Consider the following 115,343-nt stretch of genomic DNA (forward strand, 5'->3'; position numbering starts at 1 on the left):
TCTTTTTATTATCGCTTCGTTCTCCATTCGTATATGCAATAATACTATTTAGAATTACAGAAATGAATACCGCTAATTGAGATAATAAAAATGCAAATGATATCGAAACACTTTCGCTTAAACGAAAGAGGCTAAAATTAGCAATTGACCAAGCCACTCCTGTCAAAATGTTTTTAGAAACTAACTTTTTATTGTACTTAACCTTGCGTAGATTACTAATGACCAGCGTTGTAACAAACATCCCAATAGCTTGAGGTAAAATTAGACTTTCATTTTTTATTTGGAAAAGTTTCGGGAAAATGATATATAAACACAAAGAAAATGATGAAATCAGAATTATTATCATTACTTTCAAAGGAGCTATTTTTGAATTTTCCGTTTTATTTTGACCTTCTCTTGTTGCTGGAAATAATTTTATTCCTACTAAAATAGATACAATTCCAACAATACTAACTATAAAACTTATTAATGAGTGCCACTCGTTAAGTAATATTCCACCACTCAGTGTTACAAAAATTATCTGTGTACCATTTGATAATGGCATTACTTGAGAGACAGACTCTCCTTTTAGAGCAATAAATTGCAGTAACTGACCAATTGACCAAAAAGCCCCCGACAAGAAGCCTACTATAAATATCAATGAATTAAAGTTAATATGTGTATTAGAACAGCTGCTAAACATAAATGAGAATACCAAAGCTGCTAAAGTTGTTCCTAATAATTGATCTTCTGGTTTACCACCTATTTTTTTTGCTAAAATTGGCATTATTCCCCATCCCAATGCGGGAAGAAACATCATAAAAATTTGCATAATCCTGATTCCTTCCTAAAAACAGCTCACTTCTTTTCAGAAGTGAGCTGTTTTGTTAACTTTTTGACTTCATATAAGCTTCAAAAGCTTCTCTAACTTGTGGCACTGATAATCCAACAATAACCTGAAAAGCATTTTTGTTGCGAACAACTCCATGGGCTCCAAATTGTTTAAACGCATTGTCATCTTTTACTTTTCGTTCATCTACTACCGAAATTCGCAATCTTGTCGCACAATTAGCAACTGAGTCAATATTCTCTGCTCCTCCAAAAGCGTTTAAAAAACCAATTGCCTGATCAGAATATAACGTAGATTCTCCACCTAACTGTTTTTCTTTGAAATCTTTTTTTGTAAATAATTCTACTTCATCACTGGTTCTACCCGGTGTTTTAAAGTCAAATCGTAAAATCAAAGTTCTAAAAACAAAGAAATATATAATGATAAATACTAAGCCGATACCGACTTGAAGTAAGTATGTCTGCCAATGGTTAGCCCACATGGGAATCCAATTTTTTGTTATCAATTCAATTAATCCACCGCCCATATCACCAACTACACCAAAGGCATACTCTGTTGTTGCCAAAATCGCAGCAAGTAATGCATGAATAAAAAATAGAGCGGGTGCTACGAATAGAAATGTATAATCAAATGGTTCTGTAATACCACATAAGACCGCAGTCAATACACCTGGAACGATTAAAGCTAATACCTTTTTCTTATTTTCTTTCTTAGCAGTTACATAAAAGGCTAATGCAATACCTGGAATCCCGAAAAGATTAGATAGGCCTTGCAAACTAAAACCACCTTCAGGAAATAACGACTTCAAGCTTTGTGTTGATGAAGCAAATTCTTTCATATGCTCCATCCAATACAAAGTTGTTCCCCCCTCCACAACAGCCGGACCATATTGAAAAGGCGCGTAGATAAAGTGATGTAATCCAGTTGGTAATAAAGCTTTCTCCAAGAAAATATAAGTAAATACACCAAAATTTCCTGACCTTACCATAAATCCTTGTAAAGACTGCACACCATGTTGGAACATAGGCCAAATCCAAGCAAATAAAAATCCCACAGCTAACATTACCCAAAAACCAATCATAGCAACAAGTGCTGATCCTTGAAAAATACCCAAAAATTCAGGTAATTTAGTATCAAAAAATTTATTGTGAAGATAAATTGCAATAGCAGCAATTACAATCGCACCTAATACACCTGTATCGAGCGTTTTGACACCACCTATCATCTTCAATCCATTTCCTGCTTCTTGAGAAAAATCTACACCAAAGTTTGAACCAAATAGTTCCAAAATTTTTGAGACAAAGACATTAAAACTCATATACAAAACAAATGATTCTAACGCAGCTCTTGACTTAGCTTTATTTGCTAACCCTAACGGCAACCCTATCGCAAACAGAATTTCCATGTTATTAAAAACTGTCCAGCCACCTGATTCAATTATTTGCCAAATTTTATTCCACATAGTCCCATCAGATGCTATTGTTCCAACAATATCTGGATTATTAACAACAGAAGCAATTGCAACAACTATCCCTGAATAAACAAAGAATAATACTGGTGTAAACATTGCGCCCCCAAAACGCTGAACTTTTGCCATCATAGTAGAAATCCTCCTATTTTCAATTTAACTCCGGCCAAAAATCTCCATTTGCTTCAATTAATTCATCTAAGACAACTTTTGCAACTTTTGCAGATGGTACAGTTTGATTCAAAGTAAAAGCTTGTAAAGCTTTTTGATAAGAGTTTTCAAAATACGCATCAACTAATAGTTTTTCAGCTGCATTTTGTGCCTCCATTAAACCTTTATGAAAGTCATTAATCTCAAATCTTAAAGAGATTGGTTCAGCACCCGTTCTACCAACATAAGCAGGAATTTCCACCATTGCATCACTACGCAAATTGGGAATAGCCCCCATATTGGGAACAATAAGCATAAATCGATCATGCTTATCATTCAATATTGATACAGCCATATCAACAATATATTGGCCATGTTCACCAAAATTAAAATCTAAAATATCTCCATCTACTTTTTCTCTAATTTTTCTTGACATTTCTTTGGTACGCTTTTCTCGACCATCCATAACCATATTTGCACGGGTATATTGGGGATTGGATTTTTCTACAACTTCATTTGAATATAGATAATACTCTAAGTAATTATTTGGTAGAAAGTCCGGAAAATTTTTTGTCATAACACACAGCATATCCCACGCTTCTTGCCACGTCTTATCACCTGAATTAAAATCAGCAACTTGTAATCCATCTGCATTCAATTTTTCAATAATTTCTGGCATAACGTCACGATCTAAAGATTTATCATAAATTGATGTATACCATCCAAAATGGTTTAATCCATAATATGTCGGAATCCAATTTTTACGGTCATAACCATAATTAATTGCAACTGTTTCCTCAATCGAAATTGTCATATCACACGCATTCAACATTTTTACATGTGGAAATGCTCTACGAACTGCTTCTGAAACTAATGTTTCCGGATTTGTATAGTTCAATAACCAAGCATCGGGAGCATATTGATCCACATAGGACACAATTTCCAACAATCCTTTAATCGAGCGTAATCCATAGGAAAAACCACCGAGTCCACACGTTTCCTGCCCAACCAAACCATGGCTAAGTGGAATTTTTTCGTCGATTTCTCTCATTCCCATACCGCCTACACGTATTTGAGAAAAAATAAAGTCAGATTTTAGAAAAGCTAACTTAGGGTCTGTGGTCTGAGATAAGGTGACTTCTTTTTCAAGGCCTTCTTTTTTTAACATGTAGTCAATGATCTGATACATATCATCATTACGCATTTCATCAATATCGTATAATGTAATCGATGTAAAATTAAATTTATCTCTACTATTAATCATTGCTTGAACAATTCCAGGTGTGTACGTACTCCCACCACCTGCGATTACAACTTTCAAATTATTCATTTTCATAACTATCACTCGACTTTCTTTATGTTATACTCACATTATAATTAAATAGAAAAGAAAAAATACCCATTTCAATGAAAGCGGTTTTGTTTGCATTTTATGATTTCTATTTCATAATGAGAAATCCATTTCACAATTAATATCATGAGGTCAAAGATGAGATTAGAAGAAAGAATCAATAAAATTAAAACTTTTTCGAATACTGAATACAGTCTAATTGAATATATCCTATCCGCTAAAAGTAAGGTGATTTCCATGCAAACTGCAGATTTAGCAGAAGTAACCTTTACTAGTCCAGCTAGCGTGACCAGATTATCAAAAAAATTGGGATTTTCTGGATTTAACGAATTGAAGTTTTTTCTAAAGTCAGAGCTTGAACGACAAGAAAAAATCAGTATGGAAAGTTGGGATTTACTACAAAATGATGTAAATAAGACAATTAGCTTAATATCAGAAACAAATTTGATACCTATGAGCGAGTTAATTGCAAAAGCAACTAAGATATTTGTTTTTGGCACAGATTGGGGTGAAAGAAATGCAACTGAATTATTAGTTAGAAATTTTATGACTATAGGAGTATTTCTAATTTCTGTCCCTTCAATAACTGAGTTTCGTTGGATTGCTGAAGAAGTGACACCAAACGACCTCGTTATAGTTGTCTCTTTTAGTGGTGAAAATACCGAAGTAACTGAAATTTCACGTTTAATCCTATTAAAAGGAACAGAAATAATTTCCATTACACCACTAACTAAAAATCATTTATCTAGTCTAACTGTCAATAACCTTTATTATCAGACTTCCGAACTTCCAAGACTAAATAACAATCCTAATGCTGAATACAATATGTTTACAACACTGCATATAGTATTAGATGCACTTTTTAGAAATTACTATGATAATTTTTTGCACTCTTGATTCTTGTTTTCACTATTCAAAAAAATGACAATTATTTTGTTCCTAAATTTAGCAGTATTTTTTAATTTATTCTAATATGTACTTAACAGTTTTTGAGGAATTCTCCTTGCTATCTGCCTTTTTGTAGTGTATATTTTTAACAGCAAAAAAATTCACCTCTGAAAAATTATTTTAATAGCTGCGGCTGTTAATTTTTTTCAAGTCATCCTTTAACATAGTCCAGAGAGGCTAAGAAGGGTCCGTTGCAAATCAATTGGGGAAGTTTATCTCCATTGTAGCCATTGACGATCCTCCTGCCTAAAAGGGTAGGATTTTTTTGTACCAATTTTTTAGGAGGATTCTCATGGAAGAAAAAAATGATATTCACTTTCACAATGATGATGTCGTCTTAGACATCCACGATCGACCAGCGCCATTACATTGGTTTGGCCTAAGTTTGCAGCACTTATTTACTATGTTTGGCGCAACAGTTTTAGTACCTATCTTAGTTGGGATTAATCCAAGTATCGCTTTAGTGAGTTCAGGACTTGGCACACTTGTCTACTTGACTGTTACGAAAGGAAAAATTCCAGCCTATCTCGGCAGTAGCTTTGCTTTTATTGCGGCAATGCAAATGTTAATGAAAACAGACGGCTATCCTGCTATTGCTCAAGGTGCATTGACTACAGGTATGGTTTATCTCATCGTTTCATTTATCATCAAAAAAATCGGTACCAATTGGTTAGATAAAGTTTTACCACCAATTGTTGTCGGACCAGTCATTATGGTTATAGGTCTTGGCCTAGCTAGCAACGCCGCCAACAACGCCATGTACAACGCCAGTGGAGCATATGATTTCAAATATGTCGCAGTTGCATTGTTGACGCTTGCTGTAACGATCGTCTTCAATATGTTTTTAACAGGATTTCTAGGTTTGATTCCGATTTTATTAGGTATTATTTCTGGCTACTTAATTGCATTGGTTGCTGGTATCGTTGACTTCCAACCTGTTATTGACGCTCCTTGGTTCCAATTACCAGCCTTTGAAGTCATTTTTGTACAATATCAACCTAAACTTTATCTAAATGCCATCACAACTATGGCTCCAATTGCTTTTGTAACAATGACTGAACACATCGGACATTTGATGGTTTTAAACAAATTAACCAAACGTAATTTCTTTAAAAATCCCGGGATGGATCGTACACTAATGGGAGATGGTTTGGCACAAATCGTAGCCGGATTTGTAGGTGGACCACCGGTAACAAGTTATGGCGAAAACATCGGTGTACTTGCTATTACTCGTGTTCACAGCGTTTTTGTAATTGGCGGTGCCGCTGTTTTAGCTATCGTTTTAGGCTTCGTAGGAAAATTAAGTGCATTAATTTTAAGTATTCCTGGCCCAGTTATTTCTGGTATCAGCTTTGTTTTATTCGGAGTTATCGCAGCTAGCGGACTAAAAATTTTAGTTGAGAATAATACCAACTTTGATAAAAAGAAAAACTTATTGATTACTTCAAGTATTCTTGTAATTGGGATTGGTGGTCTAGTTTTTGAAGCTGGTACCTTCACATTATCGGCTATGGCGTTATCGACGTTAATCGGGATTTTCTTAAATCTAGTTTTGCCAGACCGTTAAATAAGAAAGGCAAGGCGCCATGAACTTAATCGGCTCTTTAGTAATAAGATAAAAAGCTTCGTGGACACCCTTAGCTTTTAAGCAATATAAAAAAAGTACCATGGCAAAAATCTTGCCACGGTACTTTTTTTATATACGACTTTTCCTCAAAATAAGACTGCGTTTTTTTTGAAACAAAACGTTTCTGTTACGCTTTTTTTTATTTTTTCAAAAATTCTTTTATTTCAGCCTGTGTTAACGCTTGCCATGGCGCCTCGTCAGAATTTGCCCCAGATTTTTCTGGATTTTCACCTTGATTCCACCATTTCGCTTCGTAACCAACGCCTTCAAACATAACCCGATCGCCGCTATGATAAACGACTTCGCTATTCCACTGAAGATAGGCATCGGCTGGTAATTGGACTTTGGGTAATGGTTTTTCCCCAGGTAAAACGGGTCCGACTAATTCCCATGGAATTTCACTTGATTGTAAAACTGGACTATCTGGTGCCTCGCCTTTTGTCCACCATTTTGCCCGATAAACATTGTGTTTCCAAACAACTTTAGTTCCTGCCAAATATACCCCTGCTTCTTGCCAAATTTCATAAGGTGAAGTTGCTGGATCATCGGCTTTTTGCAACTCTTCTTCACTTAATTCAGATACCGTTTCTCGTTTTGCATCTGCTTTGATACTTCCAGTCAATCCTTCTTTTAGTAGGTTGGCAAATTCGCCTTCTTCTTGTTTTACTCCAGTGGCGTGATTGGAAACTACTTGCGTGTTAATATTACTTTCTCGCGATTTGCGGTCACGATTGGCTGACCACATCGAAACGCGACCTAAATTTTTCTTTTTGGCAAATGTATTTAACTTGCGCGCGTCTTGCAAAGTGAAAACTTCAGAAAGAACATCATTTTGCCCAATCATTGGTGTTGCACCTAGCTTGGTCCATAATGTTTCATTGGTCAAATTAATATCTTGTTCTTGATACAAGATTTTTAATTGACGATGCGTTTGTTTTAACGCATCAATTGAATTTTCTGCCATGGACAATTTTTTATCGCGACTATCCCCATAATTCATAGTCATAATATTGACACCCGCTAAGTCAACACCAGCTGTTAATAATGTCGCCACTGCATCTGTTCCATCTTTGGTTAACCCTTTTGGTGTTGCTGGTAAGGTCAGCCAAATCGCTAATTTTTTATTTTCCTTTTTTTGTTCGGCTTGCAACTGCGCTAACGCCTCTCCTCGGCGTTTTCCTGCTTCTTTATCCGTAAGTCCTTTGTTTTCTAAATCTAAATCAATGGTATTTAATTCATAACGGTCGATGACACTTTTATAGGCTTTAGCAAGTTCTGCTGGCTTTTGGTAGGCCAATGCTAATTCATCATTTAATAAGCCACCAAACGAGACAATGATCTCGCTGCCTTTTTGACGGAGACGTGCAATTCTACGATCCAAATCTAAATCATTACTGGCTTCATCTAAAGAATAGGCTGCCCCCCAACTTGGTTTTTGTCCATTTTTTTGGGCCACTACAAAAGATAAGACCACATTATCAGCGTATTGTTCAAATGCGTATTGCGGCGTTAACGTCGTATCTACATAAGACGCAAACCAAGGTGCAGTAGTTTGCTGTTTTACTTCTTTTTTCTTTGTTCCTGTCGCTACTAATTTGTCGCCATTCAAAAATAAAGTGACCGCCCCACCGATAATTACTAACACAACGAGACACCGAAAAAGCGAAAGGCGTCGGCTTTTATTTTTCTTATCATTGCTCATCACTTATTTTTCCTCCTGTGGGGTCACACTTTGGCCTAGGGCAACAGATAATGGTACTTGTTCTGAATCATCGCCATAATATAAAACAGAGCGCCAATTTAATTCTTCTTTTTTGCGATCCTCACCTGCATCTTTTGTTTTGACATCAACAAAAAGCCAGTTGATAAAATTGCAAACAAAATCCACAATGGTATTTTTAATTCCAATATACGCTAAGGCTGCCCAACTTGCCGTAAAGGCATTGAAACCGGCAAAGATTGCGTTTGGAAAATTTCCGGCCGTATAAGAACGCCAGCAAATAAAAGCTGAAAAAGTAATAATTACAAGCGGCGCTAATAAATAAAGCGTTGGCGAAGCTGTGCGATCATTTACTTTTGGCGTTCGCGCAAAAGGAATTTTTTCGCCGGTTAGATATTGTTGAATGGATTTCACTACGCCAGCTAAATTAACAGCTAACAAAATTAAATTAAAACCATAAATTCGTAAAATATCCAAGCGTTTATACCGACAGTAATGTAAATCACTCGCCATTGCGATAAAATACGGCGCTGCTGCACAAATAATATAAACACTTAATAAATTATCATCAAAGGGATAGGCTAAAAGGAAGATTAGGCCAAAACTTGCCCAAGCAATTGAAGCCATATAATTTAAGCGCATGAAAATTTCCATCATTTTAAGTGGATTTCCTTTTTGGCGCCGCTCTTTTATTGTGGCAAATAATTTGGGTAAAATTAATAAACCACCATTCGCCCAGCGTCGACGTTGAATAATTAAAGAACCAAAATCCGGCGGTGTAGCACTATAACTTAAACGCTCCGGATAGTTATACAATTCCCAGCCATGTTTTTCTAAGTCAACACTAGACTCTGTATCTTCAATAACGGTTCTATCTTGAATAAATCGTCGGACTGGAAATCCTTGCACGATTTCTGTTTCGGCAATATCTTCTAAGGCACACTTGCGGATAACTGCATTCGCCCCTACCCAAAAAGTCGCCCCATAATGGGTTGTTCCTTGGTGCAAAATATGTTGAATGTCTGTCGTCGCACCGGCAATTCGTTCAATTCGTGAAGGACAACCGCGAAAAGAAGAATAAGGTGTTTGCGTTACCGCGATTTTTTCGTTTCCAGGTTGATTCAATAAATAAACTAGGCGCAGACAATATTCTCTTAATAAAAGTGAGTCTGCATCTAAGGTTAGTAAAAACTCACTATCTGGTACTACAAAATCGGCTTTTTGTGCTGGTGCCACTGGCAATAAGACTTTTCCGACTTCAGTCTTTTTGACTTGATAATTTTTACCCATTAAGTCGATATAAGAATTCAAATTCATTGCCTTATTGGCCTCGTGGGATAAAGAAATATATTCTTTACGTTGGAAGTAGTCCACCTCTGCACCAAAAATCCAAGTTAAGCGGCAGTATAATTGTTCAACCCGTTCAACAGGTAACTGACTCTTTTCTTCTACAACTTTTTCAACTGCCTTTGCAGTAATTGCTAATTCTTCTGCTAAGTCTAAAATGACATGATTCACAAAAAAATCATCCACGTGATCTTCATGCGGTTCGCTGGCAGCAAAATTTTGTAACCATTTGACAGCAAAATGATATTCGGCAACGACTTTTAACAGTTCCTGATTTTTAATAAAATTGGGCTGTTGTCCAGCTTTAAATTGCTCCAGAGCCTTTTTAAAACGTTGATGCGGTTTTGCCAACAGCTGATTAATGTCGCGTGCCAATTGCTTTGTCTGTTGTAGTTTTGCTGCCGCTTCTGGTGTACTCGGATTCGGTTTATCATCGATTAATAGTCGAACCAATACTTTAGGATACTCTTGCAAAGCAGCGGATAATAGCGTTTGTCGAATGACGGTAACTTCTTCATCATAAGAAGGAACCAAAACGGTAATGTCTGATTGATTTTTGGCAAAGTAGCTGTCCAACATTTCACGGGGAATGCGTTTATGCGCTTTAAAGCGTAATAACGCCCCTTGGCGCGAAAATAAATAAATCATTGCCGAAAAGCAAAGCGTGGTTACGATAATAATATAAAGTGCCGCTTCCACCGCTTTTTGAAAACTGCCATTACCCTTGGTAATTTGATAATAAATTGTTGATGCTACGTACACTGCCCAAAACACCATTGTCAAAATAATGTAGATTCGATTTAATGTCACTTTGACAACGGAAGCTTTCTCGTGCTGCTGTGGTAATGGTTGCATATTTTTTTCTGTGTTAAATTGGCGCTTCATCTTCTTGTTTTCATCTCCCCTATAATTATTCCCCTTAAAATCCCAATGCGATGCTACTACACTCGTCATTATCTAACTTTGTAATTGTCAGAAAATTGCGAGCATAAAGTCACTTGTGCAGTTTAACACAAAGTTTTTTTACATAACAGTTATAATAAAATGGCGAAATAATTGTGAAAAATGAATTTTATCTCTAAGATTATCTCAACTTTACTTGCTAAACACTTTAGAAAAAACGCGTATTTATCACGATTCTTTTTTTGCTGATAAAATAAATTGGCGCAGTTTTTCGTTGTCTTATTATAAAAAAATACTCGTGATAAGTTCGATAACATATGTATTTTTACAAAAATTAGCTCATTTGGTTTTGTTATCAGCATAAGAAAAGAAGATTTTTTTCATATACTAGCCGGAAAAATTAGAAAATCAAAATAACAAATAAAATATATTAAATATGACTTATTTTGACAAATAAAATTTTACTTTGATTTTATTACAGCGTGAAGATGCAACCATTTTACTAAAAAAAGAGCACACCTACTTGGCTGTGCTCTTTAAAAGACTTTATTTTACTGTTGTTGATTCAAAATTTTAAAAGGATCAGTCTTCTTGTTTTAGTGCTGCCTTCAAGGCTAAAGCCAATGGACTTTCTGCAGCTTCTTCTTGTTGACTGTATTTCTTCACTAATTTTCGTTCTTCGTGTTTGGTCATCTTTTTATTGCGGGCTTTTTTATCAGGAATTTTTTCTGTGATCCCACAATATTTACATTTAAAGAAGGCACCATTTTTGCCTTCTAAAATTTCCATTTTTTTATGACATTGCGGACAACGATGATTGGAAATTTTGGGTTCTTTTCGCCGACGATAGCTACACTCGCTATTGGAACAAAGATAAATTTTTCCATCTTTGGTATTTCGTTCCTTTAACTGAGAACCACATTCTGGGCAAATTTTCGTTGTTAAGGAAAAATCTTTATAGGTCTCCTTGGAATTTTTAATTTCACTAACCAAACGGGCCGTATCTTTTTCAATCCCTTTTAAAAAGGCGGTCGCAGATTCTCGTCCTTGTGCAATATTTTCTAAGCTTTTCTCCCATTTTGCCGTTAAATCTGGACTAACCAAGGAAGTATTGACTAGGCTCAACAGTTGGCGCCCTTTGGGTGTAACAGCTAAAGCATTGCCACGACGTTCCATTAGTTCTGATTTTAATAATTTTTCAATAATCTCTGCTCGAGTAGCTGGCGTTCCTAACGCATATTTTTCCATTTGTTGTAATAAACTGCCCTCAGTTGCAAGTTTGGGCGGTGTCGTCAGTTCTTTATTGATCGCAAATTGCCCTTTGACACTTTTAACCTGTTGCCAGTCAGTTTTTTCAGCTACTTTTTCATTAGCTTTTTGCCAACCACTTTGTAAAACTTTTTCTTGTCGGAAAATAAATTCACCATCAGGAAATTGGACAACTGCCTTTACATTAACGGTAACATATTGCTCTGCAAATAAGCCTAAGAAGCGTTCTATAATAAGGTGATAAATCCGGCTTTCGTCTGTAGACATCTTTTCAAAGCGGGGCCGTTCTTCAGTCGGAATTAAAGCATAGTGGTCTGTTACTTTGCTATCATTGAAAACAGCTTTTTGTTTTACTTGGGCACCATTTTTTAAATATTCTTTTGCCCGCGCATCCACATTTGCTAGTGCTTGAAGTCTTTCTTTTAATGTTGCCGCCACATCTTGTGGTAAATATTTCGAATCCGTCCGAGGATAGCTAACTACTTTATGGGTTTCATACAAGCTTTGGACTAATGATAGTGTCTTTTTCGCTGAATATTGATACAGGCTATTTGCTACTCGTTGTAATTCCGTTAAATCATAAGGCAATGGAGCAGACTGTCTTTTTTCTTTGGTCGTGACATCTGTTACTTTACCAATTTGGTTTTGCCAATTCGCCACAACAGCTTCTGCTTCATTCCGGTTTTGAAATTGTTGTGGATTTTTCAATTGCAGGCGCCCTTTTTCATTGCCATAAAGCAGATCCACCGTGTAATAAGTTTGTGGGATAAATTTTTCGGATTTTTCTTGCGCTTTTGCCACTAGCGCAAGTGTCGGCGTCTGTACTCTTCCGGCACTTAGACTGTCGTGATATTTGACAGTTAAAGCACGGGTAACATTTAAGCCTACCAGCCAGTCAGCTTTTCCTCTGGCAACAGCAGATTGGTATAAATTATCGTATTGTTTTGCCGGTTTTAATTGGTTAAAACCCGTTTTAACAGCTTTGGTTGTTTGAGAAGAAATCCATAGGCGTTCTAATGGTTTAGTAAAACGAATCCATTCAAAAATATAACGCCCCACAGCTTCACCTTCACGTCCACCATCTGTGGCGATAATCCCACCGGTAATATCTTTTCGTTTGGCTAAATTTGCGATTAATTTTAATTGACGATGTGTTTTAGGAAGTGGCTTAATGCCGATGTGTTTTGGAATCATAGGCAAGGTTTCCATATTCCAAGTTTTCCACTCTTGTTTAATATCTTCTGGTAATTTTAATGTTAATAAATGACCATAGGCCCAAGTGATGATGTATTGTTCATTTTCAAAATAATCTTTTCCCTGTGGCTTGGCTCCTAATACTTTAGCAAAGTCTTTGGCCACACTTGGTTTTTCAGTTAGTACTAATTTTTTCCCCATACTGGCTCCTTTAAGAAAATTAATTGCAATCTTTTTTAAACATCTTGTTTATGATGTAAAATAATTCAATTTTTCAAACGCAATTTTGATAAATTACGTGCCTTTCATTATAACAGCTCCCTTAAAAAAGCTAAACTGCTATTAAACAATCTTACAAACTCTATTTAAGCTAATCTTTAGTTTTTTTGATTATGAGACTTTCGACAATAAAAAAGCTTAAACCAGCCACCACAGCCAGTTCAAGCTTACAAATAATGATTAGTTGGCAACTTTACGTTTACAAACTCGTAATTTACCTTCACCGTTGATGGTTTGACACAAACGATTGGAACTTTTTTCAACTACAGCGTTGTAGTCTTTCAATAAAGCTAAGCCGGTATACTGCTGCAAGTAATCATCACATTCTTCACACCAACGCTCATCGCTTTCATTCCAAAAAGCAGCTTGGTAATTCGGATGTGATTTCAAATTTGAAAAACGCGGGCTCAACTCAAGCCACTTATTTTCGTAAAATTGTTCTGCCGCTGTTAAATCGTTAAAGGTATACTCTTCTGTTACATCAGCTTGCCAATCTTCAAAAAACCACCACGGCTCATTATCCCCATACATTATAACAACCTGGTACATAGTTTATTGCTCCTTTTATTCCCCATTTGCATTAATCATACTCACGAAACGTGTGGATGACAAGAAATTCGCACCAAACTTAAATAACTATAATTATTTTTATTTAATTTGATTAAGTTTGTGAATTTTATTCTTTTTAAGAAAAAAATTTTGACAAAAATAGGCAAAAGTTTTTGCTTAGGATGCTTAGTTGCCTATTTTATTTTTAAAGTTATAAAATCTGTATTTTTTTATTACTGCTCTGTTTTAAATTAAGTATAGAATAGTTTTCGTGAAACAAAACACTTTTTTTATATTTCTCATTATTTTTTTCAATAGATAAAAAAGAGAGTTAAAAACAAAAAAATACCTGAATATCAGGCATCTTCTTATCCACAGGTATCAGAAGACGCCATTTATTTCAGATATTTCAAAATTTTATTCATAATGATCATGTAAATATTGTAAAACATTCGGTGCTAATTGGGTGGCCGATTCATTATCTTGACGATTTTCTAACATACTGATAAAGAGATAGCCACTATTTTTTCCTTCATAGGCAAGTAAGAAGCTATTTTCTTGGTCCCGTTCATCTTGTTTTTCTTTAATTTCGGCGGTACCTGTTTTAGCAAAAAGTGTAAAGCCTAGACTGCTTAAACTATGAGCCGTACCATTGGGATCACTTACAACAGCCTTTAAGTCTTCATTGACTTTCTCTACACTGGAAGATTTTACAACTGCGGTTTTTTCTTTTTCTTTCGCATCTGTTACAAGCTTGGGATAAACCAGCGTCCCTTCGTTAGCAAAAACAGAATACATGGTAGCTTGTTGGATGGGATTAATTAGCAGTTGCCCTTGCCCATAACCGGTATCGGCTAACAAAATTTTGGAATCAAAACTTTTTTCGTTGCTAATTTGAGCGGGATTCATCGCCAGTGGCAGATCCATTTTTTCACCAAAAATAAATTTGTCTAAGCCACTTCGAAAAGCTTTTTCACCCATTTTCAATGTTTCTTGTGCCATGTAAATATTATCGGAATAAACCAACGCGTCTTTTAAGTCCACGCTGGCTACATCAGCTACCCGCGTGACATAGTAATCTCCCCAAGAGGAATCTTGTTGCCACTTCAAACCATTAATCGCTAATTTTTCGTTAGGATTTAGACTACCATTATCTAATCCAATCGCTGCTGTAATTGTTTTAAAGGTTGAACCTGGTGCATAACCTGTTACCAAACGATTTAAGAATGGTTTCTTTTCATCTTTTTCATAAGCATCATAATCTTTTTGGGAAATCCCATTCGTCATCTTATTAGGGTCATAGCTTGGGCTGCTAACTAAAGCTAGTAAATCGCCAGTTTTTGGTGCACTAACAACAGTCGCACCAGATTTTTCAGCCAACGCGTGATAAGCTAATTCCTGTAGCGTACTGTCGATAGTTAACTGCACTGTTTTGCCATCTTGCTTGGTATTTTCTAGTAAAACAGTTTTTTCGTTTCCTTTTTCATCGGTAATCGCTAATTTTCCTCCTGCTTTTCCCCGCAGCGTTTCATCATAAGCTGCTTCTAAGCCCGCGCGCCCAATTTGTCCTTCGCTCGTTAATTCCGGATGTTTTTTCAAATCTTCAGCCGTAATTTTACCTAAGTATCCCACTAAATGTGCTGCCGCTGCTCCTAAAGGATATTTTCGCCCCGTAATTTCTTTAATACTTGCACCTGTGGGCAAACCTTTTGCTTCATCCACAATTTTTAATGGCACAAAATAATCTGGCTTTACCCAGCTTTGTTCTAAAGCTTGCGTAATTTGTTTTTCAGTTAAATTGTAATCTGTGGCGATTTTCTTAATATTCTTTTCTTTTTCAGTGCCTTCACCTAGTTTTTGCGGTACTACGCCTAATTGTTGCAGTTGTCCATTTTCTGCTAGAGGCTGATTGTTTCGATCTAAAATTTCCCCGCGCACAGGTTCATCTACTGTTAGACTTACTTTATCTTTGCCACTCATTTGAGGAAAAATCAGATTTGGACCCCATTCCAATTTAGGCTGCTCTTTTTCATAAGCCAAATACGTTTGGTACTTTAAATTTTTCAACTGACCCATAGCTGTTGCAAGCGACAATTCATAGGTCACTTGATATTTGTTATCTTTTTGTTCTGTTATTTTCAAATTAGTCATTTTGATATTTTTTGCATCGATTGCAGTAAAAATATTTTGATATTTTTCGATAATTTCTTTGTTGCTGTAGCCATTTCTTTGCGCAGTATCTGCTAACAATGTTTTAGGCAGACTTTCGTATTTTCCTTGCGCCAAATAGCGGGTGAAATCTTCCACGAGAGCTATTCTTTGTTGCTGTTTTTTTTCTGCTGTAACATGAACAATAAATCCCGCTCCTGCTACTAGCAATAAAATAATTGGAACGATAATAAAAATCGGCTTAAACGCCTTCTTTTTTTGATTCTTTTGACTTCTTAAATGTTCTGTCATTTTTATGCTCCTAATAAAATAGTTATTTTATTTTACCTTATATCCTGGCGTATATTAATTTAATGCACGCATTTTTAATAAAAGTTAACGAATTTCTAGAACTATATTTGTTTTATTTTAAACATAATAAAAAGATGCACCCGAAGGCACATCTCAATTTTTAGACATATTGTAAAACTTTTTCTTCTTTATAAGCACGGTCAATTAATCCGCCGCCAAGACATTTATCCCCATCATAAAAAACTACTGCTTGTCCGGGTGTAATTGCCCGTACAGGTGCATCAAAAATGACTTCAGCTTGGTCATTAGCTAACAAGCGGACAGTCACAGGAACATCAGCCTGACGATAACGGAATTTAGCCGTACATTTGAATTCTTGTGGCATCTTTTCATTGGTGGTGAAATGAATTGTACTTGCATCCAAACGATCTGCATACAATGCTTCATGATGAAAGCCTTGTCCAACATAAAGCGTATTGGTCGCCAAATCTTTTCCGACCACAAACCACGGATCATTTGAACCACTGCCGCCGCCAATCCCTAGTCCTTGGCGTTGACCGATTGTATAATACATTAACCCATCGTGCTCACCTTTGACTTGTCCATCAAGGGTGACCATCTTTCCTTTTTTCGCAGGCAAATAGTTACTTAAAAACTGCTTGAAATTCTTTTCGCCAATAAAACAAACCCCTGTAGAATCTTTCTTCTTCGCAGTTGCTAAACCTGCCCGCTCAGCAATGGCACGAACTTCTGATTTTTCCATGCCACCTAGTGGAAACAGTGTTTTAGCCAACTGTTCTTGAGATAATTGACTTAAGAAATAAGTTTGATCTTTATTATTATCCACACCCCGTAACATGTGAACGACGCCATTTTCATCTTTTGTAACGCGCGCATAGTGTCCAGTGGCCACATAATCGGCACCTAATTCTAATGCATAGTCTAAAAAGGCTTTGAATTTAATTTCCTTGTTACACATAACATCAGGATTTGGCGTACGGCCAGCACGATATTCTGCTAAGAAATATTCAAAAACGCGGTCCCAGTATTCTTTTTCAAAATTGACTGAATAATAAGGAATCCCGATTTGAGCGGCTACTTGCGCAACATCTTTATAATCTTCAGTTGCAGTACAGACGCCGTTTTCATCTGTATCATCCCAATTTTTCATGAAGATACCTACGACATCGTATCCTTGTTCTTTTAGCAAAAGTGCGGTTACAGAAGAGTCCACTCCGCCACTCATGCCCACGACAACGCGAGTGTTGCTGTTGTCTGTCATGTAATCACCATCATTTCATTGTTAATTCCGAAAATTTAACGATTTGAAGGTCGCAACTTTTCAGTATTTGTCATTATACAACAGATGGCTAATAATTTCATGTACTTGTTTTTAAATTAGGATTTTCTTTAAAGGCAGGTTAATTAATATAGCAAAAAAATGCCAAATATGAACCTTTATGTTTAAAAGGAAAACTTATCCGTTAAAAACAGCTTCATATTTGGCATTATTTTTAGTTCATTTTGCGATTGCGCCACCAGTAATAAAGACCTGTTAGCCCTGCAATACTACTTAGAGCAGCCGCCATAATTAAAAAGATCTGCGTGCCCCTTCCCCCTGTTGCAGGCATAAAACCTTCTGGGCGTGAATTTGTGACCGTAAATGCTATCACCTGCGTTTTCTCATCGATTACAAATTCATTGGACTCTGTTTGATTGGTTTCATTGTAATATTTAACCGAAAATTCTTTTGGTTTATTGACCTCGACTAAACGATATTTTACACCTGTTGTTAAATATTGGCGCCAATCTTTTATTAATACTTCTTTTTTAGCGGTGGTGTAAAATTTTATCTCACCTTTTGTCTTTCCTGCTTCAATTTCCCCACAACCATAGGCTACAATCGTAGCATCTGCTACTGTTTCAATGTTAAAATCAAAAGTCGCTTTTCCCGTTGCACCTTGAAGTATTTTTTTAGCTTCAAAATCAAAGGGCGGACGTTCATCGTTGGCTACATTTAAAGTCAAGTTCAAGTTATCCGCTGAGGCAGCAAAATGATAATGCTCCTTCAATGTAGCTGTTACATCCCCGGCTTCATCGGTAATAACTGGCTGCTCTTTGTCTAAGGTGAAATAAGCATATTGTGAAAATAGTTGGTACCCTTTTGGTGCTTGGACTTCTTTAATGCGATAATCACCTGATCTAAGTCCGGTAAAAGATAGTAATCCACTATTGGAAGTTGAGGCTTCAGCTTGCTTGACGTTAATTTCTTGCCAGGTGTCTCCGTTCTTTTTTTCTAAAATGAATTTTGCACCCGCCAAGGCCTCTTCATCTTTGGAATGTTTTTTTATTGTCAACATTCTAGCATTTCCACTAATGGTACCAGAAGCACTGACATTTCTGATCTCAATTTTTTCAGTATGCGTGTTTGTTGATTTTTCACCCCACTTAATTTTGATGTGATTTTCAATATAACTTTGCTCGGCTTTTTTCGGTTTACCGCTGTACTCAATAATCAAAGGTGTACTCACCACGAAATCTTTGGCAAAGGAAATTTTGAAGCCGCCATTTTCCCATTCAAGTTGATAAGCCTCAGTTTCTACTTCACCGTCTTTGTCTATTTGTGGTTTCCAAGTATTCGTTCCTTCTTTTATTGTTTCTAAATTGGCATAATACAATTTAATTTTACCCGGAATTATATCTTGGTCTGATGAAGTATCTTCAATCACTAAGTTATGCAACCGAGCACCTTCAGGATTAACGATAGCTGTCCATGGGATCTCCATGGTCTCTACATCAAAATCTGAAGCTGTTTTATAAACCCCACTTGCCACTTTTGTATACGCTACACTAGCGGCACTTTTTGTCGTACCACTATTCGTTACCAGCGCGGTTGTATTTAAGATTTGATTTTTATTGCCTTTTTCAGCGGCCATAATCGCTTTATCAAGTTGCGTTGCAAAACTGACTTTAAAAGCGGCATACCCCATATCTTTTTTAAACCGGATGGTAAAGCCCTGTGCTAAGGTATCTTTTGTTTGTTCTAAAACTGGTATTTCAGACCACTGCTTGCCGTCATTTTTTAGCGGGATTATTTCATAATCTGCATTGATTTCTAATTTCACTTTTTTGTAGTCGTGATACCAATCTGTAGTCGAATTTTTTTCTTTATCATCTTTTGTTTCCAACTGATAAACAACGATTTCTTGCAAATCTTGTAATGTCATACGCTGAATGAAGCTCGTGGTGTTATCATCAAATTTCCAAACATTCATATGGTCGACAATTTCATCTCCAGCTTTGATGGCGTATCCTCTTGTGTTTGCCAATATTTCCCAGGTGACAGAAGAATTTTTTATATCAAGCGTTCCTCTTTTTTTCAATGCATCAGCAACTTGGACATTGTTCGTCCACCCCGTATTTGCCTGGGCATGACCTTGATATGTGCCTTGTAGTGCTTCGATTGTATTAAACAAATAATTACTAATCGGCACTTGCGGTATAAGTTCTGGTGTATTGCCATATTTTGTCGCCATCGCTAACCAGATTTTTTTACCAGCATATTTTTCATTAATCTTCAACTGAAATCCAGCTGCTTTCTCCCCTGTTTTCAATGTATCAGATTGCAATGCAATTCCAGCATCGGGATCGGCTATTATTGTCCCTGCTGTTGTAGTTAACTTGCCGTTATCAATCGTAAGCGTGATATCTACTGTGGGAATTTCACGAAATTCTCCATTTTCGTCTTGATAAGCAACAATTATGCCTTTTTCCTTTAAATAGTGTTGATTAATTCCTTCATTAAATTTTTTTCCAGTTACAAGAACTGCCTCTTTTGCCAGCGTGCTCTCTTTATTCCAATAATAAGCGAGACCATTTTTATAAAAGACGCCTTCTTTTAACCGTAATGCGGCATCGTTAATTAAAATCTCACCTGCACCTGGTATTGTCACAACCGAAGCTGACCATAAAATCGTTTTATCGCTAAAGTTACTTTCAACACTTTCGTCAAAGAGCGTTTGTCTGATTACTTGTTTTTCAACAGCTAACGAAGTAAACGTACTAGAAGCTGCCGTTAGGTCGCCGCCGCTGATTTTATTTTCCACCAAAGTCTGGCCTTTAGTATCCTCATGCTTACTTTGATAGGTGACGATGTAGCGCCCCTTTGGTATTTTTTCACTGAATGATAATGTAAACTGACTTTCTTTTGTATCTTTAAGCGTAATTAAATCGTGGTATTGTTCTGGGGTAGTGGCGATACTAGGAAATACTTGTTGCCCTTTTTTTAATTCGGCAAAAACTTTAAGTGTCTTAAAATCGATTTGACCATCGTTTAATTCATCAATAAAGTCAATTTTTTCATTTTTGTCCCGATGATAAATGACTGTCCATTCAATAATACCGTTGCCCTTACTAACAGCTGACTTTTGCAAATGATCATAGTAGTATTCCGTTTTGGCTATTGCCTCTAACTTACTACTGCCGGCGATGTTACTTTGAACCCTGTTGCTAATCTCACTGGGATGATTGTCTTTTAAAATCGTGGTGTATTGAATTTTGACCGGCCCTGTTATCTGGGTATCAATTCCGTCATTCCAATGATAAAACAGCAAGGAAAATTTACTATCATTATTTTTGTCATACGTAATTTTATAATCTTTTCCTGCTAGTAATTCTTTGGCCTTGCCGTCAATTTCCATTGTAATTTTAAACAATTGAAAATCTGTCAATTCGCTAATCTTTGCTGCCAAATCTGTCGGCGGCAAGTAAAACCCGGCCTTGGCGCCACTCTCTGGATAAAGTGTTGTGATATCTTCATCGGCAATGCGCAAGTCTTTAATTGGAACAAATTTACTTGGATCTTTTTTATCCCGACCAGGTGTAACGGTGATTTCCCACTCCAAGAGATGATAATCTTCTTTAGCTAAAGTAACCTTAGTAGGCGCTTTACTTACACCTTTTTGCAGGCTGTACTCATTTTTTACCGGTTGAATTTGAATCGTTTCTTTAATTTCAGCATCTTTATCAAGCATTACATCAATGCTTTCTGTCACTTCTTCTATGACCACTGTAGAAGTTAAGTTCATTTCACCTTGAACATTCTCTTTACTCCAATTTTCATTATTAAATGTAACCGTCCATAAATGATTTTTGCCGTCTTTTCCTCCATTCTTTTTAATGGTGAATTCTCCTCTTTTTTCACCATTAATTGTCAGCATTTCTTTTATATCACTTTCCAAATAGATATCCCCAGAAATTTCAAAACTAAACTCAAAATTTCGTTCTCTATTTTCATCTGCATCAATTTCTGCTTTGACTTTTGCTCCTGCTGGTGTCTGAAAAAACTGATCCAAATTGAAGTGATACTGCAGGCGAATCGATGTGTCTGAAAAAATAAATGGTGGCTGTGTTTCATCTACACTTTGCCAGTCGCCATTACCTTGCTTTGTTTCAAAGCTAACCTTATCAATCGGCCACCCTGATAGATCTGTTGGCATTTTAATCGTAATTGGTGTCACTACTTTTTGCTTTACAACGGGTGGTGTTTTTTCAGTTGCTGTCTGATTAACGGCGTGTTTTTTATCTTCATCATTTTCTTTTTGATGGGGGTTAGTTAATGTATGCGTTTTCTCTGTTGCTGATAAAGCATAATTGGGTGTTGGTTCTTCTTGCAACAAGTCAAAATGAATCGTCGGACGGACGTCTTTTGTTGTGGTAAATGTAAATTCCCCTTCACTTTTTGTTGTGCCACTAGTCTTGTCTGACTCACTTTTTTCCTTTAGCCAATTTGTTTCTGTAAAAAAGCCATTTCCAGAAAGCGGCTGAACAATTTTGTCATCACTAATTTTTATCGCAAGCTGTGTTGCGGTTACACCGGTGTTTTTAACATAATGAAATGTCCATAATAAATGATCGTTACCTTGTATTTCTACTTTGTGGTCGATCTTCAAAAAATCGTTATTGACCAAATAATTTTTATCACTGCTTGCTTTGGGACGCCACGTAAACAGACTCCCGCTCATAGCTTCTAAAAAAGGAAAAAGTAGACAGATGCACACCATAAAAATTATTTTCTTATTTTTTACCTTCATATTTAACCTCACAATTCTTTTTATTTTCTAATCTTTTTATAATTATATAACAATTATGCTTTCCGGCGCAATTTTTAACGGCAAGACAAAAAGACGGTAAACGCTTGCTATTCTCACAAAATTTCAAATTAGAAATAAAAAAATTTATTTAAGAAATAATTTTCAGAATAAAAAAAAGAAACAAAAGGAAAATTCCTTTTGTTTCTTTTTGAAGATCCAACTTTTAAAAAAAATATTTTAAGGTTATTTTATTAACGAAGTTTAGCCAATTCTGCTTCTTTCTTGGCTGCAATCAGATCAATTTGATTTTCTGAGATGGGAGTTCCAAAGGGCAATTTTTCTGGTAAGAAATCAATTTCTGGTGCATCGACGCCGACATTGATATTTTCTTTAATCGGTACACTATAATGATGCACATGTCCATGCAAATTACGAATGTTTTTGGTGACCCCCAACAACATGGGATAATGCGTCAAATAATACTGATGGTGATTAAATTTGATAATGATCCCCACATCTGCAAACTGAAATTTTGGCTGACCATTTGATAAGATTCTATTATTTTTTTCTAAAAATTTTAAAAACGTGCGATGATCGTGATTTCCTTTAATAAAAATTATCTGCCCATTCAAACGCATCAGTAAAGCTAAAATCTCCGGGTAGCCTGCCTCATAAGCAGGATGCATTGCGACATCCCCTAAATGGTATACAGTATCGCCTTCTTTTACAACAGCATTCCAGTTTTTTATCATTAATTCATGCATTGTTTGCAGATCTTCAAATGGGCGCGGTGCAAAATCATTGTCCCCTAGTAAATCTTGATGGAAATAATGAGTATCGGATGTAAAAAATTTCATTTCGCTCACCTACAATACTGCCAATGGCTGCTTTTTGGTTGGAGCAAGATAACGTGCTGCAATTTTTTGCCACTCTTTTTTGGTTAACTGGATTTTTGCTGCAGCTAAGTTTGTTAGGACATGATCTTTGTTGCTCGATTGCGGAATTGCCAATGTCTTTTCATCCCGAATTGCCCAAGCTAAAAGCAATTGAAAAATAGAAACCCCATGACGAGCAGCAATTTCTTGTAGTCCACCATCTTGCAAAAATTGATTACCTAAACTATCCCCTTGTGCAATCGGAGAATACGCAATTAGTGGCACTTGTTGCTTATTCAGCCAAGGAAGTAGATCAAATTCAATGCCGCGGCTACCTAAATTATATAAGACTTCATTGGCAGCACAGTTTTTGCCAGCTGGTAGTTGCCACAGTTCTTGCATATCGGATACATCAAAATTTGAAACGCCCCAATTTTTAATCAAACCACTTTTTTTAGCATCCTCTAATGCAGTGACTGTTTCAGCTAAGGGCACTTCTCCTGGCCAATGTAGTAAATACAAGTCAAGATAATCCGTCTTTAATCGCTTCAAACTAGCAGCTAAACTTTGAGGCAATTTTTCTTTTGTAGCATTCCAAGGGTAAACTTTTGAAATTAGATAAACGTTTTCCCGCGAGACAGACTGTAGCGCTTTTCCTACTAACTCTTCTGAATTGCCATCTCCATACATTTCGGCTGTATCAATTGCGATTTTTACCGTCGAACTTGCTTGTTTGAGACCCGTTTGCAAAGCTGCTAATTCTGCTGTTCTTTTTACTAAGTCGTCTCCCATATGCCACGTTCCTAAACCAATCGGGTAAATCTTTTCGCCAGCAATTTCCATGTGTCTACCTCCATCTCGCTTTTCTTACTTCAAGTATAAACCAGCTTTATGATTGGGTAAAAAAATTACTATTAGCAAATATAAATTTCCCAAATTTCTTGAAATTTTGACTTATTGTCGCTGCGAGTTCGTGCATAAAGCTAGCCACCTAAAAAAGCTGGCTGCACACAATCTGTTCGCAAACGTTAGCAACATGACAAATTTTTTCGTACAAAACTTATGATTGGTTACAAAAAAACCACCAGCAAAAGCTGGCGGCGGCAAATTTTTAAGCAACTTTTTCAAAGAGGCCACGACTAATAAAGCCATCCATTAAAAAGTAAAATTTATCTTGTAACATTTTATGTTGTGGGTCTTTAAAAATATTTACTGCTTTTAAACCATTTGCTGTCGTAATTGACATTTTTAAAGTTTCTATTTCCCCATCAACGGTGATTTTCAATTTGAAGCCTTCCTTACTTTGAGGTGTTGCTTCAAGTGGTTGAATTAATTGAAAATTCCCCCCATTTGTTTCTTTAAAACCATTATCGCGCAATGTGTATTTCTTTGCCTCTGGGTCTAATTGGTACATAACGTTTGCACCTAACACCGTTGCCTTTTTTTGAAATGCCATCTATTTTCCCCCCTACTTTTTAATTGCTGGTAATAAAACTTGCCGCTTTCATAAAAAATTAGCCTTAACTTTTGCCATCTCTTATTTTTACTACTGACTTTATTACCGCTACAATCTGATTGTCTCTTTAATTATAAAAGTTTTCTGAGTGTTTGACTACTGCTCTTTCGTTATTTTTGGCAAGCCGCAATTAGTTTTTCAGCAAAATATGCGACATCTTCTGCCGTATTACCAAAACCAAAGCTGACGCGAATGGATTCGTGGATTGCATCACTGTCTTTGCCATACATGGCTGTTAGAACGTGAGAAGGTTCAATGTTGCCAGCCGTACAAGCAGAGCCTGTTGAAATCGCTTGGCCTTGTAAATCTAATTTCATTAACAATAAATTGTTATCCACATCATTCAATTGTAAATTTAAAACATGAGGCAATTTATGCGTCACATCACCATTTATATGATAAGCAATTTTTGCTTCGTCCAATTTTTTTAGCAGTAATTCTGCCAATTTTGCGTAATGGGCTTTATTTTCCAATTGCTTTTCTGGGGTGAGAATTTCTACCGCTTTTGCCATGCCAATAATTCCCACTAAATTTTCTGTCCCAGCACGTCGCTTTTCTTCTTGTTCTCCACCATGAAGATAACTTGGTAAATTTACGCCATCTTTTTTAAACAAGAAGCCTACGCCTTTGGGTCCGTTAATTTTATGCGCTGAAATACTGAATAAATCAATATTATTTTCGTAAGGATCTAAAGCCGTTTTTCCAAAAGCTTGAACTGCATCCGTATGAAAAATAGCAGGATGATCTTTTAACAATTCACCAATGGCTTTGATGGGTAATAAATTCCCTGTTTCATTATTGGCTGCCATCACAGATACTAAGATTGTCTCCGGACGCAAGGCATCTTTTAGCGTTTCTATTGCTAATTGTCCTTTTTCATCGACGGGTAAATAGGTAACTTCAAAGCCCTGTTTTTCCAAATAGTGCATCGATTCTAAAACAGCCGGATGTTCGATTGCAGTGGTAATCACATGTCGCCCTAATTCTTGACGAGCAAGAGCGGTGCCGATAATCGCGGTGTTATCTCCTTCTGTACCGCCACTGTTAAAAATAATTTCATGGGCTTTCACCCCTAAACTTTTGGCAATTAATTGCCGACTCGCTTCTAATTTTTCGTGGGCTTTGCGACCAAAGCCATGTACGCTAGAAGGATTCCCAAAAATTGGCATCGCTTCTGTCATCGCTTTTATTACTTCTGGGTGTAGCGGTGTTGTTGCCGCATGATCCAAATAAATTTCTTTCACTCTCTTCACCTTTTCTTGTGCATACTAGGGTCATTCTAGCATAAAAAGAATTTTTTATTAATTGATTACCATTTTTCCTTTTTCGCCAAATAAAAAGACTGTACCAAAAGTTTGATACAGTCCAAATCGTAATTGTATTAGCTTAAGCGAAATCTTTTTCTTCCAAACGGAATAGAGGGCTCATTGGTGTATTTTCGTGAATTCGTTTCACAGCTTCTCCCATTAATTGACCACAAGTGATATACGTCAAATTATTAGGATGGCGACTTTCATCTGTAAAACAAGAATCTGTCACACAAATATCTGTAATATCTGCACTTTCCAAGTTTTCTTTTGCTGGCGGTGATAATAGTGCATGGGAAGCACAAGCATAAACTTCTTTGGCACCTGCTTCTTTTAACAAGCGCGCTGCAACTTTAAATGTATTCCCCGTATTTAAAATGTCATCCACCATAATACAAGTTTTTCCTGTGACATCGCCGATTACATAACCGCCGTTTTCATCACTTTCCTCTTGGTCGACAATCGCCAATGTTGTATTTAGATACTCTGCTAAGCTGCGGGTTCTGTTGACCCCGGAGTTCTTCGGTGAAACAACCACAAAGTCGTCTCCAAACATTTTCTTTTCCCGATAATATTTGGCAAAAAGCGGCATCGTAAATAAATTGTCCACTGGAATATCAAAGAAACCTTGAACTTGAACGGTATGTAAATCCAACGTCAAAATTCGGGTTGCACCAGCTTCTTGTAACATATTCGCCACAAGCTTAGCTGTAATTGGTTCATGAGGTCTAGCTGTTCTGTCTTGACGAGCATAACCATAATAGGGTAAGACAACATTAATTGTCTTCGCACTTGCTCGTTTCATTGCATCGATCATAATCAACAATTCCATATAATAATCATTAACAGGTTGATTTGTTGCTTGAATCAGATACACGTGCGCACCTCGCACACTTTCTTCGATACTAATTGAAATTTCACCGTCGCTAAATTGCTTAATCGCACATTGGCCTAATTTTGTGCCAAAGACAGCAGCAATTTTTTCTGCTAACGGTTCATTTCCATTCAAGCTAAAAATTTTCAACGATTGATCCTGGTATTGTTCCCCCATGATAGCCTCCTTAGTTATTGGCAGTTCTTTGCGCTAGTCATTTTTTATGACAAATTCTTTTTCATTCTAACATCTTTTTACTCTTTTTTGAACTGTAACAGCTGGTTTCCCTCTTATCTATTTTAAGGTAACGAAATGGTCCCATTAATCCAGCTAGCAGGGATAACTTTATGATAGTTTCCCCAGTTATCATGAACTTTAAGCCATTCTTTCCCTGTTTCATCTTTTTTATAACCATACGCTACTACCCAGTGATTCCCATAGGTGCTTCCTTTAAGTTTCATTAAACCGACAATTACTGGTTTACCTTGTAGCAGACGTTTTTTTACCCGTTCTAAGCCACCAACAGGAGTTTGACGGGCTCTAAATGGTAATTTAAACAAACGAAAATAGCGGGAAAGACCGTGGGAAACTTGTAAAGAAATAGTTGGAAAATCAAAAGGTTGAATGATTACCCGTAGTAAATCTTGCAATGCTTTGGTATTTTCACTGCCATTTTGACGAATGTGGTCAGGCACAATTGTTTTTACAAGATGATCTTGGTAGTAACACAAAAAAACTGTTGCCGCGCTTGTGCCACATAGATAACCTGATTTGGTGGTGATATTGCGATAAGGATAAAATTCTGATTCTGAAATCCCTAGCCATTCATTTGTAATTGTCATCTTCTCACCTCGCGATAAGTATAGCATAAGTTTGTTAGTTGAGATTTTCTGAGCTAACGTCAAAAAATTCTGAACGTTTTCTTTGTGAAAAAGCTTTCTGTGTATGATAATAGGTAATGATACGAAAAAATGGGCAGATTGTCCCAAAATTATCTTAATTTTACGGAGAATTGAGATATTAGAAATAGGAGGATGTGGTCTTATGAACAACTTACTAAAAGATGATTTTTATGAATACGTCAATGGTGATTGGATGAAAACCGCTGTCATTCCAGCTGATAAACCAGCCACAGGTGGGTTTCAAGATTTAGTCGATGGCATTGATAAATTATTGCAAACAGAATTTAAGGATATGCTAGCTGATGAAAGTAAAATTCCCCAAGGAAAAATGAAAGACGTCATTGCCTATTACGAATTAGCTAAAGATTATAAAACGCGAGATGAACTTGGCGCTGAACCGATCCAACCGTTGTTAAGTAGAATTCGTGGGCTAAAAGATTACGAAGATCTAAATCAACAATTAACGGATTGGGTTTTAGAAGGTCTCCCGCTACCTTTTAGCTTAAACGTGGATCAAGATATGAAAAATACCCAACAAAATGTTTTATTTGCTTATCCGGCTGATACAATTTTGCCAGATAAAACATATTATGCAAAAGAACATCCTCAAGGGGCAAAATTATTGGAAGTTTTTGCAGCTATGACAATTGCTGTCTTAGAAAAAATGGGCCATAACCAGAAAGAAGCCCAACAAATTACTGAAGATGCACTGGCTTTTGATCGCCTAATTGTCCCTCACGTAAGAAGTTCAGAAGAAAATGCCGACTATAGCAAAAACTATAATCCCCGCAGCTTTACTGAATTTTGTGCCTATGCACCTGTCTTAGATTTAAAAGAGCTAGTAGAAAATTTAATTAAGGCCACACCTGAGACAATTATTGTAACTGAACCCGATTATTTTGACGCATTAAATACACTGCTGACAGAAGAGAACTTCTCCTTATTACAAAATTGGCTGTATATTCAAACTGCATTGGGATACACCAATTTATTAAGTGAAGAATTGCGGCAATTAGGCGGTACTTATTCCCGTCAATTGTCTGGTGCGCCTAGTGCCATGCCACAAGAAAAAGCAGCTTTTTACTTAGCGAATGGTCGTTTTAGTCAAGTAGTCGGTCGCTTTTATGGAACCAAATACTTTGGTGAAAAGGCAAAGCAAGATGTTGAACACATGGTTCACACTATGATTGGCATCTACCAAGACCGCTTGGAAAAAAACGACTGGTTATCAAAAGAAACCAGTGCCAAAGCAATTACAAAATTAAATAAATTAGGCGTTCAAGTGGGTTATCCTGAAACAATTCCTGCTTTTTATGAAAAATTTGATACTACGCCAAAAAACGCCGGTGGCACGCTGGTGGAAAATAGTCGTAAATTTAGTCGAATTGTCAGAGAAGATAATTTTAGTCGTTATGGAAAAAGTGCTGACCGCAACGAATGGGAAATGAGCGCTGCGACTGTGAATGCCTATTACCATCCCTTCAAAAATATTATCGTTTTTCCTGCTGCGATTTTACAAGCGCCATTTTATAGTTTAGAACAATCGACTAGCGCCAACTATGGTGGTATTGGTGCCGTTATTGCCCACGAGATTTCCCATGCTTTTGACAATAACGGGGCGAAATTTGATGAGTATGGCAACATGAACAATTGGTGGACGGATACTGATTTAGCGCATTTTGAAACATTATCTGCTCAAATGATTGCAGAATTTGACGGTATTGCCTTTGCCGGTGGCACGGTTAACGGTACCTTAACCGTTTCAGAAAATATTGCCGATGCCGGTGGTGTTAGTTGTGCTCTAGCTGCAGCTAAAAAAGAAGCAGATGTCGCTTTTGAAGACTTCTTTGTCAACTGGGCAAAAATTTGGCGTACAAAAGCACGGGAACAATACCAACAATTGTTACTAGCTATTGATGTCCATGCGCCAGCAAAATTACGGGCGAATATTCAGTTACAAAATGTCCCTGAATTCTTTGAAACTTACGGAATTAAAGAAGGCGATGGTATGTATAAAGCGCCGGAAAAACGCGTGCATATCTGGTAATTAAAAATTAGAGCAGTAAGCTTACGTAGAAATAAATACGTTTAACTTATTGCTCTTTTAACAACTTTAAAAGAGGTGATCTACTTTGGAAAAATACGCACAAAATAGTTATTTAACTGAAATTGAAACAACTATTACAGAACGCGGAAAAGATGAAATTGGCAATTTTGTCTGCTTAAGGGAAACTGTCGTCTATCCTGGTGGTGGCGGTCAACCGGCTGATTGTGCTTGGATTGCGGGCAATCCTATTTTAAAAATACAAAAAACAGCAGACAGTGTATTTTATTATCTCGACATTGACGTTGAGACATTGCCTGAAAAAGTTCTTGTCAAAATAAATTGGGAGCAACGCTTTGACTTCATGCAGCAACATACCGGCCAACATATTTTAGCCCGAGTTTGCGAAGATCTATTTCAAGCAAGAATCACAAAAGAACAAATGACATTAAAAGATTCATTTTTTGAAATTGATGTGAAACTTGATAAAACACAATTGCAAACGGCTTTAAAACGGAGCAACGAAATTATTCGGGCACAAAAACAAGTCAGTATTCTATTTCCCACTGAAGAAGAATTGGCAAAAGAAACGCTCTTTACCGCGCCACCAAAATACTTTAAAGATCTCCGACTAATAAAAATTGCCGATTTTGATATTATTGGTTGTGGTGGTACTCATGTGAAAAATACTGCCGAAGTGCAAGCTATTGCTTTAACGCAAGTAAAAGAGCACAAAAAAACAACTACCTTGCATTTTGCTTGTGGTAATCGTTTGTTGCAACAATTTGAAACAAATCAAAAACAATTGACGGCATTGACACTACAAGCTAACGTTCCTGTTGATGGGCTAGCTTTAGCTTTCCAAGAACAACAACAAACAATCAAGTTTTATCAAGGGCAAGTTGCGCTTTATCAAGTAAATGAGTTGGTGGCAAATGCCAAAGAACTGACACCACATTTCATTTACAGTGAAATAACTGACACCGAAGCAAAAGAATTACAAACAGCGGCAAAAAAAATAGCCGAAATTTATCCTGATAAGCTGATTTGTACCGCCACAAGTGATGAGAATAGTTTACGCTATCATTTATACTTAAAAACAGCTGATCCAAAGCGTCCAATTGGCCAAGTAATTCGGACTGCCAACCAAAAATTTGCCGGACGCGGTGGTGGTTCACCTACAAAAGGCGATGGTACTATACCTTATTTGCAAAAGGATGCTTTACTACGGTTTTTACAACAATAAAAATTCAGAAAAGCTCCTCAAACGCATGGAACTCACCTGCAATAAGGCGAACTTCAATAAATTATTTCCCAAATTTCTTGAAGTTTTGCCTGATTGTCACAGTGAGTTCCTTTGAAAGAATGGCCATCGTCAGAACTGCCCCTTTAATGTTTTACTGCTAAAAAAACTTATGCTTTCTTATACGTGAAAAACTCAGTGATCGTAACAGCTAGTTTTAGCTGACTTTCCACTGAGTTTTTTTGAGATAGCTTAACGTTTTAAGGCTTTTTTTAATAGTTCTTCTAAATTTGCAAACTGTGAGTTATGGTTAATAACACCGTCAATTTTTTCTTTTGCAGCAGAATTTTGTAGCAAATTACTTAGTTGACTTAAATCATGAATCCCCAACTTATCTAACAATTCATCTTTATTGTTAAAGTCCGTAAATTGTTTAATAAAATCGTTGCTTAGAATTTTATCAAAGTTCAAATTGCCCTCTTTTTGCAAGTCACCAATAATGCCGCTGATATCGGCTAAATCAAAGCCGTCTTTCAAACGATCAAAAATACTCATCTTTTTCTCCTTCACTTAGCTATAAAAGCTCTGCTCCTAGCGTATTTTGAAAGTGTGTTAACGCCCAGTTATGTCCCACTTCATCAAAGCTTGCCACTGCATCTTTTACAATGTGTAACTGATAGCCCAGATTATACGCATCTACTGCGGTGTGCAAAACACAAATGTCTGTACAAACCCCTGTTAAGTACAAATCAGTAATTTCTCTTTCTCGCAAACGTATATCCAAGTCGGTACCACTAAAAGCAGAGTAATGTCTTTTATCGATCCAATAAACCGTTGCAGCATCTTTATTTTTTTCGTATAAGGAATTCAAGCTGCCATAAAGATTTCGCCCAGTCGTTCCAATTACATTATGGGGCAAAAACAACTTATTCTCTGGATGATACGCATCATTTGGGTCATGGGCATCAATGGCAAATACAGTATAGTTGCCCGCTTCAATAAAATCTTTGGTAAATTCTACCAACTTTTGTTCAATTGCTTGACCAGCTGCACCCGTGGTCAATTTGCCATCTGTTGCGACAAAATCATTGGTGTAGTCAATTGAAATTAACGCTTTTTTCATCTTATGCCTCCAGTCTTTTTGACGCAATCTTCCTACCTTATTTTAAAATGCGAATAAATTCTAAAACAAGTTCTGCCGAACGTTTGCCTGCTTCTTCGATAAACTCATCAAAGCTAATTGTAGCGCTGTGATCAGCAGTATCGCTAATAGCCCGCACTACAAGAAACGGAATAGCAAACTGACTGGCCGTTTGAGCAATTGCCGCGCCTTCCATTTCACAAGCTAAGGCTGTTGGAAAATCATTTAAAATAGCATCCACCTTAGTCGGACTGTCGATAAAACTGTCTCCGGTTACAATCAAGCCCTTTTTGATTCGATGCGCTGTTTTTTCTGCTGCTTCAGTCATAACTTGTTGCAAATAAGCACTAGCATCATAATAAAGGGGAAAGCCCCCCGGTAATTGGCCTTTCTTGTAACCAAAACCGGTAACGTCGACATCAAAGTAAGCTAATTTTTCGGAAATTACTAAATCGCCGACACTAAGATCGGCTCCGATTCCGCCAGCCGAACCAGTATTAACAACCATATTTACCCCATATTGCTGAATCAATAGACTCGTTGTGACAGAGGCTGCCACTTTGCCAATACCAGACCGTACAACAATAACTTCATGATTGCCAATGCGGCCAGAGATAAACAAAGCATCCGCCCTCTCCCAAGACAGTGGACTGTCAATGGCGCTTCGCAAAATTTTAATTTCTTCTTCCATAGCACCGATAATTCCAATTTTCACACAAATTCCTCCAGCTTTTACTTCTATTATTTAGCCTAATAGTACCAGTTTCTAAAAAAAATTTCACTCGATAAGAAAAGCTTTATGTACTCGGTCAACTCGCGAGCAATAAGACGAAAGTCTTGATAAATTGTTCTTCAAATTTTTCAAGATTTTGACTTATTGTCGTTGCGAGTTAGTTCATAAAGCTAGACACTTTGAAAAGCTTTATCTACTCGGTCAACTTATCCTAAAAAAAGTTGAAACCAAGTAGCCTAAACGGCATTCCATGATTTCAACTTATTACTTTGTGCTAACTATAAAAAGAAGGTTGCTAATAAGACAACGCCGATTAATAATGAGACGACAATAATCGCCCCCACTAAAAAACTGTTTAGTTCACGGGATTTGCGGGACTCGCCACTTCTCGTTTTTGTTAGTTCTTTTTGTCTTTTCGCCTCTTTACGATAGAAGTTTTTAATTTTTTCATCTTTGCGGTCGTATTCTTTTTGTAACTTCATCGTGTTTTTTTCCCGCACCGGTGCATCAAATTCTTCTACAATACCAGCCTTTTCCTTTTGACGGCGCAATTCACTGCGGGTAATTAATGGACCTTTACTCACTTACGCTCCTCATTTCTGTAATAATTCCCAATAGGTAATAGCATACATCGTTTTGGCATCACAAATTAAACCTTTTTTCACTGCATCTTTTGCTTCTGAAAGGGTCAAGGCATATAGTTCCAGCACCTCATCGTCATCTTGTGCTCGTGGATTTTCTACTTTAATTAAATCTACTGCATGATACAAATGTAGCATTTCATTTGAAAAGCCCGGTGACAAATACATGGAACCAACGTGCTTCATTTCTTTAGCAGTAAAACCAGTTTCTTCTTCCAATTCCCGCGCACCCGTAATTTCAGGGTGGCTTCCTTCACCAGGATCAATTTTACCGGCAGGAATTTCCAAAATAACTTTTTCCAAAGGTTTTCTAAATTGTTTCACCAAAAGCAACTTATTTTCTGGCGTAATGGCAATAATCCCCACACCGCCAGGATGAAACACTAATTCCCGTTTGGCTGTGCCGCCATTGGGTAAAGCAACATCGTCTAAAAAGACATCAATGATTTTGCCGTGAAATAATTCTTTTCGTTGAATTGTTTTTTCTTCAAAATCTGCAAAGGAAAGCATCTTATCCCTACTTTCTATCCGTAATATTTATTTACTCTTTGCTTAAGCAAAGCAACACACAAACCAAGTCAAAAAAAGAACTTGTTGTTTATCAAAACTAAATACTATTATACACAATTTCACGAACGGGAAACTTAAGATTGCGATAATAAATCTTATGAATTTTCTAAATCGCAAAAATCCACCCTTGGTCTGATTTTTTTCCACCTTCCCCCGTGGTAAAATGAACTCGTGAAGTTAAGGGAAGACCTTTAAAAGATAAATCACCCAAATTATAGGAGGGTAAAAAAATGAAGAAGAAAACCAGCACGCTCTTACTGGTAATTATCGCTTGTTTACTACTATTTGGTTTACTAAAATCCGGCAATTCAGATGAACTTATCCCATTTGTACTTGTCGTAGGTGGGGCAGCTTTGATTATTTACGGCGTGAAAAATCGTCGTCGCAGTAATAGTCCTTCTGCATTGCCAATTATGACCAAAGAAAAAGAAGCACATTACTTAGAAAGTGGCATGACAGAAAAAGAAATTGAATTTTTCCGAGAAACAATGAACCAAACAAAAAAACAAGTTTTACAATTACAGACAAATATTAATAAAAATGCCAAGTTAAAAGCCATTGACCTGCGGCATGATACTTTACGGGCATCAAAAGCGTTGTTTAAAGAGTTGGTGAAAGATCCACAAAAATTGCATTTTGCTAATCACTTTTTATACACCCATTTGCCAAACATGGTTGATTTAACGGACAAATTTATTGAAATCAATGGTCATGAAATTAAAACAAAAGAAACATATGAAAAAATTGAAGAAAGCTCCCAAATTATCGATCAAATGGCGGCGTTAATTGCAAAAGATTATCAACAATTTGTCGCTGATGATTTAGAGGATTTAGATGTAGAGCTTTCCATTGCCAAACAAAGCTTAAAAAGAGATAATAGTTTGTAAGCAGGCGCTTACAGAAAAAAATCTAGCGCAAGCTAGATTTTTTATTAAACACTTATTTAGGTCAATGACTTAATATTGGAGGAATGAACATGGCGGATACACCCGAAACACAACAAAACGTCGATCAAACACTAGACGATTTATTAAACAATCCTTTTACTACACCAGTAGGTTCTTTAACACAGACACAGCAAAACGAAATTAACGTTTTGAAAGACCAACAAAAAGCAGAGCGGCTTGTCGATAAACTCCCAGAAGATCGTAAAGTACAAGCACAAGAGCTTGCTGCAAAAATCGATGTTAGCGATCAACAAGGCGTTATTACTTACGGCGCAGTAGCACAACAAAAATTAAGCGAGTTTTCTCAATCCATGTTAAATCACGTGCAAGCAGCGGATATTGGTCCTGTTGGCGATTCGTTGACAGATTTAATGTATCGTTTAAACGAAGCCAATCCTGACGATTTAAGAGCTGGGGAGGGTAATGTTTTTAAACGAATGTTTGGCAAAGTAAAACAATCAATTTATGAAATTACGGCCAAGTATCAAAAAATCGGGGCCCAAATTGATAAAATTGCCGTTAAATTGGACAAAGAAAAAGATGGCTTATTAAAAGATAACTTAATGTTGGAGCAACTTTACCATAAAAACAAAGATTATTTTGATGCCTTAAATCTTTACATTGCCGCTGGTGAATTAAAGATGGAAGAATTACAAACCAAAATTATCCCAGAAGCAGTAGCCAAAGCACAAGCATCCGGTGATCAAATGGATGTCCAAATCGTCAATGACTATAATCAATTTTTAGACCGTTTGGATAAACGAACCCATGATTTGCGTTTAGCGCGTCAAATCACGATCCAACAAGCACCGCAAATTCGTTTAATTCAAAATACCAACCAAGCATTAGCAGAAAAGATCCAAGCGTCTGTTAATACAGCTATTCCATTGTGGAAAAACCAAGTTGTGATTGCCTTGACCCTATTACGTCAAAAAGATGCTGTAACAGCACAACGTCAAGTTTCTGAAACAACCAATGAATTGTTGAAGAAAAACTCTGAAATGTTAAAAGTTTCTGCAATTGAAACAGCTAAGGAAAACGAACGTGGCATTGTGGATATTGAGACCTTGCAAAAAACTCAAAACGACTTAGTCGAAACTATCCAACAAACCTTACAAATTCAACGAGAAGGTAAAGAAAAACGCCGCGCCGCTGAAGTGGAATTGGGCCATATGGAGGCTGATTTAAAACAACGCCTCTTGGAATTAACCCAAAGCGAAAAATAATTTTTGATAAGCTACCTGAGTGCTAAAGAAAAAAAGTCAGTTGAACTTTCTTCTTTAGTACTTTTTTATTTCACATAACAGCTTAAAACCCTCTGCAAAATACAGCTGCATCGCTACAGCTGCACTGCAGTATTTTCTTTTACTTGTGCATATTTTTTTATGATAGCCAAACGTTGCTACCTCTGCTATCATTAAATTGTAGGAAAATTCTGCTAATTAAAAGGTGGGCTTACCATGACAATTTTAAGTTTTGAAGCAGTCAATTTAATTCGTAAACAAAAAGTTTTATTGAATAATATCAACTGGAGAATTGAAAATGGCGAAGATTGGGCTATTTTAGGCTTAAATGGCGCTGGTAAGACATTATTATTGCAAATGATTGCCGGAAATATTTGGCCGTCAAATGGTAAACTAACTGTTTTGGAATCTGAATTTGGGAAAGCAAATATACCTAATTTAACAAAACGGATCGGCTGGGTCAGCAATGTCGTAGAGGCAAAATTGTATCAAAGTGACACTGCACTTTCCATCGTCATCTCTGGTAAATTTGCCAGTATTGGCTTATGGCAAGAACACAATCGGGCAGATGAAGAAAAAGCAGCTGCCCTATTAACCACATTAGGAGGCGGCCAACTGCTGCAAAAGCCTTATCAAATTTTATCCCAAGGAGAAAAACAAGTTGTTTTAATTGCCCGCGCCCTCATGGCTGACCCCGAGCTTTTAATTTTAGATGAGCCTTGTAATGGTCTGGATCTATTTGCAAGAGAAGACTTATTAGCAAAGATTACCAAACTAAAACAGCAAAAAAATGCCCCAACGATTTTATTTGTCACCCACCACACCGAAGAAATTTTACCATTTATTTCACAAGTCCTAATGATTCGCAATGGTCAAATTTATGCCAAAGGAACACCCGCTGAATTAATCACCGTGCCTGTTTTAAATGACTTTTATGAACGGCCGATTCAAATTAAGATCTTAAATCAAGACCGCCTACTCGTTTATCCAAAATCATAAATTTTCTAGCTAAAATGAAAAAAGATGTCAAAAACTCCCTACTTAATTTGGAAGTTTTTGACATCTTTTCAATTTATTCGTTGTTCATCTTACTGTTGCGATACCCATAGAAAAAGTAAATTGCTAAACCTAATACTAACGTTACAGCAAAAACAAGATACGTGGTCACGCTAAACTGTGCAATTAAAAAGATACAAGCCAGCACCGATAAAATTGGCAACAAGGGTACAAAGGGCACTGCAAATTGGCCTTTTTCTGGTTTACCAAATTCTTTCCGTAATTTCAAAATACCACCAGAAACCATCATTAAGTAAACCAAGGCGGCAATGTTCGTCAACTCCGCCAAAATCTGCAACGGAAAAGCAGCGGCAAAGAATAATGCAAAGGCTCCCGCGACAAAAGTCGCATTTTTTGGTGTACGCGTTTTTTGATCAATTTTTTGCATTTGCTTTGGTAAAAGACCATCTTTGCTTATGGCATACAATAAACGCGCTAAAGAATACATCATTGAAATTGTTACCGTTAGTAGTGTTAAAATGGCCCCCACAGAAATTACAGAACCTAAAAAGCCGTGTCCGGCATAACGCATCACAAACGCCATTGGATCAGATACTTGTAACTTAGCAAATGGTACAACCCCAGTCGAAATCAACGTTACAATAATATATAAAATAGTTGCAATACCAATAGAGCCAATAATTCCTTTTGGTACATCCTTCTGCGGATTTTTCACTTCTTCTGCTGCCATTGCCACTGAATCAAACCCTAAAAAGGCAAAGAAAACTAAAGATGATCCGCGAAAAACACTACTGGCACCATTCGGCATAAACGGTGTCCAGTTATTGGGTTTAATATAAAAGATTCCAACCGCAATAAATAAAATAATAATGAAAAATTTCACCCACACCATCGCATTGTTTAAGCGTAATGCTTTTTTTGCTTCTTGGCTCACCCAAAAAGTAATAAAAACAATCACCAATGCAGCAATCAAGTCGATATATGTGCCATTTGCAGCATTATATCCAGCTGTTAGCCCCTTGGGTAAATGAATACCCCAGCTACCCAAAAATCCCTGCATATAACCTGACCAACCAGAAGCGACTGATGAAACAGCTAATAAAAACTCACAAATTAAAAACCAGCCTGTAAACCAAGCGGCAAATTCACCAAAGACAACATACATGTAGGCATATGGTCCGCCGATAACAGGAATACGCGCTGAAAATTCAGCAAAACAAAGTCCTGATAAACCCACTACTACCGCTGCTAAAACAAAAGATAACGTTAATGCCGGACCAGCATGATTGGCGTCTGGCACCCCCGTAATCACAAAAATCCCCGTTCCGATAATAGCGCCAATTCCCAGCATAATTAAATCTTTTAGCTGCAGATTACGCTTTAGGTCATTAGCATAACCTGTTTCAATCTCTTTTTTGCGAAAATTCATTGGGCTCCCCCTCATAATTTAACGATATTTCTTTTAGTCGACTTTTAAGATAAAGCCTTCATATATCCTAAAAGAATACCACCAAAAATAACAAGAAGGCAACCGATAATGACATAAAACATTTCTTTTTTCGTCTTGTGTTCACCTAATAAGAAAATTCCACCCAAAGTCGAAATGATAATCCCCATTTGTGATAACGAAAATCCGACCGCTAGGCCAACGGTTTGAATGGATAACAGCATACAAATATTTCCGATCCCCCACAAAAGGCCCGAAGTAATATTGCGCCAGACATATTTATCAAAGGCAACTTTTCGCGCTGAAAAACATAACGCACCAGTTAACATCCCAATACTTTGAGGTAAAATAATTGCTAAAGGATCAAGTCCAGCCCAAGTAATGATAATCGTATAAAGACCATAGCCAATTGTCGAAATAAACAAGAAACGAAACCCCTTGCCAAAATCATACATTTTCATACCGGCTTCTGGTTTACTTTTACCATTGGGATCTTTACGGGAAGTTAAGTAAGCTCCCGCTACTAATAATGCCAAAGCTAAAAATCCTAGAATAAAATCTCGCCCATGACGCCATTCATGAAAGAAAATAGCCCCAGCAATTGTATTTAGCATCAATTGCATCCCTGTTGAAAGTGGTAAGCCAACTGAAACGCCCATGGCCTTCATGGCATGAAACTGGCCATTTTGTCCCACAAACCAAAACAAGCCTGAAATAAAACCAATCATAATTGTTAACATATCAATGCTTGGTCGCATAACAAAAAAGATTCCCAGTGAAAAAATAAACGCTCCCATCGTCATTCCAAGGGTTTGTTGATTGGCATCGCCACCTAATTTTCCACTTACTAATCCAATGCTGCCCCAAGCAAACATTGGTACTAAAGCTACTAATAAAGCCATTGACATTCTCCTCAATCTATATAATCTAAAAAGACACCCAATCAGTGTAGCAGTGAAAACGTTTTGCAAACAAGAAAAAACTCGCAGTTTCCTACGAGTTTAGCGCTGTTCTTGATAATAAGAGACATACGGAAAGAACAATGTCATGGCTGTGCCAACTCCTACGGTTGATTCCGCTGTTAATTCTACGCCCAACTGATTTGCCAAATTTTGCGCTAAATAAAGCCCCAAGCCTGTTGCATGCATTTCAGAAAAGCGACCGTTTTGGCCAGTAAAACCTTTATCAAAAATACGGCGTAAATCTTCTTTGGGAATCCCAATTCCACTGTCTTTTACTGTCAAAGTTACCCCTTTATCAGATTTATCGAGTAAAATGAAAATTTCACCATTTTCCGGCGTATATTTAATCGCGTTACTTAACAGCTGTTGAAAAATAAAGCCAATCCACTTCGCATCAGTTAGCACACTATGATTTTCACCAATAACTTGATACCGCAATTTCTTTTGAATAAAATAGTTGGCATTGCTCCGCATAATTGGCTGTATCACACTCTTTAACTTCGTTTCCTCAATTAAATAATCTTTTGAAAAATTATCCAAGCGAGCAACGTATAAAACTTGTTCAACATAGCCATCAATTTTGCCTAATTCATTTTCTAATTGCATATATTTTTCATCAGAAATATCAAATTCTACTGCATGTAGCAAAAGACGACTAGCTGCTAATGGGACTTTAATTTCATGAACCCAAGAGTCGATATAGTCTTTTTGCTCTTCTTGGGCCGCTATTATTTTTTGCATATGGACTTGATGTTCCCGAATAATTTGGTTAATGAAGTCTTGTTGTACTTGTTCTTCGTAAGTTCTTGCCCCAGTTAAATAATTTTGAATGGGACTTTCTTCTTCGGCAGACTGTAATTTTTGCCACCAGCGACGCTTATAATAATAATGATAAATTAGAATTACCGCAAAAAATACCCCTTCGATTAAGGCCAAATAGCCAACATTGCGCCAACTCATCTGAAATCCTGGTGTTAACCACATCACAAATGCCGTTAAAAAGACAAAACCGACCCAGCCAAAAACTAATAACCATTGATCTTTTAAATATTTTAAAAAATTCATGTTAGCTCCTAAATTTGAAATTCTGACCTGTTGTACCGGGGAAAAAATAACTTACGGAACAATATAACCTTGTCCTACTTTAGTTTCAATGTAGTCTTTCACACCAGCCTGTTCAATTTTTCGACGCAGGCGATTAATATTCACGGTTAACGTATTATCATCAACATAACGTTCATCATCCCACAACGCCCGCAGCAATTTTTCACGGGATAAAATTTTGCCATTATTCTTCATTAAGATGTACAACAGCCGGTATTCATTTTTACTCAAGTCAATTACTTCATCGTGAATCATCATGGTACTGTTGTCCACATTCAACGTTAAACCATTGTGGACCAACGTTTCAGCATTTGCTTCGGAATAATTGTAGGAACGTCGTAACAAAGCATTAATTTTTGCGACCAAGACATCCAATTCAAAAGGTTTCGTAACAAAGTCATCTGCCCCCATGTTCATGGCCATAATCATATCCATATTCGTATTGCGACTCGAAATGAAAATAATCGGCACCTTAGAAACTTCACGAATTTTTTGACACCAGTAATAGCCATCAAAAACTGGCAAATTAATATCTAATAAAACCAATTGTGGTTCTTCTTCACTAAAATCACTAAAAACATTTTCAAAATTGGTGGTGCCAAAGACATCAAATTGCCACTTTTTTAACTCTTCCATAATTAACTGACGAATGACTCCTTCGTCTTCTACTACCATAATTTTTGCCATGATATCCTCCTATCAGACACATTCGTTTAAAATACTCGCTAGTATCACGTTAGCGCATTTTAGTTTTTGTCGCAAGTTCTGACTGCTGATTTAAAAATAACTTAGCTAATTTAGACTGATACAAGGTCACGATTGAAGTTACTTATAAAACACCGTCTAGCTAAAATAAATGACTGTGCCAAAAATATTGGCACAGTCATTTATTATGTCTATTATAATTTATTCAATTAATAAAATGCCCTCTTCCACTAATTTGGCTATAAATAAAAATATTCCATCAGCAAATAAGACACTCATATTAACGCCAAAGTATAACGCTATTTTTTCAAACCAATCACTGGGCCGATTTTTCAAATAACGATATGCTAAAAAATTACTCCCATACGTGATTACTGTTGCACCAACTAAAACCCAACCTATCATTTTTCTTACCCCTTTGACTAAAACCTTTTCATCTTTAGTTTTACCCAAGTTTGACAAATTTTGCAAGCGTTATCCAGACAGAAGTTATTTTTTGTCAAAAGGTGCCAAGTCCAATTCCGTAAATGTAGCAAAAAACTCACGTAAAACCGGCAAAACTTTTTCAATCATGCCCACTTCATCGTTTTCTACTTGTAAAACCAACAATGGTTCATGCAAACTTAGTCGTAATAAAAGCCAGCCTGCACCATAAGGTTCACTCAGGGTCAAGCGCACCCCTTCTTCGTTTTCCTTATCTTCTTTAAATCCGACAAAATCGGCTGCTCTTAACGCGTCAATCACTTCTTGACCATAAACTTTAAAATTGCTTTCATTAATTTTTAGCCGAATTTCTAAAGTTTCCGCTGGTTGGTTTAACTGGTCAATCAAATCGGTGATTGTTTGACCTTGTGCTTTTAATTGAGGTAACATCATCAAAATTTTAGCAACAACATACGCACCGTCATCTAAATTATAGTTTTCTTTAAAGGCGGCATGTCCACTCGTTTCAATAGCTAACTGTGTATCAATCCCCTCTGCATTTAAAGCAATCATTTTATTAATCACATTTTTATATCCCGAAATGTAGCGAACCTGTTGCCCTCCTTGTAAAACGATGAAATCTTTTAGGTGGTCACTCGTTGGAGAATTCGTCACAATTGTCGCTCCAGGATGTTGGGTCAAAATAATTTTACTTAATACCGCAATTAGATTATTCCGATTTAAGACAGCGCCATTTGGCCCTACTAAAGCCGCTCGATCTACATCCGTATCAAAAATTACTCCTAAATCAGCTTTTTGTATTAAAACAGCAGCTTTGATGCTGGCCATTGCTTCTTTATTATCCGGATTTGGGATATGGTTGGGAAAATTCCCATCAGGGTTTAAAAATTGCGAACCACTTGTATCGGCACCTAGAACTTGCAAGACTTTTTCTGCAAAAAAGCCACCTGCCCCATTGCCGGCATCTACAACAATATGCCAGCCTGTTAATGGTTTTTCACCAAAGTCTTTGGTTGCAGCTTTTATTTTTGCAACCAAATCAGCACTATATATAGAAATCAAGTCCGCAGTTTGATAGGTTCCTTCAAAATTATTTTCATGAATTTCAGGATGGGCCATGATGTAGCGAATATCCTCTTCTTCTACACCGCCGGCTTTGGTAAAGATTTTTACACCATTATAATAATAAGGTAAGTGACTTGCAGTCAGCATAATGCCCGCATCACAGTTAAATTGTGCAAATTGCGTACTCATAAACATTGCTGGGGTCGTTGCAAGATCAAAATCAATCACATTTACTCCTTGCTTTTGTAAAGCAGCAACAAAAGCTTTTTTCAACTCTGGACCACTAATCCGGCTATCTCGTCCAATTCCTACCCGTAATTTTTTGCTCTTATATTTTTGCGCTAAGCCTTTATTTTGTAAAAATTGAATCAGCCCTGCTGCAATTTCTTCCATCTCTACTGGTGTCAAATTTGCCATAAAATCTGTTGTTGCTACTGCAATTCCACGAATATCTGAACTTAATGCCAATGGTAATTTCTTTGCCAAAATAAGCACCCTTTCTGAAAACGCTTTTCCTTAGTATAACAGATTCTTTTTTAACTCGCATTACTTTTTTGGTAAAAAATACTTTTATACTTTTCAAATAATTTGCGCATCTTTAATGAGTAAAGCCATAATTTTTCCGTTCAGTTTTTTCGTGAAAAACCAAATGACTCTGCTCTAACTCTGTGATGGCCGCCTTTAAATCTTCAATAAAATCATGCGCCATATTCATCCCAAAATCACTCCGAACTACAATCCGCTGAATTACTTGATTGTCTAAAGACTTCGGCAAAGGATAGGTTGGAACTTGCCAGCCTTTCATTAATAGGCGATCAGACAAATCATAAAGTGTCCACTGCCGTTTTTCGTCGGGGTGTAACTGATAACACACAAGCGGTAATTGCTTACCGTCATTAATCAATTCAAATTGATGCGACTCTTTTAATTTTTCTGCTAGGTACATGGCAACATCATGGGTGCGCTTGTGGATACTTTGATAGCCGTTAAAGCCAAAGCGTACAAAATTATAGTATTGTCCAATCAACTGTGCAGCGCTATGGGAAAAATTGATTGCCATCGTTGGCAACTCACCACCTAAGTAGCTCACCTTAAAAATTAATTCTTCTGGTAAAAATGATCTATTCTTCCATACCACCCAACCAACACCAGGATAAACTAATCCATACTTATGACCTGATGCATTAATTGAGATAACATTTTCTAATTGAAAGTCCCATTTTAAATCTGGTTCTACAAAAGGTGCATACAATCCCCCTGAAGCTGCATCTACGTGGATATAAACCTTGTGTTCTGTCTGTTTGTTATATTCTGTTAATTTTGCATCGAGTTTTTCTATATCATCGTATTGACCTGTGTAGGTAATACCTAAAATTCCTACGACGCCAATGGTATATTCATCAACTTCAGCCATTGCTTTTTCAATATCTAAAGAAAGACAATCAGCTGTCAATGGTATTTCCCGAAGCTCAATGTCCCAATAGACACAAAATTTCTCCCAACAAACTTGATAACCTGACGAAATAATTAAATTGGGTTTTCTTTTTTCAAGCGCCACGCCTAGTTTTGCAGCCCGTTTACGCCATGAAAACTTCATCGCCATCCCCGCTAACATACACGCCTCGGAAGAACCGATCGTAGAAGTCCCGATAAAATTTTCTTGTCCATGCCATAAATCTGCAATTATATTGACACAGCGATTTTCAATTTCGGCAGTCCGAGGATATTCGGACTTGTCAATGGCATTACGATCTAACGTCTCACTCATTAATTTGACCGCTTCTGGCTCCATATAGGTTTGGCAAAAAGTGGCTAAATTTAAGCGCGATTTTCCTTCATCTAACAAATCATCTTTAATCATTTGGTAGGCCACCCGCGGTTCCACTGATTGTTCTCCTAGTTTATAAGAAGGTAACATTTCATCTTCATCTCTAGTTCCAAAGATTGGTTCTAAATATTCCGCTTCACGGCGATTATTTTTTTCATAAAGCATTTTTTTCACTCCATTTCCCTCATAATGATTGTAAAAATAGCTATCTATTGACGAGTAAAAGACGGTAAGCCTGATTTAATCCTTTGACTAAATCTTAGTAATCACTCTACTGGTACTCTTTACCAAAAGCCAATTTGTAAATTTATCCAAAAAAAGTTCCTTTACACTGATATTGGTAAAATGAATTTTTATCGGTAAAAATCTGTAGCCTCTTGATAATGCAACCGCAAAAAAAATCCGCAAAGAAAACGATCTTTAGCGGATTTTCATTTTTACTTAGACTATTTGCTCCATTAATTTCTCCATAACTTTTGCAACTTCCTCTGGTAAAGCATTATAACCTTCATTTTCTTTAGTTTGCGCCAAGATAAAATCAAGGCGTCCTTGCATCCGCACTTTCAATTGTGTGAGATAGGTTGGATCTGTAAAGTCCACCTCAAAGCCTTCAATTGGCAAATAGCTCATATTTTCCAAAGGACCAAATGGTATAAAATCGGCAGTTGCCTCTACAATTTTTTCAATCGCCCCTAATGTATCTTGAGGTTTAACTTTTTTGCCTTTATAAAATCCGGTATTTAAAATATAACAAGCAGTGTCTGTCTTTTCGTTTGCAAAAATTTCTCGAAAATCAGCATAATCTTGACCTAATGGATAGCAGCGGAACGGATTGGCAAAAGGTTCAATTACCAATTTGTCCAAATCAACATTGCCGACGACATTTTCTGCTGTCGTCCGCTTTGTTGCAAGCGTTAAGCCAAAAACTGCCGCTAATGTTGGATCATCGATTTTAACAATCGGTGGTAAACTATCGTCTTTCATAATCCAAAAAATTGCATCAACTGCTTCTTTTAAATGATCGACGCGATTTGGTGTGACATAACGCGACTTAACCGTACGGCCGTTACCATTGCGAATATCTTGTGTAACAATTACTTTCTTTTCTTCATCGTCTAATGTTACCCCTACATTTTGGCAAGTCAGAAAATATTTTACTGCCTCATCTTCCAGTGGATAGTCTTGCGTTTTGTCGAAATAAGCCGGCTCTAATGCCGTTGTCGACCCGTGTTCTTTGTTGATGACAAAAGCATCATCATGTAAGACATCCACCTGATATTTATCCCCGTGTTTGGCTAGAGTGATTGTTGATTTACCTGAACCAGAAAGACCAAAAGCAGCCATTGTAAACTTGCTGTCATCTTTATGATATTGTTTCATACCACCGTGACATGCGACAAAACCATTGCGGTGTGCTGTTGCCCAAGCCAGCGTCAACGTAGCTTTTTTTAGTTCTCCGAAATAATTCAAACCCAAAACAGCAGCGACGTTATGTTCTGGATCAAATAACGCTAATCCATGTGGGAAATCCGGATGTGTCCATGTAGGATCTGCGTACAAATAAATATCATTTTCCGGATACTCAATTGAAGTTGCGTACAACTCTTGAAATTCATTGGTTAAAATTTGAAAATTTAGTAGATAAGAATAAAAGTTGGTTTCATAGCCTTCGGGCAATAACAAATGTCCCTTGACCATAAACTCCGGATCTAAGCCAACTAAAACTTCACCGCGGTAAAAGTTGTGATGCTGCCCGTCATACAAAGCTTGACGCAAAACGCCTTCATAAAAAGTGCGATCAATTCCAGGTTGCCCAATCACACGTCTTGCAGCAGCGGTACGCCCAGTGATTTTGCCGTCATTAAAAACAATCACCTTTGCATCTTGTGGTAAGCCTAACTCTTTAGTGTGAATGACTGGCATATCCGTGATGACTGCGCCAGGAACATTTTTTGCTAAGTCATAAGCGGTGGCTAAATCTTTTACCAGCGTAACATTGTTTCCATAAAAAACAGACTCCACCATTGTTTTAAAGCTTGAGAATAAATGATTATCAGGGTTAATAGCCTGATGTGAATAAGTGCCAACAGTTGCCATTTGTTCTCCTCCCATCGTATATATTAAAATTAAAGTGTTTACATGATAATAAATTAATTATAATACAACGTTGGTTTCTTGTCTTTTCATTTCCTTAAAAAAATTTTAATATGCAAATTCAGATATTCCTTCTTGCCGCAATAGCGCAACTTTCATCTCTATTCCGCCACGATAGCCCGTTAAGCGCCCGTTCTTTCCAATAATGCGGTGACAAGGTACAACAATCATAATCGGATTACGACCGACAGCATTGGCTACTGCCCGCACGCCTTTTTCATTACCGACTTGTCGTGCTAATTCACTGTAGGCAATGGTCTTACCATAAGGGACCGTTACTAATTTTTGCCACACTTGCTTTTGAAAATCGGTTCCCACAAAAGCCAAAGGAAAATTAAATTCTTCTAATTGACCATTAAAATATGCTGTTAATTGTTCTTTTACGTCCTGACTGCTCCCAATATCTTCTGTTATCGGCCAGCCTTTAAAAAACTTCGTCAACTCTTTTTTTGCTACCGCTGCCGTACCAATATAACAAACGCCGGCTTTAATGCGACCAACGACAAAATCATGGCTGCTACAAGTAAAACGATCCATCACAATAGTTTCCATCTTTTTCACCTCATTGTTATTGTACCTTGAATGTTGAAGAATTACTCTTCTTATGTTTTTGGCTAAATTTCTTTTTTACGTTATACTAAACCCACTAAAAATAAAAAAAAAAGACGAAATAATGACTTTACAAGATAAACTAAAAAAATTACCAGAAACACCCGGAATATATTTAATGAAAGATACCCATGGCGCTATTATTTATGTCGGTAAAGCGAAAAATTTAAAGCGACGCGTTCGCTCTTATTTTCAAAAAAATCAACAACATACCAAAAAAGTCCAACGTATGATTTTCAATATTGCTGATTTAGAAATTCGTCCAGTTGATACAGAATTAGATGCACTATTATTGGAATGTCGCCTAATCCAAGAAATTCATCCCCATTACAATCGCATTATGAACTATTATCAAAATTATTGTTACGTTGACTTTACTAAAACGGGGCCTATCTTAACTGATGTCCCCACTAAAACCAGCTTGGGCCCATTTCGTCAATATAAAAAACTGCCACAAATTTTAGCGTTACTATCAGAAACGTACTTGTTGCCGAATGTAAATAATGTAACAAAAAAAATGATTCTTCAACAATTGCCCACAGTGGAACAAACACCACTCTCAGAGCGTCTAAAAAATTGCCAACAATTTTTTGCCGGTAAAAAGACAAACTTGTTCAATTTATTAAACGCCCGCATTGCTTACAGCGCCAAGCAGCAAAATTTTGAACACGCTCAGTTGATAAAAGAGCAATTAGAACTTTGCCAACATTTCTATCATTACCTGCTGCAGCGCAATGAATTCTGTCAAAAAAAGCAATTGACGCTAAAACTTCCCTTAGGAGACGACAGAGAAAAAATTTATTTTATCGCTTATGGCGTCATTGTAGATACACAGATAAAAAAAAGCAGCCCAGCTGTCACTTTTCCAGACAAAAAATTTTCACCTGTAATCTTACAAAAAGCAGACGTTGACCCTTTGGATATTTTAAGAAGCTATTATGCCCGCTATCACTAGGCTCATTTTAATTTTCCTTTTACTTGATAATCAAAAAGACCAGCCCAAAAATCTAAAAGATTTTTTGGGCTGGTCTTTTATTTATTTGTCCCGCGTATCCATAATGATGGTTACCGGCCCATCATTGATTAAAGAAACTTGCATATCGGCGCCAAATTCACCCGTTTCTACCTTAAGTCCCTTTTGACGCAAACCATCGTTAAATGCCTCATACAACGGAATGGCCTGCTCTGGCCGCGCCGCTTTGACAAAACTCGGACGATTTCCTTTTTTTGTATCAGCATATAACGTAAATTGTGAAATGCTCAAAATACTACCAGAAATAGCATCAATGCTTAAATTCAGCTTACCTGCTTCATCTTCAAAAACACGCATCATGGCAACTTTACGCACTAAATAGTCCACATCTTCTTTTGTATCTTCTTCATGAATGCCAAGTAAAATCATAAACCCTTGATTAATTTCTCCAACGATTTTTTCATCAATTGCCACGCTGGCTGATTTTACCCGCTGTATAACTGCTCTCATTTTCTACCCCTTTGTTCGTCTGACACTGTAAACTTCAGGAATTTGTTTGATTTTATCAACAATCTGTTTCAAATGTGTTAAGTTCTGAATACCCACGGTAATGCGAATCGTTGCCATTTTATCTTTATTTGATTTGGCTTCTACACTTTGCAGGCGTTTGGTCATAGCGTTAACTGTTTGCAAGACATCATTTAAAAGACCCGAACGATCGTAACCATAAATTTCTAGATCGGCATCGTATTCTTTAGAATTATTGGAAGTATCTTCCCACTCTACTTCAATGAGCCGTTTTTCAGCCATTGGAGTGTTGACATTGGGACAATCCCGGCGATGAATCGAAATTCCCCGACCTTTGGTGATATAGCCGACGATATCATCGCCTGGCACTGGATTACAACAACGACTGATTCGAATAAGTAAATTATCTGCGCCTTCAATCACGATACCGCCATCATGACGAACTTTCATACGGTCTTCTTTTTTAGTCGCCGGCTGATTCATCATTTCTTGCACTTTTTGCTTTTCTTTTTCTTCTTTTTTCTGACGGCGTTCTTCTTCTGTTAAGCGATTTGCGACAGTTGTCGGACTAACTTCACCATAACCAACAGCAGCATACAAATCATCTTCTGATTGATAATTAAAACGTTCCAAAAGATCCGCCATTTTGTTTTTGTTCATATAATCTTTTGGTAAAAATTCCATTTCTTGCAATGTCTTATACACTGCATCATGGCCTTTTTGCACATTTTCTTCTCGATCTTGTGCTTTAAAGAAGCGTTTAATTTTATTTTTGGCTTTACTTGTGGCAACAAATTTTAACCAGTCACGACTCGGTCCAAAAGAATTCGGTGAAGTTAGAATCTCAACGATATCACCGTTTTTCAGTTTATAATCCAACTGCACCATCTTGCCATTGACCTTTGCACCAGTGGTCTTATTGCCAACATCTGTATGAATGCTGTAGGCAAAGTCTAGTGGTCCAGATCCTTGGGGTAATTCCGTTACATCCCCTTTTGGTGTAAAGACGTAAACTTTATCGCTAAAAATGTCCCCCTTAACACCTTCCATGAATTCTGAAGCGTCATAGCTTTCATCTTGTAGTTCCAAAATTTCTCTAAACCAACTAATTTGGTTCGTCATTTTATCTGGTTTTACTTTGTCTGTCTTACCTTCTTTATAGGCCCAGTGTGCTGCTACCCCAAACTCTGCAATTTCATGCATTTCATGGGTTCTAATTTGAATTTCAACAGGATTGCCTTTAGGACCAATAACAGTCGTGTGTAACGACTGATACATATTGGCTTTTGGCATCGCAATATAATCTTTAAACCGACCTGGCATCGGCTTCCATTTTGTATGAATGGTCCCTAAAACAGCATAACAGTCTTTAATCGTATCTACGATTACGCGAATTGCCAACAAGTCATAAATTTCTTCAAATTTTTTCTTTTGATCTACCATTTTGCGATAGATGGAGTAAATGTGTTTGGGACGACCATAAATTTCCGCGTAAATGTCTAACTCTTCTGTGGCCACCCGAATTTCTTCCACTGTTTCGGCCACGTAAGCTTCCCGTTCATCTCGTTTTGATTGCATTAAATGAACGATACGGTAATATTGCTGTGGGTTCAAATACCGCAAAGCCGTATCTTCTAGTTCCCATTTAATTCGACTAATCCCCAAACGATGTGCTAACGGCGCATAAATCTCCAATGTTTCTTTGGCAATTCGGCGCTGCTTGTCTTCTCGCAGATGTTTTAATGTTCGCATATTGTGCAAGCGATCTGCCAATTTGACCATAATAACTCGCAAGTCTTGTGCCATGGCAATCAACATTTTACGGTGATTTTCAGCTAGTTGTTCTTCATGGGATTTGTATTTAATTTTCCCCAGTTTTGTGACGCCATCTACTAACATCGCCACATCACTACCAAAATCCCGTGTCAAATCGGCTAAAGTTATGGGTGTATCTTCTACCACATCATGCAAAAATCCTGTTGCAACGGTATGTGGGTCCATATGCAATTCAGCTAAAATCCCCGCAACTTGAATGGGGTGAATAATGTAAGGTTCGCCAGATTTACGAAATTGTTCCTTGTGAGCTTCCGTGGCATAATCCAATGCTTTTTGCACAAAGGCCACATGTTCTGGGCTCATATATTGACTAACTAAACGAATCACACCGGGGCCTGTTACGATTTCATCTTTTGCCACAAGCATACCTCTTTTCTTTTGAAAAACTTTGTAAAAAATCATTTTTAGCTACTAAGGCGAAGTCTTGATTTACTACGTCGAATTATTCAAAATTTCGCCTTAATATCCTCAAAAACCGCTAAAAAAAAACAAGCAAACTTTAATTTAAACTCGCTAAATTTTGGCTTAAATTATTTTTCATTTTATGAAGAAAAGTACCGACAATAAAGCGGTACTTTGCGAATAATTAGGCTTATTATACACTAGAAACTAGCGAGATTTCAATTGCTTAAAACTTGCTTAAAACTCCCTTAATTCTGCCGTTAAATCCAAATTGGCTAAAGTTAAAACACCAAAACTATCAGCGCCACTTAAAATTAACTCTTGAAGCTGTTCGCTTGTTACACTGGTCAAATTGATTTGTAGTTTGACAGTTTTACCCGCGTCATAATCAAAAATTGTCGCATCGTGCTTGGCATTATCAAAAGAATCCCCTTCACCTAAGATTAAATGGTGCCAGCCCAACTCTTTAATTTGTTGGGCAATTTCGATTTTTTGCAATTCTTTTAAGTTGCGGCTGTCTACCCGGAGGCGTATTTCACCCCACGCCATTGCTAAAGATTGTAATGTTTTGTTTAGTTCTTTTGCTTTTGCACTTTGTTGAATGAGCATCGTAGGTGAAACAGTAATTTCCAAAAAATCAGCGCCACTTTGAAATGCTTTGCCAACCTCAAAAGCTTTTTTTGCAATCGTACCATTGCCTAAAGGATAGTCAATTACCGTACCAATTTCAATGGATGTCTTCGCTAGAAGCTGTTTTGCCCGCTCCAAATGATTAGGCAAGACAACAATTTCTTTTAAAGGCTTGTTCTGTAATGACAAAAGTTGATCTTTAAAATCCCAGTCTGTCATCGTCGGATCAACCAAACGTAAACTGATAATCTCACTAACTTTCATAAGCTCACCTCTTTACAATAATTCCCACTGATAACTAATCGCACTTAGTAAGTATAAGGGGGCTGTTTCTGTTCGTAAAATCCGTGGACCTAGACCGCATAATTTACCACCAGCTGCACGCATTTTTTCTATTTCACTAGGTGTAATCCCACCTTCTGGGCCAAAAATTGCAAGTAAGCGGCTGCCAGCTGGCAATTCTTGCAAAATTTGAACCAATTGGGCCTTTTCCCCTTCTTTAGCAGACTCTTCATAAGCTACGACAATTCCGTCGTATTCTGCTAATTTGTCCCACAATTGCCCTTCATTAGCTAAAAGTTCGACATTTGGCGTTAATTGCCGTTGTGATTGCTCAGCAGCTTCTTGGGCAATTTTTGTTAAACGTTGTTTTTTCTTTGCTAATTTTTTTTCATCCCATTTTACAACCGAACTTTGAGCAGGAAAGCCAATAAATTCATAGGCACCCAGTTCAGTTCCTTTTTGGACAATCCATTCCAACTTATCGCCTTTTGGATAACCACTGGCAATTGTAACCAAAAGAGGTAATTCTTTATTTTGCATTTCTTTAGCGACTTCCCTTAAAACGACCGCATTTTCTTCGACGGCGGTGATTTGGGCAATAATAGCAATCTGATCTTCATAAACCAGATATACTTCTTCTGCTGGCTTCATCCGCATGACACGAATCATATGATGAAAAGCTTCCCCTGCTAACCGGATTTCACCGCTTTGATATGGCGCGGAAATAAAGTAACGTTGCATCTTAAACTTCCTCTTTTTTCAAAATAATCGCAAACCAATCTTTTTGCTGCAAAATCTGCGCTACATAAAAGCCATAGGTGAATAAGACTTCCAGCACTTCATCTTTTTTATCTTCAATAATGCCAGAGACAATCAATGTTCCATCGGATTTTAATAAACGGTTGGCATCTGGAATCATTTTGATGATAATATCGGCTAAAATATTGGCAACGATAACATCAGCTTGAATTTCTACGCCATTTAATAAATCATTGGCACTTACTTGAACATCTTTTGCAACTGGGTTTAAGTCCATATTTTCTTGAGCCGCGCGTACAGCTACTTCATCTAAATCAAAAGCATGAACGTCATTTGCGCCCAAAAACTTGCTGGCTATACTCAATACACCAGAACCTGTCCCCACATCCAGCAGCGTTTCGCCACCGCGCAACGTCATTTCCAATGCTTGCAAAGTTAAATTAGTCGTTGGGTGTGTCCCTGTCCCAAAAGCCATGCCTGGATCTAATGTTATAATTTTTTCTTCCGGCATTAAAGCTGTATATTCTTCCCACTGGGGCACAATGGTTAGAAAACGTGTGACCCGCACTGGATGATAATATTTTTTCCAAGCTGTTGCCCAATCTTGCTCAGAAACTTCACTCGTCGTAACAATATTTGCCCCAATAGCTAAACCAAATTCCGGTAATTTATTAATCTGGTCTTTGATAAAAGGTAATATTTCTGGTAAAAATGTCGTTTCGGGAAAATAAGCTTGAACTGTCGCTGCTCCTTTATCTAACTTAGTAAAGTTTTCTTTGTCTAACAATTCACCAAAAGCGTCAGATTGAAAATATTCTGCATCCAAACTATCTTCAATCGCAACTCCGCTAGCGCCAGCCTCCATTAAAATATTTGCTACAGCTTCCACCGCTTCACTAGCCGTTTCCACTTTAATTTCATTCCATTTCATTTTTGTGCTCCTTTATAAAAGTTTTCGCAATAGCTGTTACAAACAGCCACTAAAATCAGTTATTCCTGCCTATTTTTAACTATATTAATAAGCAGGATAGGAAATATAACTATCCCCATCTTTTTTATAGCTGTTCATGATAGAAAATAAGACGTCATGATCAAAAGTTAGTGCAAAAACTTCTGCTGTTTCATCCGCCAAAAAATCCAGCAAATCACTTTGCCCCTCGTCTAAAACTAATTGTAAATAATCTACTAAACCATCTAACATCGCTTTTGGCATTCCCTTTTTTCCTTCATAGGGCAAGACAGCTAAATAGTCTGTTTCCTCAAATTTTGATTTTTGTGGATTAAATAATAAAATACCATCTTCAAATTCAATAATTTCTTCTTCTGATTCCACTCCAGCTGCATCATCAATTGTTAGTTTTGCCTTATTTTCAGCAAAAAGTCGCAGGACAATCTCAATGGTATGATTTTTCTTATCCCAATCTAGTGCAACATCATAATCGGGAATTTTTTTGGTTAGTGCTTCATCTAAATAAGTTAAAATATTGGTTTTCATTTCTATTTCCAGCCCCAATCTTCTGTAATTTTAGCTTTCTTTTGTTGTGAAATATAAGGATTGCCGGCAAGTGCATAACGCAATGGCATCTGCGTCCACTTTCCTTTATTGGGAATGCCGATACGTGGCAAGCGTAAAATTTCTTTGGGTTCTCGCTTTTTACTCGGCACAAGATGCAACGGACTCGAAAAAATCGAATCGCCATATAAATCTTTGCTAATCCCTAAAGCAGCCACTAATTTTCCTGGACCATTACTAATTTCTGGGCCGTATTTGCCACCACGATTTGCTTGCATTAATGAAATGCCCGCAGCCGGTTCAATCCCTCTGATCATGACCCCTTGAGGAATACCGGACTTTTGAGTGACCATATTCAAAATTAAATGGGTATGCATGGTATACAAATAAATCGTGCCCGCTTTTTCATACATCGCACGAACTCGGGGTGTTTTGCGCATGCCATAACTATGGGCAGCTTCATCTTCCGGACCTAGGTAAGCTTCACAGTCGACGATATAACCACCAGTAGTTCCTTTTGGCGTCACATTTTCTACATACATCCCAATCAAATACTCAGCAATTTCCGGTGTCGTTTTTGTATTAAAAATTTCTTGTGCTTCATTTAATGTACTCATCTCATTCACCTTCCCTCATTGTACACAAAAGACCTGCTTCTGACCATGAAATCAGTTGGTTTTTAAGGATTTTCCACAATTTCAAAAGATTTAATTGTCAAAAAGCTATGTTATACTTTAACCATCCTATATTGTATTCTAAAAAAATCAGAAAAAGCCAAACTAGCGAATTTCTCTTTAAAAAATATCCCCCTATTCTGACGTTTTTTTTCTGTTGCACGTTTTCAAAATTTCAAAAAATTGGCATGGGATACGGGATCAAAAAGTTAGCAACACTATTTTTTAAAGAGCTGCATTTTAGCTTACAACACACTATAAACCCTACAAAGGAGGCTTGCTCTCATGCAAAAGCCACTTGCTTTTCGCATGCGTCCCCGTAATTTAGATGAAGTGGTCGGCCAACAACAATTGGTAGGCCCAGGCAAAATTATCCGACGTATGGTGGAAGCCAAAATGTTATCTTCTATGATTTTATATGGACCACCTGGAACTGGTAAAACCAGTATTGCCTCAGCAATTGCTGGTTCGACCAAATACGCTTTTCGGATGCTAAATGCGGCAACAGATACAAAAAAAGATTTACAAGTTGTCGCCGAAGAAGCCAAGATGAGTGGGACAGTCATTTTATTATTAGATGAAGTCCATCGCCTAGATAAAACCAAGCAGGACTTTCTTTTACCTCATTTAGAAAGCGGCAGTATTATTATGATTGGTGCTACAACTGAAAATCCCTATATTACAATTAATCCAGCGATTCGCAGTCGATGCCAAATTTTTGAAGTCAAACCACTTTCAGAAGCTGATATTTTGCAAGCTGTCGATCTCGCGTTAAGTGATTCTAAACGAGGCTTAGGAGATTTTCCTGTTAAAATTGATGAAGACGCACGCCTTCATTTATCCCGCGCTACCAATGGTGACCTGCGTAGCGCCTTAAACGGACTGGAACTAGCCGTTCGCTCTACGCCAGAAAAAGACAGAGTAATTCATTTAACCCTTAGTATCATTGAAGAATGTATCCAAAGAAAAGCCCTTACCCACGATAAAGACGGTGATGCCCATTACGATGTTATTTCAGCCTTTCAAAAATCAATTCGCGGTAGCGACGTGGACGCCGCACTGCATTATTTAGGACGGCTAGTTGAAGCCGGGGATTTAGCGATTATTTGTCGCCGCTTAATGGTTATTGGCTACGAAGATATTGGCTTAGCAAATCCCGCCGCTGCGGCACGGACTGTCAATGCGGTTTTAGCGGCTGAACGTCTTGGTCTGCCAGAAGCACGAATTCCACTAGCAGATTGTGTCGTTGATTTATGTTTATCGCCTAAATCAAATTCCGCTTATGCCGCTCTTGATGCTGCCATTACTGATATTAGAACAGGAGCTACAGGGGATGTTCTCGATCACTTACGGGACAGTCACTACAAAGGGGCAAAAGATTTAGAGCGGGGAGTGGGTTATCAATATCCCCACAACTTCGAAGATTTTTGGGTTAATCAACAGTATCTCCCCGATAAAATCAAAGACGCGCATTATTATCACCCTAAAGCATCGGGAAAATATGAACAAGCATTAGGCCAACAATATTATCGTATCAAAGATTGGCAGCATAAAAGGCGACAAACCAAAAAGCTGTCAGACAGTTAAAGATAGCGATTACAAAAACAAAAGCAATCTGGTTGCTACTTTTGTCCCCCTATGCTACTATGTAAGTGGGAATTCTGTGATGTACGAGTTATCCTTTTTGTGTGTTGACCGAACATTTTTATTGATATATTGGGATCCGTCCTGTGTGTGAGTTGGTAACATGCCTTTTCTTTTGGTAGTTCGATACTTAAACCGTGGAACCCACCTGCTAGAAATTGCGGGATCAATACTATGGGACGAATAACGGCATCTACGGATATTACCCATTCTTTATGAATGTAGCCGCCTGTCTTTTGACAGACGGCTTTTATTTTTAGCTTAGAAATGGAGTTTACTTTTATGATTCGTGTTTTAGTCATTTTATTTGCTTTATTGTTATTACTTTTAAGTTATGTTTTATTGAAAAAACCGCAATTATTAACCCCATTATTAATACAAGAGGAAATTCCGAGCTTTTTAAAAACCTATGGTCACTTCTATTTAAGCTTTGGTATTTTGGGCTTCATTGCAGCAATCATCAATTTAAAAATCATTATTTTGCTTTATATTTTTCTTGTCCTTATACTTGCAGCAAGTTTTAGTCTAAAGCTAGCAAAATCACTCAAAAAATAATTCTGATTTTGATAGCTTCTTTTTTGCAATTCACCTAAAGTAGTTTACAATAAAATTGTAGCTAACAAGATGCTTTGTAGTTAGGGCGTTGTAAATGTAAAGGAGTGGGTAAAATGTTACAACAATATAAAACAATTATGGTGGCAGTCGATGGTTCTAGTGAAGCTGAACTTGCCTTCAAAAAAGCTGTCAATGTAGCAAAGCGAAACGAGGCAAAACTATTAATTGCACACGTTATTGATACAAGAGCTTTTCAAACAGTTTCCTCTTTTGATGGTATGTTAGCTGAACAGGCCACAGAAATGGCAAAACAAACATTAGCAGATTATACCGATTATGCAAAAGAACAAGAATGCCATGATATTAATACCGTTATTGAATATGGTGCACCAAAACCTATCATTGCAAAACAATTGCCACAAGAACACAACGTAGATCTAATTATGTTAGGGGCTACCGGGTTAAATGCAGTAGAGCGTCTTTTTATCGGTTCTGTTTCTGAATATGTTATCCGTAACGCACCTTGTGATGTTTTAGTTGTCCGGACTGACTTAAATAACAAAGTTGTCAAAGAAGAAAAAGAATAAGCAACAGTCCGTGTTTTCGTGTTGCATTCCTTAAAAACAAATAATACCTAAAGATTTCTAGTGTTACGAGCTTATAAGCTGGTAATGCTGATATCTTTAGGTATTTTTTTATGAGAAAAAATCCAGAGTAAAATTCATCCACGTCGTTTTTTTATTTTTCTAGCGGGCTAGCACACAACGATTGATATGATCATTAATACAAGTTTGTAAACTAATCCGTTCACCTTTTTCATCTAACATGCGTGGTAAAACGTCGTCTTTTAAGTCATTGGCATTATATCCTTCATCCGTCACATCAACGACCTCGTACACATGATATGTTTTTTGCTTACCATTATCATCATAAACAGTGATCGGCGCTCCTACATAAAGCTCCATTACCGTCGCAAAATCACCGGGATTATGTCCAATAAAATGTGTTGGTGCACTATCGTCCACAAGCCCTTTTCCAAGCCAAGTAGCGGCTCCTTCATCAGGAGCAGAATTAGCACCTGTCGCATGCGAATAAGAAATTGTCTGACCGTTAAACTGGATAACTGAAGTGAACTTGTCAGATGACTTCAAATCATCCTTTGTTGTAGGTGAAGCTAGACTCTCAGCAGAACTTTCTTTTTGCGGCGTTTTTGCCGTATTGGGTGCTGTTGTCTTTTTCAAACTATTTTGAAGAGACAGTGGCTGTTCTAATTTTTCCGCGTGACTACTCGTGCTGGAAACAATTTCTACTACTACTTCTTTTTTAGCAGTATTTCCCGCCTTGTCTTTTGCGCTTATTACCACAGTCTGCTTACCAACTTTATTTGTATCAACTGCGCTAATTTTACTTTTATCTAAGGAAATGATCCCATCAACCGTGTCATAAATTGAGAAATAGTCAGCCCAATCAATTTTGGTATTGTGGGGAATGACTAAGGCTTTCTTTTGTTTGATAATAGGTTTTGTTTGATCAACGATTCGAACCGTAATCTGCCGGGTAATGACTTCATCAAATTGAATATAAACCTTAATTGGGACCTCATAAATTCCTGGTTGCATATTCTGGATGAATTCTAAATTAGGGACGTCTACTTTTGTCACTTGAGGAATTTTATTGATATGGGCAGCGACAAGCAATGCCTCTTTACTCACAACTTCTTTGGCGCTAGCGTCAAATGTTACATTTTCGACTAATACTTGATCCAAGCGTCGCTTGGCACTTGCATAAACTTTAAAAAAGCTAATACTAACAACTATCAGACAAAGCAACGTTAAACTCGCCAGTAGCAATTCGCGTTTTTTCATGAGTTCCACCACCCTTCAACTTCTCGGTTTGTTTTTTTATGGTCACAAAAAATAAATTTTATTATTTTTAAAGAATAAAATAATGTTATTTTCCCATTGCTATTCACCATTATTATAAAGGCTATCGTCTCATTAAGTTACCTCATATGCACTCTTTTTTCAATTAAATAACCCTCATTTTATGAACAAAATTACGTCATTTAATTAATACCTATTTCATTATTTTAATGTAACGCATGTTTTTTATTCAGCAGATTTTGGGCTAGAGACATTGGCTTGAATTGTCTTTCAAAAAATTCGGCTTCTGACCTGTAATTGCTGTTACTCTGTTTATCTAAATACACCAGTTAAAGGTTAGAGTATTATTCGCACAATTTAATTGGTTGTGTTAAAATCAACTTACATATGATTAAACAGTCATATGTAAGTTTTTTATTTTTTACCTCTTTATAAAAATGTGCTTAATATTTATCGAATGAAATTGGAGGTCATCCTTATGCATGAGCATCATTTACACACACCCACCACAAAAACTAAACGCGCTTTTAAAATTGGAATTATTATTAATCTCTTATTTGTTGTAATTGAGACTATTTTTGGTTTTTCGGCCAACTCTTTGTCTTTAGTCGCCGATGCCGGTCACAATTTAAGTGATGTTTTAGGACTAGTTATTTCGTGGATCGCAATCTTGTTAAGCGCCCGTCCACGAACAGCAACTAGAACTTACGGCTACAAACGCAGTTCTATTTTAGCGGCCCTCTTTAATGCTATCTTTTTATTAGTGGCTATAGGTGGCATCTTAGTTGAGGCCATTTCTCGTTTGCAAAATAGTCAACCCGTTGCTGAAAATAAGGTCATTCTAGTAGCTTTAGTTGGAATTATTATCAATGGTTTTACTGCCTACCTCTTTATGAAAGACCAGCAACACGACTTAAATGTAAAGGGCGCCTTTTTGCATATGGCAGCTGATACATTAGTTTCTGTTGGCGTTGTCCTAGCAGCTATTATCGTTAAATTTACCAATTGGTTCTGGCTAGATTCTGTCATTAGTTTAATCATTGCTGGGATTATTTTTATCGGTACTTGGGGATTACTAAAAGGTGCTGTGAACTTATCTTTAGATGCTGTTCCAGAAGCTGTAGATTATGATGAAGTTAAAAAATTTATTGAAAATAAGCCAACCGTATTAGCCATTCACGATCTTCATATTTGGGGATTAAGCACCACCGAAAATGCACTAACAGTCCACGTTTGTCGTGATACGTTAGCAGATAACAATCAATTTTTGGAGAACTTGGATCATGAGCTGACGAAAAATTTTGTCTTATCTCATATTACAATCCAAGTTGAACTTGGAGAAATCAGTGATGAATCGGTGAAACATAGTATTTAATCAAAAGAACTGCCTGAATCACACTATTGTGTGAATCAGACAGTTCTTTTTTAATCTTCTTTTGGCACCGGTTGTAGTACGCCATCGGTCATCTTCAAGACCCGGTCACTCCACTGCGTCATGCGTGGATCATGGGTGACCATGATCGTAGCTTTTTTATTTTGATGGGCTTCTTTTACCAATAATTTTACTACTTCAAAGGCGTGATCCGTATCCAAAGAAGCAGTCGGCTCATCTGCCAAAATCACGCTTGGATCATTATACAAGGCCCGTCCAATTGCAACCCGTTGCCGTTCACCGCCAGATAAGTCACGGGGATATTTATCCTTTAGGTCAAAAATATCCAATGAACGTAAAATTGTTTCGACCTTTTCTTTGTCCAAATTAGATTTTTTAACTTTATCTACTAAGAAAAATTGTTCCTCGATTTTTAAAAAAGGAATTAAATTAGATGCTTGTAAAATAAAGCCGATTTCTTTGAAACGCAGTTGACTACGTTTTTTTTCATTTAGATTCGTAAAATCATGTCCATTGATTAAGATGCTCCCACTAGAAGGTGTCTGTAAGCCACCAGCAATGGTCAAAAAGGTGCTTTTCCCAGAGCCCGAAGGACCAATAATCGAGACAAATTCTCCTGGTTGAACAGCAAAATCAATTCCTTTTAAAGCGGTAATTTGTGTATGTCCGCTACCAAAAACTTTTTTGACATTATTCATTTCTAAAGCATTTTCCATATTCTTAACCTCCAATGGCTGTAATTGGATCGACTTTGGTCACTGTTCTAATTGAGAACAAACCACCAACAACAGCTACAACTAACAAGACGACACCGTATAACAACCAATCATTTACAACAATTTGAAACGGCATGGCACTTGGTAAAATCAGACTCGTTAAAAAGGCTAATAAAGCAGCTCCTAGCACACCCATCACACCTACCATAAAGGATTGTGCAATAATTGATTTTGCGATAAAGCTAGTAGAAATACCTTCTGCTTTCATAATCCCAAAGGTCGCTGTCTTTTGCAGTGTCATCACGTACATGAAAATACCGATTACGGCAGCCACAACAATAAATAAGAAATAAATCATCCCATTCAAAGTTAAGTTTTGCGCAGAATAACCTGGAATTGCTTCAATAAAATCTGCCAAAGTTAGTGAATCCAGATCTTCTTTTTGTTCTGATGTAAAAGTAGGACGCCCTTTTTTTACTAAAATTCCATTAATTGGCGTCTTTGTTTTATCTTGTGGAATTTGACCATTGTATTTTACATTAACAAATGTTTCCGTATCAGAATAAATAACTGGCGTAACTGTGTAATACGTCGCTTTGAAAATTCCAACGATCGTTAATTTTTCTTCGTATTTGCCAATCGTAATCTTATCGCCAATCTGATAACCCTCATCCGCTAAATTTTGCGAAATAATAATATCATTTTTCTTTAGATTGCGATTACCTTTAGTGACTTTGGGTAACATAAACGCATCTGCGTCAGTTCCAAATAGCGTAATATCGGTAGTTTTTTTATCTAATTTTGCAGCACCATTATAAATACTAATGGGCGCCTTCTTGCTGGTGGTAGCTACGTCATTAAAATCTTGTAACGTCAACTGGGAAGCATTTAGTGACTTATTCGCATCTTTGGCTAATACTACCGTGTCGGCCTGCCAGTCACCTGCTGCTTGCATAAATTCTTGTGCCAATCCCGACGCTAAGCCCGACAACAAGAAAACTACGTAAGAAACTAGCAGCATAATGCCAATGATTAGGCCATAGCGTAACTTCGCATAGCGCATTTCTTTAATTGCTAAAAACATATTCATCATCCTTTATTTACAATTTCATTAAGTACGGTATTCACTTTAAACGCCCAGTAACACTTTGTCACTAATTCTGCTTACCAATTGTAAATCGCTTAATGTTTTCTTAATATTTATAAATGCAAATGAAGTCAAATCTGCGCATAACACAAATGATTTCTAAAAATTTCCTGCAATTTATTTTCTGGTGTTTTGCCAACTTTAGTTTTACAAATATTCGAGTGTGAAATCTGACATGACGATATTTGTTGTAGAGCACTTTATTCTTGTCAAGATTTTATATTTTCTTATAGTAAAAAAACAGATACCTGCTTTAAAAATAGCAAAATTACTATTTTTAGCTGCAAATACCTGGTTTAATCTGAACTATTTTATTTTTGTTGAATACCCTGTTTAAGCCATTTAATCCGTAATTGGTAGACATCTACCAATTCTTTTTCACCCCAGTCATTTACAATAAAGGCAGTCAATACTTCCATCACTAAATCCATAATTAAAAATAACAATTCTTGACTTTCTGCTAGCGTATCCAAGCTAATATCGTTCTTGATCAAAAGCTCTTGCCACTGCAAAACCATCGCATTTTGACCGTTATTATGACTATTGCGCTTGGCAAAAATGGTAGGATTGGCTGTTAACAACTGGATTTGTTGCCATTCTTTTGCTGTTTTATCTACTCCTGCGATTTTTTTCAAATAAGTTTTAATCCCGGCAAACAAATCATCTGACATCGTATAAACAAAAGTCAAAATTTCCCGATGAACAGCAACTGAAGCTTTTTGCACCACATATTGGTGCGCATCTTCCAAATCATTAAAATATTTATAAAACGCTCCCCGTGACATCCCCATTTTTTCAACAATTTCAGATACTTTCACCTGAGAAATGTGACGGTTGTAAAAAGTTGCCAATAAAATCATTTCAATTTTTTCCTGTTTATCAACAGTTAAATTCAAAAAAGTAGCTTTTGGCATCTCATCCCCTCCGTTATTTACCTAACTCTCGACTTTTTTTGGTTGCGGCACTCACAGCTTTCATTGCTGCAGCACGTAGCCCTTCTGTCTCTAATACTTTTACGCCGGCAATTGTCGTTCCACCAGGTGAAGTGACGCGATCTTTTAAAACAGCGGGATGTTCTTTTGTTGCCACCACCATTTTTGCGGCACCAAGAACCGTTTGTGCTGCAAATTCATAAGCCGCTTCTCGCGGCATTCCCTCAAAAACGGCACCATCAGCTAACGCCTCAATAAACAGATAAACAAACGCCGGTCCGGAACCACTTAGCCCCGTTACAACATCCATCATTTTTTCAGGCACAGCCACAGCTTTGCCAAAACTACTAAAAATCGCCAAAGTTTGCGCTAATTCTTCCTCGGTAACGTTTTGATTGGCACAAACAGCTGACATCCCCTCACCAACTAAGGCTGGCGTGTTAGGCATCACCCGTAAAATTTTCTGGTCTTCTCCAAGATAATCAGCGATTGTATCTATTGTAACTCCTGCAGCAATACAAATTACTAATTGCTCTTTTTTAATAACTTTGGCTACTTGCGGTAAAACTTTAGGTAAAACATCTGGCTTAACTGCGAAAATGATACTATCACTTTTTTTAATTAACGTATCAGCAGCTTGAAGTGTTCTCACACCAAAATCTTTATTGATTTTTTCTAGGGTAGGCGCATATGCATCATAGACAAAGATATCAGCTTTATCATATAGCTCTGCCTGTAATAGTCCCAAAAGCATCGCCTGCCCCATATTTCCCCCACCATAAAACCCAATTGTTCCCATTTCCTTCACCCTCTCTTTGCTTTAAGTTTGCTATATTTTTTCATAAAAAGCTACTGTCAGGTGAATTTTCACTAAAAAACCCAAGGACTACAATCACGGTACAATAAAAAGAGTATCCTTATTTTGAAGTGTAAAGTGCGCCTTCTAAACTAGATTTTTTATCTAACTTAGGAGGCGCACTTTATTAGGGTACTCTTTTTAAACTTCTTACTATCTTCTATTTCTTAGGAAAATGTGCTAGTTTAGCGTAGCCTTCCAATTCTTCTTCAATCCGTAAAAATTGATTGTATTTTTCCACTCGTTCACTGCGGGCCATAGAACCTGTTTTAATTTGTCCGGCATTCATTGCGACAGCAAAGTCAGCAATATAAGTATCACCAGTTTCTCCTGAACGATGGGAAATCATTGTATTGTAACCATTTTGGCGCGCCAATTTAATAGCTGCAATGGACTCAGAAACTGTGCCAATTTGGTTTAGTTTGATTAAAATTGCGTTGGCGACGCCTTTATCAATGCCCTCTTTAAAAATAGTGGGGTTGGTAACAAAAATATCATCGCCAACTAGTTGAATGTTAGCCCCCATCGTATCCGTTTGTTTTTTAAACCCGTCCCAATCATGTTCGGAAAAACCATCTTCAATTGAAATAATAGCAGGGTATTTCGCTACTAATTCTTGGTAGTAGGTTAACATTTCGCCACTGGACATTTCTTTGCCTTCAAAATTATATTTATGGGTATCCTCATTATAAAATTCGCTTGAAGCTGGATCTAACGCAATCGCAATTTCTTCTTTTGGCATGTAACCAGCAGCTTTAATTGCTTCATACAATGTTTCGATAGCAGCTTCTGTACTACCTAGTTTTGGCGCAAAGCCGCCTTCATCCCCAACCGCTGTTTCAAGGCCTTTTTTAGCTAAAATTCCTTTTAGCGTGTGGTAGATATTGGCAATTTTTTCTACTCCATCACGGAAACTTGCTCTTTTAACTGGCGTAATCAAAAATTCTTGAACATCAATGCCCGAATCTGCATGGACACCACCATTAATTACGTTAAAAAATGGTTGTGGTAATTCTAAATCAACACCACCTAAATAACGATACAAAGGTTCTTTTTTGCTAGCGGCCGCGGCCCGACTAACCGCCATCGAAACACCTAAAATAGCGTTAGCACCCAACCGACTTTTATTGGCTGTGCCGTCTAAATCAATCATAATGTGATCAATTTTTTCTTGATCAAATGGACTCAACCCAACTAGTGCATCTTTGATTTCTGTGTTTACATTGTTCACTGCTTTTAAAACACCTTTGCCTTGCAGGCGATCACCGCCATCGCGCAATTCGACAGCCTCACGATCGCCAGTTGAAGCTCCTGATGGCACTTGTGCACGTCCTAATGTTGCATCAGATAAAATGACATCGACTTCGACAGTTGGGTTACCTCTTGAATCAAAAACTTCTCTTGCTTTAACATTTTCAATCACTACTGACATGATAATTCCTCCTTAGATTCTTTGGGTGGCAAAATTTGAAATGCAAAAAAACACCTGTTGTAAAAGTATTTGAAAACATCTCAAATAAACTCTTACAACAGGTGTCATCAGCCATTTCAGCACTTATAGGGAACACCATCCCTTTACGTGAAAATAATATCGCCATTTTCAAAAATTGTAAAACAAAAAGACTTTTGCTTTTAATTAGCCGTAAATTTCAAATTTGTCCGCTAAATAAATAAGATGAAATTTAAGTAACGGTTTAAACTGTTTCATAAATTTCATCTTATCACTAATGGTTATGCTAGACTTTTTTAATCTACGACTTGTTCATTTACATATTTGGCATATAAAGGATGCGTCGCAATTAACTCACGGTGTGTCCCACTACATGTGACTTCTCCATGTTCGATAAAGTAAATTTTATCTGCGTCAACAATCGTTGATAGGCGGTGCGCAATTACTAATGTTGTTCTTCCTGCCATTAACTGATCTAATGCTCGCTGTACTTTTTCTTCTGATTGGGAATCTAAGCTTGCGGTAGCTTCGTCTAACATCAAGATATTCGGATTGCGTAAAAAGGCTCTGGCAATCGCAATTCGTTGCTTTTGTCCGCCGGATAATTTGACGCCCCGTTCGCCAATTTGCGTGTCCAATTGATCAGGAAAATCGCGAACAAACTGATCCGCATACGCTAATGACAAACCTTCCCACATTTTTTCATCTGTTAATAACTGATTTAAACCATATTGTAAATTGTCTCGAATACTACCGGCAAAAACCGCGCTATCTTGTGAGACATAGCCAATTTGTGAACGCCAATCTTTCAAAGACAAATCATTAATGTTTTGTCCGCCAATGGTAATGGTGCCCGATTTTGGTTCATAAAAACGTTCCAACAGACCAAAAATCGTTGACTTACCTCCGCCACTAGGTCCGGCAAATGCCACCACCGTATTAGGTTTAGCTTCAAAAGAAACATCTTGTAAAATCACTTTTGATTCATCGTAACTAAAAGATAAGTGATTTGCTTCAATCGTTTTACCTGTGACAGCGATATTAGTATCCACTGTAATTGTTTCCGTTGGCGTTTCTAAAATTGCTTGAATCCGTTCTGTTGCCCCCATTGCTTTTTGCACTTGAGAAAAGAAGGTAGCAAAGCTAGCAGCTGGTGTAATGATATTGAAGAGATACAATAAGAAAGCGACCAATTCACCACTCGTTAGTGTCCCTGCTTGCACCCGCACTGCGCCATAACCTAAAATACCAACAAATAAACCTAACATCGTCGTCATCATTACCGGTTGCAAAACAGCTTCAACTTTGGCATCTTTTAAACCCAGTTTAAAGATTTTATCAATATAGCGACCACCATTTTTAATTTCATAGCTTTCACCATTACTGGATTTAATTAAGCGAATCTCAGATATCTTCTCTGTCGTATCCGCATTAAAATCTGCTAGCGCACCTTGCATTTGGCGCCCAATTTTCATCATCACTTTTCCAATTGGCATCATCACTAACATGACAATGGGCACAGATATAAACATTAGCGCCGCCATTTTCCAGTCCATGATAAATAAGATAATCACCGAGCCAACTAATTGAATAGCCCCCGTAATAAAATTAGGAAATTGGGTCGTTACCAAGTCCTTGATTACACTGGTATCGTTCACCAAACGAGAGCTACTTTCACCAGATTTATGGTCGTCATAATATGCGACAGGCAAATGTAACAAATGGTGCCATAATTTTTCTCGTAATGTTTTGACAGAGCTTTCCCCGACATAACGTAAAAAATAACCGCCAATTGCACCGAAACCTAAATATACGATAAACGCCAGCACCAAGACGGCAACCATTTTGCCATCGATTTTTGCTAATTCACTCGTATCTACTAATCCTTTTGTTAACTGTGGCACAACAAGACTCGCACCACTCGTGATTAAGCTTAGTAATAAACCAAAAGCAAAAAGTGCTTTTTTGGTGCTCACACTATTAATTAGTTTCAAAAAATCTTTAAATTTAAATGTTCCTTTAGCTTTTGGTAATTCATCCTCAAAAATTGCAGCTTCACGGCCGCCTCCACCTTGTGGCATTGTAAATTCCTCTTTTCTTCATTAAGCATCTGGCATTACGCACGTGTAAAGAAAAACCGCCTGTAGCCTTTACAAACTTGAAATTTTTTGTAAAAAGCATCTGCCAGACTAAATCTTTTTAAACATAGTCATTTTAAAACGTCGTTAACGCTTTTAAAAATCTTTCCATTCATCTTGATCTTGTTGATCTTCTTTGCCGTGATTTGGCTTCATACCGCCAAATTTATTCTTCCAAAAATCAAACCAGGCCTCTTGTTGTTCTTTGGTTGCATGGGGGTGATTTTCGTGAAAATTACGACCACCATGACGGCTGCCACGCCCCCCTCTTGGTCCACCGCCAAAACCACCAAAGCCGCCAAAGCCGCCACGGAAATTACGCATTTGTTCTAAATCTTCAAATGACATTTCCCGCATTTTTTTCTGCATTTCCCGACGTAATTTGTTCATGTCCGCAGCATCCATTTCAGCCCATTCTTGCCCAAACTGTTCTTTAAAAACTTCCTGCATATTTTGAATAGCTGCGAGACGATCAAAAGGATCTACAAAGGCTTCGGCTTTTTGTTTCATGTCATCATTCCAGCCGTCTTTAATTTTTTGTAATAAATCTGCTAGTTCCGTCATTTCCTCTTCTGTTAAGCCATCAAAGAAATGTGCACTTTCACTTGTTTGTGCTGTCTGTGCCGATGCTTCTGCCTGCTTTTTGCCTACTTCGGTCAAAAATACTTTTTTAATACGTTTGTCCTGCTCATCTTCAATGCGTTTTATGGCGCCACTATTTTCTAATTTCTTCAATAATTCTGCCAGTGAACTAGGACTCAAACCCAAAATGTCTGCTAAATAGCCTTGGGTTAATCCGTCTTCCAAGCGCAATACTGCCAATACTCGCTGTTGCCCTGTTAATTTTTGTCTTTTACTCATAAACGCATTGCCAGCATCACTGATGAAACGAATTTGTTTTAATAATTGGTCACTAAATGTATTCATTAAAATTACCTCGCTTTTATTACGGCACCGAATATTTCGGCACCGAACTTTATTACATTGGTGATTATATTTCGGTACCGAACAATTGTCAACACTTTTATCTCAAAAAATTTCAAATCACTTTTTTCTAAAAAAAAATCCATACTTTCTTTATAGTCAAAAAAAAAAACACCAACTTTTATTATCCATTTGGCGTGAATAATAAAATAGTTGGTGTCATTTCGCTAAAATGCGAAAGAATGATTCTAACGAATTGAAGTTGAACGTTAGCCTCACAAATGTATTATACCTGATTTTCATTACGTTTGTCCTTAATAATCTATAGCAAGCTGTCACTTACAAGCTAAAAAATTGAATCCCAAACCAAGCTTTACGCTGTCACAAAAATTTTGACTAGCGATGATGCGAATCGAATTATCCCCAAAATTTCCAAATTCTTCTAGCTGCTTGTTTCGTCCTGAAGCTTTCCTTTTGAAATCTTTACTTTATAAGTAGCCAGATCCAAACAAAAAAGCCGCCCACCGACTTTGCTGGAAACGGCTTTTGTTTATAAGCAGACCTACAATTTAGAATAATGTTGCAATATAAAGTAAAATCGCCGAAGCAACTGCCAAAATACCGAAGGCTTTCAAACCCACTTTAAACCATTTTGAAAAGTTAATTTCTGCAATCGCTAATCCAGCTAACAACACGCCACCTGTTGGGGAAATAATGTTCATTAACCCATTGCCAAACTGATTACTTAAAACAATAACATCGCGATTTAGACCTAGTAAATCACCTAATGGAGCCATTACTGGCATCGTTAAAGCAGCAGCCCCCGAAGATGATGGTACAAAGAATGTTACTAAAACTTGTGCACCTAACAAAATCGTCGAAAATAATGCCTTGGGTAGTCCCCCTAAAAGAGTGGCCAAACTATTTAAAATCGTATCGATAATCATGCCATTTTCTAAGATTACCAAAACTCCCCGTGCTAAACCGATGATCACAGCAGCATAGGCGAAATCTGCACAGCCTTCTACAAAAGCTTCCGCGATCTTCTTTTGTCCAAATTTAGCGACAACGCCAGCAAATAAGGCCAGCGCGACAAACAATGCCGAAATTTCCACCATGTACCATCCTTGGGCAATAATCCCCCAAATCATAACGCCTAAACCGCCGATAAATCCAGCCACAATCAACTTATCACCATTGGAAAAAGGCTTGTCTTGCTCAAAATTTTGAAATTTACTTTTGACCAATTGATCGCTAGCATAAACGATTGAACTTTCAGGATTCGCTTTTACTTTACGAGCATAATTCATAGTAAAAATAATAGAAATTGCAGTTAAAATGACCCAACAAATGACACGATAGCCTAATAATGGATTGCCATGTACACCTGCAACGCCTTGGGCAATCAAAACATTAAAGGGATTAATCGTTGATCCAACATAGCCCACTTGCGTTCCCAAAAATAAAATTAAAATTGCCGTCATCGAATCATAGCCTAATGAAAACATCAACGAAATAAATACTGCAAATAAAGGAATCGCCTCTTCACTCATGCCAAAAGTCGATCCGCCAAGACTAAATAAAATCATAGACAGCGGAATTACTAAAATTCCTTTATCCCCAAGAGAAGTTGCTAATGAAAACAAAGCACGGTCCACTGCTCCCGTTTTTAGAATAACCCCAAAAGCACCACCAACAACCAACACAAAAGCAACTACTTCAACCGCCGAAATAATTCCCGCAGCTGGGGCCTCTAAGATAGCACCAATTCCTTGACCATAGCCAGCCTTAGCGATTTGGTGATACGTCCCCGGAACAACTGTTGTTTTTTCTGCGCCATTAATATTTTCAACAACTGTCTCAAATTGACCACTGGGAATAACCCAAGTTAAAATTGCAGCTGCGATAATCAAGCAAAAAATCAATGTATAGCTATGGGGAAAGACAAATTTCTTTTTTGCTTTTGTTTCTGTTACTTCCATTTCTTTTCCTCCTTCAATTAAAAATACGTATCAAGACGTTATTCTTTTGACTAAATTTTTTTAACTTTGGTAAACGACCTGCCCATCAATATAGGTGGCGACTACTTTTGCTTTAGTTAAAGCCATAATATCATGAGTCGTTAAATCCTGATCAAAGATTGCTAAATGTGCTTTTTGTCCTTTACATAAAGTACCACAGTCCAGCATACCATTTGCGGCAAAAGCATTTTGGGTAAAAGTTTGCAGCAAGGTAAGACAATCCAGCCCTCTTTTTTCTTGCCAGCGTTTCTGTCCATGAGGAAACTTACGCCAAACACTGCGGATAATGGACTCTGGTAAGTCTGTCATGAAAAGTGGTAAATCAGTACCACTGGTAAGCAATACCTTTGCATCTTTTAAGGTGCCATAATTAAAGAAACGCTCAGCATATTCTTGTGGCAAAACATTTTCCATATAGCTTTTTTCATAACTATCATTTAGTCCCAATACTTGCGGATAGATTTCTGCTACAATCTTGTTATCTGCCATTTTCTGTGCAGTTTGCTTAGTGACCATTTCTAAATCACTGATAGAATTATAAACACCTTTAGGTAAACGCTTACCATTCTGAGCTAAAATTTCAGCAGCTTTTGCTGCCGCTTTATCGCCTTCTGTGGTTAAACAGCAAGGAATATTTTGACTATTGCACGCTTTCACTAAATTATAAATAGCAGTGTAATCAATCTGTGGCTGTATTTGCTCAGAAGAATAGCTTCCAAAGGTAGCACCTGTTTCATCTGCTACTACGCCATCTACCATAATTTTTGCACCGCCGAAAGTGATATTCTTTGCAAATTCAGCTTGCTGATATTGGATTAACTGCGCTATATTCAAGGGTTTTGCCACCGCTTGAATATAAAATCGTGTTTGAATTTTCCCTTGTGGACGTCTTTTAAAATAATCGGCATTGTCAAAAACAATTTCTTTTGTTGCGACCACGCCACGAGAAAGCAAGGCTCTTTCATACTTTTGATAAACACAAGCCAGCTCAGCTTCACTCCTTAATAACTCGTTAATCAACTTTTCAGCTGCCTCAGCACTGGTATCTGTTTCCTTAAAACCATAGCGCATTTTAGCAGCACGATTTAACCAACAATACGAACGATTTTTATCGATGCCGCTAATTGCACCGGCATAATTTAGGTTATCTAAATCTTGTTGCGTTGGTTTTTCTGACCATTGTGTCAAGTCAAAGCCGTGAAAATAAATCGGCTCTCCTTGTTTTTTTGTTGCTGCGGCCTTGATCTTTTTTAAAGCAGCATCTTTATCTAAACACTGGCTTAAATCAAGACCTGCATTCATCCGCAAATAGCCGCTAAAAAAGACATGATTATCAAACAAGCCAGGCATCACAAAATAATCATCATATTCAAGTAGTTGGCGATTATTAGAAATTTCACCATATTCCCAGTTGAAAAATTTCGCGGTAATCTGGTCATCTTCTATCACAATGTGGCCTTTTTGAACGGGATGAATACCATCAAAAAGCAAATTGGTGCGAATAATTGTTTCCATGATTCCTCCTCCAGCAAATTGCTTGGCGGCAAATCAAATACTAAAAGTATAGGCATCACCCAAATAAAACTGCTTACCAAAATGAATTGGGCGCATATTTTGATCCTTCACTACTGTCTGCATGTAAAAAAACGGTGTCCCGATCGCAACGGCCATTGTCGTAGCGATAAAATCATCGGCAGAAACAATTTCTAATGTTGTTTCCCCTGGATTAATTGGTAAAATATCATGTTTTCTTAAAATAGCATATAACGAACCGGTTAAATCTTCTGTTTGTAAAAAAGAAAAACGTTCAAAATCAAAATAGTTATTTTCCAGTAGTAAAGGTACACCATTGCCTAGACGTTTTCTTTGGGTGTATAAAACTTTAGCTCCTACCGGTATTTCTAATTTTTCCGCTAGTTCTTGATTTGCGGCTAGTACTTCTTTTTTTAATAAAATACTCGTCGTCTTTAACTGACTACTTTTTCCGCTATCACTAAAACCGGTCACGTACTCAATTTTGCGTAATACTTTGTGACCGCTAATAAACGTTCCTTTGCCTTGTTTTTTTACCAAATAACCTTCTGCCACCAATTCTTCAATCGCTTTACGAACTGTAATCCGGCTGACACCATAATTTTCAATAAATTCTGGTTCTGTTGGGATGCGTTTGTTTTCAGTATATTCGCCGGTATTTATTTTTGTTTTGATTACTTCTTTTAATTGTTTATATAGTGGCAATTGTGCATTAGCATCAAGCATATTAGTCCCTCACTTAGTTTTTGATCAAAAAGATCTCTCCTCAAGTAGAGTACCAAATGCCCTTGTTTAACACAAGCCGCTAGTAGGCAACACCATAACCAAAAGAGCCTTCTATAAGGCAAGATTCTCCTGCAAAATTATTTCCTGCTTCCATGGCTTCTATAATGCCAGCCCCTTTTAAATAATGAATTAAAAAGGCCGTCAAAAATGAATCTCCTGCTGCCATTGTATCCACAGGTTCCTTTAAAACTGGTACAACTTCATAAAAATTTTGACCATCATAAGCAAAAGCAGACTTAGCGCCGCGAGTAACAATTAAAACTTCATTATTACCGGTAAAATGCTCATGCAAAAACTGTTTTGTATCCTCATCACTGCTGTCGCTCATGGAGAAAAAGCCGAAGTTTACTGCAGCGATCGCATTTTGAATTTCAGTTTCAGTAAAATCGTCAGAAAAATCATATGAAATTTTAGCTGGGACTGCTTTTAAAGCCGGTAACAAATGATTCACGTGGCTGTATAACCCCATATGAATTAAATCAAAACTTTTTAAATAGGCTTGATCTTCCTTGGTTAAAGTAAGCGGGTGCGTCCGCGTTACGCCACCTTCATTACTGCCTAAAAAAATACGATCTCCCGCTTTAATTTCCACACGTGCACAACCATTTTCGCCTTCAACTACACGAGAATGACTATTATCCAAACCAATTTCATCGACAACTTTTTTGACATGCTGCCCTTCTCTATCTGTTCCAAAGACCCCCATAAAACTGCTTTTTACTCCTAATTTTTGCGCAAATACGGCAAAATTCAGAGAATTCCCTCCTGGATACATCAGCTGATAGTTCACGTACTTATCAACAACATTGTCGCCTAATCCAAGAACCTTCATTGCAACTGCCCCTTTCTTTACAATTTATTTTTACATTTGCAAAAATAACAAATATATTTTATTTTTCAAGAGAAAGACAGTTACGAAGTTTTGGCAACTGTCTTTAAAAAAATATTTTAATAAGCAACTTTTCCCATATAGCGGCGCACGTCTAAATCATGCTGGCGCACGTTAGCTAACGCTAAGCGGTATTCAGCTAAAACGCTATAGAATAAAATTGGATTGAAAAATTCGTTAACTTCTTGTGCAATTAAATCCAACCCTAATTCTTTTGCATCGACATACTCGACATTTTTAGCATATGCTTGCAAGAAAGTTTTTGCCCGCTCATCTAGTGGTCGGCTGCGTCCTTCACTCATTAACATAATGTAATTGCGATCTTGATCTGTCACTTCAAAAGGTCCGTGGAAATATTCGCCTGAGTGGACAGCAGTTGAATCCAACCACTGCATCTCCATTAACGAACAAATTGAAAAACCATAAGCGTGACCATAACTAGGTCCACTGCCCATAATGTAGAACATCGTATCATTTTGATATTTATCAGCAAAAACTTTTACCCGCTCTTGTACTTGGTTAATTGCATTTTTTACGACGGTATCAATAATGCCCATACCTTCTTTAAATTTATCATAGTGAGCATACCCTTCTGTTTGCGCAACGAGTGAAACTGTTAAATCCAAAATAATCGCCATTGGATTGTTTTTCACTTCAGCATCTGCTCCCCAATCATATAAAAAACTGTAATTTGATACCGAAAATAAATCAGCTTCTTTATTATGAGTTAGCCCCACTGTTTGTGCGCCGCGACTTTGTGCCACGTTTCCAGCTGCAACGGTTTCTTTGGTATTACCACCATGGGAGCATAAAATGACAACCGAATTTTCATCTAAAGCTTTCGGTGGCACGTGACAAAACTCATTAGCAGTATACCAACCGGTAAAACATTTGCTTGATTCAGCTTTCATAAAGTACTCTGCCACATACATGTCAACTAAAGAACCCCCACAAGCAACAAAATAAATACCTGAAAGCTGCCCTTCATTTTTAGCCAAAATTTTCTCAACAGTTTTGGTTACGTCCATTTTTTGTCCTCCTAAATTTAAAAAAATTGTTTAAATAGCGTACCTGTTTTTACAGTAAATCATTTTTATGTTTATAACGTTATATGACGTTTTACATTTTTAGTGTAATCGATTTCTATTTATTGGTCAATAGTTTCTTAGAATTTTTTTGCTCTTGAACTTACAATCTAAGTGCACACGTAAAAAATGACTCATACCGAATTCCCAACTAGAAAAGTCTTATCTAAGAAAACTACTAGGAAGAATTCAATTATGAGTCACTATGTCATCTTACCATGTTCGCATAAAGAGAAGTTCTATTATCTTTACAACGACACTAGCGGTTAGCAAACACGCACAACACAGCGTAAAAATGTTTTTTACATGATCTCTAACCGTTTAAACCTTAGGGGATACAAGCCAAAGCAACCAACCAATAGGCTCCTAAATAAAACTTTAGGAGCCTATTTTTAATACTCATACCTACGGGATAAAAAAAATCTCTTAAGGTACTAACAAAATTGGTTAAAAGAGTCTTCGTAAATTTCATACTACGAACATTGAATTTACTTGCTTAAAGCCTAGCAAGTAATTTTGAAAAGTTTGGAATAGAGGTTTTAGATTGTTTCTGGAACTTAAGCAAAGACTCAATCATTGCCTCAATCTCTCGAAAGTCACCTTCTTGCATTTTCATTATAGGAGTAGCAAATATAAGCTTCATGATACTGTAAGCTACTTTAGCGTTAGAAAATACAGTGCCCAGCATAGGTGGAGTGATCTTAACACCATTGTCTTTCAATATCTGAAAGGCTTCTTTATAACTTAATGAAGCTAAACGCATTAGCTCTTTTTTCTCTTTTTTATTACTAATACCAGCTTGAAGCTTGTCGAAGGTATTTAATACCGTAACCAAAGCAGCATGAGTTTTAAGCCAATCATCTAATTTTTTATCTATTTCCCATGTATAACTCGTATTAGAAAAAATAGCTTCAAGAATAGGTTCAAGCTTAGAGGTATTAACAGATGAATTGATCTTAAGCTTCCCTTTTCCAAACCTTAAGATTGTTATCAGGTCTTCTTTTCTAGTACCGCCTGTTGTTTGGAAACCAAAGGATACATTCTTATTACTTGTTGCAAGACTCATTAATTGGGTTTCAAGATACAAGGTATCCATTTGATTTCCTACAAATATGATATTTTCACTCATGTTGGCAGCTAAAACAGGTAACACACTCTCAAAATCACTATATTTCATAGTAACAAAAATGATGTCATAAAAATCATCTGCGTTAAGTTGTTCAACATACGTTAACGTATCAACTGTACGTTTCTTTTGTAATTGATGATAAAGAACTAAATTATCTGATCGCAATTGAGCTAATCTTTTATTACGAGCCAACATTATGACTTGGTTATGAGAGTTTTGAGCTAAACTATGTGCTAAGTAACTTCCTTGAATACCAGCACCATAAATCAATATTTTCATAATTAAATACCTCCATAATAGACACGTGTTGATTAATCAACATCTGCAAGTTATAGTAAGCTAAAGAAATATTCAAAGCAATCAACAGATTTAGAAGTATGTTGATTACTCAACATAAAAGGATGAATGATTATGGATAGAAGAAAAAGGAAGACGCAAGCCAATATTGTCAATGCGTTTTATGAAGTTATCGCAAAAGAAAGCTTTGAACAACTCACAGTAAGCAAACTGTGTGAAGTAGCTGATATTAATAGAGGAACGTTCTATCTTAATTATCTGGACAAGTATGATTTGCTTGAACAAGTAATTAAGAAAGAGATCAGAAGTTTAACTGAATTTTGTGCAGAACATGAAGAAAATGCAGATCACTTAACAAAAACCCTCGAATATATGTTAACTAAAAAAGACATGATTTCCTTATTACTAAAAGCAGATACTCAGGGTTTCTTTACTACTCAATTGAGAGATTTCTTACTGACAGAAAACTATTCTGTCTCAGAGGTGAACGCAATCTTTATCACCAATGGTTTGGTAGGCGTATTGACACACTTGCTTACAACCAACGAGCCTTCTGAAAAGATAATTTCAGACTTTACAAGATTTTTAAGGCAACATCAAAACTTTATTGAACTTACGAAATCATAAATACCAACCTAGACACAAACTACAGGAGCGTTAGCGACAAAAGCTAACGCTCTATTTGTTTACATTCACACAGACGGTTTAACACTTAAACCCTTCATGACTTTACAGGCACCTAAACATTTTTTGACAATTCCACAGATAAGATAAAATCCAACTCATTTATCCTACCATCACCTAAAAATGACTTAGAAACACCTAAGGAGATAAGTAGCTAGGACACCCCCAGAAAAATCTTAGTAATTGCTACATTTACTGATAAAAAGTTAAGCAAACTAAAGCAATATTGTCAGAAGCATTCTTTAAGGAATCTTTTGTGCTTCTATCACCTTAGGTACTACTTGATGAGGTAGTAAGTTTTAGACGTTGAGGAACTAACAGCTAATTCAATCTATCGCTTAAAACAATTGCTTGTAAGACTTTTTCAATGAAAAAAGTAGCAATATCATGTCACGATTTGTTATTGAAGTACTATTTTTGATAACCTAAGTTAATCATCATCTTTTTTCACAAAACTAATCGCCGTCCAACCCATTTTATAGCCTGCATTCAAAAAAGCATTAATAGAATCTGTATGTGAAAATTCCGTTCTTGCCACCGGAATCTTCGTATTATTCGTCCCATGCCTAATTTCAGCTGTAAGCTTTTGAATTAACTTTGTCGCCAATCCTTGTTTACGATAATGTGGCAAAATATTCATACCAATTTCGTAACAGTATTTGCCATTTTCATTACAGCCGGCCATCCCGATAATTTCACCATTCATTTGATAGGCAACCCCTATTTTGTCAGGGTCTTCATCGCTATCGGCGAAACATTGATCAAAATTTTTTTGATTTTTAAATTGCTTAATATCTTCTTCATAAAAAATTTTTATGGCTTCATCTTCTTTATTGACTATTTTTTGAGGAAGTAAAAACGTGCCCCACTCATTTAAAGAATAACCATTTTCTGCTAAAATCGCTTGGAAAGTTTGAATATTTTGTAATTCAAAAAACCACTGATTGTTTTTGCCTTGATATTGTTTTTTTAATTGCGCCAGTAAAGGTGCGCTATTTGCCCGTACATAAAGTTTTCCTTGATAAATAAGCGCAACACCGGCAAATCTATGATAGGAAAACATTTCTTTTGTCGGTTGTCCATAACAAAAAACATCTGTAGTTAAGTCAGCTATAGAACAGCCAATATCAAGAGCAAATTGTTCTGTTATTGTATGCATATATTCTCCAATCGTAAAAATAATGTACCTAACTTTCCAATTCATTATAGCTTATAAATTAAATACTTACCTACCTGGGTTATTTAAACAAATCAAGCTCATCTTCTTCTATTCCAAATGAAAGGAATAAACATATACCATAGTTTTTTGTAAATTTATTTAGTATAATTATTAAAAAGGGGGAGCTTTATGGTAACAATAAGAGAAATTGCAAAACAGTCAGGCTTCTCATCAGCAACGATTTCACGCCTTTTTAAAGGCGATGAGTCTTTAGCGATAACGCCAAAAACTAAAGAAAAAATCATTACAACCGCTCTTACAATGGGGTATGATCGGTCTAAAATTAAAACTACTTTATACAAAATTGCTGTCTTATTTTGGCTATCTGAATCAGAAGTGCAAGAAGATGTTTTTTTTAGAAATTTAAAAGACGGACTTAAAAAATATGGCAAGATAGCTGGTATGGAACTGGTTTTTATTAGTAGAGAAAAAGGGATTGAATCTATTCCAGAAGATGTTTCAGGCTTCATTGCAATTGGCCCTATTACAAAAGAAGAGTTAACTGTACTGTATGAAAAGGGAATTAAAGGGGTAGTACGTGGGATTAATCCCACCCCAAAACTTTTTGATACCGTTGATTCTAATACCAGAGAGATGACACGTGAAGCTATTGACTTATTTCTAGCTGAAGGATTTACAAAAATTGGCTTTATCGGAGGAAAGTTTTTTAATCCAAGTACAAAAAAAGAAGAGTTAGATAATCGTGAACGAGCTTTTCGTGAACATTTGGCTAATAAAGGGTTATTAAATGAAAAGTACATTTTTACTAAAGGTAAATTTACAATGGAAACTGGGATTGAATTGGCAAAAGAAATGGTAGATTCTTTGAAAGATGATCTACCAGAGGCCTGTTTTATTGCTTCTGATACAATTGCTGTGGGTGCGCTACAAGGCTTTAATGATAAAGGCGTATTTTTACCAAACCAAATGGCACTCATCAGTGTGAATGATTACGAAATGGCAAAATTTGTCACGCCTCCACTTTCCACTTTTCATATTGATATCGAAGAAATGGCAAAATCAACTATCGATTTATTGTCAGATCAGTTGGTCTATCCTCGCGACATCACCAAAACTATATTATTAAGTGCCAATTTAGTTGTACGGAAAAGTTTTATTCCCTTCACAAATTCAAATTAGAAAAAGGCTTCAAAAGATAATTCACCGTTATCTTTTGAAGCCTTTTTTATTCCGCTATATAGCAGAAAGAACAAAATCAATTGCTCCTTTTGGATTGTTGGTCAAACTGATATATTCCGCCCCTTTTGTCGCGACTACTTTTACCCCCAATTTATCTGCGTCTTTTCTTATATCCTCTAAATAGGCGTTAACTTGAGGAGCTAAAATAACTAAATCAAAATTTTTCATAATATCATAATGTGAGCCATATGCGCCTGCTTGTGCCTTTAGCTTAACCCCCGTTTCTTTAGCCCCTTCTTCCAATGCGTTTGCTAACATTGCAGAAGTTCCTGCTCCCGCACATAAGACCAATACTTTTTTTTCTGCGTCAACTGTATCATCCAATTGTGAGATGACAGTTGCTGCCGTAGCTCCAACTGTTTCAACTACGTGGGTTAATTCTTCTTTTACCTCTGCTACTTCGATATTCTTAGCTTCTTCTAATACTAATTCTGCATCATAAGCTTTAATAAAGGGTAAATAAATTACCGTATCAACCAATAATAATACGCCTGCTAAAACAAAGGCTAACGGGGCAAAGCCTGTTCCCATTACTAACCCAATTGGTGCTGGAGTAGCCCACGGTAAAACAGAAATGAAACTATTCATACTGAGCACATCAACAAAGAATTTAAAGATACACACATTCACCATTGGAGCTAGAAGAAATGGCACGAAAAAATAAGGATTCAAGATAACAGGAGCAGCAAATAATAACGGTTCATTTACTGCAAAACAGACTGGAATAAACGATGCTTTACCAACTGCTTTTAGTTGTTTGGATTTCGCAAACAGCATGAATAAAAATGGCACGACCAAAGTAGCTCCTGTTCCTCCCATTGTACCGACAAAATTTCCTAACCCCACAGTTAAAACTTTTGATGCTTGCTCACCGTTTTTGAAAAGTTCAAAGTTCGTTTCAACGTTTGCATATATAATGGCAGCAATTGCTGGCTCTACAATAGATGGACCATGTACACCAACAAACCAGAATAACGCCATTGCTCCCCAGATAATAGCAATACCTACGTAGCCATCAGCCGCAGAAAATAGCGGTTGTAGTAACTCAATAACTGATTCTGCCAAGGAAGCTTCTGTTGCCATTCGTACTAAAACATCTAATATTGCAGCAATAAAAGCCGCAATTGAAAAAGGAATAATATCTCGAAACATCTGGGTAATAGTACCGGGTACTTCTTTTGGCATTTTGATTGTTAAATCACGTTTCACACAAAATTTATATACGTTTACCGTAATAAATGCAGCGATAAAAGCAGCAATTAAACCTTTTGTTCCCATATATCCGGTAGAAATACCCCCATCGATTTGATCGGCACCAAGTAATAAAAAGCTTATAATTGAAGCAAGCATAACGGAAATTTCATTAATTTGTTTGCCAGAATCTGATAGTCTTCGATTCATTGAATTAGCCAAACAACGTGCTGTTGTTCCTGCAACCAATAAGCCCACAAAGCCCATTGAGTATCCATAAACTTTCCATAACCAATTGGCAAATGCTTCTGGTAGTGCAATACCAAACACTTCTGGCACTGCGGCAATCATAATGAAAATACTTGAAAATAAAATCGCAGGCATTGCTGTTAGGAACCCATCTCGAATTGCTCCGAGATAGATATTACGAGATATTTTTTCGAAAAACGGTTTCATTTTTTCAATTTGCTTAATAATAACGTTCATTTTACAACTTCCTTCCTTTTTAATTTCCGTACTTTTCTTGATAAAGAGAAATAAAATCTTGAACAAGTTCACGAAGTAAAATCGTTGTCATTAGATGATCTTGTCCGTGAATAAAAATAAATCCAATTTCCAAATTTGTACCGCTAGCTTCTTCAGCTAATGCCTTTGTTTGTGCATTATGTGCCAATTTCAAATTTTCATCTGCATCTGCTAACAGAGCTTCATAGCTATCGAAGTTTCCCAATCGAACATCTTGTAATGCTTTTAACAAGCTACTGCGAGCATCCCCTGCATAAGCAACAATTTCAAAGCCTAACATTGCTAACTCTTCCTTATTCATTTTTAATTCCTCCTAATTTATTATGATCAAAGTAAGAAAATACCTCTGCCTTTACATTTTTTAGATAATGGTTTTTGTTTCACTCACAAACTTATACCAATAAGCCGATTCTTTTGGATAACGTTTCTGTGTTTCAAAATCAATGTAAAATAGTCCATACCGCTTGGTGTAACCGTTGACCCATGAGAATACATCCATCAATGACCAGATGAAATATCCAGCTACATTTACACCTTCTTCACACGCATCTGCAATAGAATTAAAATGTTGCCGGACATAGTCAATACGTGCATCATCCATGATAATACCTTCTTCAAATTCATCTTTATACCCCAGACCATTTTCTGTAATAAATATTTTATTGTAATTAGGGTATTCATTTTTGATGCGAATCAACAAATCATATAGCCCCTTAGGATAAATAATCCAATCCCAATCAGTTTTAGGTAAATCCTCTCTTACTATTCGCTCACCAATCCCCTTAATTTGGTATACCTGCGTTCCTTTTTCACCAGTAGTATTGTAATGAAGCTTGCTTTCGCCATCATACGCTTTAACCCAGTGACTTCCATAGTTGTTAATCCCTAAAAAATCATTTCGATTTGATGCTTTTTTCATTTCAATAAAATCTTCTTCATCTATTTCAACAGTTTGACTATTTGCGGCTAATATCTCATTAACCAATTCCATCGTTTCTGGCGAATAATAACCAAAATAAGTTGCATCTAACAAAAATTTGATTGATAAAGCATCATCCAACGCTGCAGCATGTCTATCTTTAAGACTTTCACTAGCTGGATATTTTGTCTCTAACGAGTGTACAACTCCAATTTCACCAGCATAGTTTCCTTCTTTAAATACATTTACTGCTCGGGCATGTGCATACATCATATTGTGTAAGCAAGTCACTGTTTTTGCGATATCAAATTGTACCTCGGGTGGAAACGAACCTAATAAGTATTGATTGGAAGCAACAGGGTAAATTTCGTTAAAAGTACTCCAATAATAAACTTCAGTAAATTCTTCAAAACAAAATTTTGCATAATCAACAAAGTAGTCTATATTCTTTCGATTTAAAAAATCTCCATCATCAAACAATGATTTTGGTGTATCGAAGTGATGCAATGTTACAAAAGGAATCACCCCTTGTTTTTTACATTCTGCAAAAACTTTGTGATAATATTCCACACCTTTATGATTAATTTCGCCATATCCATTTGGAAAAATTCTACTCCAAGAAATAGACATACGAATACTATCAATTTTGAATTTTTTACATAACGCGATATCCACTGCGTATTGATTATAAAAGTCACTAGCCGGATTCGCTGAATATCGACCTTTTTCAACTAAAAATTGATCCCAGGCAACTTGTCCTTTACCATCAACATCTGTAGAACCTTCACATTGATAAGCAGCCGTAGCACCGCCCATAATGAAATCTTTTGGTAATTTTTTTAGCATTGTATTATCTCCTTATCTTCTAAATCCGTTCTAAAACCTGCTAATAAAATAAATATACTCTAATTAGTGAATTTATTTACTAATCGAATGTATCATAATTTTTTTGAATTGTAAACGTTTTTCTAAATTTATTGTCTATTTTTAGTAAATTAATTTATTTAGTGTAAAAAAAATAGGCGTATAGGTAGTTGAACTACCTATACGCCTATTTCAAGCTCTAAATTAACGTAAACGTTCTACGTCCCGGGCAATCATTAATTCTTCGTCAGTTGGAATTAGTAATACTTTTACTTTTGATTCTGGTGTAGAGATGTCTAATTCTTCACCGCGAACTTTATTTTTCTCTGAATCGATTTCGCAACCAAACCAAGTCATGCCTTTAATAACTTCATTACGCACGTGCGCATCATTTTCACCGATACCCGCCGTGAAGACAATTGCATCAACGCCGTTCATTGTTGTTACGTAGCCGCCAATGTATTTGCGAATACGGTCAGTGAAGACATCATACGCAATTTTTACTTCTTCTTTATCATAGTTTGCTTCAAGATCACGCATGTCGCTGGAAAGACCTGTTAGACCAAGTAAACCAGATTTTTTATTTAAAATATCAACCATTTCTTCAATGTTGATGTTTAATTTATCCATTAAGTATGGTAAAACGGCTGGGTCAATATCACCAGAACGTGTCCCCATTGTTACACCAGCAAGTGGTGTGAAGCCCATTGAAGTATCAACAGATTTACCACCATCAACAGCTGTGATTGAAGCTCCATTACCTAAATGGCATGTAATAATTTTTAACTCTTCAATTGGTTTACCTAACATTTCAGCAGCACGTTCTGAAACATAGCGATGGCTAGTGCCGTGGAAGCCATATTTACGCACTTTGAAGTCATTATAGTATTCCATTGGCAAGCTATATAGATAGTTGTGTTTTGGCATTGACGCGTGGAATGAAGTATCAAAAACAGCAACACTGATAATTTCTGGTAAGATTTTTTTGAAAGCTTGAATTCCCATTAAGTTAGCTGGATTATGTAATGGTGCAAATTCAGCTAATGCTTGGATGTTTTCCATTACTTCATCGTCGATAACAACAGAATCTTTATATGTTTCGCCGCCGTGAACAACGCGATGACCAACACCGGTAATTTCGTCATAGTTGGCTAAAATTTCTAAATCGATTAATTTATCCAACAACATTTTAACAGCAACTTCATGGTCATGAATATCCACAACCTCATTGTATTTTTTATCTTCGCCGTATTTAATTGTGAAGATTGAATCTTTTAAGCCGATTCTTTCCACGATTCCTTTAGCGACAACACTTTCTTCTGGCATTTGATACAATTGCCATTTCAAACTTGAGCTTCCTGCATTGATTGCGATTGTTTTAGACATGTTACTCTCCTTCTAAATAATTAATTAGCTAACTTCCAGTCTTCAAATTGTTTAAAGAATTTAGCAATGACTTTTTCATCTGTTAGTGAAGCCAATTTTGCTAAAAAGACTTCCTTTTGACTTGCATTTTCACCATGATTTTGCACGATTAGAATGCTTTTACGTGATTGTTCGGAACGGAAAAGTTGGTCTGGCAATTGGATTAAACCTTGTAAAAAGACTTTTTCAGCCAACCACTTTTTGAAATATGTCGCTTGTTCAGACTCAAGTAAATTACTTGGTACTAAAAACAAACCATAGCCCGCGTCTTTCACATAATTCATTGCTTGTTCCATCAATAAATGATGTGCGTATGAATGTCCTTGGGTGACACCGGTGATAAAATCTTGCACTTTTTGATCGTTAGGATAGTAGCCAATTGGTAAATCAGAAATTGCCGCATCAGTTGGATCTAATAATAAGTCTTGCAAGCTGTCTTGATGGAAAAGCTGCATATTCCCTTTAGTCCATTCTGCATCTGCCGCTGCGACCGCCAATAACGTATCGTCGATATCAACACCAACACCCTTTGCTTCATAACCAGCAATTTTTAAGTTTAACAGGGCTGTTAATAATAAATTCCCCATTCCTACTGCTGGATCAAAAATAGTTAAGCTTTGTTTTTTGTCAGAATAAAACTGCTCCAATAAATAAACAAACAAAAATCCTAACCCATCTGGTGTTAACTGATGATTGGCTTGCAACTTTTCTGTCTTACTACCTTTTAATAAAAGTAATTGGGATAACTTTCGTAAATCTTCTCCTGCTAAAGGGATTTCCTTTAGCTCTGTGTATAATGCTTCGATTTTCCCAACAGTCTCAGCATTTGGTACACCATCTAAGATTCGTACAGTAAATCCATCCAATTGGTTTTCCACATTCTCGATGTATGCATCCAGAAATGAGGACCCCAAAGCATTTTGCAGCAGTTGGACTGCTTCAAGATTCAATGAAAAAGCTTTTTCGAATTGATCAGGAAACATATGACACCTTCTTTCTGGAGATTATAACACCTTTTGTACCTGTTTAATGATAGCCGATTCCTAAAAAATTATCAATCAAAAATTCATATTTTTGTTTGTGAAACAACGAACATACGGCTTTTTTGAGAAGGATACCAAAAAGCTGAGAAACACAAATGGTAAGGTTTTCTCAGCAACTGTTATATTCCTAATCCGAAACAGATTTTTTGTTATCTTTAAAACGTTGAGAAAGCTTTGTCAGCTCTGTTTTACTAACCAAAAAATGAAAACTTTGTTTATCCAACCGGATTGTAAGTTTCAGACTGTCCTTTTCTTTGGCAAATTCACACTTTCCTTGTGAAAAGTTCACGACACCTTTTTTACGTTCTTCAATTGGTAGTGTGAAATAGTAAACGAAAAATAATTCTTGCATCGTTTTGGCGCGGTACAACCTTTCTGTTTTTATCGTACCTGTTACAGTAATAAAATGGTGTGTTAAAACCCCATAACTAACCAGGCTCAGCAATGCGACTAATAATAATGCGGAAAGTAAGACACTTGCTTTTGGTTTAGTTTTCCACCCATTTCCCATAACAAACCCTCCCAGATTGAAAGAATACTTTTAACGTCACACTTTTCGTAGTTAAATCTTTTGAAAACCGTAAATGGTAAACATCCATTAAAAGCGGTTGATGCCCTAACTTATCCACTTTTTTTCGAATCATGTTTTGCCCTTTTTCAATCGAGATTGTCTGCCCTTTTTGATCTTTACACTTTAAAATGGCCTCTGTACAAGAAATCATGCTAGTATTTTGTAGCTCATTTTCTAATTGCAACATAAACGTTGCAAACTCCTGCTCTTCTCTACTCATAATATGCTCTTTTAGGCGGATCGTTCGTAAGAAAAGCCCCGTAATCAACAATAAACATAAATTGAAAATTAATAATGCTATCAAACATTCTAAGAGGGTAAATGCTTTAATTTTCAAGTTGCACCTCCATTACCACACCGTCTGTCTCACAATAAAAATGATAAGCTTGCGGATTATAGCGAATATGGTAGCTTTGGTCATCATAAATTAGAGTCTGGGTAAGCTTGCCACCTTGTCGCAGGATAATTTTTGCCTCTTCATACATTATGCGGCTTTGTGTCAATCGTTCTTTGGCGTTGTTGCTTTGCGTTAGTAACTGCTGTTGTTGCTGGATTAAAATTAAGGCACAACCCGTTAAAATGGTAAGTGCCACCACAGCTTCCAGCAAAATAAAAGCTTTAGGTAATAGTTTTGACAAAACGGCCACTTCCCATCTGATACACGTATTCAATCCTTTGATTGCGATTTTCCCACTCGAAGGTTACAGTATCCATCCCAGAATAATTTCCCGTTGTTGCACTTATTGTGATACTATCTGGCATTTTATAAGACAACTCTGTCGGAATTTGCAAATCAGGATAGCTTTTATGTTCGGAAATTTTAAAATGCAGCAACTGTTCCTCCCGATTAATTTCAAGTGTCGTTCCGACTTGTTGGGCAATTGCAGTCTGTTGCAATAATAAAAAATTCTGCTCAAACTGCGCTAGAAATATTTCCACTTTCACTTTTTCTTCAGCCGGACGCAAAATTAACACCGGAATTAATAAAAAAGAAGTAATAACAACGAGTACGACTAAAGATTCTGCGAGAGTAAAGGCAGGCATTTTCTTATGGCATAGGCTTTTTGGGACTATTTTCTTCAGCATGTCTTTCATAGATTTCCCACTGTTCTTTTGTGACATAATTTTTTTCTATCAAATCTTCTCCCGTAGCCTTTTTATCATAATTTAATTCATACAATTCAATTTGTGTCGCAACCGTCTTAACGATGGCCGCTTCACTTCCTTTTTGTGCTTCATCTTTTTGTTGTGATAAATTGGGTACAAAAAGCAGCAATAAAATACTAATAATAAATAACACAACTAACATTTCGATGATCGTGAATGCAGAAAAATCTCTGTATCTTTTTGAAAATTTGAGTTTCTTAACTAGCAAGCGCACATTCTCTCTCCTCTCAGTTATATAGCTGGATGTTTCCATATAAAGGTAAAAACAAAGCACCATAAACACTAATAATTAAAACGGCAATGACCACAAAAACCAGCGGCTGGATCAGACTAATTGCTCTTTCAACTTTGCTATTTAACTTTTGCCCACACAATTTGCTATATAAAATAAGTTCGATGCCGAGTTTTCCTGTTGCCTGCCCTTGAAAAACAATCAGACTAAATTCCGGTGGTAAAAACGCGTATCCCTGCAATTTATCACTTAAGGACTCTCCTTTTTGCAAGGCACAATCCAGTTCAGTCGCCAATTGACTTAACAAAGAACTACTATCTGTCTTTTTCATAACGTAAATAATCTGGTTAATTTCTAATCCTTGTTGAAATAATTTTCCCCACTCCAAGGCAAAATAATTGGCGATAAAGAGGCGATAAAATTGTTTAACAACAGGTATTTGACTTAAAAAATTCGCCTGTGCTAAAGCGGAACTTTTTTTGAAGAACTGTTGAATAAGGCCATAGGCTAATACAAGTAGCAAAACAAAAATGAACAACACATACGGACTATAACGAAGAAATAAAATGCCCCAATGACGTTTGGATAACATGCCAGAAGCTAGCAATTGCGGTAATAAAAATTGATGCAAACTCACCATTACACCACTGACAAAAATGAGCAATAAAAAGGGATAACTTAAAACTTGTCGCAGGGCGCGCCTTTGCTTTGCAGCAAGTTGGAGTTGTTTTGCAATTTGTCCTAGTGTTTCAGCTAACAAGCCCTGTTCTGCTGCTAATTGTACTTGGGCGATTTCGCTGGCGGTAAAGTCAAGTGTTTGGAAAACTTCACTTAATTGTGTTCCTGTTGCTAATTTGTCACGAAATGCGCCTAATTTTTCTGCGTTAAAACCGTGACTTCGCTGGATAACTTCAATAGCTTGCAGTAAAGTAAAGCCGCTTAGCAATAAATCGGCTAAAGTTTTTACAAAGCGCTGTTTTTCAGTTTTCTTGCTGGTAAATTTTTTCATCGATTCGCCCTTCTTCAACTAATCGCGCCAAATTTTGTTGCCAATTAGAAAATGGTAGTTCATGTTCAAACTGATAAGCCAATAAACTCGCAATTTCCCCCCTTTTATCAGGCAACAAGCGCTGATAAACAATACCACCTAAACAATAATCCAATTCATTTTCAATCGGCAGTAAATCCCGCAGACGACTTTTGGTCTCCATTAAATTAGCCGCATGAACTGTGGCAAAAACTTTGTGTCCGGTCAGTGCGGCTCGAATCGCCGCCTTGGCTGTTAAAGCGTCACGAATTTCACCAATGATGAGACAATCCGGACGATGTCGTAAAGCCAGTTGGATCAACTTATCATACGTTTGTCCAATCGCCTCATTCGTTTGTAATTGCAAAAAAGTGCTTTCTTCAATTTCTACGGGATCTTCAATCGTAATGACTTGACCACCATCTGATTTAGCGAGACGATACATTAATGTTGTCTTGCCCGAACCTGTCGGGCCACTGAATAAATACAAGCGTCTTTTTTGAATCATTGCACCTACAATTGCCAATTGTTCCGGTAAATAGAAATGTGCGACTTTGGCGATGGGCTGTAAAAAGCGCAGAACTAAACTTTCATTCCCTTGATAATTTCCCACAACGGAAAGACGCAAACGTTGCTCTCCCATTGCTGTTTCATAGGTGATAGCTCCTAGTTGCACTTTTCTTTTCTCTCCGACATCCATTTGACCTAAATATTTAAACCGGGCAATTAATTTTTCAGCACTATCTTTTGGGATGCTATCAAAATGAATACGTCTACTGCCTTGGCGAAATTGTATCTGCCATAGTTGGTTTTCTGGCGTAATATATAAGTCTTCCATTTTGTGCGTCATCCCATAGGTAATTAACGTTTCAGATAATTCGGTGACGTCCATCTACTTTCCTCCTCACAAAGAATTACGCCAAAAAAATAAATTTTTGTTTACCAACAGGAACTTTTTTTATTAGCCAAATAAAACGCAACGCCGCTTTAAAAATTGCAGCTTTTCAGCAAGAAAAGCTGTAGGAAGCCTTCAGATCTAAGATATAACAAAAGCTATTCTTTCTTTATAAATAAAAAAAACTGGGACAAAAGTCATAAACTTTTGTCCCAGTTTTTAGCTGTTTAACGTTGTTTTTTAGTTTTATCTGCAAATTGGGCTTCCACACGATAAATGGGTTGACCTTTGGCGCTGAATTTTTCTTCGTATTCCGTCATAACGTTGTCAGCAAACTCACTATTGTGTAAGTCTAACCAAACTTGTTTTAACGTCATACCATATTGCGAAAAACTAGCCAATGAATATTCAAATAATCCTTGATTATCGGTTTTAAAGTGAATCTCCCCTTTTGGTTTCAAAATGGCTTCATCCACTGCTAAAAAGTCTGGTGAAGTCAACCGGCGTTTAATATGCCGTTTTTTGGGCCAAGGATCAGAGAAATTCAAATAAATTTGATCGATTTCACTATCTGCAAAATATTCAGTTAAGGCTGAGCCGTCAACATGTAAAAGACGTAAATTTTTGACTTCTGTCGCCAAGGCCTTATCCAAAGCGTGGGAAACCACGCTTACTTGCATATCGATTCCGATATAATTAATATTAGGATTTTGCTGGGCCATCCCACTAATAAAACGCCCTTTTCCCATTCCAATTTCAATTTGAAGTGGTTTATTATTGCCAAACACTTCATGCCAGTTGCCTTTATGGGCTGTCGGCTCTGCAATCACGATTTCTGGATGTGCCGTAAGCATTTCTTCGGCACCATTTCTTTTTCTTACCCGCATGCTCATTTCCTTTCTTTTTCCTAACTAAATTGAAGCAACTCACAAAAAAAGAGCAAAGTCAAAAGCTTCCGCCTACGACATCGCTCTACTCACTAAAAATTCGTTTAATTTGAATAATGACTTCATTCATTGTTTCAAAATCACCACGAACGTAATATTTTTTGACTTCTTGTAACAACGACATCAAAGCATACCAGTATACTTTTTCCAAATTGGCGCCATTTGGCATCATACCATAACTCATTAACCAGCGACTCCAAGAAGATTTAGGTAAATAATGACCCAAAAACGTGCCGATATCCACTGCTGGATCACTAAAACAAATAGAATCCCAGTCTACCAAATATAAATAATTACGACAGACTAGCCAATTACGATGATTGACATCACCGTGAACCACCGCCACATCTTCTTTTGTGAATTCGGGTATATTATGCTTTAAATAATGCAAAACCAATTGTAAAAAACGATTTTCTGCAATCGGGTTTGCCAATGCACTCTCGTATTGTTCTAACATCATTTTCGGGGTTAAAACTTCACCGCCGATTTTTTGTAGCATCCGTTTTAAGGACTGGGAATGATGCAATTGATATAAGACATCCACAACATCATTTCTTTTTCCGATTTCTTCAGCAGTTAAAATTGTTCCTTCCAACCATTCCTGAGCTGAAAAAGTATCGCCATTGCCGGTTCTTTTGGTCCAAATTAACCGCGGGGTAATCCCTTCTTTTGAAAGAGCAGCAAGCATTGGCGTTGTGTTGCGCTTCACAAAAACTTTATCGTTTTCCCGCGAGCCAACATACGCTTTTCCGGTATCGCCTTTAATGGGACTTAAATTCCATTCTTGGCCTAACTGAATATCCATCGCTCCGTCCTCCTTCAAAACAAAAGTACCCCCATTCTAGCGGTCTCACGCGCTATCGTCAAGCGCATATACGTTCCCCTGAAGTGCTTTTTAAGAGCTTTTTTATTTTAATGCCCGCTATTATGCCATCTTCTTTAAACGACGCGGGACATACCAACGGGTAAAGAAAAATACCATGAGAAAATATGCAGCGATTACTAAGAAACGCTCGTACCATAAAGATAGCGCCAAACTGGCACTAATTGCAAAAACAAAAGCCGCCAAACTTAATAACAGCAAGAGTAAAACTTGTAATGCTTTAGCCTTTTGTTGGCTAGAAACTGGATAAAGTTGGGTTAAAATCATATAGCGAAATTGATTGTATAACGGGATTAATTGAAAGCCAATCATATAAATAAACAAAATGCCTAAACCCAAACTAAAATAGACGTCTTGAACAAAATACAACAATAAACTTCCAATCACTACTAAACGGATAAAAAGACCGCTGTATTCTGAACCTCTGGCAAATCGTCTCGCATATAAATACAAATACGTATTTTTTTGCTGCGGTTTGATTTTTTGCAAAACACCATCTAAATACGCGCGGCGTTTAACTGTCGCTGTGATTTCTGGTACATCAGTAAAAAGATTGATAAATTGGTAAATGCGGTGAAGCCGGCTTTTCTCCATGCCAATCATTTTTTCCCAATCTAAATTCTCTTCGCTTTTTGCTAATAATTTGAAAATGCCCACCCCAGTGACAAACGCTAAAATTAAACCGATAAAAGGATTTAAAAAAATACCAGCTGCAAGACAAAGTACTGATAAAACCAGCCAAAGCAGTTCGACTTGCCTTAATTTTGATGGTGCTACTTGATAAATTTTTAGTGTGGCAATTTTTAATTGCGCAAGTTTTAACAGCCACATCGTTCCTAACAGAATGAAAAAGGCGGGAAATTTAATAGCGGTAGTTGCCACTAAAAGCGGCATTAAAAAACCTAAAACTAATAGTTCTATAAAAAAAGGCAACAATAGAGAATAGTTAAAAGCTCCTTTAAAATACTCTTTCAATGCTCGTTCTTTGGGCAACAAAAAGACAATATCGGCTTCTTGCATTAAAGTTGCAAAACGTCCCAACGGCAAAATTGCGACTAAAATCAGTAATGCTACTCCTGCTGCCGGCCAAAAATTACGTGGCAGGGATTTGACAAACTCGGAATAATAAAGCCCAACTCCCCCAAGTAAAAAGACACAAATTAAGACAAAATGATCATTAAAGACATAGCGCAGATATTTTTGCATATGGCGCTGATGTAATGCTAGACGCTTTTTAAACAACTCACGCATTTTTTATCACCTGCGCTTTAGTTAAATGCAAATAAATTTCATCTAAGTCGGCGCCTTCTAAGCCAAATGTCGCCTGTAATTCAGCTAAGCTCCCTTGGGCGATGATTTCACCTTCGTGCAAGACAATAAAACGATCGCAATATTTTTCAGCTGTAGCCAAAATGTGAGTAGACATTAGGATAGCCGCACCATTTCTTTTCATTTGTTCCATCAATTCCAATAACGCGTTGATTGCCAATGGATCTAACCCTAAAAATGGTTCATCGATAATATAAAGGCTCGGTTCGATTAAAAAGGCACACAATACCATCACCTTTTGTTTCATCCCCTTTGAAAATTTAGCCGGAAACCACTCCAACTTATTTTCCAAGCGAAATGTTTTTAACAAAGGTTCCGCTCGTTTGAAGGCTTCTTTTTGCGGTATGTCATAGGCCATTGCCGTCACTTCAATGTGTTCTTTTAAGGTCAATTCCTCATACAAAGAAGGTGTTTCGGGAATGTAGCCGATTTGTTTGCGATAATTTTCTGGGTCTTTTTTTAACGTTAAGTCATTTAAGGTGATACTGCCCTTTTGTGGTTGTAATAGTCCGATAATTTCTTTAATTGTCGTACTTTTACCGGCTCCATTTAACCCAATCAGCCCGACTAATTCTCCTTCACCAATCGAAAAATTTAAATTTTTTAAAACAGGAAACTGACCATAGCCTCCTGTTAAATCTTTTACTATTAAACTCATTTTGATAAGCTCCTTTATCTCAGCTTTTAAAATTTAAATTGAACACAGTCTCATTATACCAAAAAACACCCTTTCTCTGAAAAAAACTGGCTGGTTGTGGTAAAGTAAGAATAACGAAATCCATCAAAAACTCACAGCAAAAAATTAGCGCTGTTAAAAATTAGAGAGGATGAAATTCATGGAAAATTGTATTTTTTGTAAAATCGCAGCAGGTGAAATTCCAAGCTATAAAGTTTACGAAGATGATGTCGTCTATGCCTTTTTAGATTTATCTCAAGTGACACAAGGACATACCTTAGTTATCCCGAAAAAACACGTCACCGATATTTTTGAATACGATGAAAAATTGGCCAGTGCCGTGTTTGCCCGCATTCCCAAAATTGCCCGCGCGCTAGAAGCGGCTTTTCCGGAGATGGAAGGTTTAAACATTTTAAACAACAATAAAGAGTTGGCTTATCAATCTGTTTTTCATTCTCATATCCATTTGATTCCCCGCTATGAAAAAACAGATGACTTCTCTGTTCATTTTGGTGATCATCAAGGTCTGCATAATGAAGCTGAATTAAAAGCCATTGCCACAGCAATTGCAAAGCAGGTGAAATAAATGTTAAAAAGTTTCCTTAAAGGCTTAGTCGTTGGTTCTGTTGCCGGCGGTGTGGGTACGTTACTCACGGTACCAAGAAGCGGCAATGAAACTCGGGCAAAATTAGCCCAAGAGCTAGATGTTGCTACCCAAACAACACTTGAGTTAAATAATAGCTTAACAAATTTCAAAAAAGCGCTGCAGACAACCCAACAAACAGCACAAGCGATTATCCCTGCTTTTACTGCCGGGTTAGAACAAGATATTACAGACTTCAAATTTCAAGCAGAGCCACGGATTGCCCAAATAAAAGACCAAGTCAAAACGTTAAGTGAACATGTCGATGTCTTAGCAGATCCTCCGCTACAAAATGCAGATACACCGGTACACTCTAAGGAAAACTAAAGAAAAGCGACCATTGTGTGAATTTTGTTTGAAACTTCCAGCCAGTGATTTTTTTTAAAAACAGAATGTGCTATAGTAATATTTGTGAAAATTAAATTGAAAATACAGGAGTGCTCGACTAAATGAAGAAAAAAATGTTATTAGCCGCTGTCAGCGCAATGGCTGTTTTATCCCTTGCTGCTTGTGGCTCTAAAGACCAAGACATCGCCACAATGAAAGGTTCAAAAATCACGGTTTCAGATTTTTACGATCAAGCAAAATATGATTCTAATAATCAACAAACAATCCGTAACATGATTATTTTAAAAGTTTTCGGTGACAAGTATGGCGACAAAGTGGACCAAAAAGCAATCGACAAGCAATACAATGAACAAGCAAAAGTTTACGGCGATTCATTTGAACAACAATTGGAACAATCTGGTTTCACTAAGAAAACTTTCAAAGAATATTTAACCCAACAAGCAGCTTTAGAAAAAGGGATCAAATCTCATGTTAAAGTTACTGATAAAGATTTAAAAACCGCTTGGGATTCTTTCCATCCAGAAGTTGATGCCCATATCATCGCTGCTGCTAGTGAAGACGAAGCGAAAAAATTAAAAGAAGAAGTAAGTAAAAAAGATGCTGACTTTGAAAAAATTGCCAAGAAGAGTTCAACTGATTCTGCTACCAAAGAAAAAGGTGGTAAAATCTCCTTTGATTCTCAAACAGCAAGTGTGCCAGCTGATGTGAAAACAGCTGCTTTCAAACTGAAAGACGGCGAAGTTTCTGCTGTTATCCCTGTGACTGACCAATCTACTATGATGACAAGCTATTACGTTGTCCGGATGGATAAAAATAAGGCCAAAGGCAATTCAATGGACCCTTACAAAAAAGAATTAAAAGAAATTGCGATCAATACCAAAGCATCTGACTCTACTTTCTCTGCTAAAGTAATCGGTCAAGAATTAAAAGATGCTAACGTAAAAGTAAAAGATGATGCCCTACAAAACATCTTAAGCGACTTTATTGAAGCTGCTGAAACAAAAGATACAAAATCAAGCTCAACGAAAGATTCAAAAGCTGACTCTTCTACTGAAGAATCAAAAACAGCTGAAAGTTCAACTGCTGAATCTAAATAATGTAGTAGCTAATAACACCGGCAACAGCTATAAACTATGCTGATTGCAACTAAACTGCACCATTCAAAAACCGCTAGGACAAAGTATTAACTTTTGTCCTAGCGGTTTTTTATAACGATAAAAAAATATCTTTATTACAAGCTGTCAAAATTTCCCAACAGAAATCAGCTTACTTTTGTTGGCTTTTCCTACTTCACTTTTTTCTTCATCAACCAAGTTATCAGTCCATATAAAATGCTATTTCCCAGCATCAATATAGCAAATACTGGTATCGTCGCCGAAGTTAAAAAGCCAATTTCTAGAATTTTATGAAATAACATTGCTGCCACATAAATTCCGCCAATGGTAGTAATCGTTAAAAATAACCGTAATGGATTAAGCGGTAAGCAAGCTCTAATCACGGCTAGACAGCTGATACCAATTAATAAATAATACATTAATGTGGTGGTCTGCATCTGGGGCCAATTGGCTTGTTGCGCAAGTATTGCCACGGCCAAAACATTCACTACAACTAATAAGGCATTCGGTAAAGCAGATTTCAGTGCTGTAGGTAAAAATTTCCCACTAACTTTTGTTTTGTTGCTTTCAAAAGATAAAAAGAAAGAAGGATAGCCTTCAATCGCCAAGTCAATCAAGGTAATTTGAATTGGGATAAAAGGAAAAGCACTGACACTGAATAAACAAATAATGGCTAGTAAGAAAGAATAAATCGTTTTGATAAAAAAGATACCGGAGACTTTGGTCACATTGTTTACAACCCGTCGTCCTTCAAACAAGACTTCTGGTAACGTGGTAAAGTCTGAATCGAGTAATACCAAATTGGAAATTTGGCGGGTCGCTGCATCCCCGTCAGCCATCGCAATACTGACATCCGCTTCACGCAAAGCCAAAACGTCATTGACACCATCGCCTGTCATCGCAACTGTTCCTCCGGCTTTTTTTAAAGCTTGAACCAAGAGTTTCTTTTGTTGTGGGGCAACGCGACCAAAAACCGTATATTTCAATGCTGCTTCTTTTACTTCCTCATCTGTTTTACAGGTCGTTAGATCAATATATTGTTCATAATGTGGTAATCCTGCTCGTTTGGCAATATTGGAAACAGTAATCGGATTATCACCAGAGATAACTTTTAACGCAACACCTTCTTGATCTAAATAAGCAAGGGTTTCTTCTGCTTTGTTGCGAATAATATCTTCAATTTCAATTACTGCGATTGCCTGCGGTTCTTCTTGGTCAGCTGCTACGGCAATCACTAAAACACGCAATCCTTGTTCTTGTGCGTGCAAAACTATAGGTGGAATATTTTCTTTTGCCAATACGCGTTCTGGCGCCCCCAAGTAGACTGTCCCAATCGTTGCCAAATCCATTTTGCTCCATTTTCGTTCAGAAGAAAAAGGGGTCACTTGGCTAGCAGCATAGGTAGTCGTTTCCGGAAAATAATCCCGTAGTGCTTGCATCGTCACATTACTATCTGTACTATTTTTTAAATAACTTCCAATAATTGCAAAAAGTTGTTCTGTGTACGCTTCTTGTACACTGTGTAATTTTAAAACCCGCATATCCCCTTTGGTAATCGTACCAGTCTTATCCAAACAAAGCGTATCCACATGAGCAAGGGTTTCAATTGCGTACATATCTTGAACCAAAATTCTCTTTTTCGCTAGTTTGGTAACCCCCGTGGTTAGCGCAATACTAATTAATAAAACCAGACCTTTGGGTAACATCCCCAACACAGCAGCAGCCGAAACAACCACAGCTTCTTTTGTACCACTAGAACGCAGGAAAAATGCTTCTAAGAAAAGTAAAATACCAAAAGGGATAATGACAAAACTTGTGAATTTTGCAACTTGACGAATGGCCCGAATTAATTCTGAATTAAGTGGTTTATGATTTTTCGCTTCATTGGTTAATTTCACGGCATAATTATCTTTGCCTACATGGACAACTTGAGCGAATACTTCCCCACTAACTAAAAAACTCCCAGACAACAAGGAGGCCCCCGCCTGCTTTGCAATTAGGTCTGATTCTCCGGTCAACATTGCTTCATTGACTTCAGCAAAGCCTGTGACAACTTGCATATCCGACGGAACTTGTTCGCCGGCACCTATTTTCACCAAATCATCCATTACCAATTCTGTAGAATCTACCTTTACTTCTATCCCGTCACGCAGGACGCTAACCTGCTTTTTATTCACGATTGAAAGTTTTTGAACCAAATTACGGGCATGAATCTCTTGATAGATACCAATTGTGATATTGATCAAAATAATGATCAGATAAAACATATTGCTATATGCGCCCACTAAGAACAGGCAAATTCCAATCAATAAATTCAAAAAATTAAATAGGGTGACTAAATTATCGTAAAAGATTGCCCCCGTTGATTTGGTTGCACTTTCAGTAAAATTATTTTGCAATCCTTGTTCTTTTCGCTCCTGCACTGCAGCTAAGCTTAAACCACTTCTATTTTCCAAATTTAGCGTCTCCTTTTGAAAATCGTCTACAAAAAAAGATAACACAGGAAATTTTTATTTACTGAAATTCATTGAAATTTTCTAACCGCCTTATAAAAAGTTTAAGAAAAATGGACCAGCAAAAAAACGTGTCTCACTCTTTAGTGTTCGGACACTACACGACAAAAAAGCCTAGTTTACCCCGATTAAAATTAACGGTGTAAACTAAGCTATTGTTATTTTCATCACTTTAATTTAAAGATTACACGTCTTTGGGCAGATAAAAACTGCGATTGTCCATCCCAAAAATGCGATCAGAGTAATTTCCCGGTTGTGTTTGGCGCAAAGACGTCAACATCATTTGCATGGAGGCATCTAAATTATCAATTTGATGCAAAATTTCTGCTTCCATAATGCGGGGACGAACTGGCGACCCATACTCTAACAAACCGTGATGTGCTAAGACCATGTGCCGTAAAACCACAATGTCTTCTTCATTTTCATCAAATTTTAAAGCAATACAGGCTTTCGTAATTTCTTCATCCACCAACACCAAATGTCCAACCAAATTTCCCACGAGCGTGTATTCTGTTGACATCGGGCCCGACAACTCAATCACTTTTCCTAAGTCATGTAAAATGACGCCTGCGTATAATAAAGATGGATTCAACTCTGGATATTCTTTGACGATGGCTTTGGCTAAGCGCAACATCGAAACCGTATGATAAGCTAGACCACCGGCAAAAGCATGGTGATTGCGTTTTGCTGCTGGATAGTCAAAAAATTCTTTTTGATATTTATTCAACAAAAAGCGGACGATTCGATTCCAATGGGGATTGATAATCTCAAATAAGGTCTGATTGATCTCTTCTTCCATCTCTTCTTTTTTAAGTGGTGCTCGCTCCATATATTGCGTTGGTTCGCTGGGTTCATCAGCGCGAGCAAGACGCAAATGGATGATCTTCACTTGAGGATTGCCATTGTACAATTCGCGTTTTCCTTGCAAGGCAACCACTTTTCCTGCTTCAAATTTATTAATTTCTTCTTCAGAAGCATCCCAAAATTTACCATCAATCGTTCCAGATGTATCTTGGAAAGTAAATGCAATAAATTTTTTACCGTTTTTGGCTAAACGCACATCGGCATTCTTAATTAACAAAAAGGCTTGAAATTCTTCATCCACGGCTAAATCTTTTAATTTTTTCATGGCAATCTCCTTTTACTTCTTTTTTCCTTATCACAATTTTTTTCTACTAACGCAACAAGACAATCTTTTGCTGCAGCTTCTCATAATAGCTTACCATTTCTACGTCAGAAGACAAACAAATCACTTGATAGTGCTGTGAAAACTCTTGTAATAATACTGCCAGCTGTTCTTTGCGAACACTATCATAATGCAACCAGCCATCATCGATGATTAACGGACATAGCACATTTGTCTGCAAAGCTAAATAACCAAAGCGTAATGCCATAATCACTTGATCTTTCGTACCAGTCGAAAGTTCGTAAACTTTCCAACTTTGATTTTTAGTTTTGACCGCTAATTCCCCAGCGATAAAATCCAAGGAAAAATAATTATCCTTTGTCAAAAGTTTTAAATATTCACTGCTTTTTTGTAATAGTTGTGGCAACTGTTTATCTGAAAGCTCCGTGGCCAAATCACCTAATAAAGCTGCCATTAATTTATTTTTACTCCACTGTAAGGCAAGTTCATATACCTCACTATCTGCTTGAGCTAATCTTTGGCGCAACTCATCTAAGGTACCATCACTTTGCATTTGTTCCAGCTTTAATTGTGCCTTTTGCAAGTTACGGCTAAGTTTGCGGTCTTCTAGCTGCAACTCTGCTAGTTTACTTTTGACAGCAGCTAGCGCCATTGCCAATTGACTAGCGGTAATTTTTTGGGGGAATAGTTTTGCTAGTCGCGTCGCTAATTCTTGTTTTCGGGCTAAATCCCCTGCTTTTTGATGCATTTGGGCAATCCATAGTGGAATTTCTGTCGGTTGACTAATTCCCACACTTTGCAACAAGCGCTGATTTTCTGCCAATAATTGATCGAGTTGCTGTTGTAATAACTGGTTTTGCCGAATTAGTAGGGCAGCTGTCGGCTGTTCTTGTTGCAGCTTAACTTCTTGCATTTCATCGGTAAAATTTTGCAACAGCCGTAAACGCTGTAAAACATCTTGATTAGCTTGAGGCAACCATTTATCTAAAAATCGAAAACGTTGCAAAAAACTTCCATAGGCTTGATCTAATTGATCTAAACGTTGGTCGGCGTTCATTAGCGCTTCGTTTTTTATCAGATAATCTTTGGCAGCATTTTCCAACTGAACCAAAGCAGTTGGTAAATCTTCTGGGGATATAAGCTGGGGTAGCCTTTGTTGCAGTTGATACCAAAGTTCTTCTTGCTTAGCTATCAATTGCGTCACTGCTGTCTTTGTCTGATTTACTGGCTGCGCTTTGTTTTTTACTTTGGCTGTCTGATTGCTCTTTGTTTTTTGATAATACTTATACGTAGCAAAAATTAGCGCGATTGCCGCCATTGCCCATAAAATAAAACGTGCATTTTTACTTAAAAGGCCACTAATCAAAAAAATTAAAGCGACAATACCAGACATTATGGTAGCAAGTGGTGGTTTTACAGGCTGTTTTGGCGTACTTTTGTTATCAATTGCAGCTTGCAGGTGGGCACTTTGCCAAAGTTCTTCTTGTTTTGTCTGGGTAATTTTATCTGTTAGTTGCTGATAGTCTTGGGCTAAGTTTTTTATCAACTTAACCTTTTGCTGTGGATCTTCTCCTACCTGGAATTGGTACGTATCCTCTAATACCGTTACAGCTTCAATTAAGTCTTGTTGGACCTGGAGCTGATTTTGAAAATCATCGGTTAAACGTACCGCTGCAACTTGTTCTTGTAACAAACCTTTGATTTCACTTTCATGCTCGAGATAAAAGCGATAGCGATCGGTTAATCCTTGTGTTTCATTTAATGCAATTAAGGCTTGCTTTCCTTCGGCTAAACGTGTATTCAATTGATTATATTGATTGTAAAATTCTTGCAGTTTTTCTGGCTCTGCTCCTAAGTCATCGTTAGGATATTTTTTTTGCAAAAGTTGCCACTCTTCATATTGCGAGAAGCTGTTTTCTTTTTCTTTTAGTGTCAAATATTCTTGCTGTGTTTGCTGTATTTTTTCAGCTAATTCCTGCTGCCGCAATTCATCTTGTTTTTTTTCAGCCAAAAGATCAGTAATGGCGGCTTCTTTTGTTTCTTGCTGATAAACGTGTTGGGCGATTTTCTCTTTTTCTTTTAGCGCCTTGTTTAAAGCTTGGCGCTGTCCTCTAACTTTGAATATTTTTTGTTCATTATCCTGGTATTCTTGCTGTTTACCTAACAACTTTTTACTACCGGTAATCCCCAATGAAATTAAGGCATCATGAAGCGGCTTTTCTTGTAGGCGCTCTAATTGACTCAATTGTTCCTGCTGGAAAGTAAAGACATCTTCAAATAATTCACGATTCAAAGGTGCAATCAACTGATTTAACAGGTCATCGCTACCTGTTTGCTGGTCAAAATAAACTTTTGCTTTCCCACGGTTGACTTGTTTAAAGCGTTCGATTGTCACTTGTCCATGAATAGGTAGTACAATAACTAACCGTCCGCCATAACTCGTACCATCTAACGGTTCAAAATCTCGTTTCCGTCCTCTTTTAAGAGGGAAGCCAAACAACATTGCCATAATAAATTGATATAAGGTTGACTTGCCTGCTTCATTAGCACCATAAAACAACTGATTGCCCGCTGTAAAATCAATGGTTTTATTACGATATTTACCAAAACCGGTAATCTCCGCTCTTAGAAGTTGCATCAATCTTGCCCCCATTCAAATTGCTCGTTTAATTCGGCGGCTACTTGTTTTAAAACTTCTTGGCGAAATTCAGGATCTTCCAGCAGTAAAGTGGTATTTTTATTTATAGTAAGTTCGGTTAATACTTCTTTAAAAATCTCACCATGACTAAACTCTTGCAGTAATTGTGTTTTTAGTAAATCACTAGCTGGTAGCGAAATCTTATGTTTTGTTTCTTGTAATTTTAAAGTATGGACAAAAATTTGTGCCGGCCATTGTTGATTTAATAAGTCTTGTAATTGCCCATTTGTAATCATTTCAGCGAAATTTTGTAAATGTTCACTGTCAGTCAGGACTAATTCTAACAATAACGCTGTTTCAGCTGATACTGGTGCCAATTGTTTGCTCAAATAATTTAAAACGGTCGCATTATTTTCACAACTGGCTAATGAAATTGTTCTTTTTTGCCACCGTAATGCAGCTACTGGTCGTTTACTTACGTTAATGTTACTTCCAGTTAACTCCAGCAAAAGAACATTGCCTAAATCAAGTTCTTTTTTTGTATGTCCTTGGGGAGTACCTGGATAAATCATTTCAGCACTTAATTGTGTTGGTTGATGGATATGCCCCAAGGCCCAATAATCATAATTTTTACTCTTCAACTCACTCACACTAAAGGGCGCAAAATTAACATCCTGAACATCTCCGTGATAAATTCCAATGTGATAGTCTACTTCTAAATTCCGTAGCGGAAATTCTTGGGCCATTTTTTTTGTCAAATATTGCTGACGGTAGCTAAAACCAGATAACGCATATTTTTCACCATTTTTGGTAGTAGCAGTAATAGTTTTGACTGTTTCTGTTTCAAATAAGACAACATTATCTGGAAAAGCAAACCAGTAGCGATTTTTTTCATAATAATCATGATTACCAAAAATCAAATATACTGGAATCTCTGCTTGTGCTAACTTTTCAAATTGTTGCATCAACAACTGCTGATTTTTCAAAGAAGGATTCATTTGGTGAAAAGTATCGCCAGCAAAAATGACGAAGTCGACATTTTGCTCAATCGCTGTGGTGACGATATTTTTCAGTGTTTTTTCGTTGGCTTGATTTAACTTTTTTGAAAAATCTGCAGGCAGCTCTTTTGTTAAGCCTTCAAAAGTGCGATCAAAATGTAAATCAGCGACATGGATAAAGCGCATAATAACGCCTCCTTAATTCAATAGTTTCACTTTAGCTTTATCATAAAAAGTAAGGAACGATTTTGAGCTTAATGGTTTGAAATTAAATTCAAAAAAGTTTTACATCTATAAAATTCAGTGGTAAAAAAAGACGTTAAATTCCTTTATATCATACCATTTATCACCTATTTCGTCATCACAAATACGAAAATTTGTTCGCCTTTTTTAAAAGGAAAATGCCGCCAAAAAAATTGACTAAAACAATACGCGCTGTTTTGCAAACTGCCTGCAGCACAAAAATAAAAGTGGAATTTTAGAAAATTACTCCTCCAGTCTTCTAAAATTTTATCCTCGTCAACAAAAAACAAACAATCAAAAAGCGTAACAGCTAGGTTACGCTTTTTAAGATTGTTTGGTTATTTTTCTATTTCGTTTTCACAGCATCTTCTGCTAACAATAAACAGCCCGTAATGCCACTTTCATTTGGTAAACCCCAACGCACGATATATTCACTAACCGGTGGTGTCTCCACATATCCCGCTACTTGCTCCACAAAACTTTGGCGAATTTTCATCAACAAGTGATCTTGATTCATTACGCCCCCACCTAGAATAATCCGTTCTGGTGCTAAGGTTAGAACATAGCTCATTAGTGCTTGGGCAATATAATACGCTTGAATTTCCCAAATCGGATGATCTTCTGGTAGATCTTGTCCTTTAATCCCTGTTCTTGCTTCTAGACTTGGGCCTGCAGCCAAACCTTCTAAGCAATCTTTGTGATAAGGACATTTTCCTTCATAATCATCATCAGGATGACGTTTTACATGGATGTGTCCCATTTCAGGGTGATTAATTCCTGAGAAGATTTTGCCGTCAATTACGACGCCTCCGCCAATTCCTGTTCCCACTGTTAAATAAATACAGCTATTTTTACCTTGGGCCGCCCCTTTTTTTAACTCCCCATAGGCTGCTGCGTTTACATCGGTCGTCCAAACAAAGGGAATATCATATTTTGCTTTCATTTGACCCAAGAAATCAAATTCAGACCAGCCAGGTTTTGGCGTTGCTAAAATATAGCCGTAATTATCTTTACTTTCGTTAATACCGATTGGTCCAAAAGAACCAATTCCCATAGCGCTAATTTCATACTGATCAAAAAAGGCAAAAGTCCCTTGTAATGTTTCTTCTGGCGTAGTTGTAGGAATACTCGTTTTTGCTATAATATTTTGTTTTTCATCGCTGACCGCACAAATAAATTTTGTCCCGCCTGCTTCAATACCGCCGTAATACATTTTACATCCTCCTAATTTTGGATGGCACAAATCTATCTTGTTGTACCAAATGGTTCTTTTCATCTGTGCTATCTTATTTTGCTAAAAATTTTTCTGTAAAATTTGATATATCAATTTATAAAATGATTATACTTGGATATACCCAACATGTCTACGCTTTCAGAAATATTTTTATTTATGTATGAACAAAAAAGAATATGCTATCATAGCAAATAGATATATCAAAAATCAGCTAAGACATGAGGTATCAATCGTGACGCAACCGTTATATCAAAAAATAAAAACAGACTTAAAAAATCAAATTATTAGTGGCCAGCGCCTTTCTGGTAGTAAATTACCTACTGAAAAAGAGCTTTCAGATAGTTATCACGTCAGTCGGATTACAGCAAAACGCGCCTTAACTGATTTGGAACAAGACGGTTTCATTACCCGCGTTCAAGGCAGCGGCAGTTTTGTCAAAGAATTTATCCCTAAAAATGCTCCCCGCAGAATTTTATTGGTTTTACCTTTAGAAGAAAGCACAGAGCTTTCCATTGCACCCTTGAGTGAAGGTGTGATGGCTATTTTACAGGCGGAAAAAATCGATGTTCTGCTGACCAATTTCGATTTTTTAACACATCGCAACACACGTGATATTACAAGCGAGTTTGATGGTTTAATTTACTATGCGCGTAATGAAGAGGCTCATCTGGATCTACTCGTTGCGCTAGCTTTGCAAAATTTTCCTGTCATTATTTTAGATAAAAAAATACACGACTTACCTTTTCCTGCTGTTACTGCTGATAATGAAGTGGGGGGCTATCTAGCAACTAAGCATTTGCAACAATTAGGACATAAAAAAATCGCGTATTACTTTGGTGCGAAAAACCATCCTCAGTCAACACGACAACGTTACTTTGGTTATTTGCGGGCATTATCAGAAGAGAAACTCCCTTTTCATACTCATTTAGAGGATACTTACCTAAGCGGGGAATCTTTAAGTGATTATTTACGTCAAAATAATGTGACAGCTCTCGTGTGTGAAAATGATCTTTTTGCCTTAAGAGCGATACAACAATTGCGCCAGCAAAATTGGCAAATTCCCGCTGAACTTTCTGTCACAGGCTTTGATGATACTCCTGCTGCTCGTTTTTTTGATCCAGCATTAACGACTATTTTGCAAGATTTTAAGAAAATTGGAAACACTGCGGCTAAATTGTTATTAAGCTGGTTGCAAGCTGGCAAACAACCAACAGACAGGAAGATTTCTGTAAAATTAATTCAGCGGAATTCAACAACAGCGCTAATAGGAGGAAATTATGAAAGTTGATTGGAGCAAGCAAGAAAAATCACTGTACTTTGCCAAAAAGCCAACGTTAGTCACTATCCCCTCACAACAATTCATTACGTTAAGCGGAGAAGGCAATCCCAACGACGCCTTATTTGCTGAAAAAATTGGCGCTCTTTTTCCCATTGCCTACAAAATTAAAATGGCAATAAAAAAAGGAGCGCTAAAAACGGCAATCGACTATCGCGTTTATCCTTTAGAAGGTGTCTGGACAACTACGGATGGCTCACAAGGAAATAATTTGAATAAGGATGCTTTGAAATACAAAATTATGCTGCGTCAGCCAGAGCTCGTAACCAAAACTTTTTTCAATGAAATAAAAGCAGATCTAGTAGCAAAAAATAGTAATCCTTATTTTAGTGATGTGAAATGGGAAGTCTACGAGGAAGGTTCCGCCTTACAAATGGTCCATGTCGGTCCTTTTGATACCGAAATTAACACCTTCAACCAAATGGAGACTTTTATGGCTGAAAATGATTTGGCCAAAACTGTTCTGATGGAAGATTATTGGCATCGAGAAATCTATTTAAAAGATTTTCGCCGTACGCAACCGGAAAAACTGCAAACATTGTTGCGTTACAAAATTAGAAATTAATTTTTAATTCAATCACAATAAAAAAAACGGATGTAGTTTATTAAACCACATCCGTTTTTTTTATTTTTTAGTTATATAATTCATGGACAGGGCCCATGATAATGCGGTTTAAGTCATTAACTACGGCACTAAAAGCTTGTTCTTTTTGCATTAATTCGTTAATTAAATCTTCTTTTTGTACTTTTTCAGCTAATTCTTGCGCTTTTTTAGCATCGTCTTCTGAAATTTCTTCACCAGACATCATTTTTTCATGCAAGCCTTGTTGTAACTGTTGAAATTCTTGGAATAACGCATGAGCTTCTTGGTTTTCTTTCAAGCGGTCAAAAGATGCTTTTAAGTCGCCAAATTGTTCTGATTCGCGAATTTCTCGTTCCAATTGATTTGCTGTGTCATAAATGTTCGCCATGATTTGTAACCTCGCTTTTATTTGATATGTTTTATTGTAACATAAAAAATTTAGTTGCCATTTAGTTTGCCCCAAATATCTTGAAAGACACGTTTTGCACCTTCTTTTACCTTCCCGCCAATTTCGCTCAAGCCATCTTTGGCTTTTTCTGCGAAGTCATCTACGTTCTTGCTCCAATCGCTATCACCACTTTGATCGCGATTTACCTCATCGGCTGCCACAACTTTGCCTTTTGTTTGATAGGCATCTGCTACGGCAAAACCAGATTCTTTAACGTGAGGTAAGATATTGGCGGCTTCGGCTTGAAAAATCTTACCGACAACATCGCCGCTGGTTCCTGATAAATAATGTTCCTTACTGCTTTGTTCAAATCCCAACCATGTAGCAATTACAACATTGGGCGTATACCCTACAATCCATTGGTCATTGGCTTTACTTGAGTCAAAGTTGGTTTCTGTTGTTCCCGTTTTACCGGCCATTGTGTAACCCGGATTGGCTTGTGCTGCGGTCCCATTAGAAAATGTGCCCAATAACATACTGGTCATTTGATTGGCTGTCTCTTCAGAGATAACACGTTTACCTTTTGGCTTCGTGTTATCAACGATAACTGTCCCCTTGGAATCAACAATCTTCGTGATGACATGTGGTGTGTAAAGCTGCCCACCATTTGCAAAAACACCATAAGCTGCGGCCATTGTCATTGGCGATTCGCCTTTTTCTAATCCACCTAAGGCCACTCCGCCCCAGTACTTGTCTTTTTCTGATAAAGAAAGACCAAATTCTTGTGCCTTTTTATAGCCTTTATCAATCCCGATTTCGTGGAGCAACCAGACTGCAGGTGCATTTAAACTCCAAGCAACAGATTGATACATCGGTACTTCGCCAGAATACGTACCGTCATAATTTTTTACATCGTAGAACTTTAATTTCTCATCTTTTAAGATACTATCTGGTTTATATCCCGCTTCTAGCGCCGGTGTGTAAACACTGATCGGCTTAATCGTCGAACCTGGCGAACGTCTCATTTGCGTGGCAAAACTAAAGCCGCGGAAAGTATGCTCGCCACGACGCCCAACTAATGCACGAATGCCACCCGTATTTGGATCCATTGAAACTGATCCAGATTGGGGCATCGCACCATCGGCGGCATTTTCTGGGAAATTATTGGCATTATCATACACATTTTGCATTTGAATTTGTTGTTGTTGGTCTAATGTTGTATAAACTTTATAGCCTTTGGTTAAAATATCAGAATCATCAATATCATACTCGGCTTCTGCTTCATCTAAAACAGCATCGATAAAGTAAGGATATTTATTGCCACCATCTTCGTTATCATACGCATCATATAAAGAATCGGCAATGTTGGTTTGTTCGACTTGCTTTTCTTGTTCTTTAGTAATCTTACCATTATCCACCATCACACCTAAAACAACGTTGCGGCGCTGATTAGCTAAATCGGGGTGGTCAATTGGATTATAAATATTGGGACCTTTTAACATTCCTGCTAGTGTTGCCGCTTCACTTAACTCAACTTCACTTGCATTTACCCCAAAGTATTTTTTAGAAGCATCCTGTACACCCCAGACACCATTACCAAAATAAGCATTGTTTAAATACATGGTTATAATTTGATCTTTGGTATATTTCTTTTCAATCTCAATCGCTAAAAATAGCTCTTTTGCTTTTCGACTAAAGGTTTGATCCAACGTTAGATACGCATTTTTAGCTAACTGTTGGGTAATCGTGCTCCCGCCACCACCTGAAGTATTACGATTAATCACGGCTCTAACTGCAGCCCGGGCAATCCCTTTAATATCAAAACCGTGGTGGTGATAAAAATTACGGTCTTCTGTTGAAACCACCGCATTAATAATATTGGGAGAAATTTTATCGATTTCGACATAAGAGCCCTTGCCAGAACTCAATTTTCCAGCAGTATCCCCATCTTTATCGTAAATGACCGTTGTATTCTTTAAATCCGATTGTAGGCGATCAACATCTACTTGTTTGGATAAGTAAAATAAATAACTGCTGGTAACCAATACTGCCACCAAACCTAATAAGATGATAATTTTATTCACGTGATATTTCTTCCATACCCGTTTGCGCCATTGATGAAATTGCTGTAAATAAGGCTTAAGCCATTGCCAAAAAGACAATAACGCCCCTTTGATTTTTGTCCAAATTTCTTTTGCGTCCATAACAATCTCCACTCATTTAATTTGTGTCAGTTTAACAGGAAAGGTTCCACCTGACCTGCGTCTTTAGACTGAAAATAGCATATTTAACTAAATCTAGCACATTTTAGCAAAGAAAATGCAGTAATTCGTTACATTTTCCTTAAATATCTTTTAAAATAAAGCAGAGCTTAAGAAATATGAAAAGAGGACTACCATGGAATATGCAATAACACTACCGGTAAATCAAAAAGAGATGACCATTCGTGAGCTATTGGAAAAAGAATGGCTGGTTCCTAGAAAGGTACGCCATTTTTTGCGAGTGCGCAAAAATGTTCGTAAAAACGGTGCACCTGTAATGTTCCATGAACACTGCCAAGCCGGCGATACCATTACCCTAACGATTGAAGAAGACGATTATACCTATCAAGAGGTTGCATTGGGGGATAAAAATAAGATTGTGGTTTTATACGAAGATGATCACTTGATTGTAGTGAATAAAGCTTATGGCGTTAAAACACATCCCAATCAGGCGCAAGAAACAGATACACTCTTAAATGATCTTGCAGCCTACTTAGCACCTAAAAAGCAACGTCCTTATGTTGTCCATCGCTTGGACAAAGAAACTAGCGGTGCAATTTTATTTGCTAAAAATCCTTTAGTATTACCAATTTTAGGTCGCCTATTGGAACAAAAAAATATTTATCGCCAGTATCAGGCCGTCGTTAGTGGCCATTTGGCCCACGCTGTAACCATTACAAAAAAAATCGGACGCGATCGTCATGATCGGCGCAAACGAATTATCGATGAAAGAAACGGGCAAACTGCCATTACCCACGTGACAGTTCACCACGCAGGCAGAAAAAGCCAAGTCTATTGTCAATTAGAAACCGGGCGCACCCATCAAATTCGGGTCCATTTAAAAAGCATCGGCCACCCTATTGTTGGTGACCCTCTGTATGGTACCCAAAAAGCCCCTCGCCTAATGCTACATGCCAGCCAAATGCATCTAGAACATCCTTTTTCGAAAGAAAAAATAGTTGTCACCGCCACCCCCGGCCTATGGGAATAAGAAAAGCGGAATGCACTGGGCAGCTCGCCAATTAGAAAAGCATTTCGAACTCGTTTTGCTTCTAAGCATTAAGATGGGATTTCAATAAATTGTTTTCCAAATTTCTTGAAATTTCAGCTTAGTGCCGAAAGAAGTTAGTTCGAAATGCTGGACAATAAGAAAAGCGGAATGCACTGGGCAGCTCTCAAAAAATAAGAGTGGGATTTTCAGAAATTGTTCCTCAAATTTCCGAAAATTTCACCTTATTTCTTGGCGAGCTAGTGCATGAAGTTAGACAATTAGAAAAGCATTTCGAACTCGTTTTGCTTCTAAGCATTAAGATGGAATTTCAATAAATTGTTTTCCAAATTTCTTGAAATTTCAGCTTCGTGCCGAAAGGAGTTAGTTCGAAATGCTGGACAATAAGAAAAGCAAAAGGTACCGGGCAGCTCTTTAGAAAAACACAACAGCCCTCAAACTTCAGCGGAAAATACGCCTGAAATTTGAGGGCTATTTAAATTTTCACTTTATTATTAGGCACCAATTAATGGCGCCGGATCAACAAAACCATCCCACATCCCCGTTGCAACACCGAAGTGCAAATGGACGCCGGTTGAATTACCCGTAGTACCCATGCCGCCAATTCGTTGGCCGACACTTACATTAGCCCCATTACTTACTTCAATAGTCGTTAAATGAAAATAATAGGTGTAATAGCCATTATCGTGTTTGATAATTACGTGATTACCACAGCTAGCATCAAAGCCTGCTTCTACAACAACACCATCTCGCGCCGCCATAACTGTTTGACCAGTGGAACCTGTTAAATCAATACCATCGTGATGTTCATTCCCTCCACCTAAAGGCATTTGGCGCCAGCCAAAAGGACTGCTGACATTTAGACTTCCTACCAGAGGAGAAGCAAAACCTGTTTGCGCTACTTTTTCAGCTTGTTCTTCTTCAGCTTTAACTTTTGCCGCAAGTTTTTCAATTGTTGCCTTCTTTGTTGCAATCTCTTTTTCAAAATTGGCCTGTTCTTGTGCTAATTTTGTTGCTTTGGTCGCTAATTCTTGGTTCGTCTGTTCTAGTTGTGCCAATTTTCCTTGTAAAGCAGCAACTTCAATTCGTTGACTACTTTGTTCTTCTTTCAATTTTGTTACTTGTGCTTCAATTTGTTCTTTTCCTTGTAAGCCATTTAACAAATCAAGGGAAGAGCCTAAAAACGATGCCGCTACTTCTGCTTGTTGCGCTTCTTTTTTAGTTAATTTTGCCTTAACAGCTGCTAGTTTTTCAACTTCTTCATCGAGTTGTCCTGTCAGTGTCGTTTTTGTTTCTTCGTTTATTTTAATTTGGGATTGTGTATCTTCTATTTGTGATTTAAAATCATTTATTTTTGTTTCACTTTGCGTCACATCAGCTTTCACTGTTGCTAATTTGTCGCTATTTTCAGAAGCAAAAGCGGTTGTAGAAAAGAATAAACTTCCTAGAAGTGAAATTGTTAAAATTGTTTTTTTGAGTTTCAATTAATGACCCCTTTTCGTTTTTTTGACTTGCTTAATTTAGCATGATTTTTCATGAAAAGGATAACAGCCAACTTACAGTTTTATTGCAGCGGGCATGCCTTTTTGTAATGAATGCGTTTTTATTTACAATAGGATTTCTAAATTTCAGCTAGATTACACAAAATATAATTTTTTCATAAAGAGATTATGAATTTACAAAATAATTCTTTTTTTGACGATAAAAAAAGTGCCACTTCAAGAAGTGACACAAAAATTTCATTGTTTACTTTTTAACTTTTAGTTAAGATCGCTAGCTCCTCTAAGGTCAACGGGCGATATTCTCCCAAGGCTAAAGCTTTATCCAAACGAACACCGCCGATGCGATCTCGTCTTAAATACACGACTTTTTTGCCAACCGCTTGGACCATTCTTTTTACTTGATGAAACTTTCCTTCGTGAATAATTAAAGAGATTTCTGATGTCTCTTTTTCTTCATCAACCTTTAAAATCGTCAATTCTCCTGGTAAAGCCACTTCTCCTTTATCTAACAATAAGCCTTTGGCAAAAGCTGTCACATCTGCTTGACTTACGATACCTTCAACTTTAGCAAAATATTCTTTTTCCACATGCTTTTTAGGTGCGAGGAGACGGTGAGCCAAATTGCCGTCATTGCTTAATAAAACAAATCCCTCTGTATCTTTATCCAGACGCCCAACTGGAAATAAATCCGGTCTAAAATCCGGCTTTTGCAAAAAATCCATGACCGTTTTATGTTGCGTATCTCTTGTAGCAGAAATAACCCCGGCTGGTTTATTTAACATATAATAGAAAAATTGTTGATAACTAATTTTTTCACCGTCAAAAAAAATTTCGTCTGTCTCAGGCTTCACTTGAAATTTGTCTTGTTTTACAGTTACTTGGTTAACCTTGACTAAACCTTTTTTTATGTAGCTTTTCACTTCTTTGCGGCTGCCTATCTGCATATCTGCCAAAAATTTATCTAAACGCATGGCTCCTCCTTGTTATCCTATCTGACGATATTTTTATTATCTGCACTTGCAAACTTGCAACACACCTCTAAAAATAGAAATATCCACACTGCCTTCTGATTAACAATTCTACCAATTTATTATACAGTAAATACGAGGTGAGAAAATGAAAAGAAGCTTTTCCGTACAACTAACATGTATGTGTATGATTTTCAATAATCGCAATGAGATTTTAATACAAGACCGTAAGAAACCAGATTGGCCTGGTTGGACATTTCCCGGTGGTCATGTTGAAGCTGACGAATCGCTGACTACTGCTATCATCCGCGAAGTCAAAGAAGAAACCGGCCTTGTCATCACACCGCAGTTAATGGGCGTTGCAGAGTGGCTCAACAAAGCCGATGGCAGTCGCGAATTAGCTGGACTTTTTACCGCTAAGACTTCTTTTGAACCCACCATTATGGGAGAAGGGAAACTTTTTTGGCTGCCAGAAAATGAGCTTCCCACAAAGAAACTTGCAGGTACGCTAGCTGATTTATTGCCTATTTTTTATGGTACACAAACGCAATATTTTAAAGATAATACCCCAGAAAAATAAACAGCGTGATTGTAGTACGTTGTAAAAAATAAGACAGCCTATCTGAACTAATTGTTCAGACGGCTGTCTTAGCCATGCTATTTCATTACAATTACGCATTGATCCGTTTTACTTCTTGGCGGCGATTTAACAGGTAAACTATTACTAATAAAATCAAGCTTACTACAAAAATGAAGCCAATAAATTGCCAGCTATTTAAACCGTTTGCCCCTAATCCAATTACCAATTTAATAAAATCTATCACTGCCATTTTGGCAGCAGGTGATAATAACTGAAATAAAATGGAGCCTAAAATGACGATGCCCAAAGAAAGTGCACCAATTGCTAAGCGCAGATAACCATCAAAGCGATTTAAAAGTGCCCCAATCATCATTCCAATACTGGCGGCTAAAATAAGAAACACCCACAATAAAAACATTGATGGCCAAAAATCACCACCGGTAATCAACGTAATCAGTTGATATTGTAAGAAGAAATTTGGAATCAAGCCCCCATTAAATAACTCAAACAACATTTTCAAAACGATGCTTAGACCAAACGTCAAAATCAGACTCGAAACAAAATTTGCGACAAAAATATGCAGTCGTGAAGTTCCGCATTGAATAAAGAGTTTAAAATCATTGCCCACACTCGTAATAGATAAAATCATGATATAAATCATGGCTGGAGCTAATAAGTCTACGTGAACATTTGTAACCCCATCTATCAGTAACATCGGCATTAATGGAAAAATAACCGCAAATAAAAGAAAGAAACCAAGGTAAATCAACACCGAGCGCCATTGTACGGATAACTTGTATTGAATTGCTGTTTTTAATTTCATTTTACGCCACACCCTTTTTTGTTAATTGGACAAAATATGCTTGTAAATTAAGGGGAGCAACGGATACCCCTTGTGGAATATCTTTTGGTGCCGCACCTTCAATATAAACACTAAGCATCCCACCTAGCTCATCTTCACCAATAACCTTCAGATCACTTACCACCTGTGCCACGATTTCTTTTGGCCCTGTGATTACTTTACCTGCAGCTTGAATAGCTTCTGTTGTGGCTTCTCTTAGTACTTTTCCTTCATCGATAATAATGACCTCTTCTAACAAATTTGCGACTTCTTCAATTAAATGAGTAGAAATAACAAATGTACGGGGACGCTTAGCATAAGCTGTTAATAAATAATGATAAAATAAATCACGATGGTTTGCGTCTAGGCCCAAGACTGGTTCATCTAAAAAGATGTAATCTGCTGGCACACAAAGCGCCATAATTAATTTGGCAATGCTGCGATAACCCGTCGATAATTTTCGCAGGCTACTTTTTTGTTCCAAGCCAAATCCAACTATCATTTCTTCTGCCAAAGCCCAATCAAAATCCCCATAAAAGTCAGCAGTTAATTGAAAGCATTTTTTTACTTTTAAGTTTCCGGGATATAAGTTATCTTCTGACATTAAATAAATTTGATTTAAAGCTGCTTCGTTATCTACAAGAAGGAGGCCATTTAACGTGATTGTTCCATTACTGGCAAAACTACGGTTAGCGATAATATTTAACAGTGTACTCTTCCCCGCACCATTACGCCCAAGTAAACCATATATTTTTTCGGATTGAATATTCCAATTAATCTGTTGCAGCGCTTTTTTATCTTTATACGTTTTGCTAACTTCTTTAATAACCAAACTCATGATTCATACCCTCTTTCAATTAGGTCTTTCAGCTGCTCTACTGTAATACCTAATTTCTTTGCTTCTGTAACAATTTGTAATACTTCATTCGTTAAAAAAAGTTCCCGCCGATACTCTCTAACTTTTTGTTGTGCACTTACTAAAACAAACATGCCAATTCCTCTTTTCTTTTCAATCAAACCCCGTTCAACTAACAAATTCATCCCTTTTAAAACGGTCGCAGGATTAATAGCGAAACTTTTTGATATTTCTGTTGTAGAGGGAATTTGTTCACCTTCTTTAAAGGAGCCGTTTAAAATTCCTTCTTCAATCTGTTCAGCAATTTGTTGAAACAAGGGCGTTGTACCGGAATAGTCAAATTCCATTCCTTTCACCTCAACTTCACATTAAACTTAACTAGTTAGTTACTTGTGTAACTAACTATATATCCAGTGATAAAAAAAGTCAACTAAAAAAAGCATCTCCACTGGAGGATGCTTTTTAAATAACTTAGAAACTGACAGAAGATATTGGCAACAATCAAATGGAAAGTTTACAAAAGGGATTGTTTCCACCAAAGTTAGAACCTTTAGTAAAACAGTAAATTTTTAGTACCAGAATGAAAAATGTTCTAAAAAGAACTCCACCTTATTGCGGTGGAGTTAAAAAATCTTGCTGCAACTGGCGAATGAGGGATTCTGCAAATAGTTTCTTATTTTTTTCTTCCCATTTTTCAGGATAAATTAGCCGAATGGGTGCTGCTTCATTGTATATTTTTAATACGTGATAATCATTTGGATTAAAACAGCCATCACTTACCACACCCAGGCACATTTGACTTTCTACTCC

Annotated in this window: 102 protein-coding genes, 1 other RNA gene and 1 riboswitch (2 of these 104 running past the window's edge); of the genes, 22 read left to right on the plus strand and 81 right to left on the minus strand. The window is 37.1% G+C overall.

Going from position 1 to position 115,343, the window contains the following annotated elements:
* The 3 genes in view from K4422_RS07615 to K4422_RS07625 are tightly spaced (at most 55 nt apart) and all read right to left on the minus strand, a layout consistent with a single transcriptional unit that may run on beyond the window.
* On the minus strand, positions 1 to 811 hold the 5' portion of the coding sequence (locus tag K4422_RS07615; RefSeq protein WP_230710276.1) for a GRP family sugar transporter. 59 nt of this gene lie to the left of the window's left edge; 811 of the gene's 870 nt are visible here — the first part of the coding sequence; the start codon lies at positions 809 to 811; its stop codon lies beyond the left edge, outside the window.
* 55 nt (positions 812 to 866) lie between these two features.
* A complete protein-coding gene (locus tag K4422_RS07620; protein ID WP_173102229.1) occupies positions 867 to 2,429 on the minus strand; it encodes an alpha-glucoside-specific PTS transporter subunit IIBC in 1,563 nt (520 codons plus the stop codon).
* Positions 2,430 to 2,448: 19 nt separating this feature from the next.
* Positions 2,449 to 3,783 (minus strand): family 4 glycosyl hydrolase, encoded by a 1,335-nt coding sequence (locus K4422_RS07625; protein WP_442896728.1) that lies wholly within the window; start codon positions 3,781 to 3,783, stop codon positions 2,449 to 2,451.
* Between the two features lie 153 nt (positions 3,784 to 3,936).
* Between K4422_RS07625 and K4422_RS07630 the strand changes: the two genes are divergently transcribed.
* Together K4422_RS07630 and K4422_RS07635 are read left to right on the plus strand one after the other, a co-directional pair.
* Entirely contained in the window at positions 3,937 to 4,695 is a 759-nt protein-coding gene (locus tag K4422_RS07630) for a MurR/RpiR family transcriptional regulator (protein WP_230710281.1), read from the plus strand.
* A gap of 343 nt (positions 4,696 to 5,038) precedes the next feature.
* The gene (locus K4422_RS07635; RefSeq protein ID WP_230710283.1) at positions 5,039 to 6,313 is read left to right on the plus strand and encodes a solute carrier family 23 protein; all 1,275 of its coding nucleotides are present in this window, start codon (positions 5,039 to 5,041) and stop codon (positions 6,311 to 6,313) included.
* A gap of 199 nt (positions 6,314 to 6,512) precedes the next feature.
* Here K4422_RS07635 and K4422_RS07640 read toward each other — a convergent pair whose 3' ends face one another.
* The 13 genes from K4422_RS07640 to K4422_RS07700 all read right to left on the minus strand — a co-directional run bounded on the left by K4422_RS07640 (position 6,513) and on the right by K4422_RS07700 (position 27,600).
* A complete protein-coding gene (locus tag K4422_RS07640) occupies positions 6,513 to 8,018 on the minus strand; it encodes a chitinase (protein ID WP_230710285.1) in 1,506 nt (501 codons plus the stop codon).
* Positions 8,019 to 8,078: 60 nt separating this feature from the next.
* Positions 8,079 to 10,325, minus strand: coding sequence for a glycosyltransferase family 2 protein (locus tag K4422_RS07645; protein WP_230710287.1), 2,247 nt, complete (start codon positions 10,323 to 10,325; stop codon positions 8,079 to 8,081).
* A gap of 600 nt (positions 10,326 to 10,925) precedes the next feature.
* The gene (locus tag K4422_RS07650; RefSeq protein WP_230710289.1) at positions 10,926 to 13,007 is read right to left on the minus strand and encodes a DNA topoisomerase 3; all 2,082 of its coding nucleotides are present in this window, start codon (positions 13,005 to 13,007) and stop codon (positions 10,926 to 10,928) included.
* A 258-nt stretch (positions 13,008 to 13,265) separates the two neighbouring features.
* On the minus strand, positions 13,266 to 13,634 hold the full coding sequence (locus K4422_RS07655; protein ID WP_206902249.1) for a DUF1033 family protein: 369 nt from the start codon (positions 13,632 to 13,634) through the stop codon (positions 13,266 to 13,268).
* A gap of 417 nt (positions 13,635 to 14,051) precedes the next feature.
* Entirely contained in the window at positions 14,052 to 16,094 is a 2,043-nt protein-coding gene (pbp4, locus tag K4422_RS07660) for a penicillin-binding protein PBP4(5) (RefSeq protein ID WP_230710291.1), read from the minus strand.
* 160 nt (positions 16,095 to 16,254) lie between these two features.
* Entirely contained in the window at positions 16,255 to 17,376 is a 1,122-nt protein-coding gene (mnmA, locus tag K4422_RS07665; protein WP_230710294.1) for a tRNA 2-thiouridine(34) synthase MnmA, read from the minus strand.
* A gap of 232 nt (positions 17,377 to 17,608) precedes the next feature.
* On the minus strand, positions 17,609 to 22,117 hold the full coding sequence (locus K4422_RS07670; RefSeq protein ID WP_230710296.1) for a SpaA isopeptide-forming pilin-related protein: 4,509 nt from the start codon (positions 22,115 to 22,117) through the stop codon (positions 17,609 to 17,611).
* 320 nt (positions 22,118 to 22,437) lie between these two features.
* Positions 22,438 to 23,043, minus strand: coding sequence for a metallophosphoesterase (locus K4422_RS07675; protein ID WP_230710298.1), 606 nt, complete (start codon positions 23,041 to 23,043; stop codon positions 22,438 to 22,440).
* Positions 23,044 to 23,052: 9 nt separating this feature from the next.
* Positions 23,053 to 23,904: an aldo/keto reductase gene (locus K4422_RS07680; protein ID WP_230710301.1), complete on the minus strand. Its 852-nt coding sequence runs from the start codon at positions 23,902 to 23,904 to the stop codon at positions 23,053 to 23,055.
* A gap of 268 nt (positions 23,905 to 24,172) precedes the next feature.
* The gene (locus tag K4422_RS07685) at positions 24,173 to 24,517 is read right to left on the minus strand and encodes a DUF1831 domain-containing protein (protein WP_206902243.1); all 345 of its coding nucleotides are present in this window, start codon (positions 24,515 to 24,517) and stop codon (positions 24,173 to 24,175) included.
* A gap of 170 nt (positions 24,518 to 24,687) precedes the next feature.
* Positions 24,688 to 25,821 (minus strand): cysteine desulfurase family protein, encoded by a 1,134-nt coding sequence (locus tag K4422_RS07690; protein ID WP_206902242.1) that lies wholly within the window; start codon positions 25,819 to 25,821, stop codon positions 24,688 to 24,690.
* A 142-nt stretch (positions 25,822 to 25,963) separates the two neighbouring features.
* Complete coding sequence (locus tag K4422_RS07695) at positions 25,964 to 26,935, minus strand: ribose-phosphate diphosphokinase (RefSeq protein WP_206902241.1); 972 nt, start codon at positions 26,933 to 26,935, stop codon at positions 25,964 to 25,966.
* Between the two features lie 122 nt (positions 26,936 to 27,057).
* Positions 27,058 to 27,600, minus strand: coding sequence for a hypothetical protein (locus K4422_RS07700; protein ID WP_230710303.1), 543 nt, complete (start codon positions 27,598 to 27,600; stop codon positions 27,058 to 27,060).
* A 202-nt stretch (positions 27,601 to 27,802) separates the two neighbouring features.
* On the opposite strand from K4422_RS07700, the gene K4422_RS07705 reads away from it, so the two are divergent.
* Both K4422_RS07705 and K4422_RS07710 read left to right on the plus strand, forming a co-directional pair.
* The gene (locus tag K4422_RS07705; RefSeq protein ID WP_230710304.1) at positions 27,803 to 29,707 is read left to right on the plus strand and encodes a M13 family metallopeptidase; all 1,905 of its coding nucleotides are present in this window, start codon (positions 27,803 to 27,805) and stop codon (positions 29,705 to 29,707) included.
* 85 nt (positions 29,708 to 29,792) lie between these two features.
* Complete coding sequence (locus K4422_RS07710; RefSeq protein ID WP_230710306.1) at positions 29,793 to 30,950, plus strand: alanyl-tRNA editing protein; 1,158 nt, start codon at positions 29,793 to 29,795, stop codon at positions 30,948 to 30,950.
* 249 nt (positions 30,951 to 31,199) lie between these two features.
* Here K4422_RS07710 and K4422_RS07715 read toward each other — a convergent pair whose 3' ends face one another.
* The 5 genes from K4422_RS07715 to K4422_RS07735 form a co-directional block, all read right to left on the minus strand.
* Positions 31,200 to 31,502 (minus strand): hypothetical protein, encoded by a 303-nt coding sequence (locus K4422_RS07715; RefSeq protein WP_230710308.1) that lies wholly within the window; start codon positions 31,500 to 31,502, stop codon positions 31,200 to 31,202.
* Between the two features lie 19 nt (positions 31,503 to 31,521).
* A complete protein-coding gene (locus K4422_RS07720; protein ID WP_230710309.1) occupies positions 31,522 to 32,070 on the minus strand; it encodes a cysteine hydrolase family protein in 549 nt (182 codons plus the stop codon).
* Between the two features lie 37 nt (positions 32,071 to 32,107).
* Positions 32,108 to 32,803 (minus strand): 5'-methylthioadenosine/adenosylhomocysteine nucleosidase, encoded by a 696-nt coding sequence (locus K4422_RS07725; protein WP_230710311.1) that lies wholly within the window; start codon positions 32,801 to 32,803, stop codon positions 32,108 to 32,110.
* A gap of 296 nt (positions 32,804 to 33,099) precedes the next feature.
* On the minus strand, positions 33,100 to 33,405 hold the full coding sequence (macP, locus tag K4422_RS07730) for a cell wall synthase accessory phosphoprotein MacP (RefSeq protein ID WP_206902234.1): 306 nt from the start codon (positions 33,403 to 33,405) through the stop codon (positions 33,100 to 33,102).
* A gap of 9 nt (positions 33,406 to 33,414) precedes the next feature.
* The gene (locus tag K4422_RS07735) at positions 33,415 to 33,972 is read right to left on the minus strand and encodes an NUDIX hydrolase (protein ID WP_230710314.1); all 558 of its coding nucleotides are present in this window, start codon (positions 33,970 to 33,972) and stop codon (positions 33,415 to 33,417) included.
* Between the two features lie 290 nt (positions 33,973 to 34,262).
* On the opposite strand from K4422_RS07735, the gene K4422_RS07740 reads away from it, so the two are divergent.
* The 3 genes from K4422_RS07740 (at position 34,263) to K4422_RS07750 (ending at position 37,222) form a co-directional block, all read left to right on the plus strand.
* Positions 34,263 to 34,919 (plus strand): 5-bromo-4-chloroindolyl phosphate hydrolysis family protein, encoded by a 657-nt coding sequence (locus K4422_RS07740; protein ID WP_230710316.1) that lies wholly within the window; start codon positions 34,263 to 34,265, stop codon positions 34,917 to 34,919.
* Between the two features lie 89 nt (positions 34,920 to 35,008).
* On the plus strand, positions 35,009 to 36,205 hold the full coding sequence (locus K4422_RS07745; RefSeq protein ID WP_206902231.1) for a toxic anion resistance protein: 1,197 nt from the start codon (positions 35,009 to 35,011) through the stop codon (positions 36,203 to 36,205).
* A 234-nt stretch (positions 36,206 to 36,439) separates the two neighbouring features.
* Positions 36,440 to 37,222 (plus strand): ABC transporter ATP-binding protein, encoded by a 783-nt coding sequence (locus K4422_RS07750; RefSeq protein WP_230710318.1) that lies wholly within the window; start codon positions 36,440 to 36,442, stop codon positions 37,220 to 37,222.
* 73 nt (positions 37,223 to 37,295) lie between these two features.
* Here K4422_RS07750 and K4422_RS07755 read toward each other — a convergent pair whose 3' ends face one another.
* From K4422_RS07755 to K4422_RS07795, 9 genes are all read right to left on the minus strand, one after another.
* Entirely contained in the window at positions 37,296 to 38,669 is a 1,374-nt protein-coding gene (locus K4422_RS07755; RefSeq protein WP_206902229.1) for an amino acid permease, read from the minus strand.
* Positions 38,670 to 38,713: 44 nt separating this feature from the next.
* Complete coding sequence (locus tag K4422_RS07760; RefSeq protein ID WP_206902228.1) at positions 38,714 to 39,589, minus strand: GRP family sugar transporter; 876 nt, start codon at positions 39,587 to 39,589, stop codon at positions 38,714 to 38,716.
* A 99-nt stretch (positions 39,590 to 39,688) separates the two neighbouring features.
* Positions 39,689 to 40,714 (minus strand): two-component system sensor histidine kinase SapS, encoded by a 1,026-nt coding sequence (gene sapS / locus K4422_RS07765; protein WP_230710320.1) that lies wholly within the window; start codon positions 40,712 to 40,714, stop codon positions 39,689 to 39,691.
* 51 nt (positions 40,715 to 40,765) lie between these two features.
* Positions 40,766 to 41,440 carry a two-component system response regulator SapR gene (gene sapR / locus K4422_RS07770; RefSeq protein WP_206902226.1) on the minus strand — a complete coding sequence of 225 codons (675 nt, stop codon included), beginning with the start codon at positions 41,438 to 41,440 and terminating at the stop codon, positions 40,766 to 40,768.
* 219 nt (positions 41,441 to 41,659) lie between these two features.
* Positions 41,660 to 41,863, minus strand: a complete 204-nt coding sequence (locus K4422_RS07775; RefSeq protein ID WP_206902225.1) for a hypothetical protein — start codon at positions 41,861 to 41,863, stop codon at positions 41,660 to 41,662.
* Positions 41,864 to 41,947: 84 nt separating this feature from the next.
* Positions 41,948 to 43,453, minus strand: coding sequence for a phosphomannomutase/phosphoglucomutase (locus K4422_RS07780; RefSeq protein ID WP_230710323.1), 1,506 nt, complete (start codon positions 43,451 to 43,453; stop codon positions 41,948 to 41,950).
* A 112-nt stretch (positions 43,454 to 43,565) separates the two neighbouring features.
* Positions 43,566 to 44,960 carry a glutamate decarboxylase gene (locus tag K4422_RS07785; RefSeq protein ID WP_230710325.1) on the minus strand — a complete coding sequence of 465 codons (1,395 nt, stop codon included), beginning with the start codon at positions 44,958 to 44,960 and terminating at the stop codon, positions 43,566 to 43,568.
* A gap of 276 nt (positions 44,961 to 45,236) precedes the next feature.
* Entirely contained in the window at positions 45,237 to 46,892 is a 1,656-nt protein-coding gene (locus tag K4422_RS07790) for a phosphoenolpyruvate carboxykinase (ATP) (RefSeq protein ID WP_230710327.1), read from the minus strand.
* 105 nt (positions 46,893 to 46,997) lie between these two features.
* Positions 46,998 to 47,501: a methylated-DNA--[protein]-cysteine S-methyltransferase gene (locus K4422_RS07795; protein ID WP_230710329.1), complete on the minus strand. Its 504-nt coding sequence runs from the start codon at positions 47,499 to 47,501 to the stop codon at positions 46,998 to 47,000.
* 121 nt (positions 47,502 to 47,622) lie between these two features.
* On the opposite strand from K4422_RS07795, the gene K4422_RS07800 reads away from it, so the two are divergent.
* Entirely contained in the window at positions 47,623 to 48,513 is an 891-nt protein-coding gene (locus K4422_RS07800) for a GIY-YIG nuclease family protein (RefSeq protein WP_230710335.1), read from the plus strand.
* Positions 48,514 to 48,594: 81 nt separating this feature from the next.
* On the opposite strand, the gene dtd is transcribed toward K4422_RS07800, so the two are convergent.
* The 7 genes from dtd to K4422_RS07835 all read right to left on the minus strand — a co-directional run bounded on the left by dtd (position 48,595) and on the right by K4422_RS07835 (position 55,098).
* Positions 48,595 to 49,041, minus strand: a complete 447-nt coding sequence (gene dtd / locus K4422_RS07805; RefSeq protein WP_230710337.1) for a D-aminoacyl-tRNA deacylase — start codon at positions 49,039 to 49,041, stop codon at positions 48,595 to 48,597.
* Positions 49,042 to 49,044: 3 nt separating this feature from the next.
* Positions 49,045 to 51,255 (minus strand): RelA/SpoT family protein, encoded by a 2,211-nt coding sequence (locus tag K4422_RS07810; RefSeq protein WP_230710338.1) that lies wholly within the window; start codon positions 51,253 to 51,255, stop codon positions 49,045 to 49,047.
* Positions 51,256 to 51,534: 279 nt separating this feature from the next.
* Entirely contained in the window at positions 51,535 to 52,191 is a 657-nt protein-coding gene (locus tag K4422_RS07815; protein ID WP_230710340.1) for a deoxyribose-phosphate aldolase, read from the minus strand.
* A gap of 12 nt (positions 52,192 to 52,203) precedes the next feature.
* Positions 52,204 to 52,950, minus strand: coding sequence for a 16S rRNA (uracil(1498)-N(3))-methyltransferase (locus K4422_RS07820; RefSeq protein WP_230710342.1), 747 nt, complete (start codon positions 52,948 to 52,950; stop codon positions 52,204 to 52,206).
* A 1-nt stretch (position 52,951) separates the two neighbouring features.
* Entirely contained in the window at positions 52,952 to 53,899 is a 948-nt protein-coding gene (gene prmA, locus K4422_RS07825) for a 50S ribosomal protein L11 methyltransferase (RefSeq protein WP_206902215.1), read from the minus strand.
* Between the two features lie 84 nt (positions 53,900 to 53,983).
* Positions 53,984 to 54,463: a DUF3013 family protein gene (locus tag K4422_RS07830; protein WP_206902214.1), complete on the minus strand. Its 480-nt coding sequence runs from the start codon at positions 54,461 to 54,463 to the stop codon at positions 53,984 to 53,986.
* A gap of 2 nt (positions 54,464 to 54,465) precedes the next feature.
* Positions 54,466 to 55,098: a DNA-3-methyladenine glycosylase gene (locus K4422_RS07835; protein ID WP_230710344.1), complete on the minus strand. Its 633-nt coding sequence runs from the start codon at positions 55,096 to 55,098 to the stop codon at positions 54,466 to 54,468.
* A 342-nt stretch (positions 55,099 to 55,440) separates the two neighbouring features.
* On the opposite strand from K4422_RS07835, the gene K4422_RS07840 reads away from it, so the two are divergent.
* From K4422_RS07840 to K4422_RS07855, 4 genes are all read left to right on the plus strand, one after another.
* Positions 55,441 to 56,742 (plus strand): replication-associated recombination protein A, encoded by a 1,302-nt coding sequence (locus K4422_RS07840; RefSeq protein WP_230710346.1) that lies wholly within the window; start codon positions 55,441 to 55,443, stop codon positions 56,740 to 56,742.
* Between the two features lie 68 nt (positions 56,743 to 56,810).
* Positions 56,811 to 57,005: non-coding RNA, 6S RNA (gene ssrS, locus K4422_RS07845), on the plus strand.
* 76 nt (positions 57,006 to 57,081) lie between these two features.
* Complete coding sequence (locus K4422_RS07850; protein WP_230710348.1) at positions 57,082 to 57,354, plus strand: hypothetical protein; 273 nt, start codon at positions 57,082 to 57,084, stop codon at positions 57,352 to 57,354.
* A gap of 113 nt (positions 57,355 to 57,467) precedes the next feature.
* On the plus strand, positions 57,468 to 57,941 hold the full coding sequence (locus K4422_RS07855) for a universal stress protein (protein WP_206902211.1): 474 nt from the start codon (positions 57,468 to 57,470) through the stop codon (positions 57,939 to 57,941).
* A 159-nt stretch (positions 57,942 to 58,100) separates the two neighbouring features.
* On the opposite strand, the gene K4422_RS07860 is transcribed toward K4422_RS07855, so the two are convergent.
* Positions 58,101 to 59,219, minus strand: a complete 1,119-nt coding sequence (locus tag K4422_RS07860; protein WP_230710350.1) for a sortase — start codon at positions 59,217 to 59,219, stop codon at positions 58,101 to 58,103.
* A gap of 496 nt (positions 59,220 to 59,715) precedes the next feature.
* Here K4422_RS07860 and K4422_RS07865 point away from each other — a divergent pair, with 496 nt between their 5' ends.
* Positions 59,716 to 60,612: a cation diffusion facilitator family transporter gene (locus tag K4422_RS07865; protein ID WP_230710352.1), complete on the plus strand. Its 897-nt coding sequence runs from the start codon at positions 59,716 to 59,718 to the stop codon at positions 60,610 to 60,612.
* A 50-nt stretch (positions 60,613 to 60,662) separates the two neighbouring features.
* Here K4422_RS07865 and K4422_RS07870 read toward each other — a convergent pair whose 3' ends face one another.
* The 13 genes from K4422_RS07870 to K4422_RS07930 all read right to left on the minus strand — a co-directional run bounded on the left by K4422_RS07870 (position 60,663) and on the right by K4422_RS07930 (position 76,515).
* A complete protein-coding gene (locus K4422_RS07870; protein WP_206902209.1) occupies positions 60,663 to 61,346 on the minus strand; it encodes an ABC transporter ATP-binding protein in 684 nt (227 codons plus the stop codon).
* 4 nt (positions 61,347 to 61,350) lie between these two features.
* Positions 61,351 to 62,430 (minus strand): ABC transporter permease, encoded by a 1,080-nt coding sequence (locus tag K4422_RS07875; RefSeq protein ID WP_206902208.1) that lies wholly within the window; start codon positions 62,428 to 62,430, stop codon positions 61,351 to 61,353.
* A 374-nt stretch (positions 62,431 to 62,804) separates the two neighbouring features.
* Positions 62,805 to 63,407, minus strand: a complete 603-nt coding sequence (locus K4422_RS07880; protein ID WP_230710354.1) for a TetR family transcriptional regulator — start codon at positions 63,405 to 63,407, stop codon at positions 62,805 to 62,807.
* Between the two features lie 13 nt (positions 63,408 to 63,420).
* On the minus strand, positions 63,421 to 64,224 hold the full coding sequence (gene proC / locus K4422_RS07885; RefSeq protein ID WP_230710357.1) for a pyrroline-5-carboxylate reductase: 804 nt from the start codon (positions 64,222 to 64,224) through the stop codon (positions 63,421 to 63,423).
* Positions 64,225 to 64,441: 217 nt separating this feature from the next.
* Positions 64,442 to 65,713 carry a phosphopyruvate hydratase gene (gene eno / locus K4422_RS07890; protein WP_206902199.1) on the minus strand — a complete coding sequence of 424 codons (1,272 nt, stop codon included), beginning with the start codon at positions 65,711 to 65,713 and terminating at the stop codon, positions 64,442 to 64,444.
* A 91-nt stretch (positions 65,714 to 65,804) separates the two neighbouring features.
* Positions 65,805 to 65,865: riboswitch (Fluoride riboswitch) on the minus strand.
* Between the two features lie 162 nt (positions 65,866 to 66,027).
* Entirely contained in the window at positions 66,028 to 67,812 is a 1,785-nt protein-coding gene (locus tag K4422_RS07895) for an ABC transporter ATP-binding protein (RefSeq protein WP_230710359.1), read from the minus strand.
* A 153-nt stretch (positions 67,813 to 67,965) separates the two neighbouring features.
* Positions 67,966 to 68,796: a MarR family winged helix-turn-helix transcriptional regulator gene (locus K4422_RS07900; protein WP_230710360.1), complete on the minus strand. Its 831-nt coding sequence runs from the start codon at positions 68,794 to 68,796 to the stop codon at positions 67,966 to 67,968.
* A 566-nt stretch (positions 68,797 to 69,362) separates the two neighbouring features.
* Positions 69,363 to 70,775 carry a YfcC family protein gene (locus tag K4422_RS07905; RefSeq protein ID WP_230710362.1) on the minus strand — a complete coding sequence of 471 codons (1,413 nt, stop codon included), beginning with the start codon at positions 70,773 to 70,775 and terminating at the stop codon, positions 69,363 to 69,365.
* 60 nt (positions 70,776 to 70,835) lie between these two features.
* Positions 70,836 to 72,329, minus strand: a complete 1,494-nt coding sequence (locus K4422_RS07910; protein ID WP_230710364.1) for an amidohydrolase family protein — start codon at positions 72,327 to 72,329, stop codon at positions 70,836 to 70,838.
* Between the two features lie 33 nt (positions 72,330 to 72,362).
* A complete protein-coding gene (locus tag K4422_RS07915; protein WP_230710366.1) occupies positions 72,363 to 73,073 on the minus strand; it encodes a GntR family transcriptional regulator in 711 nt (236 codons plus the stop codon).
* Between the two features lie 79 nt (positions 73,074 to 73,152).
* A complete protein-coding gene (locus K4422_RS07920; RefSeq protein ID WP_206902191.1) occupies positions 73,153 to 73,965 on the minus strand; it encodes a fructoselysine 6-kinase in 813 nt (270 codons plus the stop codon).
* 116 nt (positions 73,966 to 74,081) lie between these two features.
* A complete protein-coding gene (locus tag K4422_RS07925) occupies positions 74,082 to 75,050 on the minus strand; it encodes an SIS domain-containing protein (protein ID WP_206902190.1) in 969 nt (322 codons plus the stop codon).
* Between the two features lie 553 nt (positions 75,051 to 75,603).
* Positions 75,604 to 76,515 (minus strand): ketopantoate reductase family protein, encoded by a 912-nt coding sequence (locus K4422_RS07930; RefSeq protein WP_206902189.1) that lies wholly within the window; start codon positions 76,513 to 76,515, stop codon positions 75,604 to 75,606.
* 132 nt (positions 76,516 to 76,647) lie between these two features.
* On the opposite strand from K4422_RS07930, the gene K4422_RS07935 reads away from it, so the two are divergent.
* Positions 76,648 to 77,160, plus strand: coding sequence for a TetR/AcrR family transcriptional regulator (locus K4422_RS07935; RefSeq protein ID WP_230710367.1), 513 nt, complete (start codon positions 76,648 to 76,650; stop codon positions 77,158 to 77,160).
* A 487-nt stretch (positions 77,161 to 77,647) separates the two neighbouring features.
* Here K4422_RS07935 and K4422_RS07940 read toward each other — a convergent pair whose 3' ends face one another.
* Entirely contained in the window at positions 77,648 to 78,376 is a 729-nt protein-coding gene (locus tag K4422_RS07940; RefSeq protein ID WP_230710369.1) for a GNAT family N-acetyltransferase, read from the minus strand.
* 189 nt (positions 78,377 to 78,565) lie between these two features.
* Between K4422_RS07940 and K4422_RS07945 the strand changes: the two genes are divergently transcribed.
* Entirely contained in the window at positions 78,566 to 79,576 is a 1,011-nt protein-coding gene (locus K4422_RS07945; protein ID WP_206902187.1) for a LacI family DNA-binding transcriptional regulator, read from the plus strand.
* Positions 79,577 to 79,630: 54 nt separating this feature from the next.
* Here K4422_RS07945 and K4422_RS07950 read toward each other — a convergent pair whose 3' ends face one another.
* From K4422_RS07950 to K4422_RS08025, 16 genes are all read right to left on the minus strand, one after another.
* Positions 79,631 to 81,313 carry a PTS lactose transporter subunit IIBC gene (locus tag K4422_RS07950; RefSeq protein ID WP_206902186.1) on the minus strand — a complete coding sequence of 561 codons (1,683 nt, stop codon included), beginning with the start codon at positions 81,311 to 81,313 and terminating at the stop codon, positions 79,631 to 79,633.
* A 19-nt stretch (positions 81,314 to 81,332) separates the two neighbouring features.
* Positions 81,333 to 81,653 carry a PTS lactose/cellobiose transporter subunit IIA gene (locus K4422_RS07955; protein ID WP_206902185.1) on the minus strand — a complete coding sequence of 107 codons (321 nt, stop codon included), beginning with the start codon at positions 81,651 to 81,653 and terminating at the stop codon, positions 81,333 to 81,335.
* Between the two features lie 60 nt (positions 81,654 to 81,713).
* Positions 81,714 to 83,117, minus strand: a complete 1,404-nt coding sequence (gene lacG, locus K4422_RS07960) for a 6-phospho-beta-galactosidase (RefSeq protein WP_206902184.1) — start codon at positions 83,115 to 83,117, stop codon at positions 81,714 to 81,716.
* Between the two features lie 222 nt (positions 83,118 to 83,339).
* Entirely contained in the window at positions 83,340 to 84,521 is a 1,182-nt protein-coding gene (locus K4422_RS07965; protein ID WP_206902183.1) for an acetate/propionate family kinase, read from the minus strand.
* Positions 84,522 to 84,541: 20 nt separating this feature from the next.
* On the minus strand, positions 84,542 to 85,543 hold the full coding sequence (locus tag K4422_RS07970; RefSeq protein WP_206902182.1) for a class I SAM-dependent methyltransferase: 1,002 nt from the start codon (positions 85,541 to 85,543) through the stop codon (positions 84,542 to 84,544).
* Positions 85,544 to 85,730: 187 nt separating this feature from the next.
* A complete protein-coding gene (gene comGG / locus K4422_RS07975; protein WP_230710371.1) occupies positions 85,731 to 86,114 on the minus strand; it encodes a competence type IV pilus minor pilin ComGG in 384 nt (127 codons plus the stop codon).
* Positions 86,092 to 86,511 carry a competence type IV pilus minor pilin ComGF gene (gene comGF / locus K4422_RS07980; protein WP_230710373.1) on the minus strand — a complete coding sequence of 140 codons (420 nt, stop codon included), beginning with the start codon at positions 86,509 to 86,511 and terminating at the stop codon, positions 86,092 to 86,094. Before comGF ends, comGG begins: the two co-directional genes overlap by 23 nt.
* Entirely contained in the window at positions 86,501 to 86,812 is a 312-nt protein-coding gene (locus K4422_RS07985; protein WP_230710375.1) for a hypothetical protein, read from the minus strand. The genes comGF and K4422_RS07985 overlap by 11 nt, the downstream gene beginning before the upstream one ends.
* Positions 86,793 to 87,218, minus strand: a complete 426-nt coding sequence (comGD, locus tag K4422_RS07990) for a competence type IV pilus minor pilin ComGD (RefSeq protein WP_206902178.1) — start codon at positions 87,216 to 87,218, stop codon at positions 86,793 to 86,795. Before comGD ends, K4422_RS07985 begins: the two co-directional genes overlap by 20 nt.
* A gap of 4 nt (positions 87,219 to 87,222) precedes the next feature.
* The gene (comGC, locus tag K4422_RS07995; protein ID WP_442896729.1) at positions 87,223 to 87,594 is read right to left on the minus strand and encodes a competence type IV pilus major pilin ComGC; all 372 of its coding nucleotides are present in this window, start codon (positions 87,592 to 87,594) and stop codon (positions 87,223 to 87,225) included.
* Positions 87,569 to 88,582 (minus strand): competence type IV pilus assembly protein ComGB, encoded by a 1,014-nt coding sequence (comGB, locus tag K4422_RS08000; RefSeq protein ID WP_230710377.1) that lies wholly within the window; start codon positions 88,580 to 88,582, stop codon positions 87,569 to 87,571. Before comGB ends, comGC begins: the two co-directional genes overlap by 26 nt.
* Complete coding sequence (comGA, locus tag K4422_RS08005) at positions 88,554 to 89,492, minus strand: competence type IV pilus ATPase ComGA (RefSeq protein ID WP_230710379.1); 939 nt, start codon at positions 89,490 to 89,492, stop codon at positions 88,554 to 88,556. The genes comGB and comGA overlap by 29 nt, the downstream gene beginning before the upstream one ends.
* A 230-nt stretch (positions 89,493 to 89,722) precedes the next feature.
* Positions 89,723 to 90,382, minus strand: coding sequence for a tRNA (guanosine(46)-N7)-methyltransferase TrmB (trmB, locus tag K4422_RS08010; RefSeq protein ID WP_206903921.1), 660 nt, complete (start codon positions 90,380 to 90,382; stop codon positions 89,723 to 89,725).
* 85 nt (positions 90,383 to 90,467) lie between these two features.
* Entirely contained in the window at positions 90,468 to 91,247 is a 780-nt protein-coding gene (locus tag K4422_RS08015) for a phosphotransferase family protein (RefSeq protein WP_206903922.1), read from the minus strand.
* A gap of 120 nt (positions 91,248 to 91,367) precedes the next feature.
* Positions 91,368 to 92,576, minus strand: coding sequence for an ABC transporter permease (locus K4422_RS08020; protein WP_230710381.1), 1,209 nt, complete (start codon positions 92,574 to 92,576; stop codon positions 91,368 to 91,370).
* On the minus strand, positions 92,569 to 93,312 hold the full coding sequence (locus K4422_RS08025; RefSeq protein WP_230710383.1) for an ABC transporter ATP-binding protein: 744 nt from the start codon (positions 93,310 to 93,312) through the stop codon (positions 92,569 to 92,571). The genes K4422_RS08020 and K4422_RS08025 overlap by 8 nt, the downstream gene beginning before the upstream one ends.
* Before the next feature lie 178 nt (positions 93,313 to 93,490).
* On the opposite strand from K4422_RS08025, the gene K4422_RS08030 reads away from it, so the two are divergent.
* The 3 genes from K4422_RS08030 (at position 93,491) to K4422_RS08040 (ending at position 95,418) form a co-directional block, all read left to right on the plus strand.
* Positions 93,491 to 93,916, plus strand: a complete 426-nt coding sequence (locus K4422_RS08030) for an HIT family protein (RefSeq protein ID WP_230710385.1) — start codon at positions 93,491 to 93,493, stop codon at positions 93,914 to 93,916.
* On the plus strand, positions 93,917 to 94,300 hold the full coding sequence (locus K4422_RS08035; RefSeq protein WP_230710387.1) for a YtxH domain-containing protein: 384 nt from the start codon (positions 93,917 to 93,919) through the stop codon (positions 94,298 to 94,300).
* A gap of 122 nt (positions 94,301 to 94,422) precedes the next feature.
* On the plus strand, positions 94,423 to 95,418 hold the full coding sequence (locus tag K4422_RS08040; RefSeq protein WP_206903927.1) for a peptidylprolyl isomerase: 996 nt from the start codon (positions 94,423 to 94,425) through the stop codon (positions 95,416 to 95,418).
* Positions 95,419 to 95,606: 188 nt separating this feature from the next.
* On the opposite strand, the gene K4422_RS08045 is transcribed toward K4422_RS08040, so the two are convergent.
* The 5 genes from K4422_RS08045 to K4422_RS08065 form a co-directional block, all read right to left on the minus strand.
* A complete protein-coding gene (locus K4422_RS08045) occupies positions 95,607 to 97,892 on the minus strand; it encodes a cation-translocating P-type ATPase (RefSeq protein ID WP_230710389.1) in 2,286 nt (761 codons plus the stop codon).
* Positions 97,893 to 98,133: 241 nt separating this feature from the next.
* Positions 98,134 to 99,078 carry a 3'-5' exoribonuclease YhaM family protein gene (locus K4422_RS08050; RefSeq protein WP_230710391.1) on the minus strand — a complete coding sequence of 315 codons (945 nt, stop codon included), beginning with the start codon at positions 99,076 to 99,078 and terminating at the stop codon, positions 98,134 to 98,136.
* A 46-nt stretch (positions 99,079 to 99,124) separates the two neighbouring features.
* A complete protein-coding gene (locus tag K4422_RS08055) occupies positions 99,125 to 101,734 on the minus strand; it encodes an ATP-binding protein (protein ID WP_230710407.1) in 2,610 nt (869 codons plus the stop codon).
* Positions 101,734 to 102,918: a metallophosphoesterase family protein gene (locus K4422_RS08060; RefSeq protein ID WP_230710409.1), complete on the minus strand. Its 1,185-nt coding sequence runs from the start codon at positions 102,916 to 102,918 to the stop codon at positions 101,734 to 101,736. Before K4422_RS08060 ends, K4422_RS08055 begins: the two co-directional genes overlap by 1 nt.
* A 403-nt stretch (positions 102,919 to 103,321) precedes the next feature.
* Positions 103,322 to 104,188 carry an ROK family protein gene (locus K4422_RS08065; protein WP_230710411.1) on the minus strand — a complete coding sequence of 289 codons (867 nt, stop codon included), beginning with the start codon at positions 104,186 to 104,188 and terminating at the stop codon, positions 103,322 to 103,324.
* A 253-nt stretch (positions 104,189 to 104,441) separates the two neighbouring features.
* Here K4422_RS08065 and K4422_RS08070 point away from each other — a divergent pair, with 253 nt between their 5' ends.
* Together K4422_RS08070 and K4422_RS08075 are read left to right on the plus strand one after the other, a co-directional pair.
* Positions 104,442 to 105,497, plus strand: coding sequence for a GntR family transcriptional regulator (locus K4422_RS08070; protein ID WP_230710413.1), 1,056 nt, complete (start codon positions 104,442 to 104,444; stop codon positions 105,495 to 105,497).
* Positions 105,487 to 106,110 carry a GyrI-like domain-containing protein gene (locus tag K4422_RS08075; protein WP_230710415.1) on the plus strand — a complete coding sequence of 208 codons (624 nt, stop codon included), beginning with the start codon at positions 105,487 to 105,489 and terminating at the stop codon, positions 106,108 to 106,110. The genes K4422_RS08070 and K4422_RS08075 overlap by 11 nt, the downstream gene beginning before the upstream one ends.
* 67 nt (positions 106,111 to 106,177) lie before the next feature.
* Here K4422_RS08075 and K4422_RS08080 read toward each other — a convergent pair whose 3' ends face one another.
* Together K4422_RS08080 and K4422_RS08085 are read right to left on the minus strand one after the other, a co-directional pair.
* On the minus strand, positions 106,178 to 106,516 hold the full coding sequence (locus tag K4422_RS08080) for a YlbF family regulator (RefSeq protein WP_206903934.1): 339 nt from the start codon (positions 106,514 to 106,516) through the stop codon (positions 106,178 to 106,180).
* Positions 106,517 to 106,566: 50 nt separating this feature from the next.
* On the minus strand, positions 106,567 to 108,720 hold the full coding sequence (locus K4422_RS08085) for a PBP1A family penicillin-binding protein (protein ID WP_230710418.1): 2,154 nt from the start codon (positions 108,718 to 108,720) through the stop codon (positions 106,567 to 106,569).
* A gap of 193 nt (positions 108,721 to 108,913) precedes the next feature.
* On the opposite strand from K4422_RS08085, the gene K4422_RS08090 reads away from it, so the two are divergent.
* Positions 108,914 to 109,768: an RluA family pseudouridine synthase gene (locus tag K4422_RS08090; RefSeq protein WP_230710420.1), complete on the plus strand. Its 855-nt coding sequence runs from the start codon at positions 108,914 to 108,916 to the stop codon at positions 109,766 to 109,768.
* Positions 109,769 to 110,280: 512 nt separating this feature from the next.
* On the opposite strand, the gene K4422_RS08095 is transcribed toward K4422_RS08090, so the two are convergent.
* Positions 110,281 to 111,270, minus strand: a complete 990-nt coding sequence (locus tag K4422_RS08095; RefSeq protein WP_230710422.1) for a M23 family metallopeptidase — start codon at positions 111,268 to 111,270, stop codon at positions 110,281 to 110,283.
* Positions 111,271 to 111,539: 269 nt separating this feature from the next.
* Positions 111,540 to 112,259, minus strand: a complete 720-nt coding sequence (locus K4422_RS08100; RefSeq protein WP_230710424.1) for a pseudouridine synthase — start codon at positions 112,257 to 112,259, stop codon at positions 111,540 to 111,542.
* 145 nt (positions 112,260 to 112,404) lie between these two features.
* On the opposite strand from K4422_RS08100, the gene K4422_RS08105 reads away from it, so the two are divergent.
* Entirely contained in the window at positions 112,405 to 112,836 is a 432-nt protein-coding gene (locus K4422_RS08105) for an 8-oxo-dGTP diphosphatase (protein WP_206903938.1), read from the plus strand.
* Between the two features lie 91 nt (positions 112,837 to 112,927).
* On the opposite strand, the gene K4422_RS08110 is transcribed toward K4422_RS08105, so the two are convergent.
* From K4422_RS08110 to K4422_RS08125, 4 genes are all read right to left on the minus strand, one after another.
* Positions 112,928 to 113,659, minus strand: coding sequence for a hypothetical protein (locus K4422_RS08110; RefSeq protein WP_230710426.1), 732 nt, complete (start codon positions 113,657 to 113,659; stop codon positions 112,928 to 112,930).
* Between the two features lies 1 nt (position 113,660).
* Positions 113,661 to 114,515 (minus strand): ATP-binding cassette domain-containing protein, encoded by an 855-nt coding sequence (locus tag K4422_RS08115; protein ID WP_230710428.1) that lies wholly within the window; start codon positions 114,513 to 114,515, stop codon positions 113,661 to 113,663.
* The gene (locus K4422_RS08120; RefSeq protein ID WP_230710436.1) at positions 114,512 to 114,880 is read right to left on the minus strand and encodes a GntR family transcriptional regulator; all 369 of its coding nucleotides are present in this window, start codon (positions 114,878 to 114,880) and stop codon (positions 114,512 to 114,514) included. The genes K4422_RS08115 and K4422_RS08120 overlap by 4 nt, the downstream gene beginning before the upstream one ends.
* A gap of 262 nt (positions 114,881 to 115,142) precedes the next feature.
* Positions 115,143 to 115,343: the 3' end of a LysR family transcriptional regulator gene (locus K4422_RS08125; RefSeq protein ID WP_206903942.1), read on the minus strand. It continues 669 nt past the right edge of the window; 201 of the gene's 870 nt are visible here — the last part of the coding sequence; the start codon falls outside the window, past its right edge; it ends in the stop codon at positions 115,143 to 115,145.

The organism is Enterococcus sp. SMC-9 (assembly GCF_021011285.1).
GTDB lineage: Bacteria > Bacillota > Bacilli > Lactobacillales > Enterococcaceae > Enterococcus_C > Enterococcus_C montenegrensis.

Bases quoted from the DNA above. Each gene is read 5' to 3' on its own strand.
- comGB (WP_230710377.1), bottom strand. From the start codon at position 88,582: ATGAAAAAATTTACCAGCAAGAAAACTGAAAAACAGCGCTTTGTAAAA.
- K4422_RS08085 (WP_230710418.1), bottom strand. From the start codon at position 108,720: ATGGACGCAAAAGAAATTTGGACAAAAATCAAAGGGGCGTTATTGTCT.
- K4422_RS07925 (WP_206902190.1), bottom strand. From the start codon at position 75,050: ATGGACGTAACCAAAACTGTTGAGAAAATTTTGGCTAAAAATGAAGGG.
- K4422_RS07735 (WP_230710314.1), bottom strand. From the start codon at position 33,972: ATGCTTTCCTTTGCAGATTTTGAAGAAAAAACAATTCAACGAAAAGAA.
- K4422_RS07795 (WP_230710329.1), bottom strand. From the start codon at position 47,501: ATGGAAACTATTGTGATGGATCGTTTTACTTGTAGCAGCCATGATTTT.
- K4422_RS08020 (WP_230710381.1), bottom strand. From the start codon at position 92,576: ATGCGTGAGTTGTTTAAAAAGCGTCTAGCATTACATCAGCGCCATATG.
- K4422_RS07815 (WP_230710340.1), bottom strand. From the start codon at position 52,191: ATGAAAGTTAGTGAGATTATCAGTTTACGTTTGGTTGATCCGACGATG.
- K4422_RS07945 (WP_206902187.1), top strand. From the start codon at position 78,566: ATGGTAACAATAAGAGAAATTGCAAAACAGTCAGGCTTCTCATCAGCA.
- K4422_RS07655 (WP_206902249.1), bottom strand. From the start codon at position 13,634: ATGTACCAGGTTGTTATAATGTATGGGGATAATGAGCCGTGGTGGTTT.
- K4422_RS07755 (WP_206902229.1), bottom strand. From the start codon at position 38,669: ATGAATTTTCGCAAAAAAGAGATTGAAACAGGTTATGCTAATGACCTA.
- K4422_RS07670 (WP_230710296.1), bottom strand. From the start codon at position 22,117: ATGAGCGGGAGTCTGTTTACGTGGCGTCCCAAAGCAAGCAGTGATAAA.
- K4422_RS07745 (WP_206902231.1), top strand. From the start codon at position 35,009: ATGGCGGATACACCCGAAACACAACAAAACGTCGATCAAACACTAGAC.
- K4422_RS07715 (WP_230710308.1), bottom strand. From the start codon at position 31,502: ATGAGTATTTTTGATCGTTTGAAAGACGGCTTTGATTTAGCCGATATC.
- K4422_RS08055 (WP_230710407.1), bottom strand. From the start codon at position 101,734: ATGCAACTTCTAAGAGCGGAGATTACCGGTTTTGGTAAATATCGTAAT.
- K4422_RS07645 (WP_230710287.1), bottom strand. From the start codon at position 10,325: ATGAAGCGCCAATTTAACACAGAAAAAAATATGCAACCATTACCACAG.
- K4422_RS07850 (WP_230710348.1), top strand. From the start codon at position 57,082: ATGATTCGTGTTTTAGTCATTTTATTTGCTTTATTGTTATTACTTTTA.
- K4422_RS07820 (WP_230710342.1), bottom strand. From the start codon at position 52,950: ATGCAACGTTACTTTATTTCCGCGCCATATCAAAGCGGTGAAATCCGG.
- K4422_RS07870 (WP_206902209.1), bottom strand. From the start codon at position 61,346: ATGGAAAATGCTTTAGAAATGAATAATGTCAAAAAAGTTTTTGGTAGC.
- K4422_RS07625 (WP_442896728.1), bottom strand. From the start codon at position 3,783: ATGAAAATGAATAATTTGAAAGTTGTAATCGCAGGTGGTGGGAGTACG.
- K4422_RS07775 (WP_206902225.1), bottom strand. From the start codon at position 41,863: ATGATAGGTTGGGTTTTAGTTGGTGCAACAGTAATCACGTATGGGAGT.
- sapS (WP_230710320.1), bottom strand. From the start codon at position 40,714: ATGAATTTTTTAAAATATTTAAAAGATCAATGGTTATTAGTTTTTGGC.
- comGD (WP_206902178.1), bottom strand. From the start codon at position 87,218: ATGCCTGCCTTTACTCTCGCAGAATCTTTAGTCGTACTCGTTGTTATT.
- K4422_RS07935 (WP_230710367.1), top strand. From the start codon at position 76,648: ATGGATAGAAGAAAAAGGAAGACGCAAGCCAATATTGTCAATGCGTTT.
- K4422_RS07800 (WP_230710335.1), top strand. From the start codon at position 47,623: ATGACTTTACAAGATAAACTAAAAAAATTACCAGAAACACCCGGAATA.
- K4422_RS07895 (WP_230710359.1), bottom strand. From the start codon at position 67,812: ATGCCACAAGGTGGAGGCGGCCGTGAAGCTGCAATTTTTGAGGATGAA.
- K4422_RS07630 (WP_230710281.1), top strand. From the start codon at position 3,937: ATGAGATTAGAAGAAAGAATCAATAAAATTAAAACTTTTTCGAATACT.
- K4422_RS07620 (WP_173102229.1), bottom strand. From the start codon at position 2,429: ATGATGGCAAAAGTTCAGCGTTTTGGGGGCGCAATGTTTACACCAGTA.
- K4422_RS07750 (WP_230710318.1), top strand. From the start codon at position 36,440: ATGACAATTTTAAGTTTTGAAGCAGTCAATTTAATTCGTAAACAAAAA.
- K4422_RS07910 (WP_230710364.1), bottom strand. From the start codon at position 72,329: ATGGAAACAATTATTCGCACCAATTTGCTTTTTGATGGTATTCATCCC.
- K4422_RS07635 (WP_230710283.1), top strand. From the start codon at position 5,039: ATGGAAGAAAAAAATGATATTCACTTTCACAATGATGATGTCGTCTTA.
- comGC (WP_442896729.1), bottom strand. From the start codon at position 87,594: ATGGAAACATCCAGCTATATAACTGAGAGGAGAGAGAATGTGCGCTTG.
- eno (WP_206902199.1), bottom strand. From the start codon at position 65,713: ATGTCAGTAGTGATTGAAAATGTTAAAGCAAGAGAAGTTTTTGATTCA.
- K4422_RS07900 (WP_230710360.1), bottom strand. From the start codon at position 68,796: ATGAATACATTTAGTGACCAATTATTAAAACAAATTCGTTTCATCAGT.
- K4422_RS08050 (WP_230710391.1), bottom strand. From the start codon at position 99,078: ATGAAAAAATTAAAAGATTTAGCCGTGGATGAAGAATTTCAAGCCTTT.
- K4422_RS07675 (WP_230710298.1), bottom strand. From the start codon at position 23,043: ATGAAATTTTTTACATCCGATACTCATTATTTCCATCAAGATTTACTA.
- K4422_RS07965 (WP_206902183.1), bottom strand. From the start codon at position 84,521: ATGTCTAAAACAATCGCAATCAATGCAGGAAGCTCAAGTTTGAAATGG.
- K4422_RS07860 (WP_230710350.1), bottom strand. From the start codon at position 59,219: ATGAAAAAACGCGAATTGCTACTGGCGAGTTTAACGTTGCTTTGTCTG.
- K4422_RS07835 (WP_230710344.1), bottom strand. From the start codon at position 55,098: ATGAGTACATTAAATGAAGCACAAGAAATTTTTAATACAAAAACGACA.
- pbp4 (WP_230710291.1), bottom strand. From the start codon at position 16,094: ATGACAGAACATTTAAGAAGTCAAAAGAATCAAAAAAAGAAGGCGTTT.
- K4422_RS08100 (WP_230710424.1), bottom strand. From the start codon at position 112,259: ATGCGTTTAGATAAATTTTTGGCAGATATGCAGATAGGCAGCCGCAAA.
- K4422_RS07830 (WP_206902214.1), bottom strand. From the start codon at position 54,463: ATGAAAACCAATATTTTAACTTATTTAGATGAAGCACTAACCAAAAAA.
- K4422_RS07680 (WP_230710301.1), bottom strand. From the start codon at position 23,904: ATGGAAATTGCTGGCGAAAAGATTTACCCGATTGGTTTAGGAACGTGG.
- trmB (WP_206903921.1), bottom strand. From the start codon at position 90,382: ATGCGGGTAAGAAAAAGAAATGGTGCCGAAGAAATGCTTACGGCACAT.
- dtd (WP_230710337.1), bottom strand. From the start codon at position 49,041: ATGAGAGCAGTTATACAGCGGGTAAAATCAGCCAGCGTGGCAATTGAT.
- K4422_RS07705 (WP_230710304.1), top strand. From the start codon at position 27,803: ATGAACAACTTACTAAAAGATGATTTTTATGAATACGTCAATGGTGAT.
- K4422_RS08015 (WP_206903922.1), bottom strand. From the start codon at position 91,247: ATGGATATTCAGTTAGGCCAAGAATGGAATTTAAGTCCCATTAAAGGC.
- K4422_RS08120 (WP_230710436.1), bottom strand. From the start codon at position 114,880: ATGGAATTTGACTATTCCGGTACAACGCCCTTGTTTCAACAAATTGCT.
- K4422_RS07720 (WP_230710309.1), bottom strand. From the start codon at position 32,070: ATGAAAAAAGCGTTAATTTCAATTGACTACACCAATGATTTTGTCGCA.
- K4422_RS07840 (WP_230710346.1), top strand. From the start codon at position 55,441: ATGCAAAAGCCACTTGCTTTTCGCATGCGTCCCCGTAATTTAGATGAA.
- K4422_RS07875 (WP_206902208.1), bottom strand. From the start codon at position 62,430: ATGTTTTTAGCAATTAAAGAAATGCGCTATGCGAAGTTACGCTATGGC.
- K4422_RS07930 (WP_206902189.1), bottom strand. From the start codon at position 76,515: ATGAAAATATTGATTTATGGTGCTGGTATTCAAGGAAGTTACTTAGCA.
- proC (WP_230710357.1), bottom strand. From the start codon at position 64,224: ATGGGAACAATTGGGTTTTATGGTGGGGGAAATATGGGGCAGGCGATG.
- K4422_RS07880 (WP_230710354.1), bottom strand. From the start codon at position 63,407: ATGCCAAAAGCTACTTTTTTGAATTTAACTGTTGATAAACAGGAAAAA.
- K4422_RS07855 (WP_206902211.1), top strand. From the start codon at position 57,468: ATGTTACAACAATATAAAACAATTATGGTGGCAGTCGATGGTTCTAGT.
- lacG (WP_206902184.1), bottom strand. From the start codon at position 83,117: ATGCTAAAAAAATTACCAAAAGATTTCATTATGGGCGGTGCTACGGCT.
- K4422_RS08040 (WP_206903927.1), top strand. From the start codon at position 94,423: ATGAAGAAAAAAATGTTATTAGCCGCTGTCAGCGCAATGGCTGTTTTA.
- K4422_RS08075 (WP_230710415.1), top strand. From the start codon at position 105,487: ATGAAAGTTGATTGGAGCAAGCAAGAAAAATCACTGTACTTTGCCAAA.
- K4422_RS07685 (WP_206902243.1), bottom strand. From the start codon at position 24,517: ATGGCATTTCAAAAAAAGGCAACGGTGTTAGGTGCAAACGTTATGTAC.
- K4422_RS07740 (WP_230710316.1), top strand. From the start codon at position 34,263: ATGAAGAAGAAAACCAGCACGCTCTTACTGGTAATTATCGCTTGTTTA.
- comGG (WP_230710371.1), bottom strand. From the start codon at position 86,114: ATGGGAAATGGGTGGAAAACTAAACCAAAAGCAAGTGTCTTACTTTCC.
- K4422_RS08030 (WP_230710385.1), top strand. From the start codon at position 93,491: ATGGAAAATTGTATTTTTTGTAAAATCGCAGCAGGTGAAATTCCAAGC.
- K4422_RS07695 (WP_206902241.1), bottom strand. From the start codon at position 26,935: ATGGGGGAACAATACCAGGATCAATCGTTGAAAATTTTTAGCTTGAAT.
- K4422_RS08090 (WP_230710420.1), top strand. From the start codon at position 108,914: ATGGAATATGCAATAACACTACCGGTAAATCAAAAAGAGATGACCATT.
- K4422_RS08115 (WP_230710428.1), bottom strand. From the start codon at position 114,515: ATGAGTTTGGTTATTAAAGAAGTTAGCAAAACGTATAAAGATAAAAAA.
- K4422_RS07700 (WP_230710303.1), bottom strand. From the start codon at position 27,600: ATGACAATTACAAATGAATGGCTAGGGATTTCAGAATCAGAATTTTAT.
- K4422_RS07950 (WP_206902186.1), bottom strand. From the start codon at position 81,313: ATGAACGTTATTATTAAGCAAATTGAAAAAATGAAACCGTTTTTCGAA.
- K4422_RS07915 (WP_230710366.1), bottom strand. From the start codon at position 73,073: ATGCTTGATGCTAATGCACAATTGCCACTATATAAACAATTAAAAGAA.
- K4422_RS08080 (WP_206903934.1), bottom strand. From the start codon at position 106,516: ATGGCGAACATTTATGACACAGCAAATCAATTGGAACGAGAAATTCGC.
- K4422_RS08035 (WP_230710387.1), top strand. From the start codon at position 93,917: ATGTTAAAAAGTTTCCTTAAAGGCTTAGTCGTTGGTTCTGTTGCCGGC.
- K4422_RS08110 (WP_230710426.1), bottom strand. From the start codon at position 113,659: ATGAAATTAAAAACAGCAATTCAATACAAGTTATCCGTACAATGGCGC.
- K4422_RS07790 (WP_230710327.1), bottom strand. From the start codon at position 46,892: ATGGCAACTGTTGGCACTTATTCACATCAGGCTATTAACCCTGATAAT.
- comGA (WP_230710379.1), bottom strand. From the start codon at position 89,492: ATGGACGTCACCGAATTATCTGAAACGTTAATTACCTATGGGATGACG.
- K4422_RS07785 (WP_230710325.1), bottom strand. From the start codon at position 44,960: ATGCTTTATGAAAAAAATAATCGCCGTGAAGCGGAATATTTAGAACCA.
- K4422_RS08065 (WP_230710411.1), bottom strand. From the start codon at position 104,188: ATGTATTACGGCGGTATTGAAGCAGGCGGGACAAAATTTATTTGTGCG.
- K4422_RS08025 (WP_230710383.1), bottom strand. From the start codon at position 93,312: ATGAGTTTAATAGTAAAAGATTTAACAGGAGGCTATGGTCAGTTTCCT.
- K4422_RS07650 (WP_230710289.1), bottom strand. From the start codon at position 13,007: ATGGGGAAAAAATTAGTACTAACTGAAAAACCAAGTGTGGCCAAAGAC.
- K4422_RS07955 (WP_206902185.1), bottom strand. From the start codon at position 81,653: ATGAATAAGGAAGAGTTAGCAATGTTAGGCTTTGAAATTGTTGCTTAT.
- K4422_RS07920 (WP_206902191.1), bottom strand. From the start codon at position 73,965: ATGAAGGTTCTTGGATTAGGCGACAATGTTGTTGATAAGTACGTGAAC.
- K4422_RS08105 (WP_206903938.1), top strand. From the start codon at position 112,405: ATGAAAAGAAGCTTTTCCGTACAACTAACATGTATGTGTATGATTTTC.
- K4422_RS07865 (WP_230710352.1), top strand. From the start codon at position 59,716: ATGCATGAGCATCATTTACACACACCCACCACAAAAACTAAACGCGCT.
- K4422_RS07905 (WP_230710362.1), bottom strand. From the start codon at position 70,775: ATGGAAGTAACAGAAACAAAAGCAAAAAAGAAATTTGTCTTTCCCCAT.
- K4422_RS08060 (WP_230710409.1), bottom strand. From the start codon at position 102,918: ATGCGCTTTATCCATGTCGCTGATTTACATTTTGATCGCACTTTTGAA.
- K4422_RS07760 (WP_206902228.1), bottom strand. From the start codon at position 39,589: ATGGCTTTATTAGTAGCTTTAGTACCAATGTTTGCTTGGGGCAGCATT.
- prmA (WP_206902215.1), bottom strand. From the start codon at position 53,899: ATGAAATGGAATGAAATTAAAGTGGAAACGGCTAGTGAAGCGGTGGAA.
- K4422_RS07940 (WP_230710369.1), bottom strand. From the start codon at position 78,376: ATGCATACAATAACAGAACAATTTGCTCTTGATATTGGCTGTTCTATA.
- K4422_RS07970 (WP_206902182.1), bottom strand. From the start codon at position 85,543: ATGTTTCCTGATCAATTCGAAAAAGCTTTTTCATTGAATCTTGAAGCA.
- mnmA (WP_230710294.1), bottom strand. From the start codon at position 17,376: ATGACAGACAACAGCAACACTCGCGTTGTCGTGGGCATGAGTGGCGGA.
- sapR (WP_206902226.1), bottom strand. From the start codon at position 41,440: ATGGCAAAAATTATGGTAGTAGAAGACGAAGGAGTCATTCGTCAGTTA.